Origin of the sequence: Paraburkholderia sp. Cy-641, from assembly GCF_011752945.1 — a bacterium.
Taxonomy (GTDB): domain Bacteria; phylum Pseudomonadota; class Gammaproteobacteria; order Burkholderiales; family Burkholderiaceae; genus Paraburkholderia.
In genome coordinates, this window is the sequence record NZ_VWWM01000005.1 from 56,415 (window position 1) to 171,757 (window position 115,343).

General features: G+C 61.5%; 91 protein-coding genes and 2 pseudogenes (2 of these 93 cut by a window edge). 28 read left to right on the forward strand and 65 right to left on the reverse strand.

From position 1 onward, the window contains the following. Together F3J20_RS04150 and F3J20_RS04155 are read left to right on the forward strand one after the other, a co-directional pair. Window positions 1-1,147: the 3' portion of a glycosyltransferase gene (locus F3J20_RS04150; protein ID WP_167282107.1), read on the forward strand. The gene continues 62 nt to the left of window position 1, outside the view; the window shows 1,147 of its 1,209 coding nt (coding positions 63-1,209); its start codon lies off the left edge, out of view; it ends in the stop codon at window positions 1,145-1,147. A gap of 616 nt (window positions 1,148-1,763) precedes the next feature. Further along, window positions 1,764-2,693, forward strand: coding sequence for a phytanoyl-CoA dioxygenase family protein (locus F3J20_RS04155; protein ID WP_167036410.1), 930 nt, complete (start codon window positions 1,764-1,766; stop codon window positions 2,691-2,693). 150 nt (window positions 2,694-2,843) lie between these two features. Here F3J20_RS04155 and F3J20_RS04160 read toward each other — a convergent pair whose 3' ends face one another. The 5 genes from F3J20_RS04160 to F3J20_RS04180 all read right to left on the reverse strand — a co-directional run bounded on the left by F3J20_RS04160 (window position 2,844) and on the right by F3J20_RS04180 (window position 10,608). Continuing rightward, window positions 2,844-4,124 (reverse strand): glycosyltransferase, encoded by a 1,281-nt coding sequence (locus F3J20_RS04160; protein ID WP_167282109.1) that lies wholly within the window; start codon window positions 4,122-4,124, stop codon window positions 2,844-2,846. 276 nt (window positions 4,125-4,400) lie between these two features. Next, the gene (locus tag F3J20_RS04165) at window positions 4,401-5,642 is read right to left on the reverse strand and encodes a glycosyltransferase (protein WP_167282111.1); all 1,242 of its coding nucleotides are present in this window, start codon (window positions 5,640-5,642) and stop codon (window positions 4,401-4,403) included. Then, a complete protein-coding gene (locus F3J20_RS04170) occupies window positions 5,639-6,874 on the reverse strand; it encodes a hypothetical protein (protein WP_167036401.1) in 1,236 nt (411 codons plus the stop codon). The genes F3J20_RS04165 and F3J20_RS04170 overlap by 4 nt, the downstream gene beginning before the upstream one ends. Further along, window positions 6,871-8,301, reverse strand: a complete 1,431-nt coding sequence (locus F3J20_RS04175) for a DUF6418 domain-containing protein (RefSeq protein ID WP_167036939.1) — start codon at window positions 8,299-8,301, stop codon at window positions 6,871-6,873. The genes F3J20_RS04170 and F3J20_RS04175 overlap by 4 nt, the downstream gene beginning before the upstream one ends. 99 nt (window positions 8,302-8,400) lie before the next feature. Further along, window positions 8,401-10,608 (reverse strand): polysaccharide biosynthesis tyrosine autokinase, encoded by a 2,208-nt coding sequence (locus tag F3J20_RS04180; protein ID WP_167282112.1) that lies wholly within the window; start codon window positions 10,606-10,608, stop codon window positions 8,401-8,403. A gap of 176 nt (window positions 10,609-10,784) precedes the next feature. Here F3J20_RS04180 and F3J20_RS04185 point away from each other — a divergent pair, with 176 nt between their 5' ends. Next, window positions 10,785-12,089 carry a hypothetical protein gene (locus F3J20_RS04185; RefSeq protein WP_167282114.1) on the forward strand — a complete coding sequence of 435 codons (1,305 nt, stop codon included), beginning with the start codon at window positions 10,785-10,787 and terminating at the stop codon, window positions 12,087-12,089. Here F3J20_RS04185 and gmhB read toward each other — a convergent pair. The 6 genes from gmhB to F3J20_RS04215 form a co-directional block, all read right to left on the reverse strand. Next, window positions 12,067-12,684 (reverse strand): D-glycero-beta-D-manno-heptose 1,7-bisphosphate 7-phosphatase, encoded by a 618-nt coding sequence (gene gmhB, locus F3J20_RS04190; protein ID WP_167282116.1) that lies wholly within the window; start codon window positions 12,682-12,684, stop codon window positions 12,067-12,069. The two genes, F3J20_RS04185 and gmhB, sit on opposite strands and share 23 nt — an antisense overlap. Next, window positions 12,674-13,411: a nucleotidyltransferase family protein gene (locus tag F3J20_RS04195; protein ID WP_167036388.1), complete on the reverse strand. Its 738-nt coding sequence runs from the start codon at window positions 13,409-13,411 to the stop codon at window positions 12,674-12,676. Before F3J20_RS04195 ends, gmhB begins: the two co-directional genes overlap by 11 nt. Further along, on the reverse strand, window positions 13,408-13,995 hold the full coding sequence (locus F3J20_RS04200; RefSeq protein ID WP_167036385.1) for an SIS domain-containing protein: 588 nt from the start codon (window positions 13,993-13,995) through the stop codon (window positions 13,408-13,410). The genes F3J20_RS04195 and F3J20_RS04200 overlap by 4 nt, the downstream gene beginning before the upstream one ends. Continuing rightward, window positions 13,992-15,026 carry a dehydrogenase gene (locus tag F3J20_RS04205; protein WP_167036936.1) on the reverse strand — a complete coding sequence of 345 codons (1,035 nt, stop codon included), beginning with the start codon at window positions 15,024-15,026 and terminating at the stop codon, window positions 13,992-13,994. The genes F3J20_RS04200 and F3J20_RS04205 overlap by 4 nt, the downstream gene beginning before the upstream one ends. Before the next feature lie 343 nt (window positions 15,027-15,369). Next, window positions 15,370-16,506, reverse strand: a complete 1,137-nt coding sequence (locus F3J20_RS04210; RefSeq protein WP_205299212.1) for a DegT/DnrJ/EryC1/StrS family aminotransferase — start codon at window positions 16,504-16,506, stop codon at window positions 15,370-15,372. A gap of 796 nt (window positions 16,507-17,302) precedes the next feature. Continuing rightward, window positions 17,303-18,883: a methyl-accepting chemotaxis protein gene (locus F3J20_RS04215; protein WP_167282118.1), complete on the reverse strand. Its 1,581-nt coding sequence runs from the start codon at window positions 18,881-18,883 to the stop codon at window positions 17,303-17,305. A gap of 344 nt (window positions 18,884-19,227) precedes the next feature. On the opposite strand from F3J20_RS04215, the gene F3J20_RS04220 reads away from it, so the two are divergent. Next, window positions 19,228-20,331 carry a glycosyltransferase gene (locus F3J20_RS04220; RefSeq protein WP_167282120.1) on the forward strand — a complete coding sequence of 368 codons (1,104 nt, stop codon included), beginning with the start codon at window positions 19,228-19,230 and terminating at the stop codon, window positions 20,329-20,331. 138 nt (window positions 20,332-20,469) lie between these two features. Here the strand turns inward: F3J20_RS04220 and F3J20_RS04225 are convergent, their stop codons facing one another. The 6 genes from F3J20_RS04225 to F3J20_RS04250 all read right to left on the reverse strand — a co-directional run bounded on the left by F3J20_RS04225 (window position 20,470) and on the right by F3J20_RS04250 (window position 27,050). After that, a complete protein-coding gene (locus F3J20_RS04225; protein WP_167282122.1) occupies window positions 20,470-22,359 on the reverse strand; it encodes a nucleoside-diphosphate sugar epimerase/dehydratase in 1,890 nt (629 codons plus the stop codon). Next, entirely contained in the window at window positions 22,359-23,372 is a 1,014-nt protein-coding gene (locus tag F3J20_RS04230; protein WP_240162698.1) for a glycosyltransferase family 4 protein, read from the reverse strand. The genes F3J20_RS04225 and F3J20_RS04230 overlap by 1 nt, the downstream gene beginning before the upstream one ends. A 20-nt stretch (window positions 23,373-23,392) precedes the next feature. Continuing rightward, window positions 23,393-24,358, reverse strand: a complete 966-nt coding sequence (locus tag F3J20_RS04235) for an SDR family oxidoreductase (RefSeq protein WP_167282126.1) — start codon at window positions 24,356-24,358, stop codon at window positions 23,393-23,395. Further along, entirely contained in the window at window positions 24,355-25,191 is an 837-nt protein-coding gene (locus F3J20_RS04240; protein ID WP_167282128.1) for a glycosyltransferase family 2 protein, read from the reverse strand. Before F3J20_RS04240 ends, F3J20_RS04235 begins: the two co-directional genes overlap by 4 nt. A gap of 294 nt (window positions 25,192-25,485) precedes the next feature. Continuing rightward, on the reverse strand, window positions 25,486-26,352 hold the full coding sequence (locus tag F3J20_RS04245; protein ID WP_167282129.1) for a sulfotransferase family 2 domain-containing protein: 867 nt from the start codon (window positions 26,350-26,352) through the stop codon (window positions 25,486-25,488). 467 nt (window positions 26,353-26,819) lie between these two features. Then, entirely contained in the window at window positions 26,820-27,050 is a 231-nt protein-coding gene (locus tag F3J20_RS04250) for a hypothetical protein (protein ID WP_167282131.1), read from the reverse strand. Window positions 27,051-27,863: 813 nt separating this feature from the next. On the opposite strand from F3J20_RS04250, the gene F3J20_RS04255 reads away from it, so the two are divergent. Continuing rightward, on the forward strand, window positions 27,864-28,250 hold the full coding sequence (locus tag F3J20_RS04255) for a GtrA family protein (RefSeq protein WP_167282133.1): 387 nt from the start codon (window positions 27,864-27,866) through the stop codon (window positions 28,248-28,250). 285 nt (window positions 28,251-28,535) lie between these two features. On the opposite strand, the gene F3J20_RS04260 is transcribed toward F3J20_RS04255, so the two are convergent. From F3J20_RS04260 to F3J20_RS04345, 18 genes are all read right to left on the reverse strand, one after another. Next, window positions 28,536-30,554 (reverse strand): hypothetical protein, encoded by a 2,019-nt coding sequence (locus F3J20_RS04260; protein WP_167282135.1) that lies wholly within the window; start codon window positions 30,552-30,554, stop codon window positions 28,536-28,538. A 142-nt stretch (window positions 30,555-30,696) separates the two neighbouring features. Next, entirely contained in the window at window positions 30,697-31,635 is a 939-nt protein-coding gene (locus tag F3J20_RS04265; RefSeq protein WP_345889836.1) for a glycosyltransferase family 2 protein, read from the reverse strand. Between the two features lie 240 nt (window positions 31,636-31,875). Beyond that, on the reverse strand, window positions 31,876-33,999 hold the full coding sequence (locus tag F3J20_RS04270) for a hypothetical protein (protein ID WP_167282137.1): 2,124 nt from the start codon (window positions 33,997-33,999) through the stop codon (window positions 31,876-31,878). Between the two features lie 166 nt (window positions 34,000-34,165). Further along, window positions 34,166-34,546 (reverse strand): GtrA family protein, encoded by a 381-nt coding sequence (locus F3J20_RS04275; RefSeq protein WP_167282139.1) that lies wholly within the window; start codon window positions 34,544-34,546, stop codon window positions 34,166-34,168. Next, the gene (locus F3J20_RS04280) at window positions 34,543-35,226 is read right to left on the reverse strand and encodes a class I SAM-dependent methyltransferase (RefSeq protein ID WP_167282141.1); all 684 of its coding nucleotides are present in this window, start codon (window positions 35,224-35,226) and stop codon (window positions 34,543-34,545) included. Before F3J20_RS04280 ends, F3J20_RS04275 begins: the two co-directional genes overlap by 4 nt. After that, complete coding sequence (locus F3J20_RS04285; RefSeq protein WP_167282143.1) at window positions 35,210-36,163, reverse strand: glycosyltransferase family 2 protein; 954 nt, start codon at window positions 36,161-36,163, stop codon at window positions 35,210-35,212. Before F3J20_RS04285 ends, F3J20_RS04280 begins: the two co-directional genes overlap by 17 nt. Next, window positions 36,150-37,022 (reverse strand): NAD(P)-dependent oxidoreductase, encoded by an 873-nt coding sequence (locus F3J20_RS04290; protein ID WP_167282145.1) that lies wholly within the window; start codon window positions 37,020-37,022, stop codon window positions 36,150-36,152. The genes F3J20_RS04285 and F3J20_RS04290 overlap by 14 nt, the downstream gene beginning before the upstream one ends. Beyond that, window positions 37,022-37,732 (reverse strand): sugar phosphate nucleotidyltransferase, encoded by a 711-nt coding sequence (locus tag F3J20_RS04295; RefSeq protein ID WP_167282147.1) that lies wholly within the window; start codon window positions 37,730-37,732, stop codon window positions 37,022-37,024. The genes F3J20_RS04290 and F3J20_RS04295 overlap by 1 nt, the downstream gene beginning before the upstream one ends. 13 nt (window positions 37,733-37,745) lie before the next feature. Then, complete coding sequence (locus F3J20_RS04300; RefSeq protein ID WP_167282148.1) at window positions 37,746-38,744, reverse strand: NAD-dependent 4,6-dehydratase LegB; 999 nt, start codon at window positions 38,742-38,744, stop codon at window positions 37,746-37,748. Window positions 38,745-38,828: 84 nt separating this feature from the next. Beyond that, a complete protein-coding gene (locus tag F3J20_RS04305) occupies window positions 38,829-40,382 on the reverse strand; it encodes a mannose-1-phosphate guanylyltransferase/mannose-6-phosphate isomerase (protein ID WP_167282150.1) in 1,554 nt (517 codons plus the stop codon). 84 nt (window positions 40,383-40,466) lie between these two features. After that, on the reverse strand, window positions 40,467-44,021 hold the full coding sequence (locus tag F3J20_RS04310; protein ID WP_167282152.1) for a methyltransferase domain-containing protein: 3,555 nt from the start codon (window positions 44,019-44,021) through the stop codon (window positions 40,467-40,469). Next, entirely contained in the window at window positions 44,018-45,394 is a 1,377-nt protein-coding gene (locus F3J20_RS04315; protein ID WP_345889837.1) for an ABC transporter ATP-binding protein, read from the reverse strand. Before F3J20_RS04315 ends, F3J20_RS04310 begins: the two co-directional genes overlap by 4 nt. Window positions 45,395-45,398: 4 nt before the next feature. Then, the gene (locus F3J20_RS04320; protein ID WP_167282157.1) at window positions 45,399-46,223 is read right to left on the reverse strand and encodes an ABC transporter permease; all 825 of its coding nucleotides are present in this window, start codon (window positions 46,221-46,223) and stop codon (window positions 45,399-45,401) included. A gap of 31 nt (window positions 46,224-46,254) precedes the next feature. Next, on the reverse strand, window positions 46,255-47,148 hold the full coding sequence (gene rfbD, locus F3J20_RS04325; RefSeq protein ID WP_167282159.1) for a dTDP-4-dehydrorhamnose reductase: 894 nt from the start codon (window positions 47,146-47,148) through the stop codon (window positions 46,255-46,257). After that, a complete protein-coding gene (gene rfbC / locus F3J20_RS04330; RefSeq protein WP_167282161.1) occupies window positions 47,145-47,696 on the reverse strand; it encodes a dTDP-4-dehydrorhamnose 3,5-epimerase in 552 nt (183 codons plus the stop codon). The genes rfbD and rfbC overlap by 4 nt, the downstream gene beginning before the upstream one ends. Continuing rightward, window positions 47,681-48,574, reverse strand: a complete 894-nt coding sequence (rfbA, locus tag F3J20_RS04335; protein WP_167282205.1) for a glucose-1-phosphate thymidylyltransferase RfbA — start codon at window positions 48,572-48,574, stop codon at window positions 47,681-47,683. Before rfbA ends, rfbC begins: the two co-directional genes overlap by 16 nt. A 20-nt stretch (window positions 48,575-48,594) precedes the next feature. Then, on the reverse strand, window positions 48,595-49,656 hold the full coding sequence (gene rfbB, locus F3J20_RS04340; RefSeq protein WP_167282163.1) for a dTDP-glucose 4,6-dehydratase: 1,062 nt from the start codon (window positions 49,654-49,656) through the stop codon (window positions 48,595-48,597). A 345-nt stretch (window positions 49,657-50,001) separates the two neighbouring features. Then, window positions 50,002-50,913: a GDP-mannose 4,6-dehydratase gene (locus F3J20_RS04345; protein WP_167036310.1), complete on the reverse strand. Its 912-nt coding sequence runs from the start codon at window positions 50,911-50,913 to the stop codon at window positions 50,002-50,004. Window positions 50,914-51,109: 196 nt separating this feature from the next. Between F3J20_RS04345 and F3J20_RS04350 the strand changes: the two genes are divergently transcribed. Next, window positions 51,110-51,979 (forward strand): symmetrical bis(5'-nucleosyl)-tetraphosphatase, encoded by an 870-nt coding sequence (locus tag F3J20_RS04350; protein ID WP_167036307.1) that lies wholly within the window; start codon window positions 51,110-51,112, stop codon window positions 51,977-51,979. 78 nt (window positions 51,980-52,057) lie between these two features. On the opposite strand, the gene F3J20_RS04355 is transcribed toward F3J20_RS04350, so the two are convergent. From F3J20_RS04355 to F3J20_RS04390, 8 genes are all read right to left on the reverse strand, one after another. Next, entirely contained in the window at window positions 52,058-52,894 is an 837-nt protein-coding gene (locus tag F3J20_RS04355) for a lysophospholipid acyltransferase family protein (RefSeq protein WP_167282165.1), read from the reverse strand. A 56-nt stretch (window positions 52,895-52,950) separates the two neighbouring features. Then, window positions 52,951-54,231 carry a dihydroorotase gene (locus tag F3J20_RS04360; RefSeq protein ID WP_167282167.1) on the reverse strand — a complete coding sequence of 427 codons (1,281 nt, stop codon included), beginning with the start codon at window positions 54,229-54,231 and terminating at the stop codon, window positions 52,951-52,953. A 70-nt stretch (window positions 54,232-54,301) separates the two neighbouring features. After that, window positions 54,302-55,327: an aspartate carbamoyltransferase catalytic subunit gene (locus F3J20_RS04365; RefSeq protein ID WP_167036298.1), complete on the reverse strand. Its 1,026-nt coding sequence runs from the start codon at window positions 55,325-55,327 to the stop codon at window positions 54,302-54,304. A gap of 271 nt (window positions 55,328-55,598) precedes the next feature. After that, window positions 55,599-56,126 carry a bifunctional pyr operon transcriptional regulator/uracil phosphoribosyltransferase PyrR gene (gene pyrR / locus F3J20_RS04370; protein ID WP_167282169.1) on the reverse strand — a complete coding sequence of 176 codons (528 nt, stop codon included), beginning with the start codon at window positions 56,124-56,126 and terminating at the stop codon, window positions 55,599-55,601. Next, a complete protein-coding gene (gene ruvX / locus F3J20_RS04375) occupies window positions 56,113-56,553 on the reverse strand; it encodes a Holliday junction resolvase RuvX (protein WP_167282171.1) in 441 nt (146 codons plus the stop codon). Before ruvX ends, pyrR begins: the two co-directional genes overlap by 14 nt. Before the next feature lie 10 nt (window positions 56,554-56,563). Beyond that, a complete protein-coding gene (locus F3J20_RS04380) occupies window positions 56,564-57,142 on the reverse strand; it encodes a YqgE/AlgH family protein (RefSeq protein ID WP_167036289.1) in 579 nt (192 codons plus the stop codon). Between the two features lie 470 nt (window positions 57,143-57,612). Beyond that, entirely contained in the window at window positions 57,613-59,046 is a 1,434-nt protein-coding gene (locus F3J20_RS04385; RefSeq protein WP_167282173.1) for a hypothetical protein, read from the reverse strand. 483 nt (window positions 59,047-59,529) lie between these two features. After that, window positions 59,530-59,700, reverse strand: a complete 171-nt coding sequence (locus F3J20_RS04390) for a rubredoxin (RefSeq protein ID WP_006047743.1) — start codon at window positions 59,698-59,700, stop codon at window positions 59,530-59,532. A gap of 374 nt (window positions 59,701-60,074) precedes the next feature. Between F3J20_RS04390 and F3J20_RS04395 the strand changes: the two genes are divergently transcribed. From F3J20_RS04395 to cysC, 3 genes are all read left to right on the forward strand, one after another. Next, window positions 60,075-60,935: a hydroxymethylpyrimidine/phosphomethylpyrimidine kinase gene (locus F3J20_RS04395; protein WP_167036283.1), complete on the forward strand. Its 861-nt coding sequence runs from the start codon at window positions 60,075-60,077 to the stop codon at window positions 60,933-60,935. A 324-nt stretch (window positions 60,936-61,259) separates the two neighbouring features. Beyond that, a complete protein-coding gene (locus tag F3J20_RS04400) occupies window positions 61,260-62,471 on the forward strand; it encodes a chondroitin 4-O-sulfotransferase (protein ID WP_167282175.1) in 1,212 nt (403 codons plus the stop codon). 28 nt (window positions 62,472-62,499) lie between these two features. Beyond that, a complete protein-coding gene (gene cysC, locus F3J20_RS04405) occupies window positions 62,500-63,138 on the forward strand; it encodes an adenylyl-sulfate kinase (protein ID WP_167036278.1) in 639 nt (212 codons plus the stop codon). Window positions 63,139-63,314: 176 nt separating this feature from the next. Here the strand turns inward: cysC and groL are convergent, their stop codons facing one another. The 6 genes and pseudogenes from groL to F3J20_RS04435 all read right to left on the reverse strand — a co-directional run bounded on the left by groL (window position 63,315) and on the right by F3J20_RS04435 (window position 70,890). Further along, window positions 63,315-64,955, reverse strand: a complete 1,641-nt coding sequence (gene groL / locus F3J20_RS04410) for a chaperonin GroEL (RefSeq protein ID WP_167036275.1) — start codon at window positions 64,953-64,955, stop codon at window positions 63,315-63,317. A gap of 53 nt (window positions 64,956-65,008) precedes the next feature. Next, window positions 65,009-65,299, reverse strand: a complete 291-nt coding sequence (gene groES / locus F3J20_RS04415; protein WP_008923887.1) for a co-chaperone GroES — start codon at window positions 65,297-65,299, stop codon at window positions 65,009-65,011. A 385-nt stretch (window positions 65,300-65,684) separates the two neighbouring features. Beyond that, window positions 65,685-65,927, reverse strand: a pseudogene (locus F3J20_RS04420) (YadA C-terminal domain-containing protein); the annotation flags it as partial. 28 nt (window positions 65,928-65,955) lie between these two features. Then, a complete protein-coding gene (locus tag F3J20_RS04425; protein ID WP_167282179.1) occupies window positions 65,956-66,645 on the reverse strand; it encodes a response regulator transcription factor in 690 nt (229 codons plus the stop codon). A 578-nt stretch (window positions 66,646-67,223) separates the two neighbouring features. Further along, a complete protein-coding gene (locus tag F3J20_RS04430) occupies window positions 67,224-70,157 on the reverse strand; it encodes a response regulator (protein WP_167036267.1) in 2,934 nt (977 codons plus the stop codon). Between the two features lie 295 nt (window positions 70,158-70,452). Continuing rightward, window positions 70,453-70,890: a hypothetical protein gene (locus tag F3J20_RS04435; protein WP_345889838.1), complete on the reverse strand. Its 438-nt coding sequence runs from the start codon at window positions 70,888-70,890 to the stop codon at window positions 70,453-70,455. 236 nt (window positions 70,891-71,126) lie between these two features. On the opposite strand from F3J20_RS04435, the gene F3J20_RS04440 reads away from it, so the two are divergent. Both F3J20_RS04440 and F3J20_RS04445 read left to right on the forward strand, forming a co-directional pair. Then, complete coding sequence (locus tag F3J20_RS04440) at window positions 71,127-71,804, forward strand: hypothetical protein (protein WP_167036264.1); 678 nt, start codon at window positions 71,127-71,129, stop codon at window positions 71,802-71,804. 229 nt (window positions 71,805-72,033) lie between these two features. After that, entirely contained in the window at window positions 72,034-73,416 is a 1,383-nt protein-coding gene (locus F3J20_RS04445) for a hypothetical protein (protein WP_167036261.1), read from the forward strand. A gap of 256 nt (window positions 73,417-73,672) precedes the next feature. On the opposite strand, the gene gmd is transcribed toward F3J20_RS04445, so the two are convergent. The 6 genes from gmd to F3J20_RS04475 form a co-directional block, all read right to left on the reverse strand. Then, complete coding sequence (gene gmd, locus F3J20_RS04450; RefSeq protein WP_167036258.1) at window positions 73,673-74,791, reverse strand: GDP-mannose 4,6-dehydratase; 1,119 nt, start codon at window positions 74,789-74,791, stop codon at window positions 73,673-73,675. 116 nt (window positions 74,792-74,907) lie between these two features. Continuing rightward, window positions 74,908-77,211, reverse strand: coding sequence for a polysaccharide biosynthesis tyrosine autokinase (locus F3J20_RS04455; protein ID WP_167036255.1), 2,304 nt, complete (start codon window positions 77,209-77,211; stop codon window positions 74,908-74,910). A gap of 53 nt (window positions 77,212-77,264) precedes the next feature. Next, window positions 77,265-78,404, reverse strand: a complete 1,140-nt coding sequence (locus F3J20_RS04460) for a polysaccharide biosynthesis/export family protein (RefSeq protein WP_205299213.1) — start codon at window positions 78,402-78,404, stop codon at window positions 77,265-77,267. A 41-nt stretch (window positions 78,405-78,445) separates the two neighbouring features. Beyond that, window positions 78,446-79,831 carry an undecaprenyl-phosphate glucose phosphotransferase gene (locus F3J20_RS04465; protein WP_167036252.1) on the reverse strand — a complete coding sequence of 462 codons (1,386 nt, stop codon included), beginning with the start codon at window positions 79,829-79,831 and terminating at the stop codon, window positions 78,446-78,448. A gap of 55 nt (window positions 79,832-79,886) precedes the next feature. Then, window positions 79,887-81,491, reverse strand: coding sequence for a sugar phosphate nucleotidyltransferase (locus F3J20_RS04470; RefSeq protein ID WP_167036248.1), 1,605 nt, complete (start codon window positions 81,489-81,491; stop codon window positions 79,887-79,889). An 87-nt stretch (window positions 81,492-81,578) separates the two neighbouring features. Continuing rightward, on the reverse strand, window positions 81,579-82,574 hold the full coding sequence (locus tag F3J20_RS04475) for a helix-turn-helix domain-containing protein (RefSeq protein ID WP_167282181.1): 996 nt from the start codon (window positions 82,572-82,574) through the stop codon (window positions 81,579-81,581). An 845-nt stretch (window positions 82,575-83,419) separates the two neighbouring features. Between F3J20_RS04475 and F3J20_RS04480 the strand changes: the two genes are divergently transcribed. The 3 genes from F3J20_RS04480 (at window position 83,420) to F3J20_RS04490 (ending at window position 85,993) form a co-directional block, all read left to right on the forward strand. Continuing rightward, window positions 83,420-83,569, forward strand: a complete 150-nt coding sequence (locus F3J20_RS04480; RefSeq protein ID WP_167036242.1) for a hypothetical protein — start codon at window positions 83,420-83,422, stop codon at window positions 83,567-83,569. A gap of 380 nt (window positions 83,570-83,949) precedes the next feature. Further along, on the forward strand, window positions 83,950-84,606 hold the full coding sequence (locus F3J20_RS04485) for a LysE family transporter (RefSeq protein WP_167282183.1): 657 nt from the start codon (window positions 83,950-83,952) through the stop codon (window positions 84,604-84,606). 598 nt (window positions 84,607-85,204) lie between these two features. Next, on the forward strand, window positions 85,205-85,993 hold the full coding sequence (locus F3J20_RS04490) for a sulfite exporter TauE/SafE family protein (RefSeq protein ID WP_167036236.1): 789 nt from the start codon (window positions 85,205-85,207) through the stop codon (window positions 85,991-85,993). A gap of 21 nt (window positions 85,994-86,014) precedes the next feature. Here F3J20_RS04490 and F3J20_RS04495 read toward each other — a convergent pair whose 3' ends face one another. Both F3J20_RS04495 and F3J20_RS04500 read right to left on the reverse strand, forming a co-directional pair. Beyond that, complete coding sequence (locus tag F3J20_RS04495; protein WP_167036233.1) at window positions 86,015-86,263, reverse strand: hypothetical protein; 249 nt, start codon at window positions 86,261-86,263, stop codon at window positions 86,015-86,017. A 318-nt stretch (window positions 86,264-86,581) separates the two neighbouring features. Then, a complete protein-coding gene (locus F3J20_RS04500; protein ID WP_167036230.1) occupies window positions 86,582-86,932 on the reverse strand; it encodes a BON domain-containing protein in 351 nt (116 codons plus the stop codon). Window positions 86,933-87,758: 826 nt separating this feature from the next. On the opposite strand from F3J20_RS04500, the gene F3J20_RS04505 reads away from it, so the two are divergent. From F3J20_RS04505 to F3J20_RS04515, 3 genes are all read left to right on the forward strand, one after another. Further along, a complete protein-coding gene (locus F3J20_RS04505; protein WP_167036227.1) occupies window positions 87,759-89,327 on the forward strand; it encodes a TAXI family TRAP transporter solute-binding subunit in 1,569 nt (522 codons plus the stop codon). Window positions 89,328-89,548: 221 nt separating this feature from the next. Further along, entirely contained in the window at window positions 89,549-90,208 is a 660-nt protein-coding gene (locus F3J20_RS04510; protein ID WP_167036224.1) for a 2-hydroxychromene-2-carboxylate isomerase, read from the forward strand. 335 nt (window positions 90,209-90,543) lie between these two features. Next, window positions 90,544-91,623, forward strand: a complete 1,080-nt coding sequence (locus F3J20_RS04515) for a LysR substrate-binding domain-containing protein (RefSeq protein ID WP_240158606.1) — start codon at window positions 90,544-90,546, stop codon at window positions 91,621-91,623. Window positions 91,624-91,712: 89 nt separating this feature from the next. Here the strand turns inward: F3J20_RS04515 and xdhC are convergent, their stop codons facing one another. Genes xdhC through xdhA form a run of 3 tightly spaced genes read right to left on the reverse strand, consistent with a single transcriptional unit; the run spans window position 91,713 to window position 96,329 of the window. Then, window positions 91,713-92,366, reverse strand: a complete 654-nt coding sequence (gene xdhC / locus F3J20_RS04520) for a xanthine dehydrogenase accessory protein XdhC (RefSeq protein ID WP_240158605.1) — start codon at window positions 92,364-92,366, stop codon at window positions 91,713-91,715. Window positions 92,367-92,389: 23 nt separating this feature from the next. After that, the gene (gene xdhB, locus F3J20_RS04525; protein WP_167036221.1) at window positions 92,390-94,765 is read right to left on the reverse strand and encodes a xanthine dehydrogenase molybdopterin binding subunit; all 2,376 of its coding nucleotides are present in this window, start codon (window positions 94,763-94,765) and stop codon (window positions 92,390-92,392) included. Window positions 94,766-94,811: 46 nt separating this feature from the next. Next, on the reverse strand, window positions 94,812-96,329 hold the full coding sequence (gene xdhA / locus F3J20_RS04530; protein WP_167036218.1) for a xanthine dehydrogenase small subunit: 1,518 nt from the start codon (window positions 96,327-96,329) through the stop codon (window positions 94,812-94,814). Between the two features lie 389 nt (window positions 96,330-96,718). Here xdhA and F3J20_RS04535 point away from each other — a divergent pair, with 389 nt between their 5' ends. After that, entirely contained in the window at window positions 96,719-97,930 is a 1,212-nt protein-coding gene (locus F3J20_RS04535) for an MFS transporter (RefSeq protein ID WP_167036215.1), read from the forward strand. Window positions 97,931-98,783: 853 nt separating this feature from the next. Continuing rightward, window positions 98,784-100,001, forward strand: coding sequence for a hypothetical protein (locus F3J20_RS04540; RefSeq protein WP_167036212.1), 1,218 nt, complete (start codon window positions 98,784-98,786; stop codon window positions 99,999-100,001). A 22-nt stretch (window positions 100,002-100,023) separates the two neighbouring features. On the opposite strand, the gene F3J20_RS04545 is transcribed toward F3J20_RS04540, so the two are convergent. Then, complete coding sequence (locus tag F3J20_RS04545; protein WP_167036209.1) at window positions 100,024-100,794, reverse strand: hypothetical protein; 771 nt, start codon at window positions 100,792-100,794, stop codon at window positions 100,024-100,026. Window positions 100,795-101,260: 466 nt separating this feature from the next. On the opposite strand from F3J20_RS04545, the gene F3J20_RS04550 reads away from it, so the two are divergent. Next, window positions 101,261-102,346 carry a GNAT family N-acetyltransferase gene (locus F3J20_RS04550; RefSeq protein ID WP_167282185.1) on the forward strand — a complete coding sequence of 362 codons (1,086 nt, stop codon included), beginning with the start codon at window positions 101,261-101,263 and terminating at the stop codon, window positions 102,344-102,346. A gap of 13 nt (window positions 102,347-102,359) precedes the next feature. Here the strand turns inward: F3J20_RS04550 and F3J20_RS04555 are convergent, their stop codons facing one another. Beyond that, window positions 102,360-103,643, reverse strand: coding sequence for a DUF1972 domain-containing protein (locus tag F3J20_RS04555; protein ID WP_240158604.1), 1,284 nt, complete (start codon window positions 103,641-103,643; stop codon window positions 102,360-102,362). An 809-nt stretch (window positions 103,644-104,452) separates the two neighbouring features. Here F3J20_RS04555 and F3J20_RS04560 point away from each other — a divergent pair. The 5 genes from F3J20_RS04560 to F3J20_RS04580 all read left to right on the forward strand — a co-directional run bounded on the left by F3J20_RS04560 (window position 104,453) and on the right by F3J20_RS04580 (window position 111,411). After that, window positions 104,453-106,636, forward strand: a complete 2,184-nt coding sequence (locus tag F3J20_RS04560; protein ID WP_167036202.1) for a polysaccharide biosynthesis tyrosine autokinase — start codon at window positions 104,453-104,455, stop codon at window positions 106,634-106,636. A 114-nt stretch (window positions 106,637-106,750) separates the two neighbouring features. After that, window positions 106,751-107,884, forward strand: a complete 1,134-nt coding sequence (locus F3J20_RS04565) for a GNAT family N-acetyltransferase (RefSeq protein ID WP_167036199.1) — start codon at window positions 106,751-106,753, stop codon at window positions 107,882-107,884. 78 nt (window positions 107,885-107,962) lie between these two features. Next, a complete protein-coding gene (locus tag F3J20_RS04570) occupies window positions 107,963-108,877 on the forward strand; it encodes a glycosyltransferase family A protein (protein WP_240162700.1) in 915 nt (304 codons plus the stop codon). Beyond that, complete coding sequence (locus F3J20_RS04575) at window positions 108,874-110,142, forward strand: hypothetical protein (RefSeq protein WP_167036193.1); 1,269 nt, start codon at window positions 108,874-108,876, stop codon at window positions 110,140-110,142. The genes F3J20_RS04570 and F3J20_RS04575 overlap by 4 nt, the downstream gene beginning before the upstream one ends. Window positions 110,143-110,193: 51 nt before the next feature. Further along, window positions 110,194-111,411, forward strand: coding sequence for a glycosyltransferase family 4 protein (locus tag F3J20_RS04580; RefSeq protein ID WP_167036190.1), 1,218 nt, complete (start codon window positions 110,194-110,196; stop codon window positions 111,409-111,411). 123 nt (window positions 111,412-111,534) lie between these two features. Here the strand turns inward: F3J20_RS04580 and F3J20_RS04585 are convergent, their stop codons facing one another. Continuing rightward, window positions 111,535-112,758 carry an alanine--glyoxylate aminotransferase family protein gene (locus F3J20_RS04585; protein ID WP_167036187.1) on the reverse strand — a complete coding sequence of 408 codons (1,224 nt, stop codon included), beginning with the start codon at window positions 112,756-112,758 and terminating at the stop codon, window positions 111,535-111,537. A gap of 170 nt (window positions 112,759-112,928) precedes the next feature. Next, window positions 112,929-113,081: pseudogene (locus F3J20_RS04590) on the reverse strand (aspartate 4-decarboxylase); the annotation flags it as partial. Window positions 113,082-113,367: 286 nt separating this feature from the next. On the opposite strand from F3J20_RS04590, the gene F3J20_RS04595 reads away from it, so the two are divergent. Continuing rightward, window positions 113,368-114,366 carry a 2-hydroxyacid dehydrogenase gene (locus F3J20_RS04595; protein WP_167036184.1) on the forward strand — a complete coding sequence of 333 codons (999 nt, stop codon included), beginning with the start codon at window positions 113,368-113,370 and terminating at the stop codon, window positions 114,364-114,366. An 80-nt stretch (window positions 114,367-114,446) separates the two neighbouring features. On the opposite strand, the gene F3J20_RS04600 is transcribed toward F3J20_RS04595, so the two are convergent. After that, a complete protein-coding gene (locus tag F3J20_RS04600; RefSeq protein ID WP_240158637.1) occupies window positions 114,447-114,977 on the reverse strand; it encodes a hypothetical protein in 531 nt (176 codons plus the stop codon). Here F3J20_RS04600 and F3J20_RS31995 point away from each other — a divergent pair. Both F3J20_RS31995 and F3J20_RS04605 read left to right on the forward strand, forming a co-directional pair. After that, window positions 114,880-115,101 carry a hypothetical protein gene (locus F3J20_RS31995; protein ID WP_240158658.1) on the forward strand — a complete coding sequence of 74 codons (222 nt, stop codon included), beginning with the start codon at window positions 114,880-114,882 and terminating at the stop codon, window positions 115,099-115,101. The genes F3J20_RS04600 and F3J20_RS31995 overlap by 98 nt on opposite strands. 58 nt (window positions 115,102-115,159) lie before the next feature. Beyond that, window positions 115,160-115,343: the beginning of a crotonase/enoyl-CoA hydratase family protein gene (locus tag F3J20_RS04605; protein ID WP_167036178.1), read on the forward strand. 626 nt of this gene lie beyond the right edge of the window; the window shows 184 of its 810 coding nt (coding positions 1-184); it begins with the start codon at window positions 115,160-115,162; the stop codon falls past the right edge of the window.

Here is a 115,343-nt window from a genome sequence, read left to right on the forward strand (position 1 = left end):
AGAAAGCGCCGTACCGAATGCGGCCGACGGTGCACGGATCGTGTGGTTCATGGGGCCGCGGCCAAGCAGCCTGACCGGAGTAGGTCAGCATAGTCTTGCATTGGCTGCGGGTTTGAGGAAGTACACGAACTTCCGCGTCGAAACAGTCGATATCGATGCACAGCCTCGCTCGCTCAAGCGTTACTGGACGCAATTGGTGCTGTACCCGCTGCACGCAATTCGCGTGGCACGTTCATGCGACATGATCATCCTTTATCAGGAAGACCTCAGTTTCATGATCCCGATCATCCATCTCGCCGGTGGTCGGGTCTGTCTGATGTTCCATCACGTCCAGATTCCAGGCCATGCTCGCGGCATCGTGGAAAAGCTCAAGTCACTTTATGTCAAGACACTTCTTCCGCTGGCGCCGAAAGCGGATCTCGTGCTCGTCGAAGCCGACTCGGCGGCCAAGGATCTGATACACGCTGCCCCGGTGAAGCCCGAGCTCGTGCAGATCGTGCCCTGCCCGTTCGAAGACAAATATTCGCCGCTCGCCGCGGCGACACGAAGTGAGACTCGCGCTCAGGCGCGGGCGATTCTGAAGCAACGCCTTGGTCTGGACATGGGCGACGCGCTGGTGCTGCTCAATGTCGGCTCCGATGAAACGCGCAAGAACAACCTCACCTTGTTTCAGGCGCTGGCCAAACTGGCGCGCAAGGACCTGATGATCGTTCGGGCAGGCAAAGCGTTCAATGCCGCTAATCGCATGGAATGCAAAACGCTCGCCGAAACGTCCGGGCTCCATGCTCACTTCGCCGACTCCGTCAGCGAGGAAGATCTCGGGTACTTTTATCAAGCCGCGGACATCTATGTTTCGGCGACATTGCACGAAGGCTTCGGCCGCACCGTGATCGAAGCACAGATGGCGGGAACGCCCGTGATCGCATCGGACATCCCGGTCTTTCGCGGCTCCATGAAGGACTCGTTCCTTGCCGTTGCAAACCCGACGAATCCGAACGAATGGGCGGCGGCAATCGGCAGCCTGATCGACTCCCCTTCCCGGATGGACGAACTGCGGGAGCGCGGTACAACCAATGCACAGCAATACTCGACACACGTCGTGTGCGCCGGGTTGCATCGCATTCTGCTTCGGGCGTTTCGCGGCTAGGCGTACGGCAGGTCGTTGCGCTTTTCCAAATCACGGTGCCGGACCTTTAACGCCGATACTCCCTCGCTTGAAGCGCCCTGCATTTGCAGCGCCTCCGATGGTTACGACACTCGGCGCGGTCGCTTGCCATGCAGCACCACGTAGCACGTTCGTAGCGGCCGCCCTGTTCGTGTTCGCCATGCATCGGGCCGTGACACAGCTATTTCTCTCTCCTGCATCACCATTGCATTGATGCAATGCGTAACCAGCGCAACCGTCGAGATCGGTCGGCACGCGCGTGCCGACTCCATATCGACTTATCGCTCACTTTGCATGACTGCATGAGTCGTCACAAATTATTCACGGATAACTCTTTGTCGATCGCAACACGACACCGTGCTATTCAATCCATTCATCGCTCAATCGTCTAATACCTATAGGTCTCAATAGAAAAACTCGCAAAATGCGAGAGAGCCTGCCGAGAAATAGTAAGAGTACCTATATCGGGAAATAGACATTCGATGACAGCCCTATATGACAACAACATGAAAGTGCCGATATAGGCGGTATCGAACATATTTAACAATTAACAACTTTTAAGATTATTCCATCAAGGTCGGAACGCATTGGAGAAGACATGCAAACAAACTTTGTGCTCCCCGATCGTCTCACGCAGAACAGTTTACTCGCCGATCAGATTGCCACGCTTCGAGAGCGTGGCTTCGGTTCGTTTGAGAACATTGCCTCGCTGGAAGAAATAGCCGAACTGAAAGGCATCTGTGAGCGACTGATATTCGCCGGCGCGGGTGCCCAGGAGGGGGCTTTGTTCGACTTCATTGGCGACAATCCTCTCGCCTCGACGGCATTGACGCAGCTCAGTATGCCGAGCAACTTCAATCCGCGGCTGCGCCGAACCAATTATCACAAGCGGCTCGAAGTCCTCGCGAGGCAGGTTCTCGGTCCCAAGGCGCGCTTCGCGGGAGATCACCTCTTCTACAAGCCGCCGGTGGCCGGCCCTGAAACCCCCTGGCATCAGGACGAAGCATTTCACGACCCGCGGTTCAACTACCAGGAAGTGAGCTTCTGGCTACCTCTGCAACCGGCGACTATCGAAAACGGCTGTCTTCGTTTTATTCCGGGTTCGCATCGGTGGAGCGTTCAGCCTCATAGAAAACTCCCGGGCAAGGAACGTTCGCACGGAATTGAATGCTATGAAGGATTCGATCCCGACGACGCAATCTTCTGTCCTGTGCCGGTTGGCGGATGTACGGTTCATCTGGGCCGCACGTTGCATGGTGCCGGGCCGAATGTCACCGCAACGGCGCGCTTTGCCTATGTCGTCGTCTTCGATGTTCCCGCTACCGTTTCGACGGAATACCGCGAGTTCAACTGGCTCAATCAGACCACGACGCGAGACGAGATCGAAGTCAATTGGCTGCGGGGCAAGGGGAAAATTACCGCTCTGTATCGGCGCGTGATGCGACGGAACAATATCGATCCGTATCGTCTTTATTATGGATTCAAGCGCCGCTGGTGGACGTTGATGCACAAGCGGAAGCGCATATAGCACGTCAAGCGGGGCGCGCCGGAACTTCCAGGGACTTCTATTGCGCGCCCCTCTCCTGCTCAGGCAACGCAATCCTTCTGGAACGAATCCATCTGGCGCCGTACACGCCTCGCGGTGACTCACGGCAAGGCGTGAGTCACCGCGCCACGCTCACGGCAGCTTTGCCGGACTACTACGCTGCGCGATGGTGGACATTTTCCCTTCGCCGACAACACCACTTGTCTCGGTCTCCGGAACGTACACCGGCCGCAGCAGATCGCCCCAACGCCGTGCAAACACCGGCATGCTGAAATTGCGCTCGCAGAAAGCCGCAAACCGCGTCGCGGCCTCCATGACTTCATCCAGATCGCCAGAAGGATCGCCGAGGAAACGATGCAGTCGCGCCTCATCCATCGCCAGCGCGGCATCTTCGAAATTCAGCCCCTCGTAAGCAGCGTCGTTGCCAACCGGAACGCAACCGAACGAGACAGCCTCGAGTACCTTCGACTTGATGCCGCCGCGCAAAAATGTCGGACATAGGGCAATCGAGTTAGGCGTATAGACTTCGTCGAGCGTCCTGGCAAAGCCGGCGAACACGACGTTCGGCACCGCTTCGTATTGACGGGACATGCGCCCGTATATAACGAGTGGCAAGCTCAATTCGAGCTTCTTCCAGGATGCCACCAGATATTCGATTGCAAGCCGGTTCTGCAACTGGCTGTCCGCACCAACGAATACGAACCGAACCGGATCGGCGGGCCGCACCACCGGCTTGACCGAGTCGACCGGCGGCGCGATCACATACACCCGCCTTTTCAACGCACCGGGAAGGATGCGGGTCAACGCGTCGGCATCCGTCGTCGACACCAGCGTGACGGCATTCGACACCGTCGTCGCCCGCCGCTCATGGCCTTTCAGTGCAGACTCCTCGTATCTGAGCAGCAGATTGCGGGCGAATCGCGAATTGATCAGCGAAACGATGGCAGGGGGAATCGACTTGGCAAGGTAGCCGACGGACAACGCGAAATTGCCGGTTCTCAGGATATGGGCGCGCCGCGACATCAGATCGTCCAGGTCGCTGATGATATGGCTCGACGGATAGCGCCGGCGCACGAACGCCGCATAGTCGATCATCCGGATGCCGTCGAAATAGATAACGTCGGGCTGATAGTCTTCGATCGCCTCGACCAGCCGCTTCTTTCCGTCGGCACTGGCGAACATGGCGACTTGCAGTGCGCAAGGCCGGCCCGTCACCAGACCTTCGGCGACCCTGAGTCCGGCGCGCAGCTTCGAGGCAAGCGTACCCGTTTCGAATACGGAGTGAATCTTGAGTTCGCGCACATCCGCATCCATGCCGATCGCTTTGCGAATAAAACACAACGTGCGCTCGCGTCCATTGGACGCGGCCCGGGGAATCTCCCGGGTCATTACCATCAGTACGCGTTTTCTCATGATGCCTCCCGAGCGGAAATAGTTCCTGAATCGTTCCGCTGGGCTACGGAAGCAAGTTCAGATCCGAAGTGCCGCGATATCAATGGAATCTCTTTACCGATATTCACAGAAATCCACCTTTCTCTTTATACTATTCGCCATACTAATTAATCAGAACACCAGGCTGGCCGTTAAACTTCCGCCAACTTCCATGCTTCGCAAATCCGCTGCGTCGCCGAATTTGCAATACGTATGCGTCCGGGGCGGCTGGCGCGTCCATCCCGTCCGCACACCGGATTAGCTGCGAGCGTCCCGGTCGGCTTCGATTACGCTCACACTCGCTGCGCGCCGATCCCGTCTCGCGGCAGCTCGCAGGACCGCTTCGAATTGCTGCAGTTGTCGCGGCGGCAAGAAGTGACTGCGCCGTTCGTGGCAACGGCGAGCCATGTCGCGATAGAAAGCCGGATCGTCGATAAAGCGGCGAATCAGCGCACCGAGAGCCGCGACGTCGCCTCGCGGGACCGTCAATTCGGGAAAAGCACTGAATACTTCGGGCAATCCGCCGGACGTAAACGCAATGGATGGCTTGAAGAATTCCCACGGCTCGAACGCGACCATGCCGAACGGTTCGTTCCACATCGACGTCACGACCACCAGATCGACAAGCGGATAAAAATCTTTAGCCGGCATAAAGCCATAACGCACGACCCGCAAATCAGGGTACTCCGCGATCAGTTGATCCAGAATCCGTTCGTTGTCCCGGCCGGCAATATGCAACTCGAGGTTGCCTGTTCTCGCCGCAGCCGCACCCGCAAAGAACTCGCGAATACCTTTCGTCGCGTCGGTGCGTCCAATGAAGCCGATTCGAAAAGGCTTGCGCGGTTCGACGGGTGTTGCGGGAACAGCACTGAACGGCTGCCGCGCGTTATGAATGACGCAGGGCTGCGCGGCACCAAAGAAGTTTTGCCGTCGATGACGTTCCAGCACGAATTCGCTGACGCCCACCACATGCCCGACCAGCCGCGAGAACCACGCCTTGGGCGCCGAAACGCTCCGGCACCCCTTGCAGGCCTGTTCGCATGCGCGGCCGTTGCGGAACATCGTCGAGGTCGGACAGATCAGCCAATAGTCATGCAGCACATGCACGACGGGAATCCGCAAACACCAAGCAGCGAGCCAGATGGCCGGCCCCATGCCCTTGAGGTTGTTCGTGCACAGCACGTCGATACCGAGGCGCCGCAAATGGCGCAGCGCGTAGAAGAATACGAGCGGGTTGAACGTATCCAATGCGCCGAACAAGGCCTTTTTCAGCCCGCTGCGCTCAGCGTGCGAAAACTGGTTGTAGATGTTCGTATTCGGCATGCTGTGCACGTGCAGACCATCGACAACCACGGTTTCTGCCGAGCGCGAATCCGACAGGGTAAAGATCGACACGTCATGCCCTCGGTCGCGAAGCTGAACCGCGAGATCGTAGACGACCACTTCGGTGCCGCCGACGACATGCGGCGGAAAGCGGTTATTGCAGAGGCAGAGTTTCATTGCGCCACCTTTAAACGTTGCCCCTGTCCGAAGACGGCAGCCCAGAACAGGACGATCGACAAGGCCGTCCCTACCGCCGGCGCATACATCATGAGCGCCGTCGGCATGACGAATGGCGCCACGCCGATCGCGGCGATGGTCACGAGCAGCTTGATCGTCATCAGCCGGTAACGGCGCGCGGCGATAAGCCAGGTCGTCAGCCCCGCGTCCACGAACGTCGCGATCGAGCAGGCCGTGCCGAAGATCATCACGGGAATGCCGGCTTCGAACGCGGGGCCATAGATCACGAGGAACACCGCGCGCCCGACGAACAGGCTTCCGACGAGCGCCACCGCGGCGATTACCGCCAGATACGCGCTGAGCTTGATCGCCTTGCTGCGCAGCTGGTCTTCGCCGCGCGCGACGAACACCATGGCCGGGGCAAGCGCCAGCGCGAGCGTCGTGCCCACGGAATTCCACTGCTCGACGAGCGACGCCGCGGCCGCATAGATACCGAGGTCCGTCTTCGACATCAGCGTGCCGAGCAACAGCCGGTCCATGCGCAGCACCAGCACACTCGCGGCAATCGCGGGCCACATCCGGAGTCCTCGAACGATCAGCGTTCGCTTGACCGTTTCCGAGCCGTGCAGGGACGGCGGCCGGTTGAACGCGAGCGTCCGGTAACGGGTGAACGGCGCGGCCGCCGCCACGTAGGCTTCGAGCGGCCAGGCGAACGAGGCGATGACCGCGCCGACCGACGCGTGAGCGGCGCCCAGCAGCCACAGCACCCGCACGCCGCTCGCGTAGGCTTTCGCCCGCGTGATGACCCACGGCTTGGTTTCCGCGTAGGCCATCAGCGAGCCGAGCGCGATGGGCTCGCATAGCATCACGAGTCCGGCGACCAGCATCAGCGCGTTGTTCGAGGACTGCGTCAGCAAGGCGACGACAACCAGAAACAGCAGCGTCACGCTGAGCGTGGAGCCCAGACGCAAACGGAACGCGCGATAGAACACGAGGTGCCGCAGCCGCGGATGTCGGCCGAAGATCGGCGACACGGCCTGGGCGCTGAAGATCAATGCAGCACTACTGACGACATAGGCGAGCGATAAGGCAAACTGCAATTCGCCGAAAAACCGCGCACCGTACAGCGTGGCGAACAGGTGGTTGCTCGCGACCGCCGCGAGCGCGCCGATCGCCTTTTCGCATACGACGCCGGACAGCGAGGAAAACAGCAGGGTTCGAAAAGATTTCACTGTGCCACCAGCCGTTTCAGTTTGATCGGCGCGGCCCGCGAATCAACCAGCCTCCACCAGAGGAACGTCATCGCCACGTACAGCAACGTGCGGACGCTGAAGAAAGACCAATAGTCGCCTTGCTGGATTCCGGAGTTCGCATAGCTCAGCAGCTTGACGATCAGCCAGAGCATGATGACGCCGCCACGCAGCGCGAACACGATCTGCAATGCGCAAAGCGCCCCGTATATCACGCCCGTGAAGGCAACGAACAACGCGCCGCCGACGAGGCCGAACCAGAACACGGGGACCGCCATCTGTCCCATCGTGAAGGTGACGTCGTCTTTGATATAGGTCGAAATCAGATGCGGCTCGCCGTAGGCGACCATGACGTCGCGCAGGCCGCTCACGCCAATGGCGTCGTCGAAACCCGGCTGGGTCAGCGACAGCAGCGATTCGGCGAAGCGCCGGAAAGCCGGTGCGCCGCCCAACGCGGGCGCGCTGAACAGATGCGCGTCGTAGTCGACCACGTACCAGACCTGCCCTTGCAATAGCGAGCGGTCCGTTATCGTGTTTTTGACGTCGAGCCCCTGCCCCTGATAGGCGGAAAATACCGAGGCAATTCCGATGATCAACGCGACACCGCCCCCGATCGCCATATATCGCAGCACCGGCTTGCCTCTCATCAGCAGCACCGCGATCACCGGAGCGAGCACCGAGAGACCGAAGTGCAGCACGGACATGAACTGCTCGCCGTGAAGAATGTAGAGACCTGTCGTCAGGACGATCAGTGCGACCGAAAACCATCTGACGAGCGGGTTCCTGCTGGTGGCAAGCGCGCCGAGAATCAGGGCGAGAAAGGTCTGGTTGTTGAGGAACGTGTTGAACAGCACGCTATCGGTCCCGGTACTGTCGTTCCGGATCGTGTACCGGTTCACGCCGTTGATCAGCGCGAAACCTTGCGTCAGACCCGCCGCCACACCGGCGCCGATGATCGCGAGTGCCAATGAAAATCCGAGCATCACGCTGCGCGAGTCGGCGGTAATCAGTGCGACCGGCACGCTCGGCGCGCGAATGTTCAGGAAACGATCGAAGCCGTAGAGCGCACAGCTGACGAATACGACATAGAACAGCAGGAGCCGGCTAAACGCGCCGTTCGGTTCGCCCCGGACCGCCGTTTCGATCATCAGACCGCCCGCCTCGATGCCGATGCCGGCGACGAACGCGGTCATGCCGATCATCATGAAATAGAGCATCGACACCGAAAACAGCGGTCGCGTCGCCACCAGATAAATAACCGCGATCGCTGCCAGCACGAAGGTCCATGTCGCGCTCGCCTGTGCGTAGCCGAGCGATGGCAGCGCCGTATTGAACAGCAAGGCGACGAGGGCCACGACCGGAACGATCAGGTGGGTCAGGGAAATGGTCGGCTCGCTAGCCTGTTGCATTTGCATGGCCTGTCCGTTGTTTGATTCCGCAGATGTGTGCTGGCCGTCCGCAGCCTGAACGCGCGGTCCTCGCGATCAGGCACGGCCAGTGGAAACTATTCAGCTCTGCTCAGACATGTACCGGTAAGCATTCGAGTAATACCCGTAACGCAGCGGCGAGGGGACGAAGCCATTGAATACGAGGCCATCGACCGTCGTGCCGACCTTCCCGAGCCGCGACATCGATTCGGCGACCTCGGCGTAACTCACTTCTCCGTGGCGCGCGACGAACAGCGTCATGTCCGCGAATCTCGACAGCGCGGCCGCATCGAGTACCGGCAGCACCGGCGGCGAATCGACGATCACGACGTCGTATTCTTCCCGCAGCGACGCGATCACCGGTCCGAAGTTGTCGGCGCTCAGCAGCTTGGCCGCCTTGCTCGTTTTCTTGCCGGCCGGCAGCGCGTGGAAATTGTCGGTCGGGCGAGAGATCACATCGGCCGGCTCGAACGCGCCCTCGAGAACGCCGGACAAGCCGTCGCTGGTATCGCCGGAAAGATAGCGATGAACCTTGGACTTGCGCATATCGGCATCCAGCAGCAGGGTCTTGAGTCCCTTTTCGGCCAGCAGATACGCGAGGTTGGCCGAGATCAACGACTTGCCCTGGTTGGGCACCGCCGAGGTAATCAGCACGACCTTGCCGTCGCCCTTCTCGGCCAGCGAGCATTGCACGGCTAGCGCAAGGCTTTCCATCGCTTCGATGATCGGCGTTTCCGTTTCCTCCGCGCTGATCAGGAAGGTATGTTCCGGCTTGCCCGCCGCAATTTGCTGGGCCGGCGAGATCGGCAGGATGCCGAGCGTATCGATACCGACGACCGCCTCCAGCCGCTTCGGGTCGCGAATCCGGCCCGCACCGAGTGCCTTGAGCTGCGTGGCGATAAAGCCGAACAGCGCACCCGCCACGCCACCCAGCACGATGGCGAGCATCGCATTCGGACGGCTCGGCTTTTCCGCCACTTCCGCGTAATCCACGATCGACGCGTTGCCGCCATTGCTCGCAGTCGCGATCTGCAACTGCTGTGCGTTGTTCATCAGGCCCACATACAGCTGGTTCTCGACATCGACATCGCGCGAGAGCCGCAGGTATTCCTGCTGCAAGCCGGGCAGTTGCGCGATGCGCTCAGACAGCTGATGCGATGCGACGTCGAGCTGCTTGAGTTTTCCCAGCACGGCATCCAGCGGCGGCTGACCGAGCTGAAACTTGGAGCGCATGTCCTGGTAAGTCAGGTTGGTTTCCAGCCGGGCTTTCTCGATCGCGGCGGACTGGTCGAGCAAAACCTTGATTTCGCCGTTCACATCGATGCTGCCTTCACGCAGACGAAACGTGTTGAGCGCTTCTTCCGCTTTTTGCAGCCGCGCGCGCACAGTCGGGATCTGCGAATTCAGGAAGCTGAGACTGCGTTCCGACTCCTGCGCGCGGCGCGTGACGTTGTTCGTCAGATACGCGTCGGCAATCGCATTGACGAGGCGTGCGGCATAGAACGGATTGCTTTCGTTGTATTCCAGTTCGAAGACGCCCGAGTCCCGCTTGGTTTCGGCCACGTTGAGCTTCTTGATAATCTGGTCGACGGTCGCCTGCGTCGCGTGCCTGACGATGACAAACTCGGTGCCCGGGCGCGCCACCACGGCTTTCAGCAGCAGCCGGTAGTCGCCCGAGACGGCGAGTTCGCCAACCTTCCCGCTCAGCACTTCGTTGCCGTTACGATCCTGCAGCGTCCATTTGCCGTCGGCCTCGTACACCAGCACGTGCCGCTTGCCCATCTGGGCCGCGGGCACATCGAACGAGCCGACCGTCAGGTTCTCGCCGCCCCATGCCCAGTGCGTGAGGCCGAGCGGCGCGCCGGCGAGTCCATCCGGATTCCGCGGCAGAACCGTGGCAAGCCAGCGGCCCAATACCGGGAAGGTGTTCTTGACCGTGACGCTCGTCTGCGCGGCCGCCGCATCGACCGCCTCGGCGACGACCGTGCGCGAACGCGCGACGTCGATCTCGCCGAGAATCGGAGAGCCATTGACATCGAGCGCGCGCGTCACCGTGGACAACGAACCGAGCGCACTGCTCTTTTTGTCTTCGATCTGGATAAATGCGTTGGCCGAGTACATCGGCGTGGCAATCAGCACGTAGAGGCATCCCAGCAGCAAACCCGATAACAGGACGCTGAAAAATAGACGGCGATAATTCAGGACGTTTTCGAGCAGATCGAACACCGGGAGTGCCGACACATCCTGAACAATAGCGGGGCTTTGTTCGCGACCGACATCGTTACGCATATGCAAACTCCAAAGATTGAAGACGCTGTTCTGGCGCCTGGTGGTGCCCGGGACACCAGGGCTTGCGTGCCGATGCGTCCGGAAGATAGAACTGACAGTAAGAGGTCCTACTGGACTAGAATGCCAACGTCAGCGGATAACTCATCAATACAGACTTCGTGTCCACGCGATCGGTTATGAGAACAGTTAAACGGATACTGCCCGCGTTAACCCTCTGTTTCAGTGCGGTAGCCCTCACAGCACATTGCGAAGAGCCGCCGCCGAATCTGGCCCCGCCTAATACGTCGGCGAGCCGTACTTTCGAGGCGACGCGCAACGGCAATCTCGGCGGCTCGACCTCGGTTTCCGACGTCAATATTCATACGCTGCTTTATCCGGGGCACACGACCAAGGTGCTTGCGCACTATTTGCCGTGGTGGTTCAACCCCGAATCGCGCGGTGTCGCGGTCGGCTATCGCTCGGACGATCCGGCGCAGGCGTTGCGCACCTTCAAGGACATGCACGCGCGCGGCGTCGATGGCGTGATCGTCGACTGGTACGGTCAGCACGATGCAAACGGCCAGCCCGAACCGATCGACGTCGCGTGGCGCAAGTCGATGCCGGAACTGGAAAAATTCCCCGACATGTCGTTCTCGATCATGGTCGACGCCGGGACTTACAACTTCAATCATTGCAAGGGCTGCGACGTAACTCAAACCGTCCTTTCCCAGCTTGATTATTTGTCCCGCGCCTACTTTTCCTCCCGACAATATCTAAGGTATGACGGCCATCCGGTGGTCTACGAATTCGGCCTCGACTGGGCCGGCAAAGTCGACTGGTCGCGCATTCAGGCCGCGCATCCCGAGATAGCCTGGGTTCACATCCACAAGCAGGGTTTCGACCGGGACGACAGCGCGGGCGCCTTCGTGTGGGTCGCCCCTGGCCTCGCGTCGCGGAAAACCGGCAGCGCGGATCTATCGCAACTGAAGGAGTTCTATCGATATGCGCGCACGGAGCCCGCGAAGATCGCAACCGGCGGCGTTTTCAAGGGCTTCGACGATCTGCTGGCCGCATGGGCGAAGCCCAACGAAAAGCATTACATGCCGCAAGCCTGTGGCGATACCTGGCTCGAAACCTTCGCTCTCGTCAACGAGGAGTACAGCGCGACGAACCAGTTGCCGTTTCTTCAGCTGATCACCTGGAACGACTACGAGGAAGGCACGGCGCTGGAGCCTGGGATCGACAACTGCGTCACGCTGCAGACACATCTTTCCGGCACTACGCTCGCCGTCGAACTGACCCATGCCGCGACCGTCGATCATCTCGAGCTTTATCAGGCGCTGGCGGACGGCGACTTTCGTCTGATCAGCCGGTACGCAGCGGCAACGTCCACGATCGCGCTGCCCGCGGGCACTTCCGGCACGCTCTATCTGAAAGCGGTCGGCAAGCCTTTCTTCAAGAATGTCGTCTCCGCGCCGATCACGCCCGGGCGGGCGGAGTGACGTCCGCAATGACGTCCGGCCGACGCCGCGGCTCGCTTGAGCGCTTCTGCCCGAACCGGTCGAACAGTTCGGACAAGCTGTCGATGCGTGAGCAAAGCGAGGCGGTCAGTTCGTGCTCGTACTCGCCCGCCGGCGCCAGCAGGAAACGATGCGCGACGCCGGCGCGCGACGCGGCCTGCAAATCCGACGGTTTATCGCCGATCATCAGCGATCCGGCCATGTCCAGATCGAAGTCCGCGCGCGCCTGGTCGAACATGCCGGGTTGCGGCTTGCGGCACGCGCAGGCCTGCCGGTACTCGCCGATGCCGAACTCCGGATGGTGCGGGCAGTAATAGACCCGGTCGATGCGCGCTCCTCTGCTCTGGAATTCGCCGAGCATCCAGTCGGTGAACGCCTGAAACTGATCGACTGAGTAATAGCCGCGCCCGATGCCCGCCTGATTCGTCACGAGCACCACGACATAGCCCGCGTGATTCGCCATCCTCACGAGTTCGAAGATGTCTGCGAGGAACACGCATTCGTCCGCCTTGTGCAGATAGCCGACGTCGATATTGACGACGCCGTCCCGATCGAGAAACAGCGCTTTACGAGTCATGGGCGGATTGTTCGCACATCAGCGGCACCACGCGCTGGGCTCGCGCATAGTCCGACGGAATGCCGATATCGATGAACTCGGTGATCTCGGGAAAGACCCGGATGTCGAGCGCGTCGATCTGGCGGCGCAGGAAATCGTCTTCGAATGAAAACCGTTCGGGCAGCTCGAAACCGAGCAGGCGCGCGGCATCGACCGCGTACACGCCGGCATTGATGAACCCCGGCGCCTGCACAGGCCGCTTTTCTTCGAATGCGATCAGGCGCTTCGAGCCGGCGTCGAATTCGAGCGCGCCATATCGCGACGCATCGGACACGCGGGTCGCGGCAATGGCGAGATCGGCACCCGCCGCGTTGAAAAATTCCGCGAAGCCGGACAGGTCCAGGTCCGTGATCGTGTCGCCGTTCAGCACGATCATCCGGGGTGCGCCGCAGCGGCGCAGCGCATGCATGATCGCGCCGCCCGTGCCGAGCGGCTTGTCCTCTTCGATGACCGTCACGGACAATCCCAGCGACTGCCGCGCGAGCCAGCCGGTGATCTCGCCGCATCCATAACCGAGCGACAGCACGACGTCGGTCACCCGCTGCTGCTCGAGCCAGCGCAGCAGCCACGCGAGAAACGGCTGGCCGTCCACGCTGGCCATCGCTTTAGGCAGGCCTTCGCCGAGCACCGGCCGCAATCGCGTACCCAAGCCGCCCGCCAGGATCATGCACGGCAGCATCGTGCTCATGACGCGAAGATGTTCTCTTCGACGATGCCGCACACGATATGGCCGCACACCAGATGGCCTTCCTGGATCTTCGGCGTGGACGTCGACGGAATCTCGATGCACAGCTCGGTGCGGGCGCGCATCATGGCCGCGCCCTCGGGATGGCTGCCCGTGAAGCCGACGCGGAACATGCCGCGCTCCTTCGCGACATCGAGCGCATGCAGAATGTTCGGCGAGCGGCCGGAGGTCGAGTACGCCCAGAAGATGTCGCCGGGGCGGGCCACCGCTTCGATCTGCCGCGCAAACAGCTTCTCGTAGCCGTAGTCGTTGCCGATCGCCGTCATCACGGAAGTATCGACGGTCAGCGCGAACGCCGCCAATCCCGGCCGGTCGAAATTGAATCGGCTGACGAATTCGCCGGCAATATGCTGCGCGTCGGCCGCGCTGCCGCCGTTGCCGGCGAGCAAGACCTTGTTGCCGGCGCGCAGCGCTTTCGTGACCTGCTGCGCGAGCGCTTCGACGTTCCCGATCACCTGCGGACTGTTGGCAAGCGCGCTCAGAACCGCGACGGTCTTTTCGATCTCGTTGGTGACGGAAATGCTCACGATACTCTCCAGGATTGGGCACCGCTTTCGGTGAACGTGCAGGACATGACCTGACCCTCGCGGCTGGCCAGCGCACGCGTCACGGCCGGACGGTCGATCGGGTCGACGATGAACATCATGAAGCCGCCGCCGCCCGCGCCCGAGACCTTGCCGGCTTTGGCGCCCGCGTTGGTGGCGACCCGCCACAACTCGTCGATCGACGGATTGGAAATGCCTTTGGCCATGCGCTTTTTCGCCTCCCACGAGTCGCTCATCGAGGCGGCGATGCCGGCGAAGTCGGCGCGCAACACCGCCTCCTTCATCCGTGTCGCTTCCGCCTTGACTTCGTGAAGCGCGGCCAGCGGATCGGTCAGATTTTCGGTGACGTTGTTGCTCTGCTCCTTGATGATATTGGCCGATTCGCGCGATACGCCGGTGTAAAACAGCACGAGCGACGCTTCCAGTTCGGCCTTCGTATCCTGCTTGATGCGCAGCGGATTCACGATGACCTTGTCGCCGTAAAACTCCATGAAGTTCAGGCCGCCGAAGGTCGCCGCATACTGGTCCTGCTTGCCGCCCGCGAGCGCCAGATCGACCCGCTCGATGTCGTGAGCGAGTTTCGCGACGTCGTATTCGCCGAGCGGCAGCGAAAGCAGCTCGCAGAACGCTTCCACGAGCGCCACCACCACGGTCGACGACGAACCCAAGCCGGACCCCGGGGGCGCTTCGGAATGCGTAGTGATCGATACGGCCAGCGGATGCCCGCCATTGAATTGCTTGACGATCCGGTTGTACACGCCGACATGCAAACCGAGGCCCTTGATGGGCGGCAGTTCGGGAGAGATTTCTCCGATCCAGCGCACCTGCGTATCCGCGGCGGTCAGCTCGATGCGCGCGTCGTCGCGCGGCACGATCGACGCGTAGGCAAACCGGTCGATGGTCACGTTGAGCGTCAGTCCGCCGAACCGGTCGGAGTAAGGGGAGACGTCGGTTCCGCCTCCCGCCAGTCCAAGCCGCAGGGGTGCACGGGAGCGGGCGATAAAGTGCGCCATGATTTGTCCTTTCTCGGCAATAGAGCGGCCATGTGAACCAGTTACAAAAAGACAGCGCCATTCAGTCAGCAATCGGCCGATAGATAAGGAATGCTTGGCAATCGATTCGCATGCGCCGCCTCGCAACCCGCTTATCTGTCTGTCCAATACTGATTTGAAGCCACTTCTTCGAAACCAGACCGCAATCAAATGCATTAGTAAAACGAATGACATCGAACTCGTGGCACCGCCACTTCGATGGCCTGATCGATACGGAATCCGCGCGGGCGTGCGGCCTGGCTGCCTCGATACGTGAATGTCATAACCCGAGCCGCAACCGGAACCGTCGCCCGCGAGCGGGTTTTCAGACTTTTGTTTCCATCGAAATCTCCAATTTCGAGTCCTGCCTGACGAGGAAGTCACGCACGCGCTCGCAGATGAACGTGATGTCGTCGCGCATCAGCGCCGGATAGCTCGGCAAGTTGATGCCGCGGCTCCCGATCTCGTCGGCAATCGGGAAATGCTGGCCCGGCGCCGCATACATCGGCATTTGATGGACCGGATAAAAAACCGGACGGGTTTCGATACCGTCGGCCCGGAGCGCATCGCGCAACGGGTCGCGGTCGCCGGCGTCGTCGAGGAGGATGGAGACCATCCAGTAGCTGTGCAGCGTACGCGGATGGACGCCATGCACCTGCAACGGCAATCCGGCGAGACCCTGCCGATACCATTCGGCGATTTGCCGCTTCTTCGCGATCAGGTCGTCGATGGATTCCATCTGTGCGCAGCCGATCGCCGCAGCCAGATTCGTCATCCGATAGTTGAAGCCGATCGCGTCGTGCCAGTACTCGCGCTCGCTGCTCACGCCCTGGCCGCGCAGATGGCGGATCTTCCGGTCGAGTTCGGCGTTATTGGTCACCACCATGCCGCCTTCGCCGGTCGTAATCGTCTTGTTGCCGAAAAAGCTGAAGCTGCCGATGTCGCCGATGGTGCCCACGTGCCTGCCGTCGAACCGCGTGCCGATGGCTTCGGCGCAATCTTCGATCACATACAGCGAGTGCTTTTTCGCGAGCGCCATGACCGCATCCATGTCGGTCGCCTGGCCATAGAGATGCACCACCATGATCGCCCTGGTGCGGCTGGTGATCTTGCGCTCGGCATCTTCGATGTCGATCTGCCAGTACGCGCGCTCGCTGTCGACGAACACCACGTCCGCACCGGTGTACTTCACCGCATTCGCCGACGCGATGTAGGTCAAGGTCGGAACCAGGACCTCGTCGCCCGGACCGATACCCAGGGCGGCCAGCGCAACATGCAGCGCGACGGTGCCATTGCTGACGGTAATCGCGTGCCGCGCACCGAGCCACGCGCCAAATGTCTCCTCGAACTGCCCGACGTATTTGCCCTTCGACGAAATCCACGTCGAGTCGAGACAGTCCATCACCAGCGCCTTCTCCCGACCATTGAGGTACGGAGCGTAGACGGGATATCGGATGTTCATAGTTGTTTCCTATTATCAACGGCTGAAACCAACGATAGGAAGACATGCCCGAGCAGCCAGAAGCCCGCTATCATGACCGCTCTCTCAACGCCCGCCGCCCCGTCTGTCCGGACTTCGAGCATCGTGTTCGTCTTGACGGACTGACGTTATTGTCGTTATCTCCACTGCGGCGGCTGGAAGATGGGTCGCGAATGCATGCTCGAATCTGGCATGCGCCCGCACCGATCGGTCAGCCTCAGGCAGAAGAGATGGGTTCTGCGTTTCACCCGGTCCCCGTGAAATCCGGGTCGAATGACGACAAGCCTGATGCATGCGTCGGGTCGCTCCCGACCGCTCGCGCCCGCGCTTCCGTTAGCAGCTAGATTAAGGTTCGATCTCCGCGCGATCCGTGCGCTGTACAACACAATATGAATTACCGCCGCGAATTAAATCGGCATGTATTTCGATGCGGCTATGGAGAAGAAATCGATGCGGCATTACCGAACATAATCGGCATGCATTCGGGAAAAGCCGACAGTGGCGGGCGGGAAGCCGATTGGCTTAATGCCGCTCAGGCAATTAATGCAAACGGGACCGTGGCCGCGCTATAGGTGCGCGATAGGTGCGCTATACACTGCGAACATCCGGTCCCGGCAATAAAGAAAAATGGTGCGGCAAAGCAGCGACTGTCTCGCGGAGCCCGCGCTTGAACTCGCTTGAACCCACGCTCGGGTCTGCCTGAACCCGGCGAGAACAGTCCCGTGGAATCGTCGGATATTTGACCGCTTTGCCGCCCCGCGCTCAGAGCCAGGGCCGGCTAGACCATCGCGTCATGGCTCGTCGCTTCGTCTGCCTCGAGGCGGAACACCGCGATCGCGTCCTTCAGGATGATCGCCTGCTCTTCCAGCGACTTCGCCGCGGCCGCCGCCTGCTCGACGAGCGCCGCGTTGTGCTGCGTGACTTCGTCGATCTGCGAGACCGCCTTGTTGACCTGCTCGATGCCATCGCTCTGTTCGAGCGCCGACGCTTCGATCTCGTTCATCACGCCGGTCACGCGCTCGACCGCGCTCATCGCCTCATGAATCGTCTTCTGCGCATCCGATACCAGCGTCGCGCCCTCGCCGACCTTGGCCGCCGATTCGCCGATCAGATCCTTGATCTCCTTGGCCGCAGCGCCCGAGCGCTGCGCGAGACTGCGCACCTCGGAGGCCACCACCGCGAAACCGCGCCCCTGCTCGCCCGCGCGCGCGGCTTCCACGGCCGCGTTCAGCGCGAGGATGTTGGTCTGGAACGCGATGCCCTCGATCATGCCGATGATCTCCGTGACCTTGCGCGACGATGCGCTGATGCCGTCCATCGTCTCCGTCACGCGCGACACCACCTTGCCGCCGCGCGTCACCGTATCGAGCGCGCCGTGCGCGAGACGGTTCGCCTGCCTCGCGTTGTCGGCGTTCTGCTTCACGGTTGCCGAAAGCTGCTCCATGCTCGCCGCGGTCTGCTGCAATGCGGCCGCCTGCTGCTCGGTGCGCGCGGACAGGTCCGCGTTGCCTGAGGCGATCTCGTTCGCGCCCTGGGTGATCGCGCTCGTGCTGCCGCGCACCTTCGCGACGGTGTCGACGAGGCCGTCGCGCATCCGCGTCAACGCGCCGAGCAACTGGCCCATCTCGTTGCGCGAACGCACCTTGATCGTGCTGCTCAGATCGCCGGCCGCGATACGCTCGAAGTGCTTGACCGTCACGTTGACCGGCTTGATCAGCGCCGCCGACAGCGCGATGCGCGCGCCCACGGCGATCACCAGCGCGAGCGCGCCGATCGCGACGAACAGCGCCGTCGCCAGCCGGAAACGCTGCGTGCCGGTCGCGGCCTGCCGATGCTGATTGCCGACCTGCGCGTTTTCGAGCGCGTCGATCGCCTTCGAGTAGGTCGTGTAGTAGCTGTTCGCGGTATCGCCCTGAATGTTGCGGAACGTGTTGAAGTCGAAGTCGGTGAGCGCCTTGAACTCGGGTTCGATCGCCTTGTCGACGAGCGCGGCGCGCGTCTCGCCGACGCTTTGCGCGAGCTTGCGCTCGGCGTCGCTCGCGAACGGTCCCGCCATGTAGTTGCGGAAGTCGTTGTTCGACTCGACCAGCAGCGTGTGCGCGGCGGGCAGCAGATCGTCGGTCTGCTTGCCGACGCTAAAGAGCGTCTGATAGGTGCCCAATGCGAGCTGTACCTGCAGAAGCTTTTCCGAGCTCGCCTTCAGATGCGAGAGCGCGATCTCGCTGCGCTGGGTGTCGTCGAGGCTGTTGTTGGCGAGCTTGAGCGCGCCGTAGCCGACGGCGATCACCGTCAGCAGAAAAGCGACGAATACGCTAATGACGAGCGTCAGGCCGCCACGAATGGTGATGTTGTTTAGCATGGAATCTCCGGAACGTCTTGCTTCATCGCGGCGAGCCAGGTTGGCCAGCGCACGCGCCGCCGCACGACCGGTCGAGGAGCGTCGAACGCCAGCCGGCCACCGGTTGTTGCGCGCGACTTACACTTCACCGCATCCAAGGTTTACGGTCGCGCGGCGCGTGCGGCGCATTAGGGGAATCCATGAGAAGCGAGCACTGACGGGCCTCAGCGGCCCGTTTTCGGGCGCTTTCCCCTCACTATCTGGGATTTTTTCGCGCCACCGCTGAAAGCTTCGCGGCCGCGTCGCACGCGGGTCGGCCGCGGTTTCGTTTGTATAATTCCGCGTCTTCGCTCAGGCCCACTTTCATGCTCAGTTTTGCGCTCGGCTTTCTCGTTTCTCTGCTGATCACGCTGTTGATCGTGCGCTATGCGCATCTGCATGAAAAATTCTCGACCGATAGCGATCTCGCCGGCGTGCAGAAATTCCATGCGCGCCCGGTGCCGCGCATCGGCGGGACCGGCATCCTGATCGGGCTGATCGTCTCGGCCGTGCAATTGCATCACGCGTATCCGGCCGTCTCGGGCGGCATCCTCGGCCTGGTCGCCTGCGGCATGCCCGCGTTCGGCTCGGGCCTCGTCGAGGACCTGACCAAGCGCGTCTCGCCGCTCGCGCGTCTCGTCTGCACGATGGCGGCCGCCGCGCTCGCGTTCCTGCTGCTCGACATCGCGGTCACGCGCATCAGCGTGCCGCCGCTCGACTTCCTGCTCTCGTACGCGGCGATCTCGTTCGCGGTCACGGTGCTCGCGGTCGCCGCGCTCGCCAACGCGATCAACATCATCGACGGCTTCAACGGCCTCGCCTCGATGGTCGCGTTCATGATGTTCGCCTCGCTCGCCTACGTCGCGTTCCAGGTGTCCGATCCGGTCGTGCTGTCGGCCTCGTTCATGATGATGGGCGCGGTGCTCGGCTTCTTCATCTGGAACTTCCCGGCGGGGCTGATCTTTCTCGGCGACGGCGGTGCCTACTTCATCGGCTTCATGCTCGCCGAACTGTCGATCCTGCTCGTGATGCGCAATCGCGACGTATCCGCGTGGTATCCGGTGCTGCTCTTCATGTACCCGATCTTCGAGACCTGCTTCTCGATCTACCGCAAGAAGTTCATTCGCGGCATGTCGCCGGGCATTCCCGACGGCGTGCATCTGCACATGCTGGTCTACAAGCGCCTGATGCGCTGGGCCGTCGGCGCGCGCACCGCGCGCGAGCTGACCCGGCGCAACTCGCTGACCTCGCCGTACCTGTGGCTGCTGTGCCTGATCGCGGTCGTGCCGGCGACGCTGTTCTGGCGGCACACGCTGCATCTGTTCTGCTTCGTCGTGGTGTTCGCGGCGACGTATGTGTGGCTTTATGTGAGCATCGTGCGTTTCAAGTCGCCAAGGTGGATGGTGGTCCGCAAGAAACAGCGCTTTTGAGTCGACTCACGATGGGAATATTGAGAGTGGTGATTCCTCGCGCAACTGTCTGACGCAGTAGGAAACCTCCCTCTTTCGAATGACCTAGGGCCGCAAAGCGGCAATGGCATCATCAAAAAAACGCTTCGGCATTTTTCTTTACATTGATATCTGCTGGCCGACGGGCAGCGGCACACCGCGTAATGGCGGCTCGGCAAGTGTCGGCTGATATTCGGCGACCCAACGGCGCAAATCGCGGCGCACTTCGTTATCGGTGAGCACACGATGCTGCATGAGCCAGGGTAGTAACTCGTCAAGCAGATTATCCGGCACGCCACGCGCCTGTGCGATACGCAGCTTCGGGTGCGGCGTACGCGTTGTTGTTTCCTCGTCGGCAAGCAGTTCCTCATACAATTTCTCACCGGGACGCAAACCCGTGAATTCGATACGAATCTGCTCCTCGGTGAAGCCGTAGAGCCGGATCAGATCGCGCGCGAGATCAACGATTTTCATTGGCTGTCCCATGTCGAGAATGAAGATCTCGCCACCTTGCCCCATACTCGATGCCTGCAGCACGAGTTGCGACGCTTCAGGAATCGTCATGAAGAAACGCGTGATTTCGGGATGTGTAACAGTCACAGGACCGCCCTTCGCGATCTGTTGCTGAAACTTCGGAATCACGCTACCTGCGCTACCCAGCACATTTCCGAAGCGCACTATTTCGAATTGCGTGTGCTGACTCGTTTGCTGCAGCGCCTGGCACGCCATTTCGGCAAGGCGCTTGCTTGTACCCATCACGTTGGTTGGATTAACCGCTTTGTCAGTGGAAATGAGCACGAAGCGCACTACATTTTGACGGATGGCCGCGCGCGCAACCCGGTACGTACCGAGCACGTTATTGCGCACGGCCTGCCAGGCGTTCTGCTGCTCCATCAGCGGCACGTGCTTGTAGGCGGCGGCGTGATAGACAATGTGCGGTGTATAGCGCGACATCACGTGATCGAGCAGCAGCGAATCTTTTGCGTCGCCAATGACAGGCACAATCGACGCCGCGGGAAAACGCTCCTGCAGTTCTTCCAAAAGCCGATACATCGCGTATTCGGAGATATCGAACGCGATCAGTTGCGCGGGCTCGAAGCGCAGGATCTGACGACACAGTTCCGAACCAATCGAGCCGCCCGCGCCCGTCACCATGACGACGCGCGCATGCAGCAACGCTTCGACATGTGGCGTATCGATATTCACGGGCTCACGGCCCAACAGGTCTTCGAGGTCGATATGGCGCACACGCGAGAGCGAAGCCTGCTCTTCGGTGACGTCGGTCAACGCAGGTAACACCATCGCACGCACACTGGCACGCACGCACAGCGTCGCGGCACGCCGCTGCTGTTCGACGGGAGCCGACGGAATCGCAATGATCGCGTACTCAGTCTTCGTCGCTTCGGCAATCTCAGGCAGTTTGCTAATCGGGCCCAGCACTTTATAGCCATAGATTTCACGGCCGTGCTTTCCGACATCGTCGTCAAGCAGCCCAATCAATCGCCATTCGCTCGAGCGCGACAATTCGCGTGCGAGCAGCGCTCCTGCGGTGCCTGCGCCGATCACCAGGACAGGCTTACCTTGCGCGACCAGTCCACCATACAGATAGAACTCCTTCCCCGCACGGTACAGTGCACGCGAGCCGCCCATCGCCAGGAACAGCAGGAGCGGCGAAACGAGCAGCACCGAGCGCGGGATGATCGGGATGGGCTGCACCATTACGGCGAGAATCATCGACAGCATGGCACCAGTCGCGACGGCTTTCGATATGCGCAGCAGATCAGGCAAGCTCGCGAACACCCACATGCCGCGATACAAGCCAAATAGACGGAACATCACGCCGTACACCGGTAGCACCCAGATAAGCGCGCGCAACGCTCCATCGCGAAAGTCGACGGGCACGACGCCGTTGAAGCGGATCACATAAGCAATCAGCCAGACACCTACGACGGCGGCCAGGTCAAAAAGGAACGCGCTGAAGGATAGCCAACTGGCTTTGGTTCTGAACATCAGCGTCCTACCTCAGGTTGTCTGGACAGAGTTGCCTGGAAACGACGCCAGCGCAGATCAATGATACTTCCGATGAAGATCAGGACGACGCCCCAAGCAACAACGAGAGTCCACTGCATAGCTTCAGGACGGCCTAGCGCCAACAGAGCAATTGCTATGCCGACGATCATAACGAGATACCACGCCCAAGCGGTGCCGGCATGGCCGACGCCCGAGCGCACCATGCGTTGATAGTAATGCTCGCGGTGAGCCTGCCAAAACTTTTCACCGCGCAAGAGACGCCGTGCAAGGGTCACCGACGCGTCGCCGATAAACGGCGCGAACACGAGTGCCGGGAACCACACGGGCCACGCGCCGCCGCGCCAGCCCCAATAGCCGAGTACACCCGCGAGGTAACCCAGCGAAATCGATCCAGCATCACCCAAGAAAATTCGGGCCGGATGAAAATTGAAGAACAGGAAGCCAAGTGCAGCCCCGGCGACTGCAAGCGACGTAAGGGCGAGTTCGGGCATTGGGTGCTTGCCCATCGATGCTGCGGCGGCATAGCCAGCAAACCCAAACAGCGCCATACCACCTGCCAGGCCATCCGCACCATCCATGAAATTGTAGAGATTGACCAGCCAGATCATCAGAAAAGCCAACGCGGCGAGGAGCCACCACGGCGCCGCAGCCGGGAAGAGCACGACGAACACCACCACGGCAAGCAAATGCGCGGCAAACCGAACGCGCGCAGGCAGGCCCCGGCGATCATCGACTTGCGAAATGGCAGCCAGAAACGCCGTCGCGAGCGCGACACACCACAGCGATGGGGCAACCAGCAGCATCGCTACTACTGCGACGGGCACAATGCCCCAGCCCCCAACACGCGGCGTTGGACGCACATGAAGAGAGCGATCGTTCGGAATATCCGTGGCGAGGCGCCACGCGAGGCCCGTCTTAAGCAGCGCATACAGGATTGCCGCACACACGCCGACAGCCGCACCAACGACCACGAAAAAAGTCCATGGAGCCATCAGTGAATCTTGCATCTGCATCAGGGAACTTGATGAGTGGAACGATACCAGTTGGCGGTGGCCAACAACCCGTCATCAGTCGAAAACGGTGGCTGCCAGCCGAGCACTTCACGTATGCGCGACGTGTCGACCTGCAGGCTACCGATCAAACGATCGACCTGCTCCGAACGGCCAGTCACGCGACCCACCGCGCCAAGCCATTGCGCCGGCACGGGCAGCAACCGCGACGGCCGGCCCAGATGGCGAGCGAGCGAGCGCACCAATTCGGCAACGGTCAGAGTGCTACTGTCCGCAACATGGAAGCACTGGTGCGCTGCGCGCGGATCAGTCGCGCAGTGCACCAGCGCATCCACCAGATTACCGACATACACCATACTACGGCGCGCCTCGACGGCGCCGAGCGGCAGCGGTATGCCACGCCAGACGGCATCCATCAGTCGAAGAAAATTGGCGCGCACTTGTGGTCCGTATACGAGCGGCGGCCGCGCTACGACCACATCGAGCCCCGCGTCACTGCCAAACAAGGCGAGTGCGTCTTCCGCAGCGCGCTTCGAACGGCCGTAAGCATCTTCGGGACGTGGCGGGTCATTTTCACGCAGCGGTTGTCCGCCGTCGCGCTCGGCAACGGCCTTAATGCTGCTCACGAAAACAAAACGCTGCACACCGTGCTGTCGCGCCGCTGCCGCGAGGCGCAGCGTGCCGTCCACATTGGTCGCGCGAAATGCGGCGTCAGGGTTGGCAGACCTGTCGCTCATGACGTGCACGCGCGCCGCCAGATGCACAACACAGTCGGTGTTCAGGCCGGCCAACCAAGCCTTGGCCACATCGGCATAGTCCGTGCTGGAGTCGATCCATTCAGTTACGCCCTCTACACAGCCGCCTCCCCGCCGCACAAGCCCTGTAACGCGATGGCCAGCGTCAAGGAGCGCCCGGCATAGCACCCGGCCCACGAAGCCGTTCGCCCCGCTTACGACTACATGGCTCATAGCCATTTCCAACCGAAGCGGTTGAAGAACTTGAACGCCGACGACACGAACATGCGAATGTGGGCATGCCCCTTGCGCGCAGCACCACCGCCATGATGCAGTACGCGCACCGCCGGATTGTAGGCAATGCGTGCCGCGTTGTGTGTGCGCAAGCTCAGGTCGTAGTCCTCGAAATACAGGAAATAGCGAGCATCGAAACCGGCCAGATTTTTCAGCACACTCGTGCGGAAAAGCATGAAACAGCCACTGACAATGGGCGGATCCCAAACAACGTCGTGCTCGTTGATAACATCACGCATCTCATATCTCTCAAGGCGCCGTGCGAAAGGTTTGTGCAGCGAGGACGGCAAAAAACCACGCACAAATAAATCAAGCACCGTAGGATAACGTCGGCAGAGGTATTGCAAACGTCCCGCCTCATCACCGATGCACGGGCTCAGCAGACCAATTTCCGGATAAGCGTCCAAGAAATCAAGAGCGTTCGCAAGCGCTGCTGGATCGAGATCGATGTCCGGATTAAGTACCAGATGATAACGGGTCGTCGCTTGTTCAATCGCCATATTGTGACCCCGCCCGTAGCCCACATTTCCATGTCCGCTGACGAGCTTGATAGCAATGCCGTTGACACGAAGCGCCTCGAAGGTCGGCGATAAATCTGGTAAACCACCGTTATCGACAAGACAAAGTTCGACAGGTAATCCGAGCCGGGAGCGGCGCAACGCATCGCATGCTTCGCCCAGACTCACAAGAGTACGTTCAAGTTGCATCCGCTCCGGCTGGTAAACTACCAAGGAAACGGACAAGTCCGCGATTGCCGAACGCACTGTATCCATAAGATTCGTATTGATATTGCTGGGTGTCGCATGTGCGACATCTTGCTATTGTAAAGCCCGAAGCAGGTCGTGAGTTTGCGTAAAAAAGCTGCTTCGACAACGTGGCTTGTTCCTCGTTACGCTACGGGCTCGACGCGAGAAAGGTGCGGCAGCGCGCCGGAGTCGTAACTGCAATTGCACCCACCATTTGGGTCCAATGAAAGGTGACAGCTTGTCCGCCCGGACTAAATTTGAAGCCGGGTAGAGTAAGCGTCCATAATTGTTGAGTTATCCTGGCAACGCCTGATGCAAATGTCACGTCACTACGGGTGGCTTGGCGTTTGGCCTAAACGCTTTCATGATCCGCTCTCGCAACCCTTTTCGCGAAGGCAGCGGAGTGTTGTCCAGATGTCGAGTAAGAAGATTGGCAGCAAAGATTTGCGTTGCCTCACGATAGAGCAACAGGTCAAGTGCGTTGTGCTCGAGTAGTTCCCGGTACAACGACGGCCCTAGTTCGCTTTTGATGTGTTCCAGACGGTCTTTCAGGGTTGCCTTGCGCCCTGGGCTAAAGTTCTCGATCGAAAAATCGATGTTGAGTTCTCCGACGTGCGGTCGGAGAAACTCCTGCAGTACCTGCATTGACTCGTCAAAGGACTCGACAATGCCGAAAAGCGGGAGACTACGCAGATAAGTCAGTGCCCGGAGGTAGTCGTTATGCGTCGCTCGCGCCACGCGCATGTCGCTCTGGGCGCTAGCAAGGTGAGTCACCTGGAAATTCCGGCAAACGGCAGTCGCTCGACGTTCTACGACCCAATTTGCAAACGCGGCCAGCCCGCCATTTCGGGCAACCTTTACACTGGGGCTGATGCTATCCGCTGGTTGCCGGCGCTCGAACTCATAGACTGACGCAAAGCGATCGATCGGATGGCGCAGGAAGAGGATGGGGAGGAATGTGATCGACGGGTGCTGGGGCAGCGGCAACCGGGCCTGATGACTCGATATGACGCGCAGTGTCGGATTAGCTAGCGCATAGTCCAAAATCTCGTTCGCTGTCACTGTCGACCAAGGGTAGGCGCCTTCAAGATGGCCGTGCACATCGCCGGGGAAATTTCGATCCAGAATACCGTCTACTGTAGTCCCAGCATTTTTAAAAAGATGATAGTGAACGATTACAGTCCGCATTTTCTTAATCTTTAAAAATTGTTCGGGCGTGTTAAGAATTTTCGACGTGTCTGAGCATGACAAGGCCTGGTATGCGACGACGAAGCTTCATTCCTTGTCCGATACGTCCATTGGGTATAGCTTGCGTTTTCTCATCCAGACAGATTACTAAGTCTGCTCGAAAGTTCCTAACACACTCTAGTCAAACGGTCTTTGTGCTTCAAATATCATATTGCATTTACCCACGATACCAAAGATCGTCTGCACCAGAGTACCCTCACCGAGACACCAGGATCGCCATGATATTGTTTTTCGCAAGATATTGAATCTGCCTATTGACCAGCTTCGCCCGAATTTCGTCCTCTCGAGCGTAGGGATTGAAAGAAACTGTGAAAAAATGTGTCGTCCGTTTTTATTCAGCACACAAAATCCTTCACGATGCGCCCGATAAGGCTCGGGCATGTGCTCCTTAATACCACTGGACAGAACTAATCATCTTCAAATGTCAGTTTTTGAAGAGCTTCATGCCTGATATGATTGATCGCCATGCCACTTGGATGATCGCCACCACAGTATTCAGAGCATACATATCCGTCGAACGAAATCAGTTGGCCATGTAACGCCTCGTAGGACTCTGTGTCGTTAACAGCAAAATTTTCCGGAAAGGAAAAAAATTCCGCTGATTGCAGATTGAGCCGGAGACAAATCATCAGCACCATTTAGCGCTGATGACTCGTTGACGCACAATTCGAGCACGTCTCAGACTCTCTTGAAATACTGAAAAAAATATCGAATCCGTGCCACACGTGACACAATCCGGCTATCCCTGATTCTAGCGGCATGTTTTGTTGATCGATGTAGACAACAAAGGGACAAATTGCAGTGACTTTGTCTGATCGGTGATCCGATAGAAGTTGTCAATATGCAACCGTGATTTCGCGCGCTTCTGCCTGAAATCCTCTAGCCATCGTAGCATGGCCAGTCTTCAGTAACGTTTGAAATCGTCACTACGGTAATATTTGGTGAAACAGTGCGAACGAAACACAAGTACGCGGACATCGCCGGAATTTCATCCCATCGCATGTGTGCGTCCCACACATGCGGCCAGGCATCGTACAATGGCGAAAAAAGACGGATATGAAATCAGATCGCAAATTGCCCAGTAAAGCTGGTCAATCTAGGCTTTATATGCCCCAAAGTATGATCGCATCCGATCAAGCTCGACAACAATGAAGCCTTGAACGCGTGCATGGTCATCGTCCGCGATGCTCAATGCACTCAAGAGGCGTGATGAAAGGTTTGTTGATTGTCTTGAGGCTAGCGCTGACATGGCATGCTAGCGTTTGTAAAAACCTTTGAGGCAACGAACGAGCGTTCGGTACCATATTGCAATCACATAACGTATCGGACAACCCTTTGCTTACAAAACACCCTTTTACGTTGCCTTCATTGGGTAGCCAACAAAGCTTGACCAAATCGCCTCTGACGAATTATCACCGTTCGCCAGCGATTTATATAAAGATCTTGACAACATGCGCCGCGAACTAAGCCGCTTCGCGATCGCTGGTGTGCTGGGATTCCTCGTCGACGCCGGTGTGCTATATCTTGCACTCGCCATGGGTCTGGGCTATTTCGCCGGGCGCGCCGTGTCTTTTCTGTGCGCTGTATTGGCAACCTGGCAAGTCAACCGCCGCTTTACCTTCACATCGAGCCGCAAGGAATCGGCGTGGATCGAATGGTGGCGTTATCTCGCAGCAATGTCTTTGGGCGGCGTTGTAAACTATGGCGCCTATAGTGCGGTCGTATTTGCGCTTAATGGATTCCCATTCTTGCCGCTTCTCGCCGTCGCAGTCGGCTCGGTGGCGGGCTTGGCCGTCAACTTCGCCTCTGCCCGACTATGGGTCTTCCGGCATCGCTAGCTGAATCGCAACCGCGATCAAGTGTCGATCCCATCGAGAGTGGACACCACTGCATCCGCCTGTGCAAACTTGCGTAAAACGCGGTCGCTAATCGCCCTATCGAAACCCGCCAGCAGTGCCCGCGTACCATGCGCTTCCAGCGCGAAGTTTCGAGCACGCCGAGACGCCGTGCGACTGTTCAGTTCAAAGCGATCGCCGTGTCCTCCGAACAGCAAGCGCTTGCGCAGTACGTCACAGATCTGCATAACTGGCTTGTGTCGAATCGACGCCCCAAAAATTTCGCCCCTATTTGACGGTCTCTCCGGCATGCACCAACTTGATCGACCGTAGCTTGAACGATCTCAGGCGATTGTCGGCATCGATCTGCGGAACAAACGGCACTTGATCGTCGGTGTGCATCGTGAGCAAGAACGGCTTCTCAGTCGGCCAGCCCTCACAAGTCAGATCAAGAGACAACGTCTGTACGCCCGGCCCACTGAGCGAGACGGTACGGTCCAAGCATCCTGGGCTCGCAAGCCGAAGCACCAGAGACTTCGACGCCGGCCCCATGACCATATCGGGTGGCACATCAACGGTCATTCGGAGAACGTTTTCATCCACACGCTTGAGCATCACCGCGGCATCGGGGCTGACCCAGGCATCACCACCGCCCTGCCTCTCGTACATCCCCCGTCTATGAGGGTAATCCCCATCGGACAAATCGAATCCGGTTGCCAGATCTGCCAAAACAGCATCCTGAGCGGTGAACGGGACATAAGGCTGCACGGAACCGAGCTTATACAAGGCGCCGCCGGTCAGATTAAGTTCGGTACTGTACTGCGACCGATCAAGCACCCCCTTGATCGACGATTGGCTAATGCCCTGGGTGTACATATCGGCCACAAAGTATTTGTTCTGGATAGCATTGAGTCGATCGGTCTGCCAATGATCGAAATTCATGAACCGGCGCTGTGAAAAAAGCGAGACGACAGGCGCCTGCCACCAACCGGTGCCGTAGATCGTCGCATCGGCCGGCAGTTCGCGCACTTTCTTCGCCAATCGGAATGCATCCAACGCGTAGCCCGGTGGCTGTGGCGGGCGCAACACTGATTCGCCACTGCGAATCAACAGTATTTGAGCGACGATGACCGGGATGAACGCGACCGTACCAAGACTCGTTGTTGCGCCTGTACGTTTGCCCCCTCGCAATTGGCACGGCCACACATGCGCCAACGCGGCAATGGAAAGACACTGTAACAAGATCAAGCCATCGACAATCCGGCGTAACCATGTCATCGACGTCGGACTGATGAAGAGCCACCAGAAGAAATACAAGCCGACGACCACAGTAAGGGTTGCCATGATCGAGCGCGTTTGACGGGTTTGTGCTTGATCGAGCGCGATAGCCCCCCCAACGACAACAGGTACAACAATACAGATGGCAAGCCAAGGCGCCGCGACGCCGGTCAAGTCGGCGAGAATCGCAAGGTGGTGAAGCCCCTTGTGCAGTAACCCCCCACTGGCATCGGGCCGCTGCGCGCCGGATTGCGCACGGATTTGCCCGAATTGAAACCGCCACCACTCAGCATAGGCGTGTACCGTCCCCAACTCCAGAAAGCGAAAGAGTTCCCAAGCGATGACTGGAGCAGCAAACCCAAAATAAAGTGCCGCCAAGCGTCGCGGCCAATTCGGTTGTCCAAGCATCAGACACGTGAGCACGAACATTGCCGGCGCAACACAGACGAGGGCCACGACCTTGGTCAAATATGAAATCCCAAACAGCAGACCTGCGAAAAACAGCCTTCTGGAACCAATACTGGAATCCGTGCCGCGGGAAGTGAGAACAATAAGCGCTCCGAAGAACCAGACGATCGCAGGTACTTCGCCATATCCGTTCATCGAGTAGTCGACAAACCCGGGCATCGCCATGCACGCCATCACAGCGAACACCGCCAACGACAAGGGCACGCCGATGCGACACAACAGCGCCAGAACCAGAACGACAAACGCGGCTACGTAAAGCAGATTGGTGACTTGAGCAGTGAATGGTGTAATGCCACCCAGCCAGAACGCAAACGCAGCCGGTAAAATGAACGGGCCATCTGTCTGTGCCGGAAATGAAAAGAACTGGTCGTAGAAGAAGCCATACCCCTGCCCGTGGGCGAACGAGGCGGCAGTGTTCAGGTTCATCGCGCCGTCAAACGCCGGCGGAGCGACAACGGCATAGCGCGCCAGACCAACAAAAGTCCACACGACGATTACACCGAACACAATAGTGGCCGTGATTGAGATGATTGACGATCCGGTTTGACGAGGTACGTTCATCAGGATTTCAAATGGTCATTTAACGCACAGCAAAATCTGTTCAACGGCCACAACGCACGACTGAAAAGATAAGCGAGAAAGTCAAAGAGCCCCCAGTTATCGTCAGCTAACGACGGAGAGCCGATGTGTTGGAACCGGAAAATCACAGCCGCCGAGTTGACACGGAAGGCGCCGGCACCGCGAGGTACGCGAAGCGTTTGGCTTCGAGTCGCCCCTTTGTTACTGTATCCAGTATCAGTCCACAGACGAGGAAGAGAAAACCGAGCAACGCAAGTGCGACGCACAGCAAAGCGGTGGGCATGCGCGGAACCAGTCCAGTCTCCATGTAGGTTTCGAAAATCGGAACCGCAAGAATGATCGATGCCAGCAGGCTCGTGGCAAAGCAGATTGAAAAAAAAGCCAGTGGGCGTTCAAGCTTGAACAGCTTGAGGATTGTCATCAAAATCCTGAAACCATCACGATAAGTGTTCAGCTTGCTGACGGACCCCTCCGGACGAGACCCATAGCGCGTATCGACCTCCGCGACGGGCATCCGCAATTCGAGGGCATGCACAGCCAGTTCGGTTTCGGTTTCAAACCGCTCAGCATGAGCCGGAAATGATTTGACGTACCGACGCGAAAAGATACGATAACCTGACAACATATCGCGAAACGCACGGCCAAAAATAGAGGCCGCAAAGCCCGTTAACATCACATTGCCAAACCGGTGACCCGGCCGATACGCTTTGACTTCGTCTGATACACGGCAACCCACGACCATGTCGAGTCCGTCCTCGAGCAATGTTTGAATCAAGCTGGGCGCCGCGCTGGCGTCGTAGGTATCGTCACCATCAACCATCACGTAGACGTCCGCATCGACATCGCCGAACATCCGGTGAATCACATTGCCCTTGCCTTGAAGGGCAACATGACGAACCTGTGCACCAGCTGCACGGGCTATGTCCGCTGTGCCATCGGTTGAATTATTGTCGAAGACATAGATCCGGGCACCGGGAAGATATTGGCGAAAGTCCGCAACGACTTTTGCGATGGTAGCTGCCTCGTTATAGCACGGCAAGATGACTGCAACATCCTGATCCACATCACTCCCCAGTTATCGATAGGTTTCTCAGAAAGCACGGGATGCGCACATAGCGGCTAGCTGCGCATTCCGAACACAACTGAGCGTTCGAAGACGCGTATCATAATCGTACGCCCCTCACTCCGATAGTCGCCCATATTCATTTCAACGGGCGCCGGGCATCGGGTAGAGCTATCCCGATGAGCTTTCTGCCCATTATCGCGTTTGGCGCGCTAGCTAGCCGAGCGACTGGCGGCAAGCTCAAGGCGCTCGCCTCAAGCCACACCAACGCCAGATATAAAGCCAGGAAAGCACGAATCCAAGCGCCATCAGGGTCAATGAAACCTTGAAAATCATCGGCAAATATCTGAATTCAACGTAATGAGCGCCTGGCGGCAAAAGAACACCCATTTGATTGAAGTTCACTTTCAGCACCTCGGCGGTTTTGCCATCGATATAGGCATTCCAGGCGGGGTCGGAAAATTCGTTCAATACGAGCACGCTCGCCAACGGGCATGAACTGTCGAATCGTTCATAGACCACGCTACGCGCCATCTCCATCCTTTCGCATGCGTCGTTGTGCATTCCCATAGGCGCCAGGGGAAGGTTCATCCCTTCCTTGAGAAACAAGACGCCATGCTGCAGATCATGGCCCATAACTGCCCCTCCGAACTGGTCGATATTGCTGTAGTAGCCATCGACCGCCGTCTGCAAATAGCTGTGTGGCAGGACCGTTTCTGCCTGGTAGATAGCGTAGCGGCCAACGTCCTCAACATGCCGGTAACCCCGAGTCGCCGAGGCGTTGCAGCTGTCACAGATCATGAACTTCGCACCCAGTGCGAAAAAGTAGTTGTCTGGGCGAGGAGCATGATGATAAAGCTCAGTAAATTGCCGGTATGGTGCCGGGTTGATATATGCGTTTAGCGTCCGGATGCCACGATACGAAGCGAGCATCGAAGCCTGCTGCTTGTCAATGTCGCCCTCGAAGATCACCCGGTAGTCATGCTCTGGATCCAGCGCTGCAACGTGCTTCAAGGCAAGATCCAGTTCTGGCGTATTCGACACGAGGTATTGGCTTTCAGTAATTGGCCAAGGGATCCATCGCACTTCGATCGCGTGCAAGACAAAAGCAGTCACAGCCCACACCCCCCCCAGACAAAGGGCTCTCCCACGGCCCGGCGCGCGAATTGCGGCCCACGTGAGCGCGACAAGTACACATAGGGCTGCAATACTGACAGCAGGTGACAACCGCGAGACGACGTGGTTTCGGACCAGCGTGACCGTCAAGATCCCCAGAATAATCGGCAACACGAGGGGCACCAGGGTGCACGTCCATTGGCGGGCTGTCGTTCCCTCCGCCGCCCTTTTGCGCAGCTCATCCAGCCCGACGGCTGCCAGAACGGAGATCGAGAACTGAAACAGGAACAAGAAACGGCTCGGTTCACGAATCTTGTTCAGGATCGGGACGTAATAATTCACATAGGCCAGTCCCAGATTCGAGCCAGCCGCGGAAACGATCGAATAAATTGCTGTCGCCGCGAACGCTCGCACGAGCCAGGATCGGGGACGCCATGCTATTGCTAGCACCGCAAGCGCTAACGGGATCAAACCGACGTATGGGTCGCCTACCAGGAGTCGTGGCATTTTGAACAGCACGCCACCCAGTTGCGCGTACGTCAGTTGGTCCTCCTTGAACGCAGCAAATGGAATGCGTGCGTTACCGATCACGGCGGGAAAACCACCAATCCATCGGATCATGCCATCCAGATTCCACCAAATTGGGAGCAGCACCGGAGAGGCAATCAGGACACTAAGCAAGCCAATAGCAATGATACGCACTACTGGTCGCCTGAAAGCCTTTAAGCATCCCGCCCCCTCTCTACAATCGATACCTTTGAAGATAACGAACACGGCGGTCAGAATCAGTGCGTGAATCAAGGGCTGCGCCGGAGATGCGAATACGAGCATCACCATGCTGCCCAAGGCCATCAGCGAATAGCGCCTCTCTGTCTTGCCGGTCAAAATGCCGAAAATCCCAGTCAAATAGAGAGGTAGCCACGCATACGGCGCGGTAATATTAAGCCAAGCCGCATACAAAAAGCTGTTCGCGCTGTATGCGAACAGTGCCGAACCGACTGCCGCGGACAGGCGCGAAACTCCGATCGAACGCAGAAAGATGCACGCCGTGATTTGCGCAATAAGCAGATGCAACAGAACAATCCAATGGATTGAATAGATTGAGTCAAATGGCGTCTTGAACAGCGGCAACCAGGTGAAATAGAAGGGGTAAAACGCAGACAGTTGCGCGAGGTCGTAAAATGGAACTCCCCCGAGGAATGTATCCGTTCTCAATGGCCACACACCCTGTCGCAGCAGGGTCGACATAGTGGATATCATCGGCCCGAGGAGACTTTCGTTGTCCCTATACAGGGCGAACGAGTACCCTCGAGAAAATGCGTGCCGCAAGAACAAGCAAAAAGTAAATGCAATCCCGACAGTCAAGGGAAGGATTTGATGAAATTTTCGTATCACTTGTTCCTCGCTGCCCCGTTTACGCTGACGCTGCGGTTTTGAATACGTAGTATTTGTTCATCAGGAAAGAGAGGCCGACGTACAGCACGCCTGAGAGAATCTGGCTAACCCCCTTGTCGATCTGGACGACACGAACAAGAAAGATCAGAAGAAGGAGGTTAGAGACATAAGCGATCAGAAATACCACAAGAAACCTTGCGACCTCCCCGCGACGCTTACTCTTGCTTTCAAACGTAAACCGGCGGTTGAGCACATAAGAAACGCCCAGCGCAATGGCATAGCCAATGAAATTACTGAACTCGGGCGCCAACTTCAATGCATACATACAGAAGAAGATGATGCAGTACCCGAAGCCCGTATTGAACGCACCGACCAGTAGAAAGCGAACCAGTTGCTTCATGAACCATGCCCGGCTTTGACCCAGTATTGACCACCAAGCGGTAGCCAACCCAGCCGGCTTTCCAGGCCGGATAGCTTCGAGAAACGGGGCGGAACAAAGAGACAGTACCTCGCCTGTTCGACAGACAGGCCCGCGGCGCGAAGCGTGTTTTTCATTTCGACCGGCTTCAGCAACACCGCATCCTCATCATACGGGCAGGTGTCGACAATTCGACGCGTGACGGGATTATACGGATTGTGCTCGAACACAAAAATCTGTCCCGACGTCGACAACCGACTCTTCAAGGTACGCGCGACTAACACTCGCTGGTCAGGTGGAACATGATGAAACACACCAGCAACAAAAATCAGATCGAATAAACCGATGTTGCCGATGCCCTCCTCTTCGCAGAAAAAGTTGATCCCGGGATTCTCTTTCTTTGCGACCTCGAGACTAGCCCTTGAAATATCGGTTCCCACAACAACCGCCTGCGCAAACGCCTTCTGTAGAAACGGGATATTCCGACCAATTCCGCAACCGAATTCCAGAACGCGCGCAACAGGGCCACCACTACGCTCGCGCACCAGATCTACCTTATATCTGGCGAAATATTCCTCGCTTGAAGAGAAAAAACGGGTTTTCTCTCCAAGTAATTCGTTGTAGTTGCCGGAATATTCGTCGAAATCAACACGTTTGGTCATGAGAAAGCTCTTCCTCGATAATGTACCTAGGGCGGTTTTTTACCTCCTGGTATATCCCACCAATATATGACCCGAGAATTCCGACCACGATCAATTGCACCCCGCTGAACAGCATCAGCAGCACGGCGATAGTGGTCCATCCACTTGGAACAGAGCGAGCAACGAAGTAGTTAACGATCGCGTAGAAAGCAAAGAGAAATGCCATGCAGGCAAATCCTACCCCGACGAATATTCCGACCTGCAGAGGTTTCGTACTGAACGACAAGATCCCGTCAGCGGCAAGGCGAAGCATCCTCGACAACGAATATTTCGACTTCCCCGCAAATCGAGGCTCGGCGACATATTCCAGACCGATCTGATTGAATCCGACCCAAGGAATGATCCCGCGCAGGAAAACATTTTGCTCTCTGAATCCGTCGATGAGAACGCGCGCTACCCGATTCGATACCAGACGAAAGTCGGCTGCGTTTGCCGTGATCGGAACATCCGAAATACGCGAGAGAAATTTATAGAATCCGTTTCCCGCCATCGAGCGCAATGCTCCCGATCCTTCATTTTCCTGGCGGGTGGTATACACGACGTCGAAGCCATTGCGGTATGCAGAAATCATCGCGGGAATCAATTCCGGAGGATGCTGCAGATCACTATCCATCATGATGATGGCATCGGCATCACGCGATTTTTCGATACCGGCAACCAAAGACATCTGATGACCGAAACGGGACGACAGCGCAATCAGCTTCGATTTTGGATCGCCCTTGACGATCTCACGCAGCACTACAAGTGAGTTGTCGGTGCAGCGATCCAGAACGAAGACCAGTGTCGCCTCGACATCCGGCATCGAATCCAGAACCAGGCGAGCCCGCTTATGGAAATATCCAATGACCTCCTCCTCGTTGAACACCGGCGTCACCACGGCGACCTTAAGCTTTTCCAAGCGCCCTCCAGGACTCGAGTAGTGTGGTGGTCTTGGTCACGTCAGCGTAAATGGCCGGGACGTCATAACCCACCTTATTCGACAGGTTACTCGCCTCCCTCACCATGCCGACATCGATGCCATGCTCGTCGAGATTACGCTCAAGCAGGGCACGCATCGTGACTGGCTTTCCGCTGGCAATGTGATAGACCTCGCCTGCACGGCCACAGGCGAGAACTGCAGCGATCTGCTCGGCGGCTTCATCGAGCTTCAGATAGTCGCGTGTCGCGCCAAGCGATCCGACTTCGATCGTCGATCGTTGTCCCTGCAGTATCCCCTCAATCTGTCGGAGAATGCGCCCAGCAAATAACCGCTCCGATAGCCCAGATCCCTCCAGATTGAAAATCCGGGCGACGATCACATCGACGCCTCGAGCCGCGTAAAGATAAGCGAGTTGCGTCTGCCATGCCTTCGTCAGACCATACACCGACACCGGATTGAGCACCCTCGCTTCCGAAACCGGGTTTTCTTCAGGTCGAACAATCCCATACTCGGCTGCGGAGCCCGCCAATATCACGCGCACGGGTGAGCCCAGTTTTTCCACCGCTTCCAGTAAGTGCCGGGTGCTGTCGACATTTACAGAGTAAGCCTGTGCGAAGTCGTCAGTAAAGGTCGCGGCGAGATGTAAAACGATCTGCGGTGAAAACTGCTCCAAGCGGGTCGCAAACTGTACCGGGTCGCACACGTCCAGTTCGACGACACCGTCGTCACCTCCGGTTCGGGTACTCACCACCACTCGGTATCCGCCAAGCGAGTTCAGACAGGCGCAGACACTCCGAGCAAGTGCACCATGGCCCCCGGTGACCAGAACCGTTCTCATCAAGAGACACCCAGTTTTCCCGCCAATTCCGGGAAGTGTTCGTCGGCATACTGATAGTCGTCTGGGCGCCCGATGTCGAGCCAAAAGCCGTTGAACTGACGGATGTCGATTTTCTGCTGATTCTTGATGCCATCCAGCATGAGATTGTCGAAACCGTACACCGCGCCGCGTGGCAATGCTTCGATCACAGCACGATTGATGCAGTAGATCCCCATGCTCACATCGTAGCCAATGGTTGGCTTTTCCTCGAATGCAGTCAGATGACGAGACTCGTTGTAGCGAAGCACGCCAAAATCAATCTTGACCTCGCGTCGATAGGCCGACACGGAAATCTGGCTTCCCGAACTCACATGCGCGTCAAAAAAACCACGATAGTCGAGATCGCAAAGGATGTCACCATTCATCACGATGAAGTTGTCCGGAAGATCGTTGATCAGCGTCAGTGGACCGATCGTACTGAGCTCCTTTTCTTCGAGAGAATAGTCGATCTTCAGTCCGTAACGCTCCCCGTTCCCGAAATACGAAACAATTAGATGCGAGAGATGATTAACCGCCAGCGTAATATGCGTAACCCCAGTCTTCGCTAGCTGCATGATGATAATTTCGAGGATCGAGTACTTCCCGCCCAGCGGTACCAAGGGCTTCGGAATCAGCGTCGTATAGGGCCGAAGCCGCGTACCCTTTCCTCCAGCAAGAATAATTGCTCGCATCTCGGCATCTCCGCTAGATGTTGTATTGGCCAGCCTTGTAACGCGACAGATTTCGCGAATCCCGGAACCACTCAATCGTTTCCTTCAACCCGCCGTGCAGATCAAAGCGCGGACGCCACGCTGTGAGGGCCTTGATAAGAGTGTTGTCTCCTATGAGCCGGAAAACCTCCGACGCCTCGGGTCGAAGACGTTGTTCCTCTGTCACGATTCTCGCGGCGGGATTCAATTCGGAAATCAGGAAATTGGCCACATCTCCGACTGAATGCTCCGTGCCGGTCGCGATGTTGATTTCTTTCCCGATAGCCTCATCAGCCGCTGCCAAGGCAATGAATCCTGCTACGGTATCGGCGACGAAATTGAAATCTCGCGTGGGAGTCAGGCTGCCGACGCGAATTTCATCCTGCCCGGACAATAGCTGAGTGATGAGCGTAGGTATGATTGCACGCGCGGACTGCCTTGGCCCGTAGGTGTTGAAAGGCCGCACGATGACAACTGGCGTGTCGAACGAGCGATAAAACGACTCCGCCAATCGATCTGCGCCAATCTTCGTCGCGCTGTACGGAGACTGGCCTTGAAACGGATGTTTTTCATCGATCGGTGCATATTGCGCCGTGCCATAAACTTCCGACGTCGACGTAACGATCACACGCAGCGTCTTAAGATCCCGCGCTGCCTGCAAAACGTTGAGGGTGCCCTTGATATTCGTGTCGACATACGAATCGGGTGAATGGTACGAAAATGGTATGGCGATCAGCGCCGCGAGATGAAAGACGCAATCGCAGCCGGTCATCGCCACACGTACGCCATTTGGATCGCGAATGTCGCCGGAGAAGATTTCGACCTTCTGCAGCACGTCCTTCGGCAACGTATCGAGCCAACCCAAGCTATTGAACGAATTGTAGTACACAAAGGCCCGCACCTTGCTGCCTTGAGCAACCAACTCTTCTACGAGATGGCTGCCAATAAAGCCGTCTGCACCCGTTACCAACACCGAAGCATTTTGGAGATTCATGGCGATCACACTGATTTTGAAATAACGCTGCTCATTGATTCCGCCCCAACCGGGTCACAAGAAAGCAAAAGGGCCTGCATGCAGCTAACAACGCCTGCTGTCTGGCACCCCGCCCCCCACGCTCACGACCTCCGCCTTCGACGACGCGCTACCTTCGTTTTGCGCATTCAACCGTCCGTACACATCCTCGAAGCGAACGATATCGTCCTCGCCAAGATATTCGCCGCATTGAACTTCGATGACGATCAGGTCAACAACACCAGGATTGCTGAGACGATGCGTCCGTCCGGCAGGGATATAGGTTGATTCGTTCGGCTGCAGTTGTGTGGCCATTTCATCACACACGACGTCCGCACAACCTTGGACCACAATCCAGTGCTCGCTGCGATGATGATGCATTTGCAACGACAGCGATGCACCGGGTTTCACCAAAAGCCGCTTCATCTTGAAGCGCTCACCTTCCTCAAGAACGGTATAGGTACCCCACGGCCGATGCACGGTGCGATGCAACGTACAACTCTCGTGGCTATCGCGTTTCAGTTGTGCAACGATTTCCTTCACATCCTCCGCTCGGTCCCGGCTGGCGACTAGCAGCGCATCGGGTGTATCCACGATCACAAGATCGCGCACGCCAAGCGCACCAATAACCCGCCCCCCTCCTCGGATGTAGCAATCGGTAACATCGTACAGAGTCGCCGTTACTCCTTCAATACGATTACCCTGGCTGTCAGCCGGCGTCAGTTCGCTCATCGACTTCCATGAACCAATATCGCTCCAGCCGAGATCGCACGCGACGACTGCCACGTTGCTCAGGCGCTCCATCACTGCATAGTCGATAGACACGCTCTTGACACGTCTGAATAGTTCGGGCTCGAGTTCTACCGTGTAGCTGTCCTTGGCGACGCTAAACGTTCCCTTCTCAATCGCGTTCGAGACGAGTTGGCAAACCTCAGGCTCCCATTCAGTGAGCTCGTTGAGCATCGTCTGTGGCATAAAACAGAACATTCCGGCATTCCACAAATGCCGGCCGCCATCGAGAAAGCGCTGTGCGACCTCAGCATTCGGCTTCTCGACGAACCGCTTGCCCGGCAGCAAGGCCGGTGACGACGACACCTGTTCGGCAAGTTCTATGTACCCGTAGCCGGTTTCGGGCCGGTTTGGCTGAATGCCAAACACGACAATGCCGTGGGTCGTCGCGGCATTGACCGCAAGCGTCACCGCCTGCTGGAACACGGGCTCGTCTTCAACCAGTTGATCTGCGGGCATCACCAGCAGCGCGACATCGTCTCCGTGGCGCTCTTTCACGACATAGGTCGCGGCAGCGATTGCGGCCGAGGTGTTGCGGGCTGCCGGTTCAAGGACGAGGCCAAGCTGCACACCGTCGACCTTCACTTCTGCGCAGTCGTCCTTCACGAGAAAGTGCGTGTCGCGATTCGTCACGATCACGATCTCATCGACACCCGAAAGCGCGCAGGCCCGAAGATAGGCTTTCTGCAAAAGGCTTCTGCCATCTGCCATCCGCATGAAGGGCTTGGGAAAGGCCTCGCGCGAAACAGGCCACAGTCTCGTGCCGGATCCGCCGCAGACAATCACCGGAATCAACTTCGTTTTCGCACCGGCAGATTCGGTCGTATTCATGCTTTACCTTTCAATCGAGCAAATGAGCCATCAACTGCGAAAGGGCGAGGACGGTTCGTTCCCGCTCCTGTAGAGTTCGAGTGGTCAGGAAATCTCGGCGGGCGCGCCAACGTCGATATCAAGCGACAACGCGTTTCGCATCGCAGCTCGCGAATAATTCGACACGACATAGGCACGGCCCGCATTCGCGGCTCTACACCACCGCTCGTCGTCACGCATCAAGGCAGTGACCTGCTCCGCAATCTTCTGCGGCTCATCCGTGACCGGCACGATCTCGTCGAGTCCGGGCAAGCCTTGCGCGCCGACCGGCGTCGTGACGAGCGGCACCCCAAAATGGAGTGCCTCGACCACCTTGTTTTTCACGCCGGCACCGAAGCGCAGCGGTACGATCACAACACGAGCCTGATCGTATAGCATCGCGAGGCGCTCATCGCTGACATACCCTGTCACCGTGACGGAGGGCCCGGCGAGCGCCTTGACCTCGTCAGTCGGATTCGAGCCGACCAGTGTGAGGTGAATCATCGGCGACGTAGACTGGATCAACGGCAGAATCGTTTTCACGAGCCACGTTGCGGCGTCGATGTTCGGCGGATGGCCAAATCCCGCAACGAACAGAATATTGCTGCGGCCAGCCAATGCCGTGCCGTCATCCGGCGCTGGGCGCGGGTCGTAAAAATACCCCGGTAGTGTCCGCGCGACAACCTCTGGCGCGAGCTGATTCACGGTCGCAGTTTCAGTCGGCGACGGGTAGTAAACGACGTCGACCTCACGCCAGATTTTCATTTCCCGACACCGCTCCACTTCGGATTGCCGCTGGGCCTTCTGATCGCCCGTAACTGCGAACTCTCGCTGCAAACGCTCGAAATGCAGATCGTGGCCGTAATAGAGCAATTTGGCGGCCGGCGCATAGCGGCGTAGCGGCGCGATCACCGGCGCGCTGATGTGTGGCCTGTTGAGGAAAACGTAGTCGAGCGAACTCGCATGCATCTTTGCCCACTCATCGAACCCACCACGGAACTCCGCGCCGTAAAACACCTCAACTCCCAGCGCCTGAAGTGGCTTCACATAGACCGGGTCATACCAGAGATTGGCTGGCCAGAACTTCACGCTCAGCCCCATCTCGACCAGCACACGAATGACCGACAACACTGAACGCGAACCCGCATCCCTGTCCGGTTGAGGCACGTAGTGATCGACGATCAGTATGGACTTCCTGGCACCGCTTCGATCACGCGCCGCTGTAACATGCGTGCCGTTTTCGAAGTGCCCGGCATCCAGAACGTCGCGCCAGCGAGCACGCAGCTTCTTCTGGTTCTCGACCTGGTAAGCCTTGATGCCCTTGCCTGTGTCGGTTCCGTGCGAAATCCCCTCGTAATGGATGATGACCGACTCAGGCTGATAGTAGACCTTCTTGCCTTTGGTACGGACCTTGAAAGCGAGATCGGCATCTTCGCAATATGCTGGCACGTAGTGCTCGTCGAAACCGCCGAATTCCTCGAACAGGCCGCGTCGAATCAACAGGGACGCACCGGAACAATAATCGACTTCCTTGACGTAGTTGTAGGCGCTCTTGGATGGGTCGTCGAGTCGCCCGAAATTCCAACCCGTTGCATCCCTCCAGATAATTCCTCCCGCCTCCTGGAGACGACCATCCGGATATACGAGCTTCGAACCCACCATTCCGCAATCTTCGTGTGCGTCGAACAACTCCAGCATCGAATCGATCCACCCCGGCGTAACTTCCGTGTCGTTATTGAGGAAGTACACGAACTCGCCGCGGGCTTGCGAGGCCGCGTAGTTGCACGACCTCACGAATCCCAGGTTTTGAGGATTGAGTACAAAGCGCAGGTTCGGAATTTCTCGCATCCGCAAGATCTGCTCGTCGCCAGATGCGTCTTCCGCGACGATGACTTCGATCGGCACAGTGGGCAAATGCTCCACGATCGAACGCACGCACGCCAACGTATGGGGCAGATTGCCATAAGTCGGAATGATCACCGACACACGAGGTTTCACCTCCTCGAAACTCAGATCGGCGAGAGTGTTATCGAAATCCTCCGGCGCGACCGGCCCACGGCCAACCACGCTTGCGATCGGCTCATCCCGACGCTTCCATGCCTCGTAGTAGACCGTTCCTTCGAATAAAGGCCCGGCAATCCGTAACATCAAATCGGCAAGCTTCGTTTTACGTTGATGAGTAAGCGGCAATGCGTGGTAAACGCTGCGTGCCCAACTCTTCGCGAATGGGCGCAATGGTTTGACGAGTGGAGCAAATTCTCCGCGCGACGCGTACCTCAGCCCACGCAGCGGACGCGTGACAGTCCACGAAGTCGACGCGTAGACCTCGTTCAGCTTTGCCTGCAACTCCCCCACCATGACCTGAAGCTCATCGCGCTGCTGCTGAAGCATTTGCAGACCCGCTCCGGAAATCACGCTATCCAGTTTGCGGCCGGCCACTTCCCTTTCCTGCCGGGCTATCTCAGCATCTCGTCTCGCTACGTCCGCATCCTGCCTTGCCGCTTCAGCATCTTTTCTCGCGAAATCGGCATCCCACCTCGCCATGTCGGACCCGTGCCTCGCCACTTCAGCATCCTGCCTCGCCACTTCAGCGTCCTGCCTCGCGACCTCCACGTCCCGCCTCGCAACCTCGGTTTCCTGCCTGGCCACCTCGACATCCTGCTGGGCTGCATGCGCCGCTTGACGCGCATCCTCCAACTTTCCGCAGGCATTCTCGAAGGCAGTCAAGCCACCCGCTCGTTCATAACGACTGACACGTGCATCGAGTTCAAGCGCCCATTTCGTACGTGCTGCATACTCGTCTTGCAGACGGAAAATCTCCTTGTCCCTCGCGGCGACGTCTTCGTTCAACCGATTCGCCCACCTGATGATTTCGCCTTGCCGCTCGTACAGGTCACTCCCTTCCTCAAAGAACACCGATGCCTGGAGGTGCGGCGACAGCACCGCGCCATCCAGGCGGCAAACCACGAGGAAGTACATGATCGAGTCCAGCCTCGCCGTGCGATCTTCTACGACGTCCCCATTCAGAGTAACGGCCGAATACGATGGGCTTGATGCACCAACAGGAAGAATTAGCGAACTGGTCGCGAGACGCTGGCCGTAGTAGGTGACCGAGGGAAAATGTCGCCGGACGAGCGCATCGAGCTCGTCAAAATACAGTTCTTTGACATGGAATTCATTCCGATAATTCCGATCGTCGGAATAGACTTTCTTGTTCGGAGACGAAAGGATGAGGAATCCACCGGGCCTAAGCACACGACGGATCTCGGCAAGCATTTCCTCTTGCTCCATCAAGTGTTCGATCGTCTCGAATGAAACGACCGCATCGAAAGATGCGTCGTGCAGCGGGAGAACGCAGGCGCTGCCGTTCAAAAACGACAGGTTCTCTACTGCCGCATATTGTGCTGTTGCGTGGGCAGTCGCTTCCTGCGAAAGATCAACGCCCGTGACCTTGTTCGCAGTGCGCGCGAGAATTGCGGAACCATAACCTTCACCGCATGCGACATCAAGGACATCCAGACCCGCGACCGCATGCGCGGCCCAAGCGTAGCGATGCCAGTGCTCATATCGAATATCACCTGCCTCGGTCGGAATATACCGCTCGCCGGTAAACTCGATCATGACACTGCCCCCTCTTTTTCCACAGTAATGCGCAACATAGGAATGCCGATCAGACCATGACGCATCGTGCTGTCGACGGTGCGAAATTGCAATGCATCGTGAAGCCAATGCTGCTGCGTATGATCAAGCTGAGTTCCGGACGCAACCGCAGCATCGATCGAATATGCGCCGACCGGCAAAACCGGCATTCGGAACTGAAAAGAAGCACGGAACTGATCGTCCACGCGACCGCCGATGATTTCCTGATAGCTTAGATGCGTGTTGTCGCCGAACAGCCGCTGTCCCAACCGGTCTTTCACATAAAAACCAAAAATGAGTCCGGATAGCTCAGCATGAACTTCGACCTTGATTTCCAACGTCACCAGTTCGCCACCATGCAAAAGCCGGACCCCTTTTCCGTCCTCGTCAAGCAACGCGACACCGACAATCGACGCGCCTCCCGCGCCAAAGGCGCTCTGGACTGCCTCGGGATCAAACTCAAACACCTGCGTGACGTTCCTCACCTTCAACTGCTCCAAACGGGTATCCACGACGTCACGCACCTCGGCTTCCGAGGACTCCGTCGAAGCCTTAGGTGCTTTTACAGAAATCGCCGAGACGCCGTACGCCTTTCTGTCCTGCGCGTGCTGCTCGGCGAGATAAGCTTCGACAACTTCCTTGGCCGTCCCGTCGAGCCGAATCGACCCGTGATCAAGCCAGACGGCTCGCGAACACAGGCTCGTGACTGCTCCCACATCATGGCTCACGAAGAGCAACGTACCCGTCTTCTGGAACTGGCGAAGAAAACGCATGCATTTCTGTGTAAAACGCACGTCTCCTACCGACAGCGCCTCATCAACAACGAGAACGTCCGCATCAACGTGTACCGCGATCGCGAACGCGAGGCGAACATACATCCCGCTCGAGTAAGTCTTAACGGGCTGTGTAACGAATTCGCCGATTCCAGCGAATTCAACGATGGAGTTGTACCGCTCCTTCAACTGCTTCTCGCTCAGCCCATAGAGCATGCCGCTGAGGTAGACGTTTTCTTCACCTGTAAATTCCGGGTTAAAGCCCGCTCCAAGTTCGAGCAATGCAGCAATGCGGCCGCTGCGCTGCACCTGCCCGGTCGTCGGGAACAAGATGCCGCACACCAACTGTAGGAAGGTCGATTTCCCCGACCCGTTCTGCCCAATGATCGCAACCGTCTCACCACGGGAAATGCTCAAACTCACGTCTCTCAGCGCCCAGAATTCCCGGAAGTATTCCTTCGGCTCGCGGTGGAGCACCCGCGCGAGACGCGGCAACACCATTTGCTTCAGACGGTCCTGAGGTGCAGGATAAATCTCGTAGCGCTTGCCAAGACCATGCACTTCGACAGCGATCTCGTTCACACTATCAGAGCACATCAGCAAATCCTTTACGCGTTTTCTGGAACCAGTACAGCCCCAACGACGCGATCATGTACGCCACCACGGCGTAGATCGACCAGCCGACCCAATCGACCTGCTCTCCCCAGATTGCCACGGCGCGAATCTGGTCGATGACAAACGTCAGCGGATTAAGCATGATCAGAGAGCGCAAAGAAGGCGGCACCGAACTCAATGGATAAAAGACGGGCGCAAGAAACATCAGCAACGAAGAGACAATGCCCATTACTTGCCCGAGATCACGCATAAAGACGCCGAGAGATGCGAGAAACCAGACCAGTCCAGCAATCAGCACGACAAAGGGCAAAAGAATGATCGGGACGAAAATCACTGTCCATGGAAGATGCCCCTGCCATAGCAAGATCGCGACAAACAAGATGACGGAAGCCACCATCAGGTGAAATAGCGCCGTACCGATAGCAATCCAAGGCAGCGTCTGAAGTGGAAACACGACTTTCTTGACATAATTGGGATTGCCAACCACGAGTTGCGGCGCTCGTGTCAGACACTCGGAAATCAGGTTGTGGGCCAGCACACCGACAAACATGACGACGGCAAACTCGATGTGATCGGTCGATGTCGGTCGCCAGCGCGATTTGAAAACAAACCCGAAGACGAACGTGTAAATGCTCAACATCAGGAGCGGTGTGATAAACGACCAGAAGAGTCCGAGAAATGATCCCTTATAGCGGCCAGCCACCTCGCGCTTGACAAACTGCACGATCAGATGCCAATTGTCGGTAAGTGAATAAACGACCGCCAAAGGATGTAGCAGCCGATTCTGTGATTGCATACGAATTCCTGTTTTGCCTTACGCGACGCGCCTATTGCCCCAAAAGATCGCCCAGCGTGAGCGCAAGCCCTTCCCGCCAGTCGAGACGCGCGAGCCCGAAGCGCTGGTCAAACTTGCTGTTGTCAAGAACGGAATACTTCGGACGACGCGCCAACGTTGGCCAAGCGTCCGATCCGATAGGCTCGATCGTGTTTGTCTTGATTGCCACCTTTCCTGACGCCCGCGCGGCTTCGACAATCGCGCTGGCAAAACCATGCCAGGTTGTCTGCCCCGCTGCGGTCATATGAAACAGACCCGATTCGAACTCACCGGTAAGGCGCTCGCGCTGCGCCTTCGCAAGCACATGTGCGGTAAGGTCGCCAATCATACGCGCCGAGGTCGGCGAACCAGTCTGGTCCGCAACGACACGCAACGTCTCGCGCTCACCGGCAAGGCGCAGCATTGTGTGCAAAAAATTCTGTCCGCGACACCCATAGACCCAAGTGGTGCGGAGCGTAAGCCAGTCGCCACCTATAGACTCAATTGCCCGCTCACCCGCCAGCTTGCTGATGCCATAGCTATTCAGCGGCGCCACTGTATCCGTTTCGACATAAGGCTGGCTCGACACGCCCTCGAACACGTAGTCCGTCGAGTAGTGAATCATCAAAGCGTTGTGTTTGCGCGCTGCTTCGGCCAACACACCCACTGCCTCAGCATTCACACAATGAGCAAGGTCCACGTCAGACTCAGCATTGTCTACGGCCGTGTACGCCGCGGCGTTGACAATAGCGTGTGGACGAACCGAAGCCGCCACGCTCGCCAATAGTTCCGGCTTTGCCAGATCTGCACCATTACGGTCAAAGGCAATCACCTCACCCAACGGCGCCAAAGCTCGCCGCAACTCCCATCCCACTTGCCCATTACAGCCCGTCAACATGATCCTCATATATATACCTCGGCGTCACTCAACAGGCAGCCCGCTGCATCCTTTGCGGCAACCGTTGGTAGCTCGCTCAGCGGCCATTGAATCTTGAGCGCGGGGTCACTCCACAACAAGCTGCGCTCGAACTCGGGATGCCAGTAGTCGGTCGTCTTATAAAGAAACTCTGCGCTTTCGGAAATTACATAGAAGCCGTGCGCGAAACCAGGCGGCACCCACAGTTGCCGGTGATTCTCGACCGACAGCGTCACGCCGACCCACTTGCCGAAATTCGGCGAGCTCTTGCGGATGTCGACGGCCACGTCGAACACCTCGCCTTCGACGACGCGCACGAGCTTGCCCTGCGCATGCTGGATCTGATAATGCAGACCGCGCAGCACGCCCCTGGCCGAGCGCGAGTGGTTGTCCTGCACGAACTCGACGCCCGCCTCGACCTTCTCGGCAAATTCGAGCGCATTGAAGCTCTCGAAGAAAAAACCACGCGCATCGCCGAACACCTTCGGCTCGATGATCTTGACTTCGGGCAGTGCCGTAGCGGTTACCTGGATGGCCATGCGACGTGATCCGTAAGAATGTTTTGCAGGTACTTCCCGTAGGCGTTCTTCGCGAGCGGCTTGGCAAGCGCGAGCAGCTGTTCGCCGTCGATCCACTTGCGGCGGTACGCGATCTCTTCCGGACACGCGACCACGAGACCCTGGCGCTTTTGCAGCGTCGCGATGAAGGTCGCGGCCTCGATCAGCGAATCGTGCGTGCCGGTGTCAAGCCACGCATAGCCGCGGCCCATGATCTCGACGTTGAGCGCCGCGTTCGCGAGATAGCGCGAGTTGACGTCGGTGATTTCGAGTTCGCCGCGCGGCGACGGCTTGATGTCCGCGGCGATGTCGCAGACCTGTTTGTCGTAGAAGTAGAGGCCCGTGACCGCGTAGTGCGAGCGCGGCTTCGCGGGCTTCTCCTCGATCGACAGCGCACGGAACTGCTCGTCGAATTCGACCACGCCGTAGCGCTCCGGATCGTGCACGTGATACGCGAACACGGTCGCGCCGTCGGTCTGGTCGTTGGCGCGCTCGAGCTGCTTCGCAAGATCGTGGCCGTAGAAAATGTTGTCGCCGAGAATCAGCGCCGACGGATCGTTGCCGACGAACTCGCGGCCGATGATGAACGCCTGCGCGAGCCCGTCCGGCGACGGCTGCACCGCGTACTGGATGTTCATGCCCCACTGGCTGCCGTCGCCGAGCATCGCCTCGAAGCGCGGCGTGTCCTGCGGCGTGGAGATGATCAGCACGTCGCGAATGCCCGCCACCATCAGCGTGGAAAGCGGGTAGTAGATCATCGGCTTGTCGTAGACCGGCAGCAGCTGCTTCGAGACGACATGTGTGATCGGATACAGGCGGGTGCCCGAACCGCCCGCGAGAATGATGCCTTTGCGCGCCATGGCCGTGCCCTTATGTGCCGTCACGCGCGTTGCGCGTAGTTGGTTTCGACCCACTTCCGGTATTCACCCGAAGCGACTTCGTCGGACCATGCCTGATTGTCCAGATACCACTGGACCGTTTTGGCAAGACCCGTTTCGAACGTTTCCGCCGGCTTCCAGCCGAGTTCGCGTTCGAGCTTGCGGGCGTCGATCGCGTAACGGCGGTCGTGGCCCGGACGGTCCTTCACATAGGTGATCTGGTCGCGATACGAGCCGGCCGCTTTCGGGCGCAGCCTGTCGAGCAGATCGCACAGCGTATGCACGACTTCGAGATTCTTTTTCTCGTTCCAGCCGCCGACGTTGTACGTTTCGCCGGGCGTGCCGCGCGTGAGCACTTCGCGGATCGCGCTGCAATGGTCGCCGACGTACAGCCAGTCGCGCACGTTCTGGCCGTCGCCGTACACCGGCAGCGGCTTGCCCGCGAGCGCGTTGGCGATCATCAGCGGGATCAGCTTTTCGGGGAACTGGTACGGGCCGTAGTTGTTCGAGCAGTTGGTGGTGAGCACCGGCAGGCCGTACGTGTGATGGTAGGCGCGCACGAGGTGATCGGAGCCGGCCTTGGTGGCCGAATAGGGGCTATTCGGCGCGTACGGCGTGGTTTCGGAGAATTGCGGGTCGGTGGCGGACAGCGAGCCGAACACTTCGTCGGTCGATACGTGCAGGAAGCGGAAGGCGGCCCGCTCGGCTTCGCCCAGCGTGTTCCAGTAGCTGCGCGCGGCTTCGAGCAGCGTGAAGGTGCCAACCACGTTGGTCTGCACGAAATCGGCCGGGCCGTGAATCGAGCGGTCGACGTGGCTTTCGGCCGCGAAATGCAGCACGGCGCGCGGCTTGTGCTCGGCGAACAGCGCGTCGAGCGCGGCGCGCTCGCAGATGTCGACGCGCGCGAAAACGTGATTGGGATTGCCCTGTAGCGATTTGAGCGTGCCGAGATTGCCGGCGTAGGTGAGCTTGTCGACGTTGAGCACCGCTTCGTCCGACGCATCGAGCCAGTCGAGCACGAAATTGGCACCGATAAAGCCGGCGCCGCCCGTTACCAGGATCATGAAATTCCCTTCTAGATGTTAGTGACAGGCCATTGTGACTGTGCCGGCCCGTGCACCCCGCGTAGTGGTGGAGTCCGCTTCTGCCGCCGCCCGTCGCGCCTTTCCGTACAACCGATAGACACTCAGACGCCGATTTTATGAAGGCACAATTATAAAGCCGCCCGGTGCAAAAACTAGAACCCTAACAACTTGAAACAGCTTGACAAAATTGGTATCGGGCTAACCGGATTATTTTTTTGAGGGCGCCCGAGAGTGGTTGCCGAGAGTGGTTGCCGAGGGTGGTTGCCGAGGGTGGTTGCCGAGGGTGGCGGACGCGGGGGCGGCGGGAGGACGCAAACGAGCCAGTCAGGCTGCGAGCATCCAGCCCAGGGTCTCGATAAATGGGATGGACGCGATGGCCGGCACCAGCGCGCGCAGCCTGGCCGGCGATCCGACGAGCATCTTCACGTCGGTTTTCCGCACGAACGCGGGGTTGGCGCGGATTTCCAGCTCGTGCCCCGTCAGCTCGCTCGCCGCCGAGAGGATGTCGCGCAGCGTATAAGGCGTGCCCGTGCAGACGTTGACGGTTTCGGACACGGCCGGAGAATCGAGCAGTGCTTCGTACACGCTCGCCACGTAGCGCACGTCGGAAAAATCGCGCGCCACATCGATATTGCCGAGTTCGATGGACGACTCGCGGCGCGCGAAGTGCTCGACGATCTTCGGCACGAGGAAGTTCGAGGCCTGCCCGCGGCCGGTGTAGTTGAACGGCCGCACCATCAGGATCGGCAGCCGGTCGAACCAGGTGCGCACCATCGTTTCCATCGCCGCCTTGCTGGCCGCGTAGTGATTGACGGGGTGCAGCGGGAAGCTTTCGTCGATCGCGTCGCTGGTCACGTTGCCGTAGACGTGCGCGCTGCTCGCGATCAGCAGCTTGCGCGGCGTATGGCCGGCGTGCGCGCACGCTTCCAGCAGATTCAGCGTGCCCACCACGTTCACGCGATAGAAGTCCAGAGGATCGTCATGCCCGACGAAGCTGATCGCGGCCAGATGCACGATATAGTCGGGCCGCACGCGCTCGATCACGCGCTGGCACGCATCGGGCGAGGCGATGTCGAGCGGCAGCCGGGTCGGCGTTGCCGTCGCGCCGGGGTCGCCCACCGTCTCGATCACGGTGTGGCCACGGGCGCGCAGCTTCCTGACCAGATATCGGCCGGTGAAACCGCTCGCACCGGTCACGAGCGTGCGCACGGGCTGCGTCGACTGCGAAAACGGCATGCCTTCTTCTGCTCCTGTTCGTCGCGCCAATATCCCGCCGGGGTTGCGAACTCGCGCCGAGTGCGGGCCCTCGACGATACCGGCAATGACGATACCGGCAATTCAAACCGGATATTATGTCAGGCCGACATGTTGCATCGCCAAATGCAGCATGCATGTCTATTACCACAAATTTCGAACCGCGCCGATTCATCCGATGACCCCCTCCACCACTTCCGGCATCTCGCCTCCCCTGGTACCGCTCGCGTTCGGCGATCTGCAGGGCTGCCGCAAACCGTTCCAGCAACTGCTGGCCAAGGCCGCGCCGCCGGACGGCACGCCGCTCTGGTTCGCGGGCGATCTGATCAACCGTGGCGCCGAGTCGCTGGCCACGCTGCGCGACGTCATCGCGCTAGGCGATCGTGCGGTACCGGTGCTAGGCAATCACGATCTGCATCTGTTGTCGGTGTCGGCGGGCATTCGCAAATCGAAAAAAGGCGACACGATAGACGACATCCTCGCCGCGCCCGATGCCGCCGATCTGCTCGACTGGATTCGCCACCGTCCGCTCGCGCACTTCGAAAACGGCATGCTGATGGTGCATGCCGGCGTGCTGCCGCAATGGGACGCGAGCATGACGATGGAGCTGGCCGACGAGTTGCAGCGCGCGCTGCGCGCGCCAAACTGGAAGGAAACGCTGGCGGGCCTGTACGGCAACGAGCCGAATCGCTGGAAGCCTGACCTGAAAGGCATCGACCGGCTGCGCGTGACCTGTAGCGCGTTGACGCGCATTCGCTTCTGCACCGCGAACGGCACGATGGATTTCAGCAGCAGCGGCACCCTCGGTTCGGCGCCGGCCGGCTGCATTCCATGGTTCGAAGCGCCGTCGCGCAAGACCGAGGACGTGACCGTGGTGTTCGGCCATTGGGCCGCGCTCGGGTTGATCCTGCGCGACAACCTGATCGGCCTCGACTCGGGTTGCGTGTGGGGCGAGCAGTTGTCCGCCGTGCGGCTCGCGAGCAATCCCGCGGAACGCACGCTGACGCAGGTCGATTGCGAATCGTGCCGGGTGGCCGGCGGCAACTAGAGGCGCACTAGAGGCGCTGAAGTCCGCGCCCTACGCTCCCGCCCGACCCGCACGACGCCGGAGCGTCGAAACCGGCCCTCAGGCCGAATGGCCCGAACGGTCGACCGGCTCGATCAGCGTGCCCGCCGAATCGTCCGACGAAACGGCCTCTTCCGCCACGGCCGCCCCTGCATTCGCAGTGCCGTGCTGCATCTGCCGCAACGCACCGGCGATCGACTCCTGCGCCTGCGCGGCCAGCGTGCGCCGGTCCGCGCCCGCCGCCAGCGGCTCGCCCACGTACACATGCGCGGTCAGCGGGCCGCCGCGCAACAGCATGTCGAGCGAATCGGCCAGCGACAGATCGTCGATATACGCGGGCACCGTCGACTGCCGGCCCTGCGCATCCTCGTACATGAGGCACACCGGCTGCACCGGCACGCCGGCCGACACCGCCGCCTGGAACATGTTCGAGTGAAACGGCAGCAGCGCGAGCCCGTTCGAGGTGGTGCCCTCGGGAAACACGCACATCAGCTCGCCGGTGCTCAGGCGATCCGCGAGTTCGTGCATGATCCGCTTCGCGTCGCTGCGCTTCTCGCGCTGGATGAACACCGTGTCCAGTTGCTGCGCGAGCCAGCCGACCACCGGCCATTGGCGGATCTCCGCCTTCGAGACGAACGGCGTCGGCCGCCACGCATTGATGACGTAGATGTCGATCCACGACACGTGATTGGCGACCACGAGCGCGCCGCGATCGAGCCGCGCAGCGTCGTTATGGACCACGTGGCGCATGCCGCACAAGCGCAGCATCTTCAGCGACCACGCGCGGTTGAGTGCGTGGCGCCGTTCCGCGCTCGCCTTCGGAAAGCGCGTGGCGACGGTCCACATGCCGTGCAGCAGATGCGCGATGAGTCGGATCTTGCGTAACGCGAGCTTCATTGTCGGAGCTTTCCTTGACTGGACGGCGGGCGCGGCGGCGTACTGAACGGAACCGCTCAGCGCTGCTCGTACGCGAGCTGGCCGGAGACGATCGTCGCGCGCACGCGCGCCGGCAGTTCGTATCCGAGGAACGGCGTGTTGTGCCCCTGGCTCTTCAGCGCGCGCGGCTCGACGAACCAGTGCGCGCGACGGTCGAACACGCACAGATCGGCCGCCGCACCGACCGCGACGCTGCCGGCCGCTGCGAGCCCGAGCACGCGCGCGGGCGCCGTCGTGATGCGGTTGAGCGCGGTGGCGAGCGGCACGCCCGCTTCGTCGGCCCATTTCACGGTCAGCGAGAGGAACAGTTCGAGCCCGGTCGCGCCCGGCGTCGCCTCGCCGAACGGCAGCAGCTTTTCGTCGTCGTCGACCGGCGTGTGGGCCGAGCAGATCGCGTCGATCGTGCCGTCGACGACGCCCGCGCGGATCGCTTCGCGATCGCGCTGCTGGCGCAGCGGCGGATCGAGCCGGAACTGCGCGTCGAAATAGCCGATGTCGAGATCGATCAGATGCAGATGGTTCACGGTGACGTCGCACGACACCGGCAAACCCTCGGCCTTCGCCGCGCGCACGAGCTCGACGCCCGCCGCCGACGACACGTGCGGAATGTGCACGCGCGCGCCGGTCACGCGCACGAGTTCGAAGATCGTGTGCAGTGCGATCGTTTCGGCGGCCACCGGCACGCCCGACAAACCGAGCCGCGACGCCACCGCGCCGCTCGCGGCAACGCCGCCCTTGCCGAGATACGCATCGACCGGACACAGCCATGCGGTGTAGCCGTAGGTCTTCGCGTATTGCAGCGCGCGCATCAGCACCTGGGTATCGACGATCGGCGTATCGGCCTGCGAAAAACCGACGCAGCCCGCCTCGGTCAGCTCGACCATCTCGGTAATGACCTGCCCCTTGAGGCCGACCGTCAGCGCGCCGAGCGGATACACGTGCGCCTGGTTCAGGTTGCGCGCGCGGAACCGCAGCATTTCGACGAGGCCCGGCTCGTCGAGCGTCGGATCGGTGTCCGGCGGACACACGAGGCTCGTCACGCCGCCTGCGAGCGCCGCGGCCATTTCCGACTTGAGCGTCGCCTTGTGCTCGTAGCCCGGCTCGCGCAGACGCGCGCACAGATCGACGAGACCCGGCGCGACCATGAGGCCGGTTGCGTCGACCGTCTGCGTGGCCTGGAAGCCGGCCGGCGCGTGGCCGATCGCGGCGATCCTGCCCGCGTCGATAAAAATGTCCTGCTGCTGTTCGGTGCCCGCGACCGGATCGATCAGCGTGCCGCCTTGAATATGAATCTTCATGCGCTGCCTTTGTTAAACCCGTGGTTCAGCCTGATGCCCGGCCGTTGCTCAGTCGCTGCTGAGTCTCTGCTTAATCGTTGTTGCCCGCGACGATGCCCATCACCGCCATGCGCACCGCGATGCCGAACGTGACCTGGTTCAGGATCACCGACTGCGGACCGTCCGCGACCTGCGAGTCGATCTCGACGCCACGGTTCATCGGCCCCGGGTGCATCACGATCGCATCGGGCGCGGCGAGCGCGAGACGCTCGGGCGTGAGCCCCCAGCTCTTGAAATACTCCTGCGACGACGGCAGCAGCGCACCGCTCATGCGCTCGTTCTGCAGGCGCAGCATGATGATGACGTCGACGCCCTTCAAACCTTCGTCGAGGTTGTGGAACACGCGCACACCCATCTGTTCGAGCCCGCCCGGCAACAGCGTGCGCGGACCGATCGCGCGCACTTCGGGCACGCCGAGCGTGGTCAGCGCGTGAATGTCGGAGCGCGCGACGCGCGAATGCAGGATGTCGCCGACGATCGCCACACGCAGCTTCGTGAAGTCCTTCTTGTAGTGGCGGATCGTGTACATGTCGAGCAGGCCCTGCGTCGGGTGCGCATGACGGCCGTCGCCGGCGTTGATCACGTGCACGTGCGGCGCGCAATGCTGCGCGATCAGATACGGCGCGCCGCTCGACGCATGACGCACGACGAACAGGTCCGCGTGCATCGCCGAGAGGTTGTTGATCGTATCGAGCAGCGATTCGCCCTTGCTCGTCGACGACGCGTTGATGTTCAGGTTCAGCACGTCGGCCGACAGCCGCGTCGCGGCGATTTCGAAGGTCGTGCGCGTGCGCGTCGAGTTCTCGAAGAACAGGTTGAACACCGACTTGCCGCGCAGAAGCGGCACCTTCTTCACTTCGCGATCGGTCACGCTGACGAACTGGTCGGCGGTATCGAGAATGTGATTGACGATCGACTTCGGCAAGCCCTCGATCGACAACAGATGTTTGAGCTCGCCGTTTTTCGTGAGCTGCGGGTTGCCCTTCAGGAAGCCGTAGCGAAAGCGCTCGGACGCGCTAGCGGAGGAATCCTGCGGAGCCTGGGTGGCGGTGTTCATGGTGTACCTGCTTCAAATACGGGCTTCAACGTGATCGATGTCGATGCGCACTGCGTGTGACGTTCTGTGATGCTCGGTGACAATTTCCGTGCCGTCCGCGCGCGTCACGGCGCGGCGAAAGGCTGCGCGGTTTTTGCGCGGCGCGAATCGAGCTCAAGCCGGCGCGAGCCTGAGCGAGCCGGCTCGGGCTGCGGCGTTCGAACGGCATGCTGGTGCATGCTCATTCATGGCTCGCGCTCTACGCTTCGCCGTCGCGCCGCCCGCGCGAGTTTCAATCGGCGCGTGCTTCGGTGTGAAAAACAAAGCGTGTGCGGCCCGCACCGTCGTCTTCGCGGGCCAGCACGAGCGTCGCGTCGGCGGGCACGTCGACCATTCCGCCGACGCAGCGCGCCGCCACTGGCAACTCGCGTCCGCCGCGATCGGCGAGCACCGCGAGTTCGACCGAAGCCGGACGGCCATAGTCGTATAGCTCGTTGAGCGCCGCGCGGATCGTGCGGCCCGTGTACAGCACGTCGTCGACGAGCACGATACGGCGGCCGTCGACCGCGAATGGCAGCGAGGTCGGGCTCGCCTGCGAGTGCAGCCCTTTCTTCGCATAGTCGTCGCGATGCAGCGCGACGTTCACCACGCCGAAGCTCGCGAGCTTCAGGTCGCGCGCGAGCCGCTCGGCGAGCCACGCGCCGCCGCTATGGATACCGGCCAGCACCGCGCCTTCCGCACCGCCCAGCTGGTCGCCAAAGGCCGCGCGAATCTGGTCGAGCAACGCGCGATACAGCACTTCGGCGTCAATGGAACTCATGATCGTCGGAAAGTCCGTCTAGATATTGCTGAAGGATGATGCTGGCGGCCTCGGCGTCGAGCATGTCGGCACGGCCGTTGCCGGCGCGGATTTCCGCCTCGGCCTCGACCGACGAATAGCGCTCGTCGACCCATGTCACCGGCAGATTGAAGCGGCCGTTCAGCTGGTTGCCGAAGCGCTTCGCGAGCTGGGTGCGTTCGTGCGGCGTGCCGTCCGGATGCACCGGCAAACCGACCACGAGCGCATTGGGCTTCCACTCGGCGATCAGCTTGCCGAGCGCTTCGAAGCGATAGTCCTTGCTGCGGTTCTGCACGACGACGAGCGGCCGCGCGCGGCGCGTCAACGAATTGCCGACCGCCACGCCGATGCGTTTTTCACCGTAGTCGAACGCGAGCAGCGTCGCCTCGCGTCCGTGCGGCAGGCTCATGCGCGGCCTCTCATGCGTGCCCGGCCTCGCCCGAAAGCATGGAGAGCGACACGCCGAGCAGCGCGAGCGCCGCTTCGAGACGCTCTTCGGCGGGCACGTCGAAAACGATCTTCGGATCGGCTTCGACCGTGAGCCAGCCGTTCTTCGAGATTTCGTCTTCGAGCTGGCCCGCGCCCCAGCCGGCGTGGCCGAGCGTCAGCAGAAAACGTTCCGGGCCGTTGCCGCTCGCGACCGCTTCGAGCACGTCTTTCGAGGTGGTCATTTCGAGGCCGCCCGGCACGGACATCGACGACGTATACGCGCCGCCGGTTTTCGGGTCGTGCAGCACGAAGCCGCGCTCGGTTTGCACCGGGCCGCCGAAGTACACGGGAACATGGAGAAGAGGTTCGATCTCGAGTTTCAGATCGATGCGATTGAAGAGCGCCTGCAGGTCGATATCGGTCGGCCGGTTGATGACGAGGCCGAGCGCGCCGCGCTCACTGTGATCGCAAAGGTAGACCACCGTTCCTGAAAACGTCGGATCGGCCATGTTGGGCATGGCGATCAGGAACTGGTTGGTCAGATTGATGCGATCGGTACTCTTGGACATAGTTGGGATTTTAGCAAAGACGATGCGGGATGGCGGGCTTTGAGCGAGGTCGCGCGATGCGCGCCGTGCCGCCTGCCATCGACGCCGGATCAGGTTGCACTCTATCATGCGCGGCCCCGGCGACGTGCCAATCGGGCGGGGCCTGGAGCGTGCCAGCACAGCGTTTATGCGCCGTTCATGCGCCCGCGCATGGATCGTTTCATGAAGCCGCTTAGGGATGGCTTATGGAGAGCTCATGTACCGCTCGGGGGCAGCGCAGCATGCGGTCGAGGCAGGCGTGCCCGCGCGCAGATCGCCGGACATTGCTCGATGTTGAGGGATTGTGTCTTATCGCAACGGACGCGTCGCGGTTCATGCTGCTTTTATCGCGGGGCGACTTTTGTGTTCCGGCAACGCGGCATGCGCCGTGCGCGGGCTGGATCGATTGCAGCATCGATTGCGGCACCGATCAGCTGCCGCGACGACACGGTTCACGCGCCGCCCTGCTCGATCGCGCGCGTCAGTGCAGTAAGCGCTGCCTGCGTAAGACTGCCGCCGGCCGGCCCGACGCCGGCCGCGACTTTGTGCAGCGTCGCGCGCAAGGCTTCGGCGGCCTGTTCGAGCGTATCCGCGGCCGGCGCGCCGACGATCACATGCGCGCGCACCGCCGGCGTCGCCACGCCCGCGTGCGCGCGACGGCGCCACGCGAGACCGAGTGCATCGGCCAGTAGCGCCACATGGCCGAGGCCGAGCGCGCACGCCGCCGAGCCGAGCCGATAGGCGGCATCGCCCGCCTGCAGCGCCTCGCTGGGATCGGCTTTCTCCGGCTGATCGGCCGCGCGCGCATGCGCGCTGAGCTCTTGGATCGACGCGTCGGCGGTCTGCAGGAAGTCTTCGTAGGCGTTCGCGTTGACGCTCAGCACGCCCAGATCGCGCGACAGCGAACCGTGCAGCGCGCCGCGCGATTGCGCTTCGAGCGCGCCCGCTTCCCAAAGCATTTCCGACGCCTGCGTGCCCGCGATGTGCCAGTCGACGCTCAGGCCATAGTCGCGCAGCACCTCGACCTGCTCCGCATCTTCGGCAGCCGCGCCAAGCAGCGCATAGTCGCGCCACAAGAGCGCGAGCGTCGCACGCACGAGCGAACGCGGCGCACGCTCGATGCCGCGCGCGTGATCGGCGAGCGCGAGGTTGCAGCGCGCGTAGAAGCGCCGCGCGTCGGTATCGCGAGCCGCATGGCCGCCTGCGCGCAGCGCCTTCGCACAGGCCCGCGCGAGACGCCAGAAGTCGTAGGGGTCGGGGCCGGCAAGTTCGACGAAGACGGCATCGAGCTCGTCGAGCGCGGCATTCGTGACGGCGAGCGCGACCGCGCTGCCCGTGTCGACCTGCGAGCGCAGGACCGGCAGCAGCGCGCGCTCGTAGCGCGCCCGCAGATGCGCAAGCTGAGCGGCGGATTGCGCGTGCAGCGACGCCGGCGGCACGGGCCGCGCACACAACGCGAGGTCTTCGAAAGCGACGGTCGTGCCGGGCGCGTGCTCGGCCAGTTGCGAACACAGTGCGTGGTAGTGATTGAAGAGCGTCGGCGAGCAGGACAGCTCGCGCAGATTGTGACGTTCGAGCGCCGCGCGGAAGTCGCGCAGCGCGGCACCGAACAGCGGCCGCACGCGTTGCGCGCCAGCCGGCGCCTCGGCGGGTTCTTCGCTCGCGAGCGGCGAGAGCCGCACGAGCGCATCGGCGAAACGCTGCGCGCTCAGCCAGCCGGCCGTGCGCAACGCCTGCGCTGCGCGCAGCAGCGCCGCACCGCTTTCCTCGCGCTGCTCGAACGCGAGCGACGCCTCGGCGAGCGCCAGTTCCGCGGGACGGACCGCGCCGCCGCGCGGATTCGGCAGGGCGTCGATGGAAACGGATGCAGCGGATCGAAGAGTCATGGGCAGACGGCACGAAGCTGACGGGCTGTCGCTGCGCGCCGCATGCAGAGTGATCGGCCAACGCGCAAACGGGCGACAGGACAAGGACAAACTCTCTACCGGCACGGCATTCCGGCGATGCTCCCCACCGGCGCGGCGAATGGGATGCCGGGTGCCGCGGACAATTGCGCCCGGAAGAAGCCCGCAAAAAATCAGGAACAGGCGCGCTGCCCGATTTCGCGACCGGCATGACCGGACTTTTCGGGACTTGCTCCCGCGGACGTCGCCGGCACAGCGGCTCCAGACCGCGGGCCCCAGTGGCCCATGTCCGAAGCCGGTTTGCGGAGCCGGCCTCGGCAAGGCAATTTCAGCAGGAAGCGTGGCAGGCTCCCTGCTCCAACGGCTCCCCGGCGTTCAACGAAACCGGTGAGTGAAGCCCGTGAAACCGCACGATCCAGCGAATCCAGACGACACCGCCGGCCCAGGCCGGCGGTTTCCCAAATCTCAGATCTGGACCATCTCGAAGTCTTCCTTGCGCGCTCCGCACTCGGGACAGGTCCAGTTAATGGGAACGTCTTCCCAGCGCGTGCCCGGCGCAATGCCCTCGTCCGGCAACCCGGCTTCCTCGTCGTAAATCCAGCCGCAAATCAGGCACATCCAGCTTTGATATTCCATTCTTGTGTCGCGTCGTTGAGTCCGTGGAAACGGGAGCCATGATGGTACCGTGTTGCCGCCCCCATGCCTAGCAATCGAAAACGCGCAACCGTAGCGTGCGCCGGCCTGTGGCCGGGCGGCCGTGGCGGTGCCGCGCGCGGGTGCGTGAACATCGGCGGCAGCGGATGACGGGCGGGCTCGCGAGCCCGCCCGTGTTTGAGAGCAGCCCGTTCATGCCCAGGATTGCGCGACGCGCACAAACCGTACGCCGCTGTGCTGCTTGCCGCCACGAACCTCGCGCGACGTGCGAAAAAAAGCTCCCGCGCCGGTTTAGGCCGCATAATTGAGCCAATTGCGCACTGCGCGCCGGAATCCTGCCTCTTTTTATCCATTTCATGCCCAGCGATACGCCTCCGATCGTTCTCACCTTCGGCCTTTCCGACCCCACCGGCGGCTCCGGCCTGCAGGCCGACCTGATGACCCTTGCCAGCATGGGCTGCCACGGCGTTTCCGTGCTGACGGGCTACACCGTGCGCGACTCGGCCAGTTGCGACGAAGTCACCGGGCTCGATCCCGACGTCGTCGCGACGCAGGCGCGCATGCTGCTCGAAGACATGCCGATCGCCGCGTTCAAGGTCGGCGCCTGCACGCGCGCCGAAGTGGTCAGCGCGATTGCCGAGGTCGTCGCCGATTACGACGACGTTCCGCTGATTCTCGCGCCCGACTTCACGCTCGACGACGAACACGTGCTCGCCGCCGACGAGCTGCGCGAGGCGATCGCCGATCTGCTCGCGCCGCAAACCACGCTGCTCGTCGCCGATTCGTCCACGCTGCTGGCGCTCGCCCAGCCCGACGGCGACGCGGAAGCGCCGAGCCTCGACGCGGCGATTTCGCATCTGCTGTCGCAGGGCTGCGAGTACATTCTGTCGACGGAAACCGGCACGCACCGGCTCGTCAATACGCTCTTCAGCGAAGACGGCCAGTTGCGCCAGGACATGTGGGACCGCGGCACCCATCGGCTGACGGGCCTGACCGACACGCTCGGCGCGGCGATCGCCGCGTTGCTGGCCAATGGCCAGGAGCCCGCCGAGGCGGTCCGCGAGGGCCAGGAATATCTGTATCAGGCCGTGCGCAACGCATTCCGGCCCGGCATGGGCGCGTATATGCCCGACCGCTTCTTCTGGGCGCGCAGCAGCGACGACGAAACGCCGCCCGCACCGGACAGGAGCGCTACGCCGGGCGAAGCGCGGCACTAGGCACTCCCGTTTTTTACCCAACGGCAGTCGAAATGAAAAACCCGCACGCGTGCGGGTTTTTCATTTCGAAACACGCTTTTTTCAAGATCCGTAACATTTTCCGTTTTACAAAAAATTGGAATTAATAAAATACCGACGCCATAAGCTGGCCATGTTGCGGCGCAAAACCCATACTGTGGGCGCATCACACACGTATTTCGCATAAAATCTAACGGATCGCCGTGTCGTATGTAACGGGACGTTGTATCGCGTAATTAACCGTTACAACGGCGCCGACATCATCAGGCTAGACTTTCAGGGTCATCGTTCTGTCATACGCCCAATATGCCTTTTCCTACCTTTTTCATCCATTTGCCGAAATGCTGCGGCTCGACCGTTATTTCGTTTTTTGATTTGAATAAAGGCAAAGACCAGTTCATCAACTTCGTGTGGGATCGAACCGGTTGGGGAAACTGCCGCGCAAAGCTGCTCGCCAGCCAGATCGGCGGGGGGCATCAGCCATACGGTATTCATCGGATTATCAAACACCCCGTCAACTACTGCACGATCCTGCGCGATCCGCTCGAGCGGCAGATTTCGCACTACTGGTACGCGTCGAGCGGCAAGAACGGCGAGGTAACGCGAGGCGTGAGCGTGTCGACGCCCGAGGCACTCGCACAGCAAGGCGTGCTGTCGCTCGACGAGTGGGTCGGCGAATCGCTGGGCGGGAAAAATCTCTTCGTCCAGATGCTGAGCGGCCATGCCGTGGTAAATGAAACCAGCCTCGACGCCGCGCAGGCTCATCTGCGCAGGAGTATCGGCACAGTCGGCATATGCGGGAAGATGAGCGAATTCCTGCTACAGCTTTGCAGCACGAGCGGCCTGCAATTACCGTTTCATTTCGAGACAAATCGAACCTCCGGCGCGCCGAAAACGCGAAACCATTTAAGCGAGGCAACGAAACAGAAATTTATCGAGGAGAACCGTCTCGATTACGAAATATTCCGCAGTGCGACTCGAATGGTCGATGCCTATGCGAAAGAGATGGGCAGCGTCTTTTCGAATGCGCTGGAGCTGATTAAGATTATTCAGGCCGAAATAAATAAGCTCGAAAATCCGCATGTCTATAGCTCGACGGTTTTCGGCTTTGACGGTTCATTTCTTTCACAAGTCCGCGACGTTGTGCGGCGTTTCGATCTTTCGCCCATCGAGGATTATCTCGAATTTGCGCGAAGCCGGCAGTACACTCCCGCCGACCTGTTCGACGGATTCGTCGACGCGGTTCACGACGGCGTGGTGTCCGGCTGGGCCATCAATCTGAGCCGGCCGGAAGAACGCGTGCCGCTCGAAGTGCGGGTCGGCACGCATGTCGTCGCAACCGGCTGGAGCGGCGAGCACCGGCCCGACGTAGCCAGCGCCGGCTATCCGAGCGAGCGCAGCGGATTTTCGATTGCGCTGCCGGACGGCGTCCCGGAAGGCTTTCACATCGCGATTGCGAATTCGCCGGAAAGCCTGCACCACGCCGGCACCTGGCGGCAAGGCTGGCACTGCGAGTAGGCGCCAGGAGAATCAGGAGAAAACACTTATGGAAGAACCCCCGAATTTCCTGCAACGCTTTCACGGCACGATCACGGCTCAGGACCGCATGCGCATGTTCCGCCAGAGGCCAGCCACGATCTGGCTGACCGGGCTGTCCGGCGCGGGAAAATCGACGCTCGCATTCGCGCTCGAACAGCAACTGATCGCGCTGGGCCATGCATGCTACGTGCTCGACGGCGACAACGTGCGCCATGGCCTTGCCAACGATCTCGGCTTCGAGCGCAAGGACCGGCGCGAAAATATCCGCCGCGTTGCACACGTCGCCCAATTGATGAACGACGCGGGCCTCATCGTGATTACCGCGCTGATCTCGCCGATGCGTGAAGACCGGGCGATGGCGCGCGAGATCATCGGGAGCGACAAATTCGTCGAGATCTATGTGTGCGCACCGCTTGCCACCTGCGCGAGCCGCGACCCGAAAGGCCTCTATGCGAAAGCGCGATCCGGCGAAATCACTTCGTTCACCGGCGTATCGGCGCCCTATGAACCGCCCGCCAAGCCCGAGCTTCACGTCGACACGGGAACGTTGTCGCCGGCCGAAAGCGTCGCGCAGATCTTCAGTCACCTGCGCGAGAAATGTCTCGAAACGGCTAGCCGCCGTGCGGCTCACGAAACAGGAGCTTGATTCCGGTACATCGCGATCCATCGCGCCAAAATCCTCTTCCCCAAAAGACAAAACCCGCAAAAATGCGGGTTTTGTCTTTTGGGAAGCACGTCTCACGACATGCTTCCCCCATGAACACCAACCGGGTCTCATAACGTGGTCCGGGCATGATGCCGAACCACGAGACCCGAGCGGTATTACATGTCCATGCCCATGCCGCCCATGCCGCCGGGCATGCCGCCAGGCATCGGTGCGTCTTCCTTCGGCAGTTCGCAGACAGCTGCATCGGTCGTCAGCAGGAGACCCGCAACCGAAGCTGCGTTTTGCAGCGCCGTGCGCGTCACCTTCGTCGGGTCCACGACACCTGCGTCAACCAGGTCAACGTACTCGCCGGTTGCTGCGTTGTAGCCGTAGTTGCCCTTGCCGGCAGCAACCGCTGCCACGACGACGCTCGCTTCTTCGCCACCGTTGGTGACGATCTGGCGCAGCGGCTCTTCCATGGCGCGCAGGACGATCTTGATACCTGCGTCCTGATCGGCGTTAGCGCCCTTCAGGCCGGTGATTGCCGTACGTGCACGGATCAGCGCGACGCCGCCGCCAGCAACGATGCCTTCTTCCACAGCTGCGCGCGTTGCGTGCAGTGCGTCTTCGACACGTGCCTTCTTTTCCTTCATTTCGACTTCGGTCGCAGCGCCGACCTTGATCACAGCAACACCGCCTGCCAGCTTGGCAACGCGCTCTTGCAGCTTTTCACGGTCGTAGTCCGAGGTCGCTTCTTCGATCTGCTTGCGCACTTGCTTGACGCGAGCTTCGATGTTCGCTGCTTCGCCAGCGCCGTCGATGATCGTGGTGTTTTCCTTGCCCACTTCGATGCGCTTCGCCTGGCCCAGTTCAGCCAGCGTTGCCTTCTCGAGCGTGAGGCCGGTTTCTTCAGCGATGACCTGGCCGCCGGTCAGGATCGCGATGTCTTCCAGCATGGCCTTACGACGGTCGCCGAAGCCCGGAGCCTTGACGGCGACGGTCTTCAGGATGCCGCGGATGTTGTTGACGACCAGCGTTGCGAGCGCTTCGCCTTCGACGTCTTCAGCGATGATGAGCAGCGGACGGCCAGCCTTCGCGACCTGCTCGAGCACCGGCAGCAGATCACGGATGTTCGACACCTTCTTGTCGTGCAGCAGCACGAACGGGTTGTCGAGCACGGCAACCTGCTTGTCCGGGTTGTTGATGAAGTACGGCGACAGGTAGCCGCGGTCGAATTGCATACCTTCGACGACGTCCAGCTCGTCTTGCAGCGACTTGCCGTCTTCGACGGTGATGACGCCTTCCTTGCCGACCTTGTCCATCGCTTCAGCGATGCGCTCGCCGATCGACGTGTCGCTGTTTGCCGAGATCGCGCCGACCTGGGCGATTTCCTTGTTGGTCGTGCACGGCTTGCTGATCTTGCGCAGTTCTTCGATTGCGGCTGCAACAGCCTTGTCGATGCCGCGCTTCAGGTCCATCGGGTTCATGCCCGATGCAACGTACTTCATGCCTTCGCGGACGATCGATTGCGCGAGAACCGTAGCGGTCGTCGTGCCGTCGCCGGCGTTGTCGCTGGTCTTGGAAGCGACTTCCTTGACCATTTGCGCGCCCATGTTCTGGAGCTTGTCTTTCAGTTCGATCTCTTTAGCGACCGACACACCGTCCTTGGTGACCGTCGGGCCGCCGAAGCTGCGCTCGAGGACCACGTTGCGGCCCTTCGGACCCAGCGTGACCTTCACGGCGTTGGCGAGAATGTTCACGCCTTCGACCATCTTGGCACGGGCGGAATCACCGAATACGACCTCTTTAGCTGCCATCTTCTAACTCCTTGAATTCTTTGGATATAACCGGGGAAGTAGCGACCTTGCGCTTACTTCTGCACCACGGCCATGATGTCTTCTTCGCGCATCACGAGCAGTTCGTTGCCGTCGACCTTGACGGTCTGGCCTGCGTACTTGCCGAACAGGACGCGGTCGCCCACTTTCACGTCGAGCGCAATGGCTGCACCCTTGTCGTCGCGCTTGCCCGGGCCGACTGCGAGGATTTCGCCTTGATCCGGCTTTTCCGCTGCGGCTTCGGGGATCACGATGCCCGAAGCGGTCTTGGTTTCCTGATCCAGACGCTTGACGATCACGCGATCATGCAAAGGACGAAGGTTCATACATACTCCTCTCTTGATTGAGACTGAAGAACGCTGAGAAAACCCGGCTGGCCGAGCCAACCGGCGATGTTGTTAGCACTCTCGTGCAGTGAGTGCTAATTATATGGATGGGTGGTGACAAATTCAAGAAGTGGGGGGAATGGGCGTCGTCGGCCGCCGCTCGGCGCGGAACCCCCGGCTACCGGGGACGGATCGCAGCGGGAGCAGCTTCACGCAGCGCGACTGCCAACACTGACCAGGGAAACTCCTGGTCCAGGTATATTTCCGCCACCCCCGCGCTCACAACGACGAAGCCCCCTCGGGACCTTTCGATCCGTCGGGGGCTTCGTCGATACGACTCAGACCGGCGTAACGGACGCAACCGGAGTTGCATCCGCCACATCGCTTACCACTGCATCGAGGCGCCGATGCCGGCGGTGGTGCCGCCCGGGCTCAGACCGACGCCCGCCTTCACCTTGATGTTCTCGGTGATGCGTGCGGTACCGCCCAGCGCCACAGCCTGGTAACCCTTGTAGGTTCCCGCGCCGATGCCGAACGACAGTGTCTTGCCCGGATCGACTTCCGGAATCATCGTCAGTGCCGTCGCCGCGGCGATGCCCGAATAAGCCCCACGCGCAACGCCGTTGATCGCGTTGTTCGTGTCGTTGATGCGCTGATCACCGAATTTGCATACAGCTGCCTTCTGATTTCGTCGGCGGCACGAGGCCGTTCTCGAGTCCATAGCGCACAAGATCAGCGTCCCGTTTGATTCCAAGCTTTGTCATTGCCGATACTTTTTGCGAACTGATGGTCTTTTTACTGCGGCTCAAACGATCGGCGATTTCGTTGACGGTCAGCCCGGAAACATAAAAGCGCACCACTTCCAGCTCGCGGCTGCTCAACGGCGCATTCGCCCACACGCCTCGCGTGGGTCGTTCCGACGGCATGATGATTTCCGATATGCGCGGCGAGAGGTAACGGCCATTCACATAGGCAGCGCGCACGGCCAGATGCAGATGTTCCATTTTGTCCACCTTGCTCAACAGACAGCGATTGCCGATGTCGATGAGCGAACGGAGCAGAATCGCGCTTTCCATCATGGTCAGTATCACCGTCTGCACTTTCGGATACCGTCGGCGAATGAGGGAAAACAGCGTAATGCCATCGCCATATTCACCGCCCGGCATCACGTAATCGGATACCAGCACGTCGCAGGCGGTGCGGCTCAAAAGCGGAATCAGCTCGCTCGAACTGCGAGCGGTCCCGACCACCGAAACGGTCGCGCTCTTCGTCAGTTCATGCCGAATACCTTCGAGAATCACGGGGTGATCGTCTGCAATTACGACGCGAATCGCGTTTGGATTCATGATTGTTTTCCTAACATGGTGATGCAACAAGGAGCGGGCTGACAACACCGAATACGCCTGAAAAGTGCAGGTATATCGGTTTGCAATTGCGTGACCGGATTCTTCTCCCTCTTCCGTGGAGGAATGACGCATCCGGGTCAGGGGATACGACCGGGCATCGATGGGAGATACGCGAGAACTTCAGTACCAGGCGTCGTAGTCCGCCCTCCCAGACGGCCCTGAACGCATGGATAGATTCGATAAAAACGGGTCGAAATGCTTACCCGCCGCTTTTTGTCACCGCATACTGACTGTGGGGATATCTGGTTGACCGCGGCGGCATCGGAGGATCTACATTTCGGAATGGATGTCTATCCAAAGATTTCGGTATAAGCACTTTATTGAATGCAGCCAGACCCGATAATAGGCTCAGTCCTAGAAACCATTAAATTGTGACAAATAGGACTTGTCTCATTTTTGTGAGATCACGCTTCATATCTGGAACCATCGGCCGCACACAAACCGCTCAACATGGCCACCGCCCAGGCCCACCCGGCAGCCATGCCACTTCCGCAATCTGCCGCATCAGGACATCGTGGCTACGCACTCACCGCCCCTTGGCGGCGCACCAGCGTCTCATAGGCAAGCGTCTCGAAACGGCCCAGCATCTCTTCGACCCCGGCGAGGTCGTCGTCGCGTGCGAGTTGCTCCATCTGCGCGCACGCATTCGCCAACGCCGCCTCGTGGATCAACGCAAACGAACCGCGCATGGCATGAAGCGTATCGAGCGCCGCTTGCGTGTCATGCGTGCTCATAGCCTTCTGCAGCTTTGCCAGCGACTCCCCCAGCGACTGCTTCAATGCCGCATGCACGCCCGGCGGCAGTGGTCCCTGCGAAATGTCGCGCTTCGCCGTCCTGTCGCCGGGCGGAAGCGTCCCGGACGCCTCCGCTCCGATCGAGCGACGCAGAACCTGTTCCATCGCGTCGAGCAAAATCGGCTTGAGCAGCGTGGCATCGATTCCCGCGTCCTCGCATCGTCTCTGCTCTTCGGCGCCGACATGCGCCGTCGCCGCGATGATCGGCGTCGTCGCGCCCTGCCCGCGCAGACATCGCGCCAGCGTGTAGCCATCCATGCCAGGCATGTTCAGATCCGTCATTACCACGTCGTAGTGCTGCTCGTTAAAGCACCGCAGTGCGGTTGCGCCGCTGTCGGCCATGTCGGCCCGGTATCCGAGCAGATCGAGTTGCGCAACGATCAGTTCACGGTTGGCGGGTTGATCGTCGACGACGAGGATGCGCAGAGCCGCCGTACCGGCAGGCGCTGCGTCCCGTTCGACACGCTTCTCCCCGCTGTCGGCGGCCGACGCGGAGGCGCTCGTATCGACCCGCAGCGGCAGCGACACCACGAACGTACTGCCGAGTTCGAGCGAGCTCTTGACGATGATCGAGCCATTCATCAGCCGCGTGAGGCGCGAACACAGCGCCAGCCCGAGTCCGGTGCCGCCATAGCGGCGCGCGATCGACGAATCCGCCTGCACGAATGCCTGAAACAGCGTCTCCTGCTGGGCGGGCGTCATGCCGATGCCGGAATCGATCACGCCGATCATGACCGGCGAGCCGTCGACGGTCTCGTCCTTGTGATACACCTCGAGCAGCACGTTGCCGGTCTCGGTGAACTTGATCGCATTACTGACGAAGTTCGCCACAATCTGCCGAATCCTGGTCGGGTCGCCGAGATAGTACGGCGCGATCGAATCGTCGATCATGCATTCGAATTCGAGCCCCTTCGCATGCGCCATCGGCGCGAAGATCGCACCGACCTGGCGAATCGTTTCTGCAAGATCGAAACGGATCGCCTCGATCGTCATCTGTCCGGACTCGACCTTCGAAAAGTCGAGAATGTCGTTGATGATGTCGAGCAGCGCCGTCGACGACGATGTCACGACATGGAGCCGCTCGCTTTGCGCGGGCGACAACGACGAACGGCCGAGTAGTTCGAGATTGCCGAGAATCGCATTGAGCGGCGTGCGTATCTCGTGGCTCATCATCGCGAGAAACGCGGACTTCGCATGGTTGGCCGCATCGGCCGCCGCCCGCGCCTCTTCGAGTTTGCGCTCGGTGTTCTTGAGCTTCGTCACATTCGAGAAGCTGCACAGCAATACGTCTACGCTCCGATACTGCGTGCGGACGAGACTCACGAGCAGATCTTCAACGCCGCCATTCGCGAGTCTGAACGGCAGTTGCAAGCCCGACTGCCACGCAGGGGCATCGGGCGAACGGTCGTAAAGCTCGAGTAGCTGAAAACGCAATGGCCGCTCATCGGGATGAGCGTTTGCTCCATAGCTGCGCATCGCGTCGCTCTCGAGCAGAATGTCTCCGCTTTCGAATAGCAACAGCGCGAATCCCTCGGGAGCCGCCGCAACCATCATGCGATTCAGGCGCTCGCTTTCGAAAATCCGCCGCGAGTACTCGAAACCCGGCTTGAATATCTTGCGGTCGAGCAACAGCAGGATCGTCCAGAGAAATCCGATCACCAGCAGGACGGCCAACGTCAGAAGCGTGATGCGCGGCCAGAACTCGGCGAGAACCGTACGCCACGTAAATGCATAGACCAGTGTCCAGCCGACATGCGAAACCGGCGCACTCGCGATAAAGAGACCGCCAAGACGACGCCGCTCGATTCCCTGCCGGCCCGGCGCCCAAGGCTTCGTCCGCAGTACGCGAGCCTTCAGCGCACTATCGCGGCCTGCCGGCCCGGCATCGAGCACCACCTTGCCGGATGCGTCGACGATCAGCGAGATTTCGTCGTCGAGCGGCTCCTGCGCCGGATGATCGAACAGCAGTCTGACTGGAATGGTGCGGACAAAGATAAGGAACGGCGTACCGTCGGCAAACGCGGGCAGAACCATGCGAATGACCTGCTCTCCGGTAAACCGGTCGGTAATCGGCGGCAGCAGGATCAACTCCCGCTCGGTTTCCAGACGCCTCAGCGTTTTTTTCTTGCTCAGGTCGCCGATATCCGGCCTGATCTGATCGAGCAGCGCCCGCACGCTTGGGGCATCGCCTGCATCGAGCGGGTTGCCCGATGCGGGTGCCGGATAAATCGACATGAAACTGTAGTCGGGCGTGTAGAAATATCCCGTCACCGCATCAGGACCTTTCAACACAGCATAAGGGCCGACGCGATAATCGAATTCACGGGTCATCGCCAGATACGGCGCGAATGTCTGGGCTGGCCGCTCGTTCGTGACGTCGCCCAACGCCAGCACGGGTGGAAAATCGGCGTGTTGCTGCAGAAGAATGCGCCCGTGCTGCGCCGCAAACTGCTCAACGACACTGGATGGCGGCGGCTCGCGGCGCTCCCATGCCGACTCTTCGTGCAGAACGGTGTACCGCAGAATGCTCTCGAACTGGAGCAGTTCCAATTCGAGCTGCGTCTTCCTGACAGCGAAACCGATATAGCGATTGTCGATGTAGTCACGCACCATCAGGTAGATCACGGTGCCGCCCAGCACCAATAGAACGACCGTCATCGCAACGCCGGCTCCGTACAGCAACGCTCGCTGATAGCGTTTCAGGACGGCTGGCACGCGATGCGATGTTTGGCCTTCCTCACCGTCGTCGAAATCTTTGTTCCGTGCTTGCATCGCGCCCCAGTCTGCGGATTCGAAGTGACGTCGGAATCATATGACCATTTACGGCGTCCTGCACCTGAGCGGCGATAGATATCGCTTGCCATGCCGTCGAAACGAACGAGCCGCACAAGAGCACAACGACAACGCGTGACACTACGTTAGTGCCGCGCCTTCGATAGACCCACCGCTCTTCTCACTTCTGCGCCGGCGTCCGCAGCGAATTTCCGGCGAGCCATTTGAGCCGTTCACAATTCACTTTGATTCGTGCGTCGAACTCCTGAGGATCGCGCTCGCGCAGTCCGTTCATGCTGCCGATGTTGCTCTGCGCGCGCTGCCAACCCGTCTGCCAGTGCTGATCGAAGTGATCGGCTTCGGGCAGTCTCTTTCTGAGCTTTTCCTTATACGCATCGACGCGCTGCGGCGATATCTGGCAGAACGTCTGCGCGAAATTCGCGCGCTCGCCCGCCGTCTCGACTTTCATGTTGTCGCTTTCCTCGCTCGCCCTGCCCGCCACAGGCGCGGCCAGCGACAGCGTCAGAACCGATACGGCGACGATCAGCACGCCAGAATAGTCCCGCAGTTTTTGCATCATCGTCTCCTGACGGCTCGTCATCATGTTCAGAGAATTCACCGGGCTTTCGCAAAGCTCGCCTGCCGCGTTACACGGATGTGTCCTGATTGGACAGCAGCTTGGCGTTTTCGCGCGCTATCCGAAGCATTGCATTGGCGCCATCCGGTGCTACGCTCGGAAAAGCAGTCTTCGCAACGTGCGCCGTCATGCCACGACGGAACCCGAAGCCAACAGATCACCGTGCGAAGCGCTTTTTCCGATAAAAACGCCAAACATCGCTGGGGGGAGTCATTGCGATGAAATTTAGAACATATACCGTACTGACGCTAATTGCGACCAGCAGCGCTGCATTTGCATGGCAGCCGCTTACCTATCCGATCCGCAGTCAGAGTCCCTATGCGCGCGGCGTCGACACCGCGCTGTGTTACGCGGAAGCAGCCCGCGTGAGCAAGGTCAACATCGTCCACGAGTCGCAGATTCCACCGCGCCCGGCACCGGTCGCAAAGGGCTCGTCGACGGGCGCGCCGGCCAAGCCGCCGCTGCCGCCCAGTTCCTTCTCCGCCACGCCGCTGCCGTATGCCGCCAGCATGCCGGACGCCGCGAGCTTGCCGATCGCGGCCGCGCCTGGTGGGGCATCGTCGGCGAAACCGGCCAACGATGCCTTGACAGGTGCCGGCGGTGCACCCGGCGGCGCCGCCGCGGCCGCGGGTGCTTCGGCCACCGCGACTACGACCACGGCGGCTGCGGGCACGAGCGCGGGAATCGGCACGTTAGGCGAGGGAATCGGGGCATCGGCAGCGGGAATCGGCCCGTTGGGCGCATCAGGCGCATTGGGCACAGCGGACGCATCGTTGCAAGCGAGCGCGGCATCGGACGTCAAACTGCCGCCGCTGCCCGCGCCCGAGCCGCCGATGACGCGCTATTGGGCCGCCTACGGCGCATGCATGCAGGCGCGCGGCTACGTGGTGCAGTAATCGCAGTGATCGGTGAGGCTTGCGAGCCTCGTTGCCGTTACGTGTTCCTTTGACAGAGGCGTCGTAATTGAACGCCCGCGAGCGACCGGCCATGTCTACATATCCCGCTGCCAATCAGCCAGAGCCCCGACGCTGCAACAATTGCGGTGCACCGATCGTCGGCCGCTTCTCGCCTTGTCTTTCGTGTCATTCGCTCGCGCTGGAGGGGTCTGGTGCGCATGCTGCCTCAGTGCCGGGTTTGTACGTCGAGCCGGAGAATCCGCCGCGGACGGGGCCCGCCAGGCTGCCGGCGCGCAGCATCTGGCACCGTTCGCCGGACACGCTCGTCTATCCCTACGATTCAATCGACGAAGCCGAGTTAGCCGCGCAAGCAGGACGGCGCACGCGCAACCGCATCGTGCTGGCTGCGTCGGTGCTGGCGGTGAGTTCCGCCGTGTACCTGATCTGCATCCATGACGGCGACTTGCGCGTGGCGCCGCCGGTTGTGGCGAGCGGCAATGTGTCCACGGTGTCCGCGCAGAACGGCAAGGCGTCCGTTGCTGTCGATGGTGCCGGGAAAGCCAAGGCGAATGCTGGATCGTTGCAGCCTGGGAGTGACGCGCCACGCGTCGCCGCGGCCCGGCCTTCGGCGGTCACACCGGCGGCGGCGTCGCTGCCCGAACCGCGCCGTGTCACGCCGGCAGCGCCGGACGCCGCGCGCGTCGCTGCCGCTCAGCCCATCGCATCGACACCCGAGCAGCACCAGGTCGTGTCGGCAACGTCGGATGCCACGCACGTCACGGCCGCTCAGCCGATTGCCGCGAAAGATAAACCGCATGCCGATGCTTCGCCGAGCGTCATCGCGCTGCAACAGCAACAACGGCCGCAGCCCGCCATCGCTGCGCAACACCTCGCATCGGCCCAGCCCGCAGCGGTTACACCACAGGTCGCGGCGACACCCGAGCAGCACCGGGTCGTGTCGGCAACGCCGGATGCCACGCACACCATTGCCGCTCAGCCGATTGCCGCGAAAGATAAACCACGCACCGATGCTGCGCCGAGCCGCGTCACCGCGCAACAACAGCAACAACAGCCGCAACCCGCCATCGCCGCGCAACACCTGGCATCAGCCCACCCCTCAACAGCCACACCACCCACCGCATCGCAGCCTCAACAGCACCGCGTTTCGTTGGCGAAGCCAGATCTCACACGCCTCGCCGCAAATCCGCCAATCAGCGCGGAAGAGAAACGTCGCGCCGAAGCCGCGCGATATCTGCGAGCGGCACGTATCAATCTGAAGGCGAACAATCTGTCAGCGACGAAATCGCGCATTGCCGCGGCCCTCGCCGCGCAGCCCGACAACCGCGAGGCACAGCGCCTGCGCGCGACGGTGCATACGCTCGAACAGCAACGCGATGCGCTGCTCAGCCTCGCGCGCAGCTGCGGTTCTATCGGACACCTGGCTTGTGCGTCGCGCGACGCCGGCATCGCGCTGCAAATCGATTCGAGCAGCAAGACGGCACGGCGTCTGTCGACACAGGCCACGCGCGAATCCGAACTACAGATCGCGCCGTCAGCCGACACCGCGACCGAACCGCTGCCCGACGTGCGCAACGTCAACACGCATCATTGACGTTGCGCTAGCGCAGGGGCGTTGCAACGCGCGAAACCGCGCCTCGCAACGCCCCGAGCCGCGGCACCGGTTCGGTTCACCAACTCACCGGCTCACCAACGGCCCATAAAAGACAAGCGCCCGCAGCCATCGGCAGCGAGCCGATCACTACGGGCGCGAAACGAAGCACATCAACAACACGTCGATCCGCCAGGAAACTGCGGATCGCTAACCCATCACGATAACTCGCACACCGTGACCGGCACACGCGTCATGACTATTCGTGATGCTCCAATGCCGTAAAGCCCGCCAGCGTGACAAGCGCGTCGCGGCGTGCGATCTGGTAGTCCGAGCGCACCATTTCCTTGACCAGTTGCGCAAACGACGTGGTCGGCTTCCAGCCGAGCCGCGCGTGCGCCTTCGACGGATCGCCGAGCAGCGTTTCGACTTCGGCCGGCCGGAAATAGCGCGGATCGACCCGCACGATCACATCGCCGGGCGACACCTTGATCTCGCGCCCTTCCACCTTTTCGACGATGCCGACCTCATCCACGCCCGTGCCCTCGAAACGCACGGTGATGCCCAGCTCAGCGGCCGCATTCTGCACGAACTGACGCACGCTGTATTGCTCGCCGGTCGCGATCACGAAATCTTCAGGCTGGTCCTGCTGCAGCATCATCCACTGCATTTCCACGTAATCGCGGGCGTGGCCCCAGTCGCGCAGCGCTGCCAGATTGCCGAGATACAGCATCTTCTGCGTGCCCACCGCGATGCGCGCGATCGCGCGCGTGATCTTGCGCGTCACGAAGGTCTCGCCGCGCACCGGCGATTCGTGATTGAACAGAATCCCGTTGCACGCGAAGAACCCATAGGCCTCGCGATAATTGACCGTGGTCCAGTAGGCGAACAGCTTGGCGACCGCATACGGGCTGCGCGGATAGAACGGCGTGGTCTCGCTTTGCGGCACCTGCTGCACGAGCCCGTAGAGTTCCGACGTGGATGCCTGATAAAAGCGCGTTTTCTCCTGCATGCCGAGAATGCGGATGGCTTCGAGAATGCGCAACGTACCGAGACCGTCGGCATTGGCCGTGTATTCCGGTTCCTCGAACGACACCGCGACATGGCTCTGCGCGGCGAGGTTGTAGATTTCGTCCGGCTCGACGCGCTGGATCACGCGCAGCAGGCTGGTCGAGTCGGTCAGATCCGCATGGTGCAGAAAGAGCCGTTGCTCCGGTTCGTGAGGATCGCGGTAGAGATGATCGATCCGGTCCGTGTTGAACAGGGACACCCTGCGTTTGATGCCGTGTACGATGTAATCCTTGGCGAGCAGCAACTCAGCCAGGTATGAGCCGTCCTGTCCAGTAATGCCGGTGATCAGCGCAACCTTGCGTTTCATGGAACCTTCCCCCAAATAGTGTTTGGCGATGCCTATCCGAACCTCGAGCCCGCGCCGATCCCAGGGCGAAACCGCACACGGCCGCGGCACACGGCATTGCGCCGCGGGCCGCGCCGTCAACCGGCAATGCTGTCGTAGCCGTAATAGCCGCCCTGATATCCCGAACCGAGAAACGCGGCTTCCTGCGGCACATCGGTCAGCAGCACGCCGCGCATGGCCACACCGCCGTTGCGCAACCGTTTCGCGGTTTCGATGATCTCGTGCAGCGGCTGGCGGCCGTGGCGCACCACCAGCAGCGTGGTGCCCGCATATCGGCCGATCAGCGTCGAGTCAGTCACCGCCAGTACCGGCGGTGTATCGACAATAACGAGGTCGTACTGCGGCTTCAGTTCGTCAAGCAACATTTCGAAGCGTTTGCTCATCAGCAGCTCGGCCGGATGCGTCGGCAGCGAGCCCTTGGCCAGCACGTCCAGACCGGGCAGCACCTCGCGCTGGATCATCGAGTGCAGATCGCCGCCGCTCAGCACGTCGGACAGGCCCGGCTGATGGGAGATGCCGAAGTGCGAATGCACGTCCCCGCGCCGCATGTCGGCGTCGATGATCAACACGCGCTTGTTCGCCGACGCGACCAGCGCCGACAGGTTCACCGACAGGAACGACTTGCCCGCGTCGGGCCGCGAGCCGGTAATCATCACGACGTTGTTGGCCGCGTGATCGAGCGACAGCTGCAGCGACGTGCGCAGGTTGCGCACGCCTTCCACCGCGAGATCCCCAGGCGCCTGGTGCGCGAGCACATGCTGGCCGCGGCGGCGCTGCGCCACGCTTTGCTGCAGGCGCAGCTGGGTCTGACTGCGCGGCACGGCCGCGAACACCGGCACGCCGAGCATGCCTTCGAGGTCGTCGGGCCGCTCGACGCCGCCGTACATCGCGCGCTTGAGCAGGATCAGCAAGATGCCGAGCCCGAGGCCGCCGCCGAGCGAAACCAGGATCGCCAGCATGCGCCGCGGCCGCACCGGATCGTCAGGCGTTTCGGCGAAGTCGACGACCCGCACGCCGGCCACCTGCCCCGCCTGCGTCGTGCGCAGTTGCTGCACGTTGTTCAGCAGACTGTTGTATTGCGTGGTCTTCTCGTCCACGTCGTGCTTGAGCCGCTGCGCGGTCTGCTCGGTGTCGGGCATCGCCGTCGCACTGCGCTTCATGGTGGCCTGCGCGCCCTGCAACGCGGCGATCTGCGCGTCGAGCGCGGCCACCGACGGATGGCTCGGCGTGAAGCGCTGCAACAGCTCCACGCGCTGCTGCTGCAGGTCGAGCAGGCGCGCCTTGTTGTCGGCGGACTGTTGCAGCATCAGCCGGCTCTCCTCGCCGGGATCGACCGTGCCGTGCTCGTTGCGGAACTTGCTGTAGCGCTGCTCGGCGTCGTCCAGATCCTTGCGCAGGGCGGGCAGTTGCTGCTCAAGAAATGCGAGCGTGTGGCGCGTTTCGGTCGAGCGGCTCGCCATGTCCTGACGCACGAACTGCTGCGCCATGTTGTTGACGATCGCCGCGGCCAACGCCGGATCGCCGCCTTCGAGGCTCATCCGGATCACGCCGGATTGCGGCGCGGTCTCCTGCACGAGCATGGTGTTCTGCAGGCGGTCGACCGTGCCGAGCGTCGAGGCGCGCGCGAGCGTGAAGCGCGTGCCGGGCGCCCCGACGAGCCGGTCGACGTGCAGCACGATCGGGCCGTCGGCGGTATCGGTCTGCACCGTCTCGCCGACCCGGCCCGACAGGATCGCGCTGCCGTTCGGGTCGCGCAGCACGAAGGTGTTGTCGGCCCCCGCCACCAGCGTGAAGCTCGCGTCGTACATCGGCTTCGCGGTATCGAAACGCGACACCGCGATGCTCTCGTTGCCCCACGCAAAGCCCGACAGCTTCATGAACGACGGCAGCCTGAAGCCCCATCGGCCCCATCGTCCATTCGCGAGACCCGCGATCCTCGCACCGACGAGCGGCAGATAACGCGGCGTCGCCGTGATGTCGAGGTGCAGCGTGCGCACCGCCTCCTCGACGACGAGCCGCGACTTCAACAACTCGATCTGCGCGGCCGTCGACGGCTTCGAATCGGCGCCGCCGCCGACCGGCGGCGACGCGCCGTTAGCGACGCCGGTCGGGTTGGCCGTCCGGTCCTCGACGTGGAACAGCACGTCCGCGCGGTACGTCGGCGGCGCGAGCAACGCGTAGGCACTGCCGAGCGCGAGCGCGATCAGCGTCACCGTGAGAATCGTGCGCCGACCGCGCACGATCGTGCGCAGGTAGTCCGACGGACGCAGACGGCCCGGACCGGGCACGTCCGCGTAACCGGGTTCGAAGCGGGCTTCGAACCGGTTCTCAAAGCGGTTCTCGTAGCGGCCTTCATAACGGCCGTCAAAGTGGATTGCCATGTTGTTCACCCCGACAAGACCTGGCGGTGCGCGTTACGCGCACCGCTCTTACGTCACTTCCCGACGATAACCCCCGTCACCGCCGCGTTGATCGCCGGCAACAGCAGGTTCAGCACGCGGTTGAAGCGAACCAGGCCGCCCTGGCCGACGTACACGATGTCCTTCGGCTGCAATTGGAACTGGTTCGCGAGCAGCATCGCCACCGGCGAGCGAGCGTCGAGGTGATAGATCTGCGGCGAGTCGCTGGTCGAATTGCGGATCACGAACAGCTGTTGCGCGGCGGCCGTGTTCGAGTCGAAGCTGCCGCCGTCGGAGATCGCCTGCGAGAGCGTCAGCGAGCCGTTGCGCAGCGGCAGCACCGTGGCCGGCTTGTTGACCTCGCCCATCACGTACACGCCGCTGTCCTCGCGCGCGTTGACCCGCACCATGTCGCCCGCCTGCAGATAGATGTCCGACGGATTGTGGCCGTGCTTGATGAGGTCGTCGATGTTCAGCGAATACGTATGGCCGTTGCGGATCAGGTCGACGCGGCTGCGGTCCGCGGTCGTCGTGAAGCCGCCGCTCAGGCCGATCGCGTTGGTCAGCGACATCGGAATGTCGTTGACCGACTGGCTGCCGGGCGTGCGCACTTCGCCGTCGATCATCACCTGCGCGTTACGGAACGACGCGACCCGCACCGTCACTTCGGGCTTCTGGTACACCTTGCTCAGACGCTGATGCAGTTCGCGCTGAATCGACGCGACGTCCCTGCCCGCCACGTGCAGGGTGCCCGCATACGGAAACTGCACGTCGCCGCTTTCGTCGATCAGGAAGCCCGGAATCGCATCCGAGGGCCGCGAGGTCTGCGTCGGCTGCCCGAGCGCGGCCGCGAGTTCCGGGTGATCCCACACGACGATCTGTAGCACGTCGCCGGGGCCGACCTTGTACGCGGTCGGCTTGCCGAACAGCGCTGCGATATCGGGCGGCATCGTCATGGCCTGCTGGTCGGCGTTCATCTTCTTCAGCAGCGCCAGGTTAATGTCGGTGATCGGAATCTGCTGCTGCGAAGCTTCGGTGGGACTGAAATCCCCTCCCGTGTCCTGCACCGTGGCCGGCGTAATCATCCGTTGGCCCGGTACACTGCCGCAGCCGGCGAGCAGTGCGGCACTCGCGAAAACCACCATCGTTCCCGCACGAAAACCCAGTGAGTTCATGATCCTTCCTCCTTCGCCCCGAGGCGTTTTTTATCGACTGCTTAGTAAGCGTTTCGATGAACCAGTCCTGCGACGATCGTCGCGCCGATGATCCGCATGTCGAGCGCGAACGACCAGTGACCGAGGTAGTACAGGTCATGTTCGACGCGACGTTCCATCTTCTCGATGCGGTCGGTTTCGCCACGGAAGCCGTTGATCTGCGCCCAGCCCGTGATTCCCGGTTTGATCCGGTAGCGATTGATGTAGCCCGCGACCACCTTCTGGTAGAGATCGTCGTGCTCGAGCGCATGGGGACGCGGTCCTACGACCGACATGTCGCCACGCAGCACGTTGAAAAATTGCGGCAGCTCGTCGAGGCTCGTGCGGCGCAGGAACGCGCCCACTTTCGTCACGCGCTTGTCGTTGCGCGTCGCCTGGCTCAAGGTGCCTTTCGCTTCGGTATGCAGCCGCATCGAGCGAAACTTGTAGATCGTGAACACGCGCCCGTCCGCGCCCTTGCGCTTCTGTTTGAACAGCACCGGCCCGCGCGAGGACAGCTTCACCGCGATCGCGATGCCGAGCAGCAGCGGCATGAGCCCGAGCAGCGCGCTCGCCGCGAACAGCCGGTCGAAAATCTCTTTCTTCAGCATCGCGTTGGCCGACAGCGGCGAGGCGACCAGGTTGATCGCCGGCACGCCGAGCAGATCGACGACGCCGCTGCCTTCGAACAACGCGTGACTGCGCACGTCCGGCATGAAGCGGATGTTGACGAGGTCGTCGCGGAACTCGTCGATCAGCGCGCAGATGAGCGGCTCCTCGGAGAGCGACAGCATCAGCCAGAGCTCGTGGACGTCGTTGGTGCGGATGTAGTCAGCGAGCGCGTCGACGCGCTCGAACACCGGCACGCGCGAATTCGTCACCGCGGAATCGTCCGGCCGCGTGTTGTAGACGGCCGTGGCGCGAAAGCCCGCGGTCGGCGCCGACTCGATACGGCGCAGGATCGCATCGCACTGCGAACCGCTGCCGACAATCGCGACCTGATGCAGGTTCATGCCGGCGCCGCGCGCCCGCGCGAGCACCGCATGCGTGACGAGCCGGTAGGCGATCAGCAGGCCGCCGGTCGTCGCGGTCCAGTACGAAAACCACAGCCGCGAGACGATGTCGATCCGATGCAGCGAATACATCAGCGCCAGCGCGCAGGCCTGCACGATCAGCCACGCGAGCGACACCTGGCCCGCGAGCCCGAGCTTCGAGCGGCCGCGCCACGATTCGTACACGCCGAAGGCGGGAAAGATCGCCAGCGCGAAGGCGGCGGAAAACATCGCCAGCGCCCAGTAGAAGCCCGATTGGCCGAGATAGTCGAAGCGGATTTGCGACGCCACGGCCGCACCCGCCAACACCAGCGCGACATCGAAAATTCGCGCGAGCAGATCCTGAAACTTGCGCATGTTTGCTTCCCTCGTATTGCCTTTTATGTTCGCCAACGGGGCGTATCCATGCTGCTTACGGGCAGCGGCCGTAGTTGTCGTTGAACCTCACGATGTCGTCCTCGCCGAGATAGGTGCCGGACTGGATTTCGATGATTTCGAGCGGCACCTTGCCGGGGTTTTCGAGCCGGTGACGCGTGCCGAGCGGAATGTAGGTCGACTGGTTTTCGGTGAGCAGGAACTGCTCTTCGCCGCGCGTGACGAGCGCGGTGCCGCGCACCACCACCCAGTGTTCGGCGCGGTGATGATGCAGTTGCAGCGACAACTGCGCGCCGGGCGTGACGACGATGCGCTTGACCTGAAAGCGCTCGCCGTGATCGATCGAATCGTAAAAGCCCCACGGGCGCCGCACCTTGCGATGCGCGTCGGCTTCGGGCGCGTTCTGCGCCTTGATGCGCGACACGAGGCCCTTCACGTCCTGCACGTGCGAGCGGTCCACCACCAGCACCGCATCGGCCGTCTCGACCACCACCACGTTGGCGGTGCCGACGCAGGCGACGAGCCGCCCTTCCGAATGCGCGTAGCACGACACCGCGCCTTCGAAGGTGACGCGGCCGCGCCCGGCGTTGCCGTTCGCATCCTTTTCCATCGCGGCCCATACCGCGTCCCACGAGCCGAGGTCGGACCAGCCGGCTTCGAGCGGAATCACGACGCCGGCGGGAATGCCGGTGGTTGCGGCTGTGCTTGCGGTGTTGTCGATCGGACCGCGGCCTGCGTTGCCGGCCTGGCCCGCATCGATCGTGCTGGCACCGCGCGGCGCGCCCGCCGGCGACTCCGTCAGACGCTCCATCACTGCGTAGTCGATCGAATCGGCGGGCACTTCGAGGAAGGCCTCCGGCGCCGGCCGGAACACCGCGCCGTCCTGGCGGCCGTTCGCGAACGCGCTTTCGCAGGGCGCATGCATGTCGGGGCGCAGACGCGCGAGCGTATCGAGCCACACGCTCGCGCGCATGATGAAGATGCCGCTGTTCCACCAGTACGTGCCGGCCGCGAGGTATTGGGCGGCGAGTTCCTCGGCGGGCTTCTCGACGAAACCGTCGATCGCATGACCGCCCTCGGCCAGCGCCGCGCCGATGCGGATATAGCCGAAGCCGGTGTCGGGCCGCGTCGGCGGCACCCCGAGCGTCGCGATCGCGCCCGCTGCCGCGTGGCGCGCCGCGCAATCGAGCGCGCGCTGCAATGCGGCCACGTCGGCAATCGCATGATCGGCCGGCATCACGATCAGGATCGCGTCGCGGTCCTCCGCGCACGCGAGCGATGCCGCCAGCGTCAGCGCGGGGGCCGTGTCGCGCCGCGCGGGCTCGACGATCAGCCGCGCGTCGATACCGTTCTCGCGCAACTGCTCGGCAATCACGAAGCGATGCTCGTCGCCGCACACGACGATCGGCGAGGCATCGACATGCCAGCTCGCGGGAAAGCCGTCGAGGCGCCGCGCGGTCGCCTGCAGCAGCGAGTCGGAGCCGACCACGTCGATCAGTTGCTTCGGAAAGTTTTCTCGCGACACCGGCCACAGCCGGGTGCCCGAGCCGCCCGCCAGAATGACCGGCACGATATGCGCGCAATGCGCGCCGGCGCCAGCCGGCTCGACAGATCCTGCGCTCACGATGCCATGCCTCAACATATTCGGATTCCTTATAGTCCTGCAAGGTACGAAGGAGAAGACTCCGGTGCGCCGTTTCGCGCGCTCGCCGGGTTGCGTCCTGCGCTGCTACTCGCCGCTCATGCGACGGCTCTGAATCCTGAACTCGGTCGGGGAAATCCGCATGCGCTTGCGGAACACCTTCGCGAGACGGTCGCCATTGCCCATGCCGGTGCGGCGCGCAATCTTGTCGACCGGCAATTCGGATTCGGTCAGCAGGCTGCACGTCACCGCGAGGCGTTCATGCAGCAGAAAACTCGAGGGCGTAATGCCCATTTCCATCTTGAAGCGGCGCAGGAAATTGCGTTCGCTCATGGCCGCGAACTGCGCGGCGTCGGCAATCGAAATCGACTGCTGGCAGTTTTCCTGGAGCCAGCGCGCGGCCGCGCGCACCTTGTCGCCGGGACTCAGCGCGCCGTCCTCGCCGAGCAGCGGCGCGAGGTTCGACGAATCCGCCAGCAGCCGCTCGGCCGCCATGCGCGCGGTCGCGTTGCCGAGGTCGCGCTTGATCAGCGCGAGCGCGCTACGCATCGACTCCAGCCGGTCGCCGAGTTCCGCCGCGCCATGCGTGGCGCTCTCCGGGCTTGCCGCGCTCGCGCCGTTCACGCCGTTCGGTTCGCCCGCCTCCGCGCCGTCGGGCACGTAAGCCGCGTCGAGCACCGCGCGTCCTTCGGCGATCGAGCGCATCATCGACGTGTTGCGGCGTACGCGGCGCAGCCAGCCGATCAGCCGCTCGTCGCGCGCCGCCATCGCCGCGCCCTTGCCGCCCGCGACATACAGCGCGTCGAAGCCGCGGTAATGACGCGCATCGAGCCCGTCGGTCCACACCCGCAAGCCGGACGACGCGGCCACCATGCCGCCGTCGACGGACAGAAACGACACGTCGTAGAGCCACGCACCCGAGCCCGACGTGGAGAGTTCGTTCGCGGCCTGGAAAACCTCGGCAATGACACCCGCGCCTTGCAGCGAGCAATCGTTGAACAGCAGAATTGCAATGCGGCGCACGCCTTTGTTCGGCGCATGCACCCAGCGCAGCATTGCGGACTCGAGACTTGCGCAGGTCATAGCCATCCTCTCAACGGAAAACGATCGACTTCATCTTCTATCGCCACCGGGAATACCCACTCGGTGCACTGGATCATAGCGACGGCTTCCAGCATTTAGCCGCCATGACCGAAAATGCGGACATGTTGGCGCATTAATGGGTGGCCGGTCTGTGCGATTCAGCACCTTGCCGAAGCAACCGCCATATCAATGAATTAATGCGGAATTCTGCATATGGCCGAATATGCATTCGCAAATATTAGGGCAATTCGAAAATTGATTGCGTACGCCAGCGCACACTGCGCGCCTGCTCGAAAAGAGGCCTATTTTAATTTTATCCGACCTTTATTTCGTCTTATCCAGGTTTATCCTTGCCGGAAAACATTGTCTGAGAGTGCAATTCCCTCGACCGGCTTCCGAAGCCGCCGTGCCGCCGGAACGCCTGCGTTCTCCTGAAGATACCGGCCAGGCGGCGCAACGAAGCCAATTCCTCATCCAATTTAAATGCATTGGAAGGTGAATAGATTATTTAATTATTCTCCAATGAAAGCCTTGAATACACAAAACAACAATTAATGTTTCAGACATGAAACATTAAAATCGGATGGCGTTAGCCCGCCGACAATCGAAGGACCGGTGGCGGATTGTGTCGAGCGGAACCCGGTTCGATTCCGCCATGGAATTGCGGAAACGGACTAGGTCTTTTCCGCACGCGCCGGCGCGGCAAGTCAAGGCAAACCGCCGCGGTCTTGCGGCTTTCCGTGAGCACGGCATACGTGCGACCACGGTTTTCCAGCGGGCAAGCGCACATAAGCGTCAGGCGAGTACGGGTTACGATGCCGCAAAGACACGCTGGAGCCGTATAGATGAGTGGCCTGACATGGACCATGCTGATACTGGCCGCGTTGATTGGCGCGCTCCTGTTCGCGACGATCGGCGCGGTACTGTTCGCGCTGCTGCTCGCGAACGTATCGGGACGGCTCGAGCACGCCGATGAAACCCGTCGCGACGCCTAGCTTTTTTTCGCGGCGTCCGCACGAGCCTGGCGGAACCGTGCAACGCTGAATGGAACGCACGCCGCCGAGGCTGTTTCGCCGCGTCTCCCATGACGGGCTCAATACACGCGATGAGCCCGCACATCGCGTTCGTCGCGCTTGCCCGCTATTTTCGGTGTCGCTATGCTCGCGAATGCGCCGACTGCGAGGCGCGCGGCCGGCGGCAAGTCGTCTCGCGCCGCTCGTCGAACCGCCGCACAAGCCGTAGAACGTACAAACACCGCTGACGACACGAGCGGCGCCGAGTTCAAGGAACCACCTCGATATCGGCACGCAACGACGAGCCCCCTCGTCGGCGCAATCGACACGCCCCATCAGAACAACCGTCCGGGAACCCGTCCATGTCCACCACGAGTCTCTTCTTCACCGCCGCGGGCGTCGGCCTCGCGATCGCCGCGCCGATCGGTCCGATGGGCATGCTGTGTATCCGCCGCACGCTGACTGGCGGCCCGCGCGCCGGGCTCGCGATCGGCTTCGGTATCGCGAGCGGCGACGCCGCCTACGGGCTGATCGCGGCACTCGGCCTCGTCGGCATTTCGCAATTCATGCTCGCCTACGACCGTCCGCTGCATCTGCTCGCGGGCCTGTTCCTGTTGTACCTCGGCGTGCGCGCGCTGCTGCAGAAGCCTTCCTCCGACCTCGCCAACGGCGCCGCCGGCCATGGCCATGGTGACGGCCGGCTCGCCCAGATCGGCCGCGCCGGCGCGCTGCGCGCATACGCGAGCGCCTTGCTGCTGACGCTGACCAACCCGCAGACCGTCATCATGTTCGCCGCGCTGTTCACGACGCTCGCGCCACGCGGTGCGTTCTCGCCGGCCATCGCGCTGACGACGGTCGGCGGCGTATTCGCCGGTTCGATCGCGTGGTGGTGTTTTCTCGTGACCGTGGTATCGCTCGCGCGCCATGCGATCGGCACGAAGCTGCGCGGCGCAATCGACCGGATGGTCGGCTTGATGCTCGCGGTGTTCGGCGTGGTCGAGATTCGCCGGGCGCTTTGAGCGGCGGCTGAGGCGGCATGTGGGAAAATCGGACTGCCCGCGCTGGGCACGCTCTCGGTGCGCCCGGTGTGCCCGGTGCTCTCGCTTTACCGCTCCACGCAGCGCGCCATGCAACAACGCGGCACCCGCCTTGCGCTCCGAGCAGGTAGCGGGTCCCGGCTCGACATGAGGCGCACTCGCTTGGCGCCGCACTCCGGGCAGGCCCAATGCAGCATGCAACACCCCTGCGTTGCACGCTGCGCGCGCCATCGAACGCAACTCGCAACGCCCTCATGCCGCACGCCGCACAGCGCCCGCTCCAGCATGCCGCCCACACCCGGACTCACATCCCGCACGCGGGAGCGGCAGTTTTGCGACAATAGCGCCTTTCGTCGCGCAGGCGGCGGCCCGGGCAACCGGTACGGCCCCCTCGACTTCACGGTCCGCGGCGCCGTGCGGCAGCCACCGGCCGGCCATCAGCCGGCGGCGGGACCGCCAGCGCGACCGCATCCGGCAGCGGCCATGCGGCAAGCCGCCGACAAGCTGCGCCCCCCGCCCCGGCGAACCCGCCGGCCTTGCCGCCCAACCCTTCACCACCGATCAGTCAGCTGTCCGTTCAATGGCACTTCCCCACATCGATCTGCTGTACTCTTTCTCCGGCCTGTTCGTCGGCTTCCTGGTCGGGCTGACGGGCGTCGGCGGCGGCTCGCTGATGACGCCGATCCTCGTCCTGCTGTTCAACGTGCATCCGGCCACCGCCGTCGGCACCGACCTGCTTTACGCGGCCGCCACCAAGGCAACCGGCACGCTCGTGCACGGACTGAAGGGCTCCGTCGACTGGCAGATCACGCTGCGCCTCGCCGCCGGCAGCGTGCCGGCGGCCACGGTCACGCTGATCCTGCTGCATCGGCACGGCATGGACACGCCCGGCGCGAGCCGGCTGATTCAGGTCGTGCTCGGCACGGCGCTACTGATCACGGCGATCGCGCTCGTGTTCCGCCCGCAGCTCGCGGCACTCGGGGCACGCAAGCAGCGCGCCCCGAGCCAGGGGCGCACGCTCGCGCTGACGATGCTCACGGGCGCGGTTCTCGGCGTGCTGGTGTCGCTGACCTCGGTCGGCGCAGGCGCGATCGGCGTGACGGTGTTGCTGCTGCTGTATCCGCTGCTGCCGACCACGCGCATCGTCGGCTCGGACATCGCGCACGCGGTGCCGCTGACGCTGCTCGCGGGCGCGGGCCATTGGCTGCTCGGCTCGGTCGACTGGTCGATGCTGCTGTCGCTGCTGGTGGGTTCGCTGCCGGGGATCGCGATCGGCAGCTATCTGTCGTCGCGGGCGCCGGATGCGCTGCTGCGCAATCTGCTGGCGGCCACGCTGACGCTGGTCGGCGTCAGGCTCGTGCTGTCCTGACGCCGAGCGCCGGCGCGGCGTCTACTTGAAATAGCGGCAGGTCAGATCGGCGTCGAACTGCCTGATCCACTGCCCGTGACGATCGGGATACGACTGCGCCCAGCCGCCGCGCCGCACGGTGACGAGACGCTCGGGCGCGGGCTCGTCCGCGCTCACGCTGGCGCTGATGTCGAAATGCGCGGGTGCGAAGCCATGGCGCGCGCACACGAGCTCGAAAGCGGCCCGATCGCCGATCGGCAGATCGATATAGCGAAACAGCGTGGTTTTCATGACGTCGGCTCCCGTTCCAGACGTCACAGTACGCCTCGGCGTGCGTCAGCACTGTGTCGCAGCGCACCAATCCGGAACGGAGTCAGAACGGCGGCGCAATCGCGCGGCTCGCCAGGATCGGCAGCCCGGTCGTCCGGTTCTCGCGACGCTTCCGCACAATCGGCAACCGGCCGGTAACGACGAAGGCAAAGGCGCAGGCGAAAAAAAAGCTCCGGCGATGAGCCGGAGCCGTATTCTGCGTCGATCGTTCGCGGCAGTCCACGAACCCGCACCCGGCGACGCGCGGCCTTGCGAGCCGCCGCGCGTGCGCCGTGGCGCTTACTGCTGCATGACGGTCAGCTTGTTCGAGACCGACGTCACGCCGGCGACACCCTTCGCGGCCGTACCGGCCGCATCGATCTGGCCCTGGCTCGGCACCGAGCCGGTCAGCGTCACCGCGCCGCCGCGTGCGCGCACGGCGATGTTCGACACGTCGAGACCCTGGGTCTTCGTGAGCGCGGCACGCACCTTGCGGCCGAGCTGGTGGTTCGCGCGCTTGCCGGCCTTGACGCTGGCGGCTGTGGCCGCGGTCGAATCCGTTGCCGGAGCGCTTGCCTGAGCGTACACGTTGCACGCCACCACCATTGCCACCACCGAACCCAGCGTTTTCAGAACACCGACCGTTTTCATAGCTCTCTTCTCCTTGATTTCACATTGGACCGCATCTCAAGCGGTTTCGTTACGACTACGGGCAACCGGCGTGGCGCGAAGCGAGCTTCGGCGACGACCGGTTAAGGCTACGACACGGTGCGCAAGAGGCGAGAGAGGCCGGCTGCCGCCCTGTCCGTCGTGTGCCGCCCGGTCAGGACGGCGCGCGGACCCGGAACGGGAACCCGCAAACCGCGAAATTCGCCGGCGCCCCCGGTTCTTGTCCGCCATGCCGGGATCGCGCCGCGCAAACGTTGGCTCGCGGTAGCGATCCACAATTTAATCTAGCCGGGACAGAAGCGCAAAGGGTTTAGTGGCGGGCGTGGCGCGGCGACAGCGGATGCCGGAATGCAAAGTGAACGGGCGAGGCCATGCGCGGACGGCCCGCAGGCGGCTGATTTGCGGCTCAATTGCTGCTGGCTCGCGGCTGATTTGCGTTGCATTAACGGCCCATTTGCGATTCAGACGCCGCTCACATCCAGCGCATGTGGAGTTCACGATTTGTTACGGCTTTGTCCGCGCACCGCCGCGCCGCGTGTTTCGCCGTCGCGCGAATCTCAGGTACCATCGGCGCGACGCGTGGTGACGGCGACCCGCAGCCCGCCTGCACAGGGCCGCGCCCGCTCCGGCCGCCAGATGCCGTTTCGCCGTTTCGCCGTTTCGCCGTTTCGCCGTTTCGCCGTTTCGCCGTTTCGCCGTTTCGCCGTTTCGCCGTTTCGCCGTTTCGCCGTTTCGCCGTTTCGCCGTTTCGCCGTTTCGCAACACCGTCGCACGTTCGCCCTCACGACCACCGCCGCCACCTGATCCGATGAAGCCAGCCACCGGCCGCACCCGTCCCCCTCGTCTTGTCGCCCGTTTCGTCGCGATCTCGTGGCGCGACCTCGCGGTGTCGTTCGGGCCACTCGTGCTGCTCGCCATCGTCGCGATCTGGGCCGCCGTGCGGCTCATCCAGCCCGCACCGCCGAGCACGCTGACGATCAGCGCCGGCCCCGTCGGCAGCACGTTCTGGAACGCCGCGCAGAAGTACAAGACGATCCTCGCGCGCAACCGCATCACGCTGAACGTGCTGGACTCGCAGGGCTCGCTCGAAAACCTCAAGCGGCTCTCGGACCCGAATTCGAACGTCGACGTCGGCTTCGTGCAGAGCGGCGTCACGCCCGGCACGGCGGGCAAGGATCTGATGTCGCTCGGCAGCGTCGCCTACGTGCCGCTCGCGATCTTCTATCGCGGCGCGCCCGTGCAGTGGCTCTCCGAGTTCAAGGGCCAGCGGCTCGCGATCGGCGCCGAAGGCAGTGGCACGCGCGAACTCGCGCTCGCGCTGCTCAAGGCCAACGGCATCGTGCCGGGCGGGGCGACCAGGCTGCTGCCGCTCTCGGGCGACGAAGCCGCCAACGCGCTGATCGACGGCAAGATCGACGCGGCCTTTCTCGCCGGCGACTCGGCGCAGCCCGCCGTGATGGGCAAGCTTTACCGCACGCAGAACATCCGCTTCTACGATTTCACGCAGGCCGACGCGTACACACGCCGCTTTCCGTATCTGACCCAGCTGAAGATACCGATGGGTTCGCTGGACCTCGGCCAAAACCTGCCGGCGAACTCGATCAACATCGTCGCGCCGACCGCCGAGTTCGTCGCGCGCGACTCGCTGCATCCCGCTCTCTCCGATCTGCTGATCGAAGCCGCGCGCGAGGTGCACGGCCACGCGACGGTCATGCAGCACGCCGGCGAATTCCCCGCGCCGATCGCGCACGACTTCCCGCTCTCCGACGACGCCGCGCGCTACTACAAGTCGGGCAAGAGCTTCCTGTACCGGACGCTGCCGTTCTGGATCGCAAGCCTCGCCGACCGGCTGCTCGTGGTCGTGGTGCCGCTGATCGTGTTGCTCGTGCCGGCGCTGCGCGTCGTGCCGGGGCTTTACGCATGGCGGGTCAAGTCGCGCATCTATCGCTGGTACGGCTCGCTGATCGCGATCGAGCGCAGCGCGCTCAGCGAGCATTCGGCCGCCGAGCGCACCTCGCTGATCGAGCGGCTCGACACGATCGAGGACTCGGTCAACGGCATGAAAATGCCGCTCGCCTACGCGGACCAGTTCTACGTGCTGCGCGAGCACATCGGCTTCGTGCGGCGGCGGCTCATGGCGAGCCGCGACACGCAAGGCGTGCTGGACGAGGTCGACGACACGGATGAAGCGGACGGCCGGACAGCGCAAGCCGCGACGGAGCCGGCGACGGGACCGACGGTTGCCGCGGACGAGCGCGCAAGCCGTGCCGCAAACGGCGACACCAGCGGCGACACCAGCGGCCGCACGAGCCGGAACGCGGAGAGCGGCGCAGATCCGCGCGGCAGCGGCGAAGCGGACGGCGACCTTAAAGACTGAACACACGGCAGGCCGGCGCCACCCGCGCCTCGAATGCCTTTCGCACCAGCGCGGCTTGCCCCTCGTTCACCGCACGCAGCCGCGCAAACCGGCGCCCCGCTTGCACCAGGGGATATCGACCGGTGCAAGCGCGGGCCGCACCGCGTAAGATCGTTACGATTTCGACGGAATAGCAGACGCACCGTCCGCGCCGTCCTGAAGCAGGTACCCGGGAGACATTTATGACCGTTGGCATCGACGCCCAACAGCCGCTGTGGTTCTACGATTTCGTCTCGCCGTTCACCTACCTGTTGCTCGAGCAACACGACAAATGGCCCGGCTTCGACTTCGCGTTCACGCCGGTCGTGCTGAACGATCTGTATCGCCACTGGGGCCAGCGCTCGGCGTACAGCGTGCCCGCCAAGCGCACGTTCATGTACCGGCACGCGCTGTTTCGCGCGGAACAGCTCGGCATTCCGTACAGGATGCCGCCCGCGCATCCGTTCGATTCGATGAAACCGCTGCTGCTCGCCACGGCCGCGAACGGCGACGTCCAGTTCGTGCGCGAGATTTTCCGCTTCATCTGGCGCGAGGGACGCGATCCGTCGAGCGACGAAGCCTTCGCCGAACTGTGCGCACGCGTCGGCCAGCCGGACGGCCCCGAACTGATCCGGAGCGAGGCCGCGAAGGCGCAGTTGCAGCGCAATACCGCCGACGCGATCAGCCTCGGCGTGTACGGCGTGCCGACGTTTCGTCTGAACGACCAGCTGTTCTGGGGCGAGGACGCGCTGCCGATGGTGCTGTACTGCGCGCGCACGCCGAACTGGCTCGAGTCGCGCGAGGTGAAGCGGATCAGTTCGCTACCGTGGGGGCTGCCGGACAAGCCGGTCGAGAAGACGTAGACGAGCACGAGTGTGCCTATGAGCCGGCATGAACGCATGTGCGCGGCCGGCGGGCGGCATGGGGTGAGTCGCATTGCAAGCCTCAGGAGGTTCGGGTGCCGGCTTCCCGCTTCCACACCGGCGTCACGGCATCGCGGCTTTGCTGCCTGCCTCAGTTCGCGCGAAGCCACCACGGCAACCCGCTGCGCTGATGCCCGCCATACCGCGCCCGCTATGCCGCTCACCCGCAAACGGGCCTAAGGTTATAACCTTCGTATTCACGCACGCGCCGCGCGGCGGACGGCCCCCGCATCATGCTTCACGCCGCCCCGGACCGCCCGCGCCACGCTTTCATCATGGACGACACCGCCGCCGCCTCACTCGATATCTGGCTCGTGCGCGTGCTGCGCACGCTGCTCGTCGAGCGCAGCGTCACGCAGACCGCGCAGCGTCTGAACCAGACCCAGCCCGCGATCAGCACCGCGCTGCGCAAGCTGCGCGAAACGCTCGGCGATCCGATTCTGGTGCGCGGCAAGTCGGGCATGGTGCCGACCGAATACGGCGAGTCGCTGCTCGCGGCCGCGCAACGCGTGCTACGCGACGTCGATTTCGTCGCCACGCCGCACGGCGACTTCGATCCGGGCCGCTCGCGCCGCACCTTTCGCGTCGCCGCGCCCGATTATCTGAACGACTTCTTCATGCCGACCGTGATCGCGCGGTTTCGCGAAGCGGCACCGCACGCGCGGCTCGAAATCGAATCGCTGGGACCGCTGCTCGATCATGCGGCCGCGCTCGACGCCGGCGAACTCGATCTCGTGATCGGCAACTGGCCGAAGCCCGATCCGCGCTTCGAGCGCAGCGACCTGTTCGCCGATACCGTCGTGTGCATGATGCGCGCCGATCATCCGTTGACGCGCGCGCCGCTCACGCGCGAAGCGTATCTGGCCGCGCCGCATCTCGCGCCGACGCCGTATAGCGGCGCGCGCGGCGGCGCGATCGACACCGGCTTCGCGCGAGCACGCGCCGAGCGGCGCATCGTCGCGACGCTGCCCTACTTCGGGCTCGTGCCGCAAACGCTGCTGCAATCGGACCTGATCTTCACGACGACGCGCCGCTTCGCGATGCACTACGCGAGCATGCTGCCGCTCGCGGTCGTCGAGGTGCCGATCGCGTTTCCGCGCATCCGGTGCTATCAGCTCTGGCATCCGCAGCCGGATCGGCCGAGCGACGTCGGCTGGCTGAGAACGTTGATGTCCGGGGTATCGGATGAACTGGTCGCGCGGAAAATGCCGCGCGCGAAGCCGGGGTCGCCGAGGGTGCGCACGGCCGTGGCGACGGAAGTGCGGACAGAAGCACGCACGGAAGCCGAGACGAAAGGCCGCGCGACAGCCCAGGCGAAAACGCCGCCGCAAAAAAGCGATGAGGCCGGCGCATAAACGCCGGCCTCATCGAACGCTCGCGCAAACTCCTTGCGCCGTCATCGTGCCGCGACCGTGCCGTGGTCTTGCCGTAACGGTGCCCTGCTTTACGCCGTGGCCGGCACGACGGCCCGCTCGCTAACATCCGCGTCGCGAATCCGCACCTGCCCGTCAACCGGTGCCGCGGTAGCCCGCTGCGTCCTCAACCGCAGCAACTGCGCGCACACGGCAATCGCAATCGCCGCCGGCGCTTTATCGACGATCCCCTCGACGCCGATCGGACACGTCATCTCCACGAGCCGCTCGAGCTCGACGCCGCGATCGAGCAGACGCCGCTCGAATTTCACGCGCTTCGTCTTCGAGCCGATCATGCCGAAGTAGCTGAAATCGCGCCGCCGCATGATGCGCGCCGCGAGCGAAAAATCGAGCGCATGGTTGTGCGTCATCACGAGAAACCAGGCACCGGGCGGCGCCGCGTCGACGATCGCCTCGGGCGTGTCGGTCGCCTCGATCTGCACGTTGGGCGGCGTTTCGTCGGGGAACAGTTCGTCGCGTTCATCGACCCACTGCACCACGCACGGCAGACTGCCGAGCAGCTTCACGAGCGCATGCCCGACGTGCCCCGCGCCGAACAGCACGATATGCATCGGCGCCGGTCGCGGTTCAAGCTCCGACGCGGCGCAGCGCCGGCCGATCCGCACTGCCGAGCCGTCGCCCGGTGCGCTCGTGCCGCGCACGAGATGAGTGAGGCATGCTTCCATACTGCGCTCCCGCAACTCGACACTCACTGTGACACCTGCCGCGCGGCCGTGGTAGCAGCACGCACCACGCCCACTGCCTTGAGGATTTCCTCGCTGGTCGCGGGCGCATTGAGCGGCGGATTGACCTGGTGGCCGCCGACCGCCGAGACCGCGTCGCGCACCGCGAAGAACACCGAGAACGGCAGCAGCAACGGGGGCTCGCCGGTCGCCTTCGAACGATGGATGCTGTCCTCGACATTACGGTTCTTGAAGAGCCGAACGTTGAAAACCGGCGGCACGTCGTTGACGGTCGGAATCTTGTAGGTCGACGGCGCATGCGTCATCAGCTTGCCGCCCGCGTTCCACCACAACTCCTCAGTGGTAAGCCAGCCCATGCCCTGAATGAACGCGCCTTCCACCTGGCCCACGTCGAGCGCCGGATTCAGCGACGCGCCCACGTCGTGCAGCGCATCGGCGCGCAGCACACGCATCTCGCCGGTCAGCGTGTCGATCACGACTTCCGACACCGCCGCGCCGTACGAGTAGTAATAGAACGGCCGGCCCTGCAGTTTCGACTGATCCCAGTAGAGCTTGGGCGTCGCGTAGAAACCGTCGGACCACAACTGAATGCGCGCGAGGTAAGCCTTCGCGACCACTTCCTCGAACGGCACGGCCACGTCGCCCACCACCAGGCGGTCGTGCACGAAGCGCACGTCCGATGCGTTGACGCGGCCCGCGCCGTAGCGGTCGGCGGCGAACGCAGCAAGCCGTTCGCGCAGCTGGTGCGCGGCGTCCTGGGCGGCCTTGCCGTTCAGATCGGAACCGGTCGAAGCCGCCGTCGCCGACGTATTGGCGACCTTGCTCGTATCGGTCGCGGTCACGCGAATGCGGTTGAAGCCCACGCCTAGTTCATGCGCGACGACCTGCGCGACCTTCGTGTTGAGTCCCTGGCCCATTTCGGTGCCGCCATGATTCACGAGCACCGAGCCATCGGTATAGATGTGTACGAGTGCGCCGGCCTGGTTGAAGTGCGTGACGTTGAACGCGATGCCGAACTTGACCGGCGTCAGCGCAAGCCCTTTCTTCAGGACCTCGTTGTTCGCGTTGAACTCGTCGATCTCCTTGCGGCGCGCGCGGTAATCGCTCGTCGCTTCGAGCTCGTCGATCAACTCGTGAATCACGTTGTCTTCGACCACCTGGCCGTACGGCGTCTGGTTGCGCTCGGTCTTGCCGTACAGATTGCGGCGGCGCACGTCGAGCGCATCGAGGCCGACCGAGCGCGCGACGTTGTCGATGATGTACTCGATCGCGAACGCGCCCTGCGGGCCGCCGAAGCCGCGAAACGCCGTGTTCGACTGCGTGTTGGTCTTGCCGCAGAAGCCGTCGATCGACACGTCGGAGAGCCAGTACGCATTGTCGAAGTGGCACAGCGCGCGCGTCATCACCGGGCCGGACAGATCGGCGGAAAAGCCGCAGCGCGAAGTCATGTCGACCGCGACGCCGTCGATCACGCCCTCTTCGTCGTAGCCCACTTCGTATGTGTAGTGGAAATCGTGGCGCTTGCCGGTGACCATCATGTCGTCGTCGCGGTCCGGGCGCAGTTTGACCGGGCACAGCAGCTTCCACGCGGCGAGTGCCGCGCAGCAGGCGAACAGCGCCGACTGCGATTCCTTGCCGCCGAAGCCGCCGCCCATGCGCCGGCATTCGATCAATACGTTATGCGAAGCAACGCCGAGCGCATGCGCGACGAGGTGCTGCATTTCGGTCGGATGCTGCGTCGAGCAGTAGACGTGCATGCCGTCGTCGTCCTTCGGCACCGCGTACGAAATCTGCCCTTCGAGATAGAACTGCTCCTGGCCGCCGAGCAGCATCTCGCCGGCCTCGCGACGCGCGGCACGCGCGATCCTCGTGCCGGCATCGCCGCGCGCGAGCTTCATCGGCGGCAGCACGAACTGGTTCGCGGCACGCGCCTGCTGCGCGGTCAGCACCGCCGGCAGCTCCTCGTAGACCACCTCGGCGCGGCGCGCGCCGAGCCGCGCCGCCTCGTGCGAGGTCGCGACCACGATAAAGATCGGCTGGCCGACGTATTGCACGACACCGTTGGCGAGAATCGGATCGTCGCCATGGACGATCGGGCCGACGTCGTTGACGCCGGGGATGTCGTCGGCGGTAAAGACCGCGACCACGCCGGGCGTCGCGCGCACCTTGTCGAGCGAGATCGATACGAGCTTCGCGTGCGCCTTCGCCGAGAGCCCGAGCGCCGCGTGCAGCGTGCCGGCCAGTTCGGGGATATCGTCGGTATAGGTCGCGCGGCCGCTCACGTGCAGATGCGCCGATTCATGCGGACGCGAGACGTGGACCTGGGTGAAGTCGTCGAGGTCCTGAAGCTCGTTCAGGAACGGTTCGGCTTGCTGGTTCATTGTGGTGTTCTCCGTATTTCTTAAGCGCGCGTTGGGCTCGCCGGGCTCAAGCACTCGCGCCGGCCGGCGCGACCGCGCGCACGTCGAGCGCGTTCTTCGGCAGCGGACGATTCGTGCGCGTTTCGAGCCAGAAGCGGTACAGCGTGTTCTTCGCCGCTTCGAGGCGATAGTCGCTGGTCGCGCGCATATCGGTGAGCGGCGCATAGTCGTTGCCGAGCGCGAGCATCGCGGCCTGCGCGGTCGCCTCGTGCCATTCGGCATCGCGCAGCACGGCTTCGGCATGGAGCGCGCGCTTCGGCGTCGCGGCCATGCCGCCGAACGCGATGCGCGGCTCGCGGATCACGTCGCCATCGGCGATGAACGAGAACGCCGCGCAGACAGCCGAGATATCCGAATCGAAACGCTTCGAGAGCTTGTAGGTGCGAAAGCGCAGGTTCGCGCGCGCGCCGCCGCGCGTCGGCACCTTCAGGCCGACCACGAACTCGTGCTCGGCCATGTCCTTCTTCTGATAGGCGAGGTACAGGTCTTCGAGCGGCATCTCGCGCTCGATCTCGCCGCCGCGCACGATCACGCGCGCGCCGAGCGCGATCAGGCCCGGCATCGAATCGCCGATCGGCGAGCCGTTGGCGATATTGCCGCCGAGCGTGCCGGCATTGCGGATCGGCAGCGAGGCGAAGCGCTGCCACATTTCGGTCAGCTCCGGATACTGCTTCGCGATCTCCGCATACGCTTTTTCGACGCTGACACCCGCGCCGATTTCGATCCAGTCGTCGCCGGTTGCGAGCTTTTGCAGCTCGGCGATCTGCCCGACATAGACGAGGTTGCCGAGCTCGCGCATCTGCTTGGTGACCCACAGGCCGATGTCGGTGCTGCCCGCGAGAATGCGCGCGGCCGGCGCCTGTTCCTTGATCTGCGCGAGCGCCGCAACCGTGCGCGGCGCGGCGAATTGCTGGCCGGCGTGCTCGTAGCGGAACGTCTCGCTGCGCTCGATCGATGCCAGCGCGGCGGCCAGCGCCTTCACGTCGACCGGCGCTTTCGGCGCAGGCGCCTCGAACATGCGCTCGGCCGCATCGACGATCGGCCGGTAGCCGGTGCAGCGGCACAGATTGCCCGTGAGCGCATTGCCGATCGCCTCGCGCGACGGCACGGAGCGATTCGCGCAGCCCTGTTCGTGGCCGTGCTTCTCGTAGAGCGCCCACATCGACATGATGAAGCCCGGCGTGCAGAAGCCGCACTGCGAACCGTGGCAATCGACCATCGCCTGCTGCACCGGATGCAGCGCGCCGTCCGGCTGACGCAGGTCTTCGACCGTGAAGAGCGCGCGGCCGTCGAGCGTCGGCACGAACTGGATGCAGGCGTTGACCGCCTTGAAGTCGACGCCGCCCGCCGCGTTGCGCTCGCCGATCACGACCGTGCAGGCGCCGCAGTCGCCCTCCGCGCAGCCTTCCTTGGTGCCGGTGCAATGCGCGTCCTCGCGCAGATACTGCAACACCGTGCGGGTGACGGGCGCGTCTTTGATCTCGCGGATCGCGTTGCGGTGATAGAAGCGGATCGGCTCAGTCATGTCTCGTTGCTCTCTTCTGTTGGGTGCCCGCGCGCACGCGCCACGGCGATGATTCGAAAACTATCACCGTCAATAAAGGCAACCCATAGCGCGATTCGCATGCGGGACATATCCGCAAGACGATATCGGGATGAATTTGCGTGGCACCGTGCTTATGTTGGCAATGTATTTTTGCCACTTTTGTATATTTTTTATTGATTTATTGCCACTCAGGGTAACGACAGGTGCCGGCTCGCAGCCCCTGCAAGCCCACGCCGGCACGGCAAAACGGACCTTTATATGAATCCGGCAGGCCGGTCGATCTGACCGATTTTTGAGCAAACTCTGCAAGGGGATCGGTTCCATGGGAGAATCACGCCTTCCCGCCGATTTCAAGTCTCGTTTTCCCGATGTCCACCGACTCCGCGCCCAACCGCAGCGAATTTGCGACGACCCTGCAGATCATTCCGGTCGTTTTTTTCACCTTCCTTTGCTATCTGACGATCGGCATTCCGCTCGCGGTGCTGCCCGGCTACGTGCACGACGACCTCGGCTATAGCGCGGTGCTGGCGGGCGCGGCGATCAGCGTGCAATACATCGCGACGCTCGCCTCGCGGCCGCTCGCGGGCCGCTCGGCCGACACGCTCGGGCCGAAGCGCACGGTGTCGATCGGGCTGCTCGGCTGTGGCGCAAGCGGCGTGTTCCTGCTGCTCGCGGCGCTGACGAGCCACTGGCCGGTGCTGAGCCTCGCGCTGCTCGTCTGCGGCCGCCTCGTGCTCGGTTTCGGCGAGAGCCTGTGCGGCACCGGCGCGATTCTGTGGGGCATCGGCCGGGTGGGCACGGCCAACAACGCGCGCGTGATTTCGTGGAACGGCATTGCGACCTACGGCGCGCTCGCGATCGGCGCGCCGCTCGGCGTGGCGATTTCGCATGCCATCGGCTTTACCACGCTCGGCATTCTGGTGATCGCGCTCGCGGCGCTCGGCTACTACGTCGCGCGGCTGATCGCGCCGGTGCCGCTGGTCCACGGCGAGCGGATGTCGTACCGCAGCGTGTTCACGCGCGTGCTGCCGCACGGCATCGGCCTCGCGCTCGGCTCGGCCGGCTTCGGCTCGATCGCGACCTTCATCACGCTGTTCTATGCGGCGCGGCACTGGCCGAATGCGGCACTCTCGCTGACGCTGTTCGGCACGCTGTTTATCGGCGCGCGTCTGCTGTTCGCGAACACGATCAAGACCTACGGCGGATTCCGCGTCGCGATTGCGTCGTTCGTGTTCGAGTGCGCGGGTCTCCTGATGCTGTGGCTCGCGCCCGAGCCGCACGTCGCGCTCGCGGGCGCCGCGCTGACCGGCTTCGGCTTCGCGCTCGTGTTCCCGGCGCTCGGCGTCGAGGCGGTCGGACTCGTGCCGCCCGCGAGCCGCGGCGCGGCGCTGTCGGCGTATTCGGTGTTTCTCGATCTGTCGCTCGGCATTACCGGGCCGTTGGCCGGGTATATCGCGGGCGAGTTCGGCTATGGCTCGGTATTTCTGTTCGCGGCGGCGGCCGCGGCCGCGGCGGTGGTGTTGTCGACGGTGCTGTATTTGCGGAATGCGAAGGTGGGGAATCTGTCCGCAGTGCAGTGAGTCCTCGCTCCCCCGCTATCGATGCGTTTCGATCGAGCCGGCCAGGACGTTCGTATTCGTCCCGCCGGCGCTCCAGGATCAGTAGTTCCTCCCGGCTTCGCACAGCACCTCCAACCCGCTCATAGCGCCCGCAGCGCAAACCAGCAGAAATTTCCAGACCGACGCGTTACCACGACATAAGAGTCAAAGCTCCGGTCGATCTGCCGATTCGCGTCATTTCTCAGGTCTGCCCAATACAGCGTAATTTAGAGATTTTGAATGTCATGGCGGAATGTGCGACAGGACACGTTCCCGTTCAAACTCTCACGCTATAAAGCCATAGGTCTCGCGTATCTGCCCGTGCAGGATCGAACGGGCAGTTCCCCTGGCTGTCTGTATCTCCCGATTGCGTTTGCGTGACACGGGCCCTGCCCGGACCGTCATGAACTATTGCGCACCGGTTCCCGCACGAAACTGACTGAAACACGAGACACATTCAACGTTGCGCAATCCGCTTGCCTGTCCGGAACAATCGCGCAATTCGGACAGGACCACATTTCATTGGCGGCCTATCTCTACTCGCTTCCTGAAAGGAAGTATCGAGCAACACGAGCACTCACCAGTCAGAAGACCGACTCATCGGATTTAACACACCCCCGCTCCTCCGATACACAGAGCGCGAAGGTCAAACTCAACCGGTACGAAGAATGAAAACGGATGACGTGATTTCGCTTCCTTGCGCCGGATTCCCTCCGATCGCGTCCGGCTCATTTCACGCAACACGCTTTCACGACGTACAGGTTGAAGAGGTATCGTGAAACCATTAGGTCGCCTCCTTTTCTCGTCGCTTACAGGCGTATTGTGCGAAAAAGTCGTGGGAACACTCGCGGCGATCGCCAGCAATCATCTTTTTGCCAATATCTACGGCGCGCGCCTGTTCGGCGAATTGCAATTCGCGTTGTCGCTAGCGGCGGTGGTCGGAAGCACCGCCCTTCTGTTCAGCGCGCAATCCGTCGCGCCGATCTTCGGCAAACATCCGCGGCTGCGCCATATCGTGTTTTATCGCGCGTTCCGTCTGCGCCTCTTTTCGACACTCGGCGTCATGCTGATCTTTTGCGTGGGCGCATGGTTCCTGATGGCGCGGGCCGGCGCCGAACTCGCCATCGTGGCAAGCTTCCTGCTCATCGTGGAACCGATCGCACTCGGCTCGCTGATGGCCTACGCCGAAAAAAGCCCATGGATCATCACCCGCGCCAAGACGCTGGCAAGCGGCGTCCGGGTACTGTGGCTGTTTCTCGCCGCTCACCTTTCGGCCGGCGCGCTGTTTGCCTCGATCGCGTGGCCCATCGAGGCCATCGTGGCCGCGGCCGGGCCATTTCGCCGCTATCGCAAGTTAGCGCTCAGTACACCGAAGTCGCTTCTCGGCGATACAGTCGTGACGAAAACATTGGTAACGCGCGGGCTCAAATTCTGGCCGGCCGTCGCCGCGGGCATCCTGATCCTGAGAATAGACCGCGTTCTGCTCGGCATGCTGATGTCGAAAGCCGATCTGGGTATCTACGCGGCAGCAGCCTCGCTCGTCGAGCAGTGGAATTCCGTCGGCGCGGCGCTCTCTCTCGCGCTCGCACCCAGCATGGTGTTCATCGCGAGAAATGAAGCACAGCTTCGCCAGAAAGCGCTCCGGCTCGGGGTTTATCTGAGCGCGCTCGCGGCCGTCGCTTTCGTATGCAGCCTGTTCGTGGGACCGGCGGTGTTTCTTCTGATCTACGGCCCGAAATTCGTGGCCGGCGCGCCTGTGATGATCTACGCCGCCGGTTGCTCGATCGTGATGTTCGCCGACGACGGGCTGAACACCTGGTTCATTGCCGCGCGCCGGTATCGGCTGATTCTGATCAAGCAGGCCATGACGCTGCTTGCCATTGCGGTGTCGCCATTCATCATGCCCAGAATCTGGATCATGTATGCGCCGTTCACGGCAAACGCGGTGGCGCTTCTCGTCTTCTGGTGTGTCATTTATGGCCAGAACGCCTATCGCACCGGCAAAATAGGCAAGACGTCCTCGTCGAATTCGCTCTCCGGCCCGAACCTTTGATGCGGCCCGGCTTCGAGGCCTGCTAACACGAGAAAAGCGTTGTCTGTGCCGTCCGATTGCGCGCGAAAATCGTCGTCATCGTGAAGCATTGCCATTCGGTGGTCAGAAACTGGAACCGTCCCACGGCAACGCCGGCACTGCTGCGATAGTTGTCCCACACGGAATTGACGCCCGCCCAGTAATCCGCGCCGACCGACAGCACGTATCGATTGTCGACCTCCGCGGCGGTTTGTCCTGTCGCCGGATTGATTCGAGCCTCGACCGCCACCAGGATGCCCGCGAGATTGCTCGAATCGAAATTCACCTTGCCGGCCGTTGGCCAGAAATGGAATGCCGCCTTGGGATTCGTCATGACCGACGTGTAACCGCCCGAATCCAGACGGATATCCGCCGGGATATTGATGTTGCCCTGGTAGTCCGGATTGAATTGCGCGCCATCCAGCGTATTGGTGGACTGAATCAACTGCAGCTTGCCGGATGTGCTGAGCAGATAGGTGCGAAAATTTCTCAGCGACACGTTTAGCGACACCGGCGCGGCTCCGGCAACGAGAAATATCTGCCCCCATCCTGTGATCGCATGGAATCCGGCCGGAGGGCTGTTACCGGCCTGGACGACCGGTTGAGTCTGCCAGCTGTATGACGGCGGCACACCGCTTGGCCTACCCTCGTTCGGCATGTGCATCTGCTGGACCGCGTCGACAATGCTCGACTGCAACGCAACTGCCGACTGCCCCGATGCTCTCACCACGACGAGCAGAAGCACACAGGCGGCAAACTTCAGACTCTTTTTCATGTCGATTTACCCGAATCGAACAGCAGACATCTTCCAACGCGAACTCACAAGGACGCCCTCCACCGCCGCATGAGCGTACGGCCAACCTGCCTCGATCAGACGTTAGATCAATAACTACCGGACCGCCACCTTTTATTGGGTTGTTGCACGGCGCCTGCCCGCTCGCAGGCGAACTAGCTGAGGTGTACGCGTGAAATGAATCCACGCGCCGCATTTCCATCTGGAATGCTTAAATAAGGTGTCGCTTCCCAGTGCGCTATTCCTCCATTCCATCGTGCGATTCCGCACTCTTTATGACAGGCAAACGTAATAGAATTCACGCAGTCATTCCGCTACGTCTCCGACAAGAAGAAATGAGGAGCACGACAAATAGAATCCATGTCCGAAGCCTGGCGTGGCGCGTGTGAACTTCCAGACATGTATTGGATTCGCTGTTCGTAAACCGCACAAGTGAGCACAGCACCCAATGGCTATCGATCGCTTTCCGCTAATCAACTCAACTGAGCATTTCATGAACCCCGGGATCGCGCAAAGCGGAGCCGATATCGTCCGGCCCGCTCAGAAATCCCGGCCCAGCTTCATTGGACACTCGATCTTTCACGAACCGTGGTGGCTCGACATCGCCACAGGCGGCAATTGGCATCTCGTCAAAGTCGTGGAGAATAACGAGGTCATCGGCGAAATGCCCTATACGCTCGTTAAAAAGGGGTTCTGGAAAGTCTCCGAAATGCCACCGCTCACTCGCTGCCTCGGCCCCGTCATCAGATCGTCAACCGGTCATGCCGAAGATGAATGGCGGCACCGCTTCAACGTCTGCGACAAGCTGATACGGCAGCTACCTGGCTGCGATCTGTTCGAGCAGTTGCTGGACCCGGATGTTTCGGAAGCGGAAGCGATTGCCTTTACCTTTAACCGCTTCACGGTACTCGTCAACTTCACGCTGAGAATTTTTCCGCAACAAACCGAGCCGGAGGTTTGGGCTCGCATGCGCGCGAATACGCGTAATGTGATTCGCCGCGCTTCGGAACAGTTGAGCGTCAAGGAAATACTCGACGCCGATGAATTCGTCCGCTTCTACGACGCCAATCTCGCGGCGCGTCAACAACGCAATATTTACGGCTCGGCGGTCATGAGAGCGCTGCTTGCTCAGGCCGTCGGGCGCGACGCGGGCAAGATGCTGGGCTGCTACAGCAAGGACGGCGTATTGCAGGCCGCGATTGCCGTCGTGTTCGACGACACCGCGCTCTATTATTTGCTGTGCTCCCGCAGACAGGATACGCATGGCGGTGCGGTCAGCCTTCTCATCTGGTCAGCCATCCGGCTGGCGCATGAACGGCAGCTGGTATTCGATTTCGATGGGGTCTCAAGCCAGGGAATCCTCACCTTCCTGTCCGGATTTGGCGGAAAGCTGGTGCGCCGCTTCGAGATACGCCGGCTGCAACCCGGCTACGCGACGTTTCGCCGCCTTTATCGAAACACGCAGTCAATGGTCGAAACGACGGCAAACCGGCTGCAACGGGCAAAAGGCGCCGGCGCGGCGCCCGAGAACTGACACCCGGCGTCAATCAAAGCCGCTTCTGCGGCTTGAATGCCAGCGGCTCGCTGGCATTGTCGCAATAGCGCTCCAGTAACGTCTCGTACTCGTCGAGAATGCCGGACCATTGAAACATGCTCGCGAAGCGTTCCCGGCTGACCGCGCGCATTTTCGCGACCGCCGAATCGTCCCGCAACAGATCTTCGATATGACGTTCGCACTGGCTCGTCGATGAAAAGTAGCGGTTCTCCGAGCCCGCGACCCATCTGTTGAACGGGTTATCGTGCGCGATGATGGCACTTCCGGCACCCAACGCCTCGACCAGCGACGGGTTGGTTCCCCCCACCTTGTGTCCGTGAAGATAGAACCTCGCGTAATACCTGAGTGACCGTATCATCTCGGTTTCATAAACCGCGCCGGGAAAGACCACTTCGTCGCTTGCCGCCTCCATCACGCGACGGTGATAAGGCCGCTTGCCCGGCTCATAATTGCCGAGCACCACCAGTTTGGCGCCGCGCCGTTTGTGCGAAAACGCCCGGACTACTTCGAGTATGGAGTTCTCGGGCTCGGGTCTGCCGATCAGAATGCCGTACCTGTCCGCAGTCAGGGATAACTCCCTCAGCCGGTCCGGACTGGCATGCTCGATACGATCCGCGCCATAAGTAATGGTCGTGATCTTGCTGCGAGACACGCGCGTCGACAGATGATCTGCAATCACCGGGTGATCGGCGACCAGATGATCCCCGACCCAGCAACCAATGCGCTCATTGAGCCATAGCCACGCACGCTCGTGTTTGCGCCACTTGTCGCGCCGCCATTCGAGGCCGTCCATGTTGATGATATTTTTTACGCCGCGCAGCCGCATCCATAAGCAGAAGAGCGCGGTGTTATAGCCGAGCGTCAATGCAACACCGGGCCGGCTCCTGACCACGTCGCGAACACAGGTCCAGTCGAACTCCAGCGTCGCGGCCGCGCCCTCGCGGCTCACCGGAAACGTGATGCGGTGAATGCCCTGCCATGTGTCGTCGACAGGCTGCCGCATTCCTCTCGTGCCCTGACAATACACAGTCACGGTCCAGCCATGATCGCGCAAATGAAACGCAAGCCGTTCCGCAAACGTTTCGAATCCTCCATGACGTGCCGGTATTCCACGCGTACCAAGAATGGCGATCGTTTTGTTGCCTGTCATACATTTAGCTCCGGGCGCAAATGACCGCGCGGCGGCGCAACGTCTGTTTTTCACGCAGACGATCCCACTCGCGCGCCTACCGGCGCGGCTCGAATCGAGTTCGCCGGAAGCAGCGAAGAGCGGCATCTGCTTCTTCCCGAGCGGATCGACAGACGTGCGTCGACCCGATCGATAGATCGTCTCGTTTTCAGTTTTGATTTGCGCCTGCGTCGATTCGTGAACGGCGTGTGCGAATCGAAATATGCCGCACGGAATTATGAAGACTGATTTAAGAGATATTTCAGACGGCGTTACTCCATATACGGCGGACCCAACACCGGAAGACCGGGGATTTTCATGCTCTTATGCGAATTACGCCACTCGTTCGTTGATATCCGCTCGCCGATTTAATTTTTACTATCCGGCCCGCTTCAAAACAAACGGGAACGATCATAGAACCTCGGCATTTTCCGGCTATGTGCGCTAGCGAACTTTTCCCTCGGCAAATTTCAACCCGGCGGGTTAACCTTGATTCATATGAAATTTATATCTCAAAATTAATGTGTCAATTTTTCATTACAAATCATCATTCCACCCGGAAAATCATTCATATTTTCACACGAATAATCCAGGATATTAAATTCCGCCATGGCGTATAAAGCCAGATAATTTGTCGGATTAAAAGGATTCAGGCTCGACATAAACGATGGTTCAATGTGGCTTGGCACGCACAGCGGGCCGGATACCAATGCTAGTGTTGCGCCGTGGTGGAATCCGCTCTTCCCACTACGCCGTATCCATGCTGCGAGGCCAGTCCCGGCGCAATCGCCGGTTCAATCCGCTGGGCCTCGCGTGTATTTCCCGCAGGAAGCGGCACAGCATTTCTCCATGAGGTGACTATGAGGCAGGCAGAGCAGACACGCGGCAAACCTCGCGCGCGTCCGGATGAAATAAATATGACGACGCTGCTCGAAACGCTGCTTCGTCACAAAACCATGATTGGCGCCATCGCGGCCATCGTGTTTTTGCTCGCCTGCGGCTACGCGTTCCTGAGTCCTCCGGTGTACGAGTCACGCATTCTGGTCAAGATCGACGAAACCGGCGACACCACATCGGCCGCTCAAAAAGATCTGCTCAATTATGTGTCGCGACCTTTCAACGAAAAATCCTCCGCCGAACGCGAAGCTCAACTACTCGATTCGCGAAATATTCTATGGAAGGCGGTCACGCAGTCGAAGCTCTATATCGAGGCGTCACCCCACTATTTCCCTCTTATCGGAGCGGCCATCGCACGGCAGGCCAATGATCTTTCGACGCCGGGAATATTGGGTCTGGGCGGTTTCGTATGGGGCAACGAAACCATCGAGGTAAGCAATTTCGAGGTGCCCGAGCAATTCCGGGGAAAAACGTTCCGTCTGCGGACGCTCGCAAACAACCAGTACGAACTGACAGGCCCGGGCCTGCCCGCGGCGGTAACAGGCAAAATCGGCGTAGCTGAGCAGTTCGTCTCGCATGCGGGACCGATCACCCTGCTCGTCGAGGCAATCCATAGCGCGCCGGGTGGAGAGTTCATGATTCAGCGCCGGCCGGAGCAACTGGTGGTCGACGAATTGCAGAAAGCTGTCAAGGTCACGGAGCAAGGCAATAAATCAGGCATTCTGATGGCCTCGCTCAGAGGCAACGATCCGCAAAGGATCGCGCAGACCATCGGCGAAATCGGCGAGCAATACCTGCAATGGAACATCAAGCTCAAGTCGGATATCGCCAAGGCATCGCTCACCCGTCTGAACGAACAACTGCCGCAGATGAAGGCACAGGTCAACGAGGCCGAGACGGCCTATAACACCTATCGCAATCAGCACGGCATCATCGACATCAGCGAGGAAAGCCATCTGCTCGCCAAACAGCTCGCGGACGAAACGGCGCAACTCGTGGGACTGCAGCGCACGCGCGAACAGAAACTCGCGACGTTTTCGGCCTCGTCCGCCGACGTCACCGCAATCGACCAGCAGATCACTACGACGCAGCAGGCCATCAACCGGCTGAACGGCAAGATCAGACAGATGCCGCTCACCGAGCAGGATGCGCTCCGGCGGCTGCGGGACCTGCGCATCAGCGAGGAACTCTACTCCGCGATGCGCAGCAAGATTCAGGAGATGCAGGTGCTCAGCGCGGGCACCGCGGGCTCCGTGCAACTCGTCGATTCAGCCGAGGTGCCGCTGCGCCCGGTCAAGCCCGTGAAACTGCTCGTTCTCGCGGCCGGACTGATGGGCGGGCTGCTGCTCGGCGCCGGTGTGGCCTTGGCTCGCGACCGGCTGTTTCGCGGTGTGACCGATACGGAGGACATCGAATCGTCCACCGGCTTGAGCGTCTACGCGACAATTCCGTTCAGCGAAAAACAGGCGGCGATCATGCGGCGCGCCGCAGCCGGCTTGCCGCAGCAGTTGCCCCTCGCGACTTGCCACCCGCACGATCCCGCGATCGAAAGTCTGCGCATGTTGCGCTCCGCGTTGCAGTTCGCCGCCGTCGGCGCGCGCAACAACGTCGTCATGCTGGCCGGCCCGCTGCCCGGCATCGGCAAGTCCTTCCTGTCCGTCAACCTGGCGACGGTGCTTGGCGCAGGCGGCAAGCGCGTGCTGCTGATCGACGGCGACCTGCGCAAGGGCCGCCTCGAACAGCATCTGGGCGTCGCCCGCGGGGACGGCCTCGCGGACGTGCTGTCGAACCGCTGCTCGCTGCAGGACGTCGTCGTCAAAAACGTCCAGCGCAATCTCGATCTGCTGCAGACCGGCATCTACCCGCCGAACGCCGCGGATCTGCTGACGAGCGGACGCTTCGCGGAAACGGTCGAGTACGCATCGCGGCACTACGACATGGTGCTGATCGACGCGCCCGCGATTCTCGCCGTGTCGGACATCGGCATGATGGTGCCCGTCGCGGGAACGATCTTTCTGGTCGCGCGTTTCGGCGAAACGCTGAAGGGAGAGATCGACGCGGCGGTCAAGCGCCTCGCGCAATCGGGTGCGAAAGTCAGCGGCATTCTGCTCAATGCGGTCAAGGTCCACGCGGCCAACTATGAACTGGCGCGCCGTTACGGCACTCACGCATACGTACAGGACTACGGCCAGGACCATCAATAAGCGCTCGCTGACATTCCCGCGCGGCATTCGATCCCGGATCGACGCGCAACTCAAACCGGTTCACGAACACATGAAGCCAGCCTCGACAGGCTGGCGTCGTCGCGAGGAGAGCGCATGGGCGCAAGTACTTCTGAAATCGTCGTCGTGACCGATCCTGCGGTCTTCCAGTCGCTGCAAGCCGAATGGGACGCATTGTGGAGCGAGGCCAATGGGCTTCACTTTCAGGCCTTCACCGTTTGCCTCCTGTGCTGGACCCAGGTCGCGCAGCCGCTCGGCAGACGGTTACACTGCGTCGTCTACCGCGAGAACGGAAAACTCCTGCTTGTCTGGCCGCTGGTCAGCCATCGGCGTCTGTTCTGGAACGTACTCGATCCGCTCACCCCTGGAACGATCGAGCACACCAGCATGCTGGTCACGGAAGGCCCGCATAAATCGCGCGCGATTGCAAGCGCCTGGGAAGCAGCGTGCAAGCGTTGCAGCGCCGACCTCTTCATCGTGCCCTATGTCGACACCGGCACGCCCTTGCATGAACATGCATCGCGGCATGCGCGGATCATGGCGATGTCGAACGACATTTCGATGAAAGTGGTCTTCCCGCGTTCCATGGACTGGAATACCTTTTGCACCGGCCTTGGCAGACTGGAGAAAAAACTGCCCGGCGCACGCTATCGCCGGCTCGCCAAAGAAGGCAATCTGGTCATCCGGCAACTCGGCATGGAAGACTCGGACTCTTTCGAAAAGTGGATCGAGTGGATCCTCACGACCAAGCGCGACTGGGCATCGAGCCGGGGAAAAGCCTCGACATGGCTCGCATCGCCCACGTATCAGCGCTATCTCATCGCGTTGCTGAATTCAGCCGACGAGCTCTCGAAAGCTCACCTGTTCATCGTCACGCTCGACGGAGAGCCGATTGCCGCCAACCTCATCGGCATGGGCAAAACGAGCCAGACCAACCTGATCGGCGCCTTCGACAAACGGTACGCCAAATTCGAGCCCGGCCTGCTCGTGAGGGAAATAGAAATGGAGCGTGCATTCGAACGGGGATTCGACGTCGATCTCGGCGTCGGCACCGAGCGGTTCAAGGTCTATTGGAGCAGCAATAACGTCTCGCCGAACGAGAGCTTCGAAATCGCGACGAGCCCGCTCGGATTACTCGCGTTTCGTATCAAACATCTGCTCGGCACGACCCGGACATGGGTTCGCGGCCAGACATCCCGCAAGCCGTCCCAGCCATCACCGAACACGTGAATCACGGCTCCGGTTTCGCGCGAGCCCAGGAGGAAACAGATGAATCACGCGATGGTCGACGTGGCGTGCAACCGGAACATGGCGAGAGCGCAGCGGCCGGCCGTATCCGTCGTTCTGCCGGTGTTCAACGGCGAAACGCACATTGCGGAAGCCATCGACTCGATTCTCGCTCAATCGATGCCCGACTTCGAACTCCTCGTCATCAACGACGGATCGAGTGACGGCACCCGCGCGATCGTCGAGTCCTACGCTGCACGCGACGCGCGCATTGCGCTCTTCAATACGCCGAACCGCGGCATCGTTGCCGCCTTGAACTTCGGGCTCGAACTCGCCAGCGCGGAATTCATCGCCCGCATGGACGCGGACGACATTGCCTTGCCGCGGCGCTTCGAAATCCAGTTGGCCGTGCTGAAGCGCGACCCCGCGGTGGTCGCCTGCGGCAGCGACCTGCTCAAGTTCGGCGCCGTCACCGGATCGCTGCAATTTCCTCGCCACGACGCCATGTGCAAAGCGTCCCTGCTGTTCGGCACCTGCTTCGGACACCCTAGCGTCATGCTGCGCGCCAGCACGCTTCGCGATCACGATCTGCGCTATGACGCACGGTATCAATTCGCCGAGGACTACCGCCTGTGGTCGGTGCTCGCGCAGCACGGCAAGCTCTGCAATATCGCCCAGCCGCTCGTTCGCTACCGGATTCACGATGCGCAGATCGGTCGTGCGTCGCGCGAGCCGCAACGGCGCGCCCATCTGGCCGTCGCCCTTCTCAACTGGTCGGAGGCGGGGGCGGCGATCGATCCCGAGCGGCTGAGGAACTTCCTGTGGCCACGTCTCGAACGGCGCGCCGACCTCTGCCGCTACACGTTGCTGTTCTTCCAGGTCGCCGCCTGTGTACTCAATGTGCGCCATCGTAGCCGGCTCGATCATCTCTGGTTCGCCTTGCGCGCCTTTTCGCGCAATGCCGGCCGGCACATCCTGACAGGCCGGCCGGCATGACGACGCCCTACGATTCCAGCGAAAACCGGATGGATCTGCACGCGGCCGCCGGGCTGACTCATTCGAGCCAGCGTTTTTCATATCTGTCGCTGCTGCGCTGGGAGTTCGGCTACGTCCTCATCCTGCTGATATGGTCGCTCTCGGGCGGCAGCGACGCGCTCAAGCTCGCCTCCGACGCTTATGCGATCGCCTTCGTGCTGTACATCGGCATACTGCTGGCGACAAGAATCCATCAGCTCGATCGCACCTGCACGATTCTGCTGGGATTCACCGCGTTCTTTTCACTAGGAAACCTGACGTTGAACGCGGGGCAGGAAAACATCGGCGAAAGCCTGAAAATATTGGCGATTTTCCTGTTCTTCCTCGCCGGCACCACGACCGAAGCGGACTTTCTCGAACGCGCACCCGGCAGGCTGATGGTCGTGCTGTTCGTCGCACTGCCCGTCGCGTTCTCGTTGCGGGATCTGTACGGCGGTTCGAGCTTCGATCCGCTCGACGAAATCTCGCTCTCGTTCTTCGCCAATCGCAACAACGCCATTCTGTTTGCCGTCGTCAGTTCGTGGACGCTGATGCTAGGCGGCGCCCGCCACTGGATCGTCACGCTCTATCTGCTCGCCTGCGCGATCGCCTTCAAGACGCTGGGCGCGATGCTGGCGATTCTGCTCGCGCTCTACCTGGTCTATCTCGGCTTCAACGTGCTGCGGATTGTCTTGCTGGGCTCGCTTGCCGCTGCGTTCGTGATGCTGTTCGGCAGCGAGCTGGAGGTCGTGACGCGCGCCACCGTCGCTTTCACGTCGCTGTCCCGTGTGATGGATCAGGCAGGAGGACTCTGGGGACTCGGCGCGATGAGCTACGAGGAGATCTACGAAGCGGTCGGCACCAGCGACATTTCGCTGATCTTCCGGCTCAAGCACTGGATCAATCTGTTCACGCTCTACGCCGACGGCTCGCTCACGCAGCAACTGTTCGGCTTTGGCGTCACGAGCAGTTTGCGTTTGACCGATCTCAAGCTGCTTCCGCACAACGACTACATCCGGTTCTTCTTCGAACTCGGACCGGGCATGCTGGCCTGCTTCATCGCGATGAACGTTCTGATCGTCAGGCGGATGGGAATCCGCTTCCTGTCCATACCCGCGATCTTCCTGTTCATCTATTTCTTTTCCGACAACATCGTGAACAACTTCCTCGTGATGTCGCTTTTCTACTTTCTGGCCGGCATGTTTTCGCGGCATATCGAGAGTTCGGAGCGCTATCTATCCGACTGAGGACCGGCGCGCTACCGCAATACCTCGCCCGCACCAGAAAACGCTTCGACCATGACGATACCCTCGACCATCCTGAACGTCTCGCAGAATTTCTTTATCAAAGGCGGCTCGGACAGCTACTTTCTGTCCCTCGGCGAACTGCTCGCGCAGCGCGGCCATGGGGTTGTGCCTTTCTGCGCGCGTAGCGAGAAAGACCTGCCTTCCGAGTGGTCGAAGTTCTTTCCGGCAGCAGCGGATTTCGAAGCGCCGTCGGTGATGGATGTCGCCCGTTTCCATTATTCGCAGGCGGCGAAGCGCAATCTCCGCTCGCTTCTTTCGGTGCGGCAATTCGACGTAGCCCATCTGCATATCTATTATGGAAAGCTCACGGGATCGATTCTTCCCGTGTTGAAGGACGCCGGCATTCCCATTGTGCAGACGGTCCATGACTACAAGCTGATCTGCCCGGTCTATACGTGCAGCCGCGACGGCAAGCCATGCGAGCTTTGCCACGGGCGCGACTACTGGCACGCGCTGGTACATCGGTGCAATCGCGGCTCCTATCTGCGCAGCGCGATCTCGACGTCCGAAGCCTACGTTTCGCGCTGGCTCGGCAGCGTGGATGCGATCGATCGCTTCGTCGCGGTGAGCCGATTCTTCGCCGCGAAAATGCAGGCCAACGGAATCGATGCGAACAGGATCACGGTCGTGCCGAATTTCGTTCATCTCGAACAATTCGTACCGCAGTCCGAAGCCGGACGCTATATGGTTTATTTCGGCAGAATCGAGCGCTCGAAAGGCATCGGCACGCTGATCGAAGCATTCCGGCAATTGCCGGACGTGCCTCTCGTCATCGTCGGGGAAGGCAGTTTTCTTGCCGACGCGCGAGCACTCGCGGCGGCCAGCCCCAACATCCGTTTCACCGGATTCAAAAGCGGGAGCGAACTGTACTCGCTCGTCGGCGGAAGCGCCGCGGCCATTCTGCCGGCCGAAGCCTACGAGAATTGCCCGATCTCGATCCTCGAAAGTTTTTCATGCGGCCGGCCGGTCATCGGGTCGAACATCGGCGGCATACCGGAACTGATCGAACACGGTGAAGACGGCTACGTATTCGAGCCGCGCGACGTGCCGTCGCTCAAGCACTACGTGGAAAAAATCTGGGCGCAGCGCGGCCGCAACGATATGGGCCGCGCCGCGCGCCGTAAAGCCGAGCAGCAATTCTCCGCCGACGTTCACTATCGGCGCATTCGCGACGTGTACGAGTCGCTGCCTTCGAGGGGGCGCGCATAAGCCTCTCGAATGCGAAGGACCTGCGGAACACGAAGGCCGCCATCGCCGCGCACGCCGCATCGGCAAGCGCCCGCGATACAGCCGGGAGAAACCCGGCCGACCGTGACGCTCCTTTAGCGCCCCCTAGCGTCCCCCCGACACCCCCCGCTCCAACGCCGCCACGCCCGCCGGCAAATCGACCTTGACGCCGAGATCGACCATCGTGCGGCCGAGCGCATGCACCGTGCGGAACAGATTGTGTTCGCGGCACTGCTCGCCCATCTGCCCGATGCGCACGATCGGCAAACCGAACGAGCCGGAGATTTCCACCTGATGCTGCCGCGAGATATGCGCGCACACGTCGGCGGGACTCAGGCCGTCCGGCACCTCGATGCCGACCACCGAATTGAGCCGGCAATTTTCCGGCGCATACAGTTGCAGGCCCATTGCCGTCACGCCCTGCTGCAACGCGAGCGAGCATTTCAGATGGCGCGCGAAGCGCTTTTCGAGCGTCTCGGCGCACACGAGCCGCAACGCCTCGTGCAAGGCGAGCACGCCCGACACCGGCGCCGTGTAGTGATAACCGGCGTTGTGCCAGAAGTTTTCCGCGAGCGACGCGTCGAGGCACCAGTGCGTATTCGGCACCGTGCGGCCTTTCACGCGCGCCCAGGCCGCATCGGAAAACGCGATCAGCGAGACGCCCGGAATCGACGACAGCCCCTTCTGCCCGCCCGTAATCACCGCGTCGATACCCCACGCGTCCATTTCGAGCGGCATCGTGCTCAAGGTGCAAACCGCGTCGACGATCACGAGCGCGCCCGCTTCCTTCGCAATGGCGGCGATGTCCTTCAGATGATGGTTCCACACCGTGTTCGAGGTTTCCCCCTGCACGACCGTCACGACCTCGGGACGCTCGCGGCGGATCGCCTCGGCCACCTGTTCGAGACTCGCGACCGTACGGTCCGCGACCTCGAGCACGCTCACGCGCGCGCCGACGCGCCGGCCCATGTCGGCCATGCGATCGCTGAAGAAGCCGTTCTTGATGCACAGCATGCGCGTGCCTTCCCACGCGAGATTGGAGATCGCCATCTCCATCGCGCCCGATCCCGGTCCCGCGACGCCGAGCACCCACTTCGACTGCGTCTGGAACACATAGCGCGCCATCGTCTTCACCTGGTTCACGACCTTCGCCATCGTGCCACCGAGGTGATTGATGACGATCGCATTGGCCTTGGCGACGGCGGCGGGAATCGGCACGGGGCCGGCACCCATCATCAGCAGCGGTTCTTCGGGCAGGATGGCGTCGAGCGATTCGACAACCGGACAGGGGACGGACGAAGCAACGGTAGAGGATGAGGAAATCGGCATGATCGGTACGTGAATATTCAGGCGCAAGGGAACGAACGGCCTCGTGGCGGTTAAGCCAGCGAGGCCGTTCGTCCGATCATTCACCGAACCGCGCGATTGCGCAAGTTTTTCGGCACGCATGCCTGGGCAGTGCTGTATCGGCCCGCGCGCCGGTACAGTTACTTCATCTTGAGCGCGACCATGCGGCTGTCGGCGAAGAATCGGTCGATGAACTCGAGCCCGCCGGGCCCAGTCGTGACCGACTCGTCGCGCGGGTGCAGTTCCTTCTTCACGTCGTGCGGCAATTCGCCGGGCAGCCGGTCGTGCACGTTGTCGCGATGCGAATAGCCGACGACTCGGCAAAATTGCCAGATCGCGCAGCGTCGTTGCGGTGTGGCAAGCCGAAACGATCTCCCGTACGCCGGACAGTCGCTCTTTCCTCGCGAAGTCGCCTAATATCGTGAAACAGATAATCCGCTATTGGCGGAGTTCTTTCGGCCTGATTGAACAGGCCTCGTTCGGAATGCTTTTCAAGCAATATTGCAGTTCCGCGACCTTATCAATCTCGTTTTCGACGCGGGCCGATTTCGCGAAAACAAACGCCTGAACACGTCTTCTTCGGAGTCCGATATGCGCATGATCCTGTTCAGCTGCCGTCAATACGATAGCGACACGTTCACCGAAGCCAATGCCGCGCACGGCTACCAGCTGCATTTCCAGGAATCCCATCTCGATCGCGAAACCGCGGTCCTCGCCGCGGGCTACGAAGTGGTCTGCCCGTTCGTCAACGACACGGTCGACGCCGCCACGCTCGAACGGCTTCATGCCGGCGGCACGCGCATGATCGCGCTGCGCTCGGCGGGCTTCAATCACGTCGACCTCGCGGCGGCCGAACGGCTCGGCATGCTGGTCGCGCGCGTGCCGGCCTACTCGCCGCATGCGGTCGCCGAACATGCGGTCGGGCTGATCCTCGCGCTGAACCGGCGCCTGCCGCGCGCGGTCGCTCGCACCCGCGAGGGCGACTTCTCGCTGCACGGGCTGCTCGGCTTCGATCTGCACGGCAAAACGGTCGGCGTGATCGGCACGGGCATCATCGGCCGCGTATTCGGGCGCATCATGGCGGGCTTCGGCATGCAGGTGCTCGCGCACGATCCGGGCACGCCCGCTGCCGACCTGCTCGCGCTCGGCGCGCGCTACGTGCCGCTCGACACGCTGCTGGCCGAATCCGACGTCGTCAGTCTGCATTGCCCGCTGCTGCCGGCCACCTACCATCTGATCGACGGCGCCGCGCTGGCGAAGATGAAGCGCGGCGCGATGCTGATCAACACCGGGCGCGGCGGGCTCGTCGAGGCGAACGCGCTGGTCGGCGCGTTGAAGGACGGCCAGCTCGGCCATCTCGGGCTCGATGTCTACGAAGAGGAAGGCGGCATCTTCTTCGAGGACCACTCGAATCTGCCGCTGCAGGACGACGTGCTCGCGCGTCTGCTGATGTTCCCGAACGTGATCGTCACCGCGCACCAGGCGTTCTTCACGCGCGAGGCGATGAACGAGATCGCGCAGACCACGCTCGCGAATATCGCGGCATGGCAGGCCGGCACGCCGTGCAACGTCGTGCATGCGGCGGGGTAGCAGCGCAGTAGAGGCAAGCGCGCACGTCAGGTGGGAACTTCAGACGCGAACTTCAGGCCCGCCCGAACCGGTCGTCCGGGCTACTCGCCTTGGTCGCGGTCCGGCCCGGTCGCGCGAATCGCGGTGCGGGCGTCGTCGGCCGCACCGCACAGCTCGCGCAGCAGCGCCGCCTCGCGCTCGTGCACTTCCACCGGACACCAGCGCGCCCCGGCCTCGGCCAGATAGCGCGCGCGGTGCTGGCCGTTGCGGAACGCCACCACGCCCTCGCGTTCGAGACCGAACCAGCCGAGCAGCCCCGGCGCGCGGCGCGTGGTGATCGTCACGTAGGGCATCTGCGGAATACGCGGGCTCTCGGGATCGAGAAACTCGCGAATCCCGCGCACCTTGCCCGTATGCCATTCGGCGACCGGCTTGAGCACATAGTCGGTGTTGTCGCGATCGGCGCAGACGAGCAGCTTGCGAAGATCGACGAGCACCACCTGGTGGCGGGTGCCGTCGGTGACGAACACGCGTTTGAGTCGCACATGGTCGTACCATGAATGCGCGCTTAGCGGCACGATCCAGACCGTTTCGGCGGAGATCGGCGCATCAGTTGATGATGAAGTGGGCAAAGGCAAGGACAAAGGCGGGCTCGGCAAGCTGGCGGAAGGCCGCCAGCGCATAAATAGAGCGCTCACGCTACGAGCCGGATGTGAAAGAAACATGACAGCCTACCGGATTAATCGCGCTGCATGAGCATGCCGCCACGCCGCCCATACCAACGGGCAAGCCCCGACCTACAAGGTACATAACGATGATAGCCACTCGGCATTTCAATGAACACGTGAGAATCGAGACAAATGAGGACAAAGACCTCGCTACGATCGTGCTCGACCGGCCCGCGCGGCGCAACGCGGTCGACCGCCCGATCGCACAGGCGCTCGGCGCCGCGTTCGCGTGCTTCGAGGCCGAGCCCGCATGGCGCGCGGCGGTGCTGT

What these genes read in the sequence shown, in the direction of transcription:
- F3J20_RS04155 (WP_167036410.1), top strand. Translation starts at nt 1,764, where the DNA reads ATGCAAACAAACTTTGTGCTCCCCGATCGTCTCACGCAGAACAGTTTA.
- F3J20_RS04160 (WP_167282109.1), bottom strand. Translation starts at nt 4,124, where the DNA reads ATGAGAAAACGCGTACTGATGGTAATGACCCGGGAGATTCCCCGGGCC.
- F3J20_RS04165 (WP_167282111.1), bottom strand. Translation starts at nt 5,642, where the DNA reads ATGAAACTCTGCCTCTGCAATAACCGCTTTCCGCCGCATGTCGTCGGC.
- F3J20_RS04175 (WP_167036939.1), bottom strand. Translation starts at nt 8,301, where the DNA reads ATGCAACAGGCTAGCGAGCCGACCATTTCCCTGACCCACCTGATCGTT.
- F3J20_RS04180 (WP_167282112.1), bottom strand. Translation starts at nt 10,608, where the DNA reads ATGCGTAACGATGTCGGTCGCGAACAAAGCCCCGCTATTGTTCAGGAT.
- F3J20_RS04185 (WP_167282114.1), top strand. Translation starts at nt 10,785, where the DNA reads ATGAGAACAGTTAAACGGATACTGCCCGCGTTAACCCTCTGTTTCAGT.
- gmhB (WP_167282116.1), bottom strand. Translation starts at nt 12,684, where the DNA reads ATGACTCGTAAAGCGCTGTTTCTCGATCGGGACGGCGTCGTCAATATC.
- F3J20_RS04195 (WP_167036388.1), bottom strand. Translation starts at nt 13,411, where the DNA reads ATGAGCACGATGCTGCCGTGCATGATCCTGGCGGGCGGCTTGGGTACG.
- F3J20_RS04205 (WP_167036936.1), bottom strand. Translation starts at nt 15,026, where the DNA reads ATGGCGCACTTTATCGCCCGCTCCCGTGCACCCCTGCGGCTTGGACTG.
- F3J20_RS04210 (WP_205299212.1), bottom strand. Translation starts at nt 16,506, where the DNA reads ATGAACATCCGATATCCCGTCTACGCTCCGTACCTCAATGGTCGGGAG.
- F3J20_RS04215 (WP_167282118.1), bottom strand. Translation starts at nt 18,883, where the DNA reads ATGCTAAACAACATCACCATTCGTGGCGGCCTGACGCTCGTCATTAGC.
- F3J20_RS04220 (WP_167282120.1), top strand. Translation starts at nt 19,228, where the DNA reads ATGCTCAGTTTTGCGCTCGGCTTTCTCGTTTCTCTGCTGATCACGCTG.
- F3J20_RS04225 (WP_167282122.1), bottom strand. Translation starts at nt 22,359, where the DNA reads ATGTTCAGAACCAAAGCCAGTTGGCTATCCTTCAGCGCGTTCCTTTTT.
- F3J20_RS04230 (WP_240162698.1), bottom strand. Translation starts at nt 23,372, where the DNA reads ATGGCTCCATGGACTTTTTTCGTGGTCGTTGGTGCGGCTGTCGGCGTG.
- F3J20_RS04235 (WP_167282126.1), bottom strand. Translation starts at nt 24,358, where the DNA reads ATGAGCCATGTAGTCGTAAGCGGGGCGAACGGCTTCGTGGGCCGGGTG.
- F3J20_RS04240 (WP_167282128.1), bottom strand. Translation starts at nt 25,191, where the DNA reads ATGGATACAGTGCGTTCGGCAATCGCGGACTTGTCCGTTTCCTTGGTA.
- F3J20_RS04245 (WP_167282129.1), bottom strand. Translation starts at nt 26,352, where the DNA reads ATGCGGACTGTAATCGTTCACTATCATCTTTTTAAAAATGCTGGGACT.
- F3J20_RS04250 (WP_167282131.1), bottom strand. Translation starts at nt 27,050, where the DNA reads ATGGTGCTGATGATTTGTCTCCGGCTCAATCTGCAATCAGCGGAATTT.
- F3J20_RS04255 (WP_167282133.1), top strand. Translation starts at nt 27,864, where the DNA reads ATGCGCCGCGAACTAAGCCGCTTCGCGATCGCTGGTGTGCTGGGATTC.
- F3J20_RS04260 (WP_167282135.1), bottom strand. Translation starts at nt 30,554, where the DNA reads ATGAACGTACCTCGTCAAACCGGATCGTCAATCATCTCAATCACGGCC.
- F3J20_RS04270 (WP_167282137.1), bottom strand. Translation starts at nt 33,999, where the DNA reads ATGTCGACCCTGCTGCGACAGGGTGTGTGGCCATTGAGAACGGATACA.
- F3J20_RS04275 (WP_167282139.1), bottom strand. Translation starts at nt 34,546, where the DNA reads ATGAAGCAACTGGTTCGCTTTCTACTGGTCGGTGCGTTCAATACGGGC.
- F3J20_RS04280 (WP_167282141.1), bottom strand. Translation starts at nt 35,226, where the DNA reads ATGACCAAACGTGTTGATTTCGACGAATATTCCGGCAACTACAACGAA.
- F3J20_RS04290 (WP_167282145.1), bottom strand. Translation starts at nt 37,022, where the DNA reads ATGAGAACGGTTCTGGTCACCGGGGGCCATGGTGCACTTGCTCGGAGT.
- F3J20_RS04295 (WP_167282147.1), bottom strand. Translation starts at nt 37,732, where the DNA reads ATGCGAGCAATTATTCTTGCTGGAGGAAAGGGTACGCGGCTTCGGCCC.
- F3J20_RS04300 (WP_167282148.1), bottom strand. Translation starts at nt 38,744, where the DNA reads ATGAATCTCCAAAATGCTTCGGTGTTGGTAACGGGTGCAGACGGCTTT.
- F3J20_RS04305 (WP_167282150.1), bottom strand. Translation starts at nt 40,382, where the DNA reads ATGAATACGACCGAATCTGCCGGTGCGAAAACGAAGTTGATTCCGGTG.
- F3J20_RS04310 (WP_167282152.1), bottom strand. Translation starts at nt 44,021, where the DNA reads ATGATCGAGTTTACCGGCGAGCGGTATATTCCGACCGAGGCAGGTGAT.
- F3J20_RS04320 (WP_167282157.1), bottom strand. Translation starts at nt 46,223, where the DNA reads ATGCAATCACAGAATCGGCTGCTACATCCTTTGGCGGTCGTTTATTCA.
- rfbD (WP_167282159.1), bottom strand. Translation starts at nt 47,148, where the DNA reads ATGAGGATCATGTTGACGGGCTGTAATGGGCAAGTGGGATGGGAGTTG.
- rfbC (WP_167282161.1), bottom strand. Translation starts at nt 47,696, where the DNA reads ATGGCCATCCAGGTAACCGCTACGGCACTGCCCGAAGTCAAGATCATC.
- rfbA (WP_167282205.1), bottom strand. Translation starts at nt 48,574, where the DNA reads ATGGCGCGCAAAGGCATCATTCTCGCGGGCGGTTCGGGCACCCGCCTG.
- rfbB (WP_167282163.1), bottom strand. Translation starts at nt 49,656, where the DNA reads ATGATCCTGGTAACGGGCGGCGCCGGCTTTATCGGTGCCAATTTCGTG.
- F3J20_RS04345 (WP_167036310.1), bottom strand. Translation starts at nt 50,913, where the DNA reads ATGCCGTTTTCGCAGTCGACGCAGCCCGTGCGCACGCTCGTGACCGGT.
- F3J20_RS04350 (WP_167036307.1), top strand. Translation starts at nt 51,110, where the DNA reads ATGACCCCCTCCACCACTTCCGGCATCTCGCCTCCCCTGGTACCGCTC.
- F3J20_RS04355 (WP_167282165.1), bottom strand. Translation starts at nt 52,894, where the DNA reads ATGAAGCTCGCGTTACGCAAGATCCGACTCATCGCGCATCTGCTGCAC.
- F3J20_RS04360 (WP_167282167.1), bottom strand. Translation starts at nt 54,231, where the DNA reads ATGAAGATTCATATTCAAGGCGGCACGCTGATCGATCCGGTCGCGGGC.
- F3J20_RS04365 (WP_167036298.1), bottom strand. Translation starts at nt 55,327, where the DNA reads ATGAACACCGCCACCCAGGCTCCGCAGGATTCCTCCGCTAGCGCGTCC.
- pyrR (WP_167282169.1), bottom strand. Translation starts at nt 56,126, where the DNA reads ATGAGTTCCATTGACGCCGAAGTGCTGTATCGCGCGTTGCTCGACCAG.
- ruvX (WP_167282171.1), bottom strand. Translation starts at nt 56,553, where the DNA reads ATGAGCCTGCCGCACGGACGCGAGGCGACGCTGCTCGCGTTCGACTAC.
- F3J20_RS04380 (WP_167036289.1), bottom strand. Translation starts at nt 57,142, where the DNA reads ATGTCCAAGAGTACCGATCGCATCAATCTGACCAACCAGTTCCTGATC.
- F3J20_RS04385 (WP_167282173.1), bottom strand. Translation starts at nt 59,046, where the DNA reads ATGACTCTTCGATCCGCTGCATCCGTTTCCATCGACGCCCTGCCGAAT.
- F3J20_RS04390 (WP_006047743.1), bottom strand. Translation starts at nt 59,700, where the DNA reads ATGGAATATCAAAGCTGGATGTGCCTGATTTGCGGCTGGATTTACGAC.
- F3J20_RS04395 (WP_167036283.1), top strand. Translation starts at nt 60,075, where the DNA reads ATGCCCAGCGATACGCCTCCGATCGTTCTCACCTTCGGCCTTTCCGAC.
- F3J20_RS04400 (WP_167282175.1), top strand. Translation starts at nt 61,260, where the DNA reads ATGCCTTTTCCTACCTTTTTCATCCATTTGCCGAAATGCTGCGGCTCG.
- cysC (WP_167036278.1), top strand. Translation starts at nt 62,500, where the DNA reads ATGGAAGAACCCCCGAATTTCCTGCAACGCTTTCACGGCACGATCACG.
- groL (WP_167036275.1), bottom strand. Translation starts at nt 64,955, where the DNA reads ATGGCAGCTAAAGAGGTCGTATTCGGTGATTCCGCCCGTGCCAAGATG.
- groES (WP_008923887.1), bottom strand. Translation starts at nt 65,299, where the DNA reads ATGAACCTTCGTCCTTTGCATGATCGCGTGATCGTCAAGCGTCTGGAT.
- F3J20_RS04425 (WP_167282179.1), bottom strand. Translation starts at nt 66,645, where the DNA reads ATGAATCCAAACGCGATTCGCGTCGTAATTGCAGACGATCACCCCGTG.
- F3J20_RS04430 (WP_167036267.1), bottom strand. Translation starts at nt 70,157, where the DNA reads ATGACGGTCGTTCTATTGGTGCTGGGCGGCACCGTGATCTACCTGATG.
- F3J20_RS04440 (WP_167036264.1), top strand. Translation starts at nt 71,127, where the DNA reads ATGAAATTTAGAACATATACCGTACTGACGCTAATTGCGACCAGCAGC.
- gmd (WP_167036258.1), bottom strand. Translation starts at nt 74,791, where the DNA reads ATGAAACGCAAGGTTGCGCTGATCACCGGCATTACTGGACAGGACGGC.
- F3J20_RS04455 (WP_167036255.1), bottom strand. Translation starts at nt 77,211, where the DNA reads ATGGCAATCCACTTTGACGGCCGTTATGAAGGCCGCTACGAGAACCGC.
- F3J20_RS04460 (WP_205299213.1), bottom strand. Translation starts at nt 78,404, where the DNA reads ATGAACTCACTGGGTTTTCGTGCGGGAACGATGGTGGTTTTCGCGAGT.
- F3J20_RS04465 (WP_167036252.1), bottom strand. Translation starts at nt 79,831, where the DNA reads ATGCGCAAGTTTCAGGATCTGCTCGCGCGAATTTTCGATGTCGCGCTG.
- F3J20_RS04470 (WP_167036248.1), bottom strand. Translation starts at nt 81,491, where the DNA reads ATGTTGAGGCATGGCATCGTGAGCGCAGGATCTGTCGAGCCGGCTGGC.
- F3J20_RS04475 (WP_167282181.1), bottom strand. Translation starts at nt 82,574, where the DNA reads ATGACCTGCGCAAGTCTCGAGTCCGCAATGCTGCGCTGGGTGCATGCG.
- F3J20_RS04480 (WP_167036242.1), top strand. Translation starts at nt 83,420, where the DNA reads ATGAGTGGCCTGACATGGACCATGCTGATACTGGCCGCGTTGATTGGC.
- F3J20_RS04485 (WP_167282183.1), top strand. Translation starts at nt 83,950, where the DNA reads ATGTCCACCACGAGTCTCTTCTTCACCGCCGCGGGCGTCGGCCTCGCG.
- F3J20_RS04490 (WP_167036236.1), top strand. Translation starts at nt 85,205, where the DNA reads ATGGCACTTCCCCACATCGATCTGCTGTACTCTTTCTCCGGCCTGTTC.
- F3J20_RS04495 (WP_167036233.1), bottom strand. Translation starts at nt 86,263, where the DNA reads ATGAAAACCACGCTGTTTCGCTATATCGATCTGCCGATCGGCGATCGG.
- F3J20_RS04500 (WP_167036230.1), bottom strand. Translation starts at nt 86,932, where the DNA reads ATGAAAACGGTCGGTGTTCTGAAAACGCTGGGTTCGGTGGTGGCAATG.
- F3J20_RS04505 (WP_167036227.1), top strand. Translation starts at nt 87,759, where the DNA reads ATGAAGCCAGCCACCGGCCGCACCCGTCCCCCTCGTCTTGTCGCCCGT.
- F3J20_RS04510 (WP_167036224.1), top strand. Translation starts at nt 89,549, where the DNA reads ATGACCGTTGGCATCGACGCCCAACAGCCGCTGTGGTTCTACGATTTC.
- F3J20_RS04515 (WP_240158606.1), top strand. Translation starts at nt 90,544, where the DNA reads ATGGACGACACCGCCGCCGCCTCACTCGATATCTGGCTCGTGCGCGTG.
- xdhC (WP_240158605.1), bottom strand. Translation starts at nt 92,366, where the DNA reads ATGGAAGCATGCCTCACTCATCTCGTGCGCGGCACGAGCGCACCGGGC.
- xdhB (WP_167036221.1), bottom strand. Translation starts at nt 94,765, where the DNA reads ATGAACCAGCAAGCCGAACCGTTCCTGAACGAGCTTCAGGACCTCGAC.
- xdhA (WP_167036218.1), bottom strand. Translation starts at nt 96,329, where the DNA reads ATGACTGAGCCGATCCGCTTCTATCACCGCAACGCGATCCGCGAGATC.
- F3J20_RS04535 (WP_167036215.1), top strand. Translation starts at nt 96,719, where the DNA reads ATGTCCACCGACTCCGCGCCCAACCGCAGCGAATTTGCGACGACCCTG.
- F3J20_RS04545 (WP_167036209.1), bottom strand. Translation starts at nt 100,794, where the DNA reads ATGAAAAAGAGTCTGAAGTTTGCCGCCTGTGTGCTTCTGCTCGTCGTG.
- F3J20_RS04550 (WP_167282185.1), top strand. Translation starts at nt 101,261, where the DNA reads ATGGCTATCGATCGCTTTCCGCTAATCAACTCAACTGAGCATTTCATG.
- F3J20_RS04555 (WP_240158604.1), bottom strand. Translation starts at nt 103,643, where the DNA reads ATGCCGCTCTTCGCTGCTTCCGGCGAACTCGATTCGAGCCGCGCCGGT.
- F3J20_RS04560 (WP_167036202.1), top strand. Translation starts at nt 104,453, where the DNA reads ATGACGACGCTGCTCGAAACGCTGCTTCGTCACAAAACCATGATTGGC.
- F3J20_RS04565 (WP_167036199.1), top strand. Translation starts at nt 106,751, where the DNA reads ATGGGCGCAAGTACTTCTGAAATCGTCGTCGTGACCGATCCTGCGGTC.
- F3J20_RS04570 (WP_240162700.1), top strand. Translation starts at nt 107,963, where the DNA reads ATGGCGAGAGCGCAGCGGCCGGCCGTATCCGTCGTTCTGCCGGTGTTC.
- F3J20_RS04575 (WP_167036193.1), top strand. Translation starts at nt 108,874, where the DNA reads ATGACGACGCCCTACGATTCCAGCGAAAACCGGATGGATCTGCACGCG.
- F3J20_RS04580 (WP_167036190.1), top strand. Translation starts at nt 110,194, where the DNA reads ATGACGATACCCTCGACCATCCTGAACGTCTCGCAGAATTTCTTTATC.
- F3J20_RS04585 (WP_167036187.1), bottom strand. Translation starts at nt 112,758, where the DNA reads ATGCCGATTTCCTCATCCTCTACCGTTGCTTCGTCCGTCCCCTGTCCG.
- F3J20_RS04595 (WP_167036184.1), top strand. Translation starts at nt 113,368, where the DNA reads ATGCGCATGATCCTGTTCAGCTGCCGTCAATACGATAGCGACACGTTC.